Origin of the sequence: uncultured Algibacter sp., from assembly GCF_947490405.1 — a bacterium.
Taxonomy (GTDB): Bacteria; Bacteroidota; Bacteroidia; order Flavobacteriales; family Flavobacteriaceae; genus Algibacter_B.
Genome location: NZ_CANLGU010000006.1, coordinates 1 through 115,343, shown reverse-complemented (window position 1 = coordinate 115,343; position 115,343 = coordinate 1). Strand labels below are relative to the sequence as shown.

Sequence of the window (115,343 nt, the reverse complement as noted above, 5' to 3'; positions counted from 1 at the left end):
AACCTTTATAAGCTTGTTGTATGTAACCCATATTATAAATTAAATTTCCAATTCGTATTTTTTCTATACTGCAATGTACCATTTTTTACTTTTAATGGACTTTCAAAATTATTAGTAAACAAACCTCCTGTTCCTAAACCTTGTGGCATTTTAGTCTCTTTAATATAAGTATATTGAGCAATAGCATTTAATCCAACATTACTTTCCAAAGCACTTGTTATCCACCAGCCAATATTTTGGCTTTCTGCAAATTTTATCCATTCATCACTACCTGTAAACCCACCAACCAAACTAGGCTTCAAAATAATAAATTGTGGTTTGATAGTTTGTAACAATTCTTGTTTTTTTGTTACATCAAAAACTCCAATTAATTCTTCATCTAAAGCAATTGGCAGAGGGGTTTTTTCACAAAGCGAAGCCATTTCATTAATTTGCCCTTGTTTTATGGGTTGCTCTATAGAATGCAAATCTAAATCCGACAATACTTTTAATTTTTCTAAAGCTTCAGAAGCACAAAAAGCACCATTAGCATCAACTCGCAACTCAATATCTGTCGATGAAAATTGTTTTCTTATAGATTTTAAAAGATTTATTTCTCTTTCAAAATCTATAGCACCTATTTTCATCTTAATACAATTGAAACCATTCTCTATTTTATCTGCAATTTGAGTCTTCATAAAGGTTTCGCTTCCCATCCATATTAAACCGTTTATAGGGATTGAATCTTCTCCTTTTGTAAATTTTGAAGTAAATATGTTAAAAGCATTATCATTTTCAAGTGATTTAAAAGCTGTTTCTAACCCAAATTGAATACTGGGAAACTCGATTAATTTTTCAAGTAAAGTCTCAAGGCCTAAATGAATATTTGTACAAGTCCATTTTAATGTATCTTCGTATTCTGGAGTATCATCAATAGATAAACCTCTGAATAGACCACATTCGCCTATACCTTGCTTTCCATTTAATTCTAAAAAAACAAACCAAGTTTCCTTTGTTTTTAGAACACCACGAGAAGTACCACTAGGTTGTTTGAAGTTAAGAGAATACTTTTGGTAAGATGCTTTCATAATTTGGTTATAAAAATACACATTACTAATAAAAAAAGGTGCCTTTTCAAGTTATAAAGCACCCTTTTATATATTTGTAATTAAAAGCTCTATTGGCAATGATTATTGCTAAATAAAATTAACTTTACCGCTTTCCATATTGTAAACGGCTGCTACAATTTTTATTTGCCCTTCATTCTCCAATTGTGCCATTTTTGGTGATCTTTTTCTAATATCCTCCACAGTTTGTATAGCATTGTTTTGAATAACACTATTAGTAAAGGCTATATTTTTAGAAGATACTTCTCCGTTTTTCTCCGTGGCTTCTACTGATGGCTTTATCTCGTTTAACAAATCGTTTAAAGCATTCATGTTCATTGAAGCTGCATCTGTATTATCAATAGCATGTTTAACTGCTCCACAGGCTGTATGCCCCATAACTATAACTAGTTTTGATCCTGCAACAGCCGTAGCAAACTCCATAGAACCTACAATATCTTTATTTTCAATATTTCCTGCTACCCTTGCAACAAAAATATCTCCGATACCTAAATCAAAAACATCTTCTACAGGTACCCTACTATCTACACAAGATAGCACGATAGCTTTTGGATATTGCCCTATTGTGGCTTTTCTTCGTTGTGCAGAATGATCGCGACGTGTTAAATTATTAGTCATGAAGTTTTCATTACCTTTTTTTAAGCGCCCAATAATCTCATCTGGCGACATATTAGCTTGCTCCTCTGCTGTAAGTATACTTTTAACAGCTGATTGTTCAATTTCTGGCTCTACAATTTTAGATTCAGATACTACATCTTTTTTGTTTTCTTCACAAGAAATAAAACTAAGGCATATTAATACCATAAACATTGTTTGTAAACTCTTTTTCATAGCTATTTATATTAAAGGTTAATATTAAATTTTAAAAATTATGATGAAAACTTAACTGCAATTGCCCTTTACCCCAATTAACCGTTTTTTGATTCATCCAACCTAACTGGAATCTTTGTCCTGGTTTTAAAACATAACCCAGACCTAGATATGTTCTATTTCTATCAAATAATTCTACGGATTGATTATTTCCTATATTGGTTTGTCCATTGATAAAAAGCTCATTGTAGAAAGCTGCATAAATGGCATCTTTAGTTAAATCCTTTTTATTAAAAGGAATGTTTATAAATAAATTATACCTGTAACGTGTTCTAAAATCTTGATTTTCTACAAATCGCTGCTCATACCTAAACCTATGTGTTAATAAAACTCGATTTAACAGACGTTGAGGAAGAAGAGCTTCTTGGTAAATTCTATTTTCGCTTGTTGTATCATTACTGTCACCAAAAGTTCCAGTTGTAATATTAGCGTATCCCAATGTTAGTAGTACGTTTGAATCTTTTGGTGTGTAAGTTAAACCTGTTCTTACTAAAAGCTGTTCTAAATCACCAATAGTATTCCAGTTTCGATATTGTAAATCTCCTTGTATTCCAAATCGATTATTTTCAAACTGTTTATTAAAAAAGTACATATACCATGCACCTGTTTTTGATTGATCTATTTGTCCTTGGCAAAACAAGCTTGACAAAGCAACGAATAATAATAGTTTGTATTTCATTTTTAATTGTTTTAATCTCTATTGTAAAAGTAATACTATTAAATCTTAGAATAAATTAGTCTCTATTTCTTTTCTTTATAAAGAAATAGATAAATTAAATAAAGGATTTAAATCATTAAATCTCTATAGATTGGCCAATTTTCAGTAAGGTAAGCGATTTTAACTCTGCATCAAATTTTGCTTTTGCATTAACTGAGTCAATTTCTATATAGCCAAAGGTATCATAATGATAACCAAGTATATTATCACATTTTAAAAAATCTGATGCTATCATAGCATCATTAACTCCCATTGTAAAGTTATCACCTATAGGTAAAATTGCTAAGTCTAAATCGTATTTATAGGCTTTCGGAATTAATTTCATATCATATGTTAAAGCCGTATCACCAGCAATATATATCGCTTTACGTTTTGTTTTTATAACAAACCCTCCTGGTTGCCCTCCATAACTACCATCTGGGAAAGAGGATGTATGTATAGCATTCACATATCGTACGTTGCCAAAATCAAAATTCCACTGACCACCATGATTCATAGGATGACCTGCAATACCTAACTTTTCATAATACGAAACAATTTCGAAGTTAGAGATTATCTTTGCTCCTGTTCTTTTGGCTATACTCTCAACATCCAATATATGATCTTGATGTGCATGTGTAACCATTATATAATCTGCTGCTAAAGTATTTATATCGATTTCAGAAGCTTTAGGATTTCCTGTTATAAATGGATCTACTATTATATTGATATTATCTATTTGAATACCAAGACTCGCATGACCGTAGAATGTAATTTGCATCTGTTATTAAGGTAAAATATGTTATTAAGTAAATTTACTAAAATGGTAGTAAATGTCCAATTCCCATTAATGTAGCTATTAAAACTGTTGTTAAAGCTAGTTTCTTTAGTTCAGGATCAAATAATTTAGGATCCGTTATTTTGTTGACTCTTTTTAAGTGAAGAAGTAGAGGGATGTAAGTAACACAAAAAATTAAATTATATATTGAAGTAAAATATAGCAATCCAAAGAGTCCAGAAAACACGATAGCTCCTACTACCAGCATGTTATGGTAGATTTTTACTTTTGCCTCACCTAATTTAACAGCTAAAGTAAATTTACGAGATTTTTCATCAGTTAACCTATCTCTCATATTGTTTAAGTTAAGCACTGCTGTACTTAAGAGACCTATTGTAAAAGCTGGTAAAAAAGTAACATGGTCAAGCTTTTTAGTATATAAAACGTAAGAACCAATAACGCTAACAAATCCAAAAAAAACGAAAACAAAAACATCCCCTAACCCTTTATAGCCATAGGCATTGGTTCCCATAGTATAACGAATAGCTGCAATTATAGCACCAATTCCTAAGACAAAGAAGAACAAAGTAAAATAAAAATGCTTTACTCCAAATGCAGAGTGAATTAGTGTTATAGCCAGACCAATTGATATTACTATATTCAATTTAATACCATTAAGTAACTCTTCTGATGATATTTTTCCAGATTGAAGAGCTCGTTCTGGACCTATACGCTCATTATTATCAGTACCCTTTAGTCCATCTCCATAATCATTAGCAAGATTAGAAAGAATTTGAAAACTAACTGTAGTTAAAATAGCTAAAGAAAAAATTTCCCATGAAAAAGCACTATTATAATAGGCAAAACAAGACGCCAAAACCACACCCGCAATTGATAAAGGCAAGGTTCTTAAACGCATTGCAGATATCCAAATATTTATACTCTGCATCATGGAATCCATTTTTTATCAAAATTAGGTTTACGCTTTTCTAAAAAGGCATCTCTACCTTCTTTTGCTTCATCGGTCATATAAGCCAAACGCGTGGCTTCACCAGCAAATACTTGTTGCCCTACCATACCATCGTCTGTCAAATTCATTGCAAATTTCAACATTTTTATAGACGTTGGCGATTTAGCTAATATTTCTTGTGCCCATTCGTAAGCAGTACTTTCTAATGCTTCATGAGGAATTACAGCATTAACCATCCCCATCTCGTAAGCTTCTTGTGCAGAATAATTTCTACCTAAGAAAAATATTTCTCTAGCTTTTTTTTGCCCCACCATTTTTGCTAAATAAGCAGAACCATAGCCTCCATCAAAACTTGTAACGTCTGCATCAGTTTGCTTAAAAATAGCATGTTCTTTACTAGCTAGTGTTAAATCGCAAACAACATGTAAACTATGTCCACCACCAACGGCCCAACCTGGAACCACAGCAATTACAGCTTTAGGCATAAAACGAATTAATCTTTGGACTTCTAAAATGTTTAAACGATGATAACCATCTTCTCCTACATAACCTTGATGACCTCTTGCTTTTTGATCACCTCCGCTACAAAATGAATAGATGCCATCTTTAGTCGATGGTCCTTCAGCAGATAATAATACTACTCCAATATTAACATCTTCATTTGCATCATAAAATGCATCATATAGTTCACTCGTAGTTTGAGGACGAAATGCATTTCTAACATTAGGCCTATTAAATGCTATTCTTGCAACTCCATTACTCTTTTTATAAGTAATGTCTGTGTATTCTTTAACAACGACCCATTCAGGTTGATTCATACTAGTTCTTTTTATTCAAAAATATATCTATTTCATTAAACAAACGGTTTCATATCAAAACTTTTTAAGCAAAATAAAACCATTCTAATCATATAAATATCAAAAATCACTTTTTTTGATTAAAAAACACATAAAAAAGATAGTGGATATTTATGCTTTAACTATTTTTTAAGTATCAAATTGAAGATACCACAAAAATACAAAATAGGTATAAGTACGTATTGTATGTAATATAATATTTACTAATTTTGTAATAATAAAACCAGATATTAACATGTTATTGATAAAAATTTGTTTTTTATCGAATAAAAATGTATTTTGTCGAACTTTTAATCCCAATCGCCTATGTTATTAACAATTACTCTAATTCTTTCTGGACTTATAATTATCAATTTACTTCTGCTAAAATTTAGTTGTAATAAAACGGTTAAGTCGTCAAAAATTGATAAAAAACCTGTTGTTTTAAGAACACGTATTACAATGCCAACTGCATCGCAAACATTAGCGCCTACTGGTAGTTAAATAAATTAAAGTGACTTCACTATTATTTTGTGTCTTACATATAGATTCAAAATAAATATTGTTTAATATGCTTTATCTAGCTTTTTTAGTTGCGTCAATAACTTTTGCACTATTTTTTCTTTTACACGTAAGTATCAGGAATAAGAATCGGTAAGCAATTACCAGTTTATTGATTTCTGTCCTTGGCTTTTCAACCATTCATTGGTTTTACTAAACGCCATATTACCAAACCAATAACCTCTATTAGCACTTAATGGTGAAGGATGCCCCGAAGTAAATACCTTGTGCTTGCTCTCATCAATTAACTTTACTTTCTTCTTAGCATAACCTCCCCACAATAGAAATACAACATTTTCCTTTCTATTGCTGATTGTTTTAATAACGGCATCGGTAAAAACCTCCCATCCTCTTTTTTGGTGGCTTCCAGCTTGATGCGCTCTAACTGTAAGAGTTGCATTTAGTAATAATACGCCTTGATCTGCCCAACGTAATAAGTTTCCACTTTTTGGATATGGAATACCTAAATCTGTTTCAATTTCTTTAAAAATATTAATAAGAGAAGGCGGATGAGACACACCATTATTTACTGAAAAACATAAACCATTGGCTTGTTTTGGTCCGTGATAAGGATCTTGACCTATAATAACTACTCTACAGTCATTAAAATGACAATGATTAAAAGCATTGAATATTTGATTTCCTGGGGGAAAACATTCATGGCTTTTATATTCAGACTTTACAAACTTTGCTAAATCTGAAAAATAAGGCTTATTGAATTCTTCTTCCAAATATGGCTTCCAGCTTTCATGAATATTAACATCCATATAATATTTCTAATTAAATATTCGTACTAACAACTCTTTAAGTAAATCACCTTGAGGAACAGCATTTGAGCCAACACCTTTACTCTTTACATCAAATTCTCTAAGTGTTGAAACCACAGCACTTACTTTTCGCATTGGAAAGTTTCTAGCAGCACTAATATATTCATTAACAAAATACGGGTTAATTCTTAAAGCAGAAGCAACACTTCTAGGCGACTTATCCTTTAATCCATGAAAATGAAGTAATTGCGAAAAGAAGTTAAACAGAAGCGATACCGTAACAACCATTGGGTTATCTTTTGGATTATCAGCAAAATAATTAACAATTTTATAAGCTTTAACCGTATTGCGTTCTCCAATTGCTTTTCGTAACTCAAAATTATTATAGTCTTTACTAATACCTATATTTTCTTCAATATGATCTGGTGATATTTGAGTACCCTCGGGTAAAATAATTTGAAGTTTTTCTAGCTCGTTATTTATTTTACTCAAATCTGTGCCTAAAAACTCAACTAGCATTTGAGCGGCTTTTGGCGATATCGTATATTTTTTTGGAGATAATATTCTACGAATCCAATCGGCAACTTGATTTTCATAAAGCTTTTTGCTTTCATAAACAACACCTGTTTTCTTTAGTGCTTTATACAAAGCCTTACGCTTATCTATTTTTTTGTACTTATAATTTATTACTAAAACTGTAGATGTTTGTGGATTATCAGCGTAACTAGCAAGCTTTTCAATGGTTCGCGATAAATCTTGAGCTTCCTTAACAATAACCACTTGGTGTTCAGCCATCATAGGAAATCTTTTGGCATTACCAACTACATCCTCTACTGATACATCTCTGCCATATAATATCATTTGATTAAAACCACGCTCTTCTTCATTTAATACCGTTGCTTCAATAAAATCGGAAATTTTATCAATATAGTAAGGCTCCTCGCCCATCAAAAAATAGATAGGTTTCAGGTTTTTATTTTTAATGTCGGTAACTAATTGTTTGACGTCGTCCAAATCAGAATAAAAATTTCTTTCAAAATCACTTGATGTGATATTATAATGATAAATTTGTGAAGTGCAGCATTTGAATTTTCCAACATACACATTTCGATTCAAAAATAACGAAAATAAAGTTTCTATTTTCGATAGTATTCGCAAAAAATTTGTGGTTTTACAACCAGAAGAATGGGTGCGTCAGCATTGTGTTCAATTCTTAATTCAAGAAAAGGGCTATCCAGAATCTTTAATTAATGTTGAAAAAGAGTTGACTATAAATAGTTTAAAAAAACGCTACGATATTGTAGTATTTAATTCAGATGGTAGTATTCATATCATCGTAGAATGTAAGGCGCCAAAAATACGTATTAATCAAAATACATTCGATCAAATAGCGCGTTATAATTTAGAGTTAAATGCTGCTTTTCTTATGGTAACCAATGGATTAAATCATTATTATTGCCAAATGGATTTTGAGAATGAACGCTATCAATTTTTAAAAGATATTCCAGAATATATTAAATGAAAGTAGCCATCGTCATATTAAACTGGAATGGAAAAAAACTACTCGAACAGTTTTTACCTTTTGTTATTGAACACTCAAAAGAAGCAGCAATTTATGTGGCAGATAATGCCTCCACTGATGACTCTGTGAATTACATAAAAACCACATTTCCTACAATTACTATTGTTCAAAACAAAGAAAATGGCGGTTATGCAAAAGGCTATAATGATGCGTTAAAAAATATTGAAGCCGATGTATTTTGTCTTTTAAATAGCGATGTAGAAGTGACTCCTAATTGGTTAACACCCGTTATTAAAACTTTTAAAACCCAAGACAGTACCGCTATTATTCAACCCAAAATATTAGATTACCACAACAAAATGTATTTTGAATATGCAGGAGCCGCAGGCGGATTTATTGATAAATATGCATATCCGTATTGTAGAGGGCGAATTTTTAACACTTTAGAAAAAGACCAAGGGCAATACAACGATACCTCAGAAATCTTTTGGGCTTCGGGTGCTTGTTTATTTATTAGAGCAAAATTATTTAGAGCACTAAATGGTTTTGATGAATCCTTTTTTGCACACATGGAAGAAATAGATTTGTGTTGGCGTGCAAAAAACAATGGCTACCATATAAAATATGTAGGTGCATCAACAGTCTATCATGTTGGCGGTGCTACATTAAAAAACACAAACCCCAAAAAAACATTCTTAAATTTTAGAAATAGCCTCTTTACACTTACTAAAAACGCAAATGGGTTTATTTTAGGAAAAGTATTTATACGTCTTATTTTAGATGGTATTGCTGCTTTAAAATTTCTACTAGAATTTAAACCTAAGCACACTTTAGCAATCTTAAAAGCACATTTTAGTTATTATTCGCATTTAAACAGGCTATTAAACCAAAGAAAGGTCTTAAAAAGCAAAATTAAGTACTATCAAAGAGCATCTATCGTGTTCGATTATTTCGTAAATAAAAAAACGAATTACAAAAGTTTATAACTCGTTAGTAAAAGTTTTGTTAAAATGTTTAAAAACACTGATTTTTATATACTTTTGTGCTAGTATTTTAGAAAAAATTAATCCTTAATAATAATCATGAAAAAAATTCTATTACTTAGTGTATCTGCCATGTTGTTTTTAAGTTCATGTGTGTCTAAAAAATTATACACAGACCTTCAAGCAAAACAAAAAGAAACTCAAGATTTACTTAACTCTGCAACGGTAAAATTAAATGCCTGTTTAGAAGATAGAGCTTCTGCATCTGCAAGAGCCACAGCTTTAGAAGAGCAAGTAGCAGATTTACGTAAAAGTAATGACAACCTAACTGTGTTATCTGCCAAAGGCGCTAGTAATGTTGAAAAAACATTAGAAAGCATTAAAGAAAAAGAACTTAAAATAACACGTTTACAAGATGCACTTACTCAAAAAGACAGTGTAACATTAGCTTTAGTAACAAGCTTAAAACGCGAAGTTGGTATTAACGACCCAGACATTGAAGTTAATGTTGAAAAAGGTGTTGTTTTTATCTCGATAGCTGATAAGTTATTATTTAAAAGCGGAAGCTACAATGTAACCACAAGAGCTAAAGAGGTTTTAGCTAAGGTTGCTAAAGTAGTAAACAGTAAACCAGATTTTGAAGCTATGGTTGAAGGGCATACAGATAATGTACCATACAGCAAAGAGCCGTTAATAGATAACTGGGATTTAAGTGTAAAACGTTCTACATCTATCATCAGAGTATTACAAGAGCTTGGTGTAAACCCAAAACAACTTATAGCTGCAGGTCGTGCAGAGTTTGTACCTTTAGTTGATAATGATACTGCTGAAAACAGAGCAAAAAACAGACGTACACGTATTGTTGTGCTTCCAAAAATCGATCAGTTTTACGACATGATTGAAAAAGAAATGAAAAACTTAGCTGCTGGTAATAACTAGTAATCTTAAAATATAATTTTAAAAAGCTCAACTACTAAGTTGGGCTTTTTTGTTTTTAAAACTTTGGGCGTTACCCTAAGGGGTCAGGCTATCCACTATATCTTTTTTAAACATAATTGCGAGGAGTACACAACGTGGCAATCTTTTAAATTATAGTTTTAAACCAAAAATTATTGCTTGTTAAATTTTAAAAAAGGATGCCGTTTCTATCCTTAACGCGGGCTTATAAACTCCATTATAAATTTACTAATAGGGTTGAAGCCAATTACTTGAATTTGTAAAAAAATTCAACTACCTTCGTTTAACAACCGATAAGTTTCACCAGTGCTGAACTTGTTTCAGTATTGAAACGGAAACTTATCTATGCATTACCTGTAATGCAAAAAAACCCTGCTATCATTAAGGTTCGTGCTGAAAAGCCAACGCTCAAACAGCACATTTATTTTTTGCCGAACGCTTCTGCCAATGCTAAAAAATAAAAGAGCTGTTTTTTTGCCAACGCTCACGACTAAATTTGTAAATTTGAAATGATGCAAACGACTTTAGAAATTGAAAAAAACACAGATACTTTACCAAGTAAATACGCTGATATACTTGGAGTTAAGTACACTTCTACTGTTTCTAAAGAACATAAAAAAGGAAAAGGTCAATTTTTTACACCAACTGCAATTTCCAATTTTATGGGAAGTATTGCAAGCGAACCAAAATCTAAAAACATTACTATTCTTGACCCAGGTTGTGGAACTGCGATTTTGACTTGTGCACTCGTAGAAAACCTTATTGAATTTGAAATTAATTCAATTCAATTAGTCGCTTACGAAACAGATATTACACTTTTTCCATATACAGAACAATCTTTACAACATTTGAAAAAATGGACTAAAGAAAAAGGTGTAAAGTTTAGTTACACACTTCTGACAAGTGATTTTATAGAAGATATGGCAAATTCAATGGAAAACCACATTGAAAGTTTTGATTATATAATTTCAAACCCACCATATTTTAAACTCGCAAAAGACGACAAAAGAGTAAAGCTTTTACAAAATTTAGTAAAAGGGCAACCTAACATTTATTCTTTCTTTTTGGCTGTTTCAGTAAATCTCTTAAAAAAGAATGGCGAATTAATTTATATCATACCAAGAAGCTTCTCTTCTGGTCAATATTTCAATTCATTTAGAGATTACTTTTTCAATAACATAAATCTAAATTTTATTCATCTTTTCAAGTCACGAAGTGAAACTTTTGATAGAGATAGCGTTTTGCAAGAAACATTGATTTTAAAAGGAAACAAAGACAATTCTACAGAAGTAATAATCTCAACATCAGAAGGCTTAAAAGATATTCAAGAACCATTGCAAAAGACTTTTGATATTAGTGATTTGATTGATTTAAAATCAAAAGCAAAAATACTTCATTTACCAACTACAGAATATGAAGAAAACGTTATTCAATTATTCAAATCTTGGAAAAACAATTTAATCGACTTTGGTATTCAGATTTCAACAGGTCCAGTAGTTTCATTTCGTTCAAGAGAATTTTTATTTGATGCTTATGAAAACACAACCGTATTCCTTGCACCTTTATATTGGTTACATAACGTTACCAAAATGAAAGCCGATTGGCCAAATTTCATTGCTAATAAAAGTCAGTACATAAACAAAACTGATGTTTCAAAAAAAATGCTGACTATCAATAAAAACTATGTGTTTTTAAGACGATTTAGTTCTAAAGATGATAAAAGTAGATTGATTGCTTCACCGTACTTTTCGAGATTTAACGATACTGATTACATAGGAATAGAAAATAAGCTCAATTACATCTACAGACTTGAAGGAGAGCTTCAAGAAAATGAAGCTGTTGGAATTTCGGCAATCTTAAACTCTAAAGTATTTGATACCTATTTTAGGACTTTTAATGGAAACGTAAATGTTAGTGCAACAGAAATACGACTAATGCCATTTCCAACTATTGAGCAAATAAGAAAAGTTGGTTCAATACTTATCGAACAAAACAATTTTTCCGAAGAAAAAATAAATTCCATTGTTGACGAATGGTTAGAACAAAATATTTTAGCAGTTAATGAATAAAATTGAAGAAGCCCAAATCATCCTAAAAGATTTAGGATTACCACAATCACAGCAGAATGAAATGTCGGCAGTTACACTTTTAGCTCTTTGTAATATTAAAGAAACTGACAAATGGAAAGATGCCGAAAAAATAAGTCTTGGAGTTAGTAATGGTGTTATGAAATTCAGTTCTGATTTTTATAATATGAACTATGCACCAAACTCAAGAGAAACATTTCGCAGAAAAGTTCTTCATCAGTTTATACAAGCCAGAATTGTAGATTACAATCCAGACGACCCTACTATTCCTGTAAATAGTCCACGAGCACATTATGGTATTGCAAAAGAAGCTTTAGCAGTTATTCAAACTTTCGGTTCGAAAAATTGGGAAGAAAATGCAACTGAATTTAGAGCATCGGTTGGCGATTTATCTAAAAAGTACGCAAAAAACAAAGCTGTAGCTCGAGTTCCTGTTAAGCTACCAAATGGAAAAGTTTTGAAATTATCACCAGGAAAACATAATGAAGTTCAATCTGCAATAGTTGAGCAGTTTTTACCTGAATTTGCAGAAGGAAGTGAGTTACTATATTTAGGCGATACAGAAACAAAAGACCTTTATACCGATAAGAAAACTTTGGCAGAAATTGGAATACCAATTGACCAACATAGCAAACTACCTGATGTGGTTCTATATCATCGTGAAAAGAATTGGCTTTATTTAATTGAAGCAGTTACTTCTCACGGACCAGTTTCACCGAAAAGAGTTCACGAATTAGAAGAACTACTTGAAAATTGTGATGCTGGAAAAATATATGTTACTGCTTTTCCAGATTTTAAGGAATTCAAAAAATGGTCGAAAAAAATTGCGTGGGAAACTGAAATTTGGATTTGTGAGATGCCAAGTCATATGATACATTTTAATGGCGACAGATTTATGGGTCCAAGATAATAAGCCAACGCTCAAAGCCATACACATTTCAAGTCGCGCCAGCCAAAGCGCCACCAAAACTGTAAAAGAGTATGTCTTCTGCCAACGCTAGCAAGTTTGTGGAAAAGCACTACAGGTAACAATGTATAAAAAAAATAGGGCAAAAAGTGCTTAACCGAAAGGTCTGTGTGTATTTGCGAAGTCGCCAAATTTTTAAATTTGGTATATTTAAAACAAGAAAAGATAAATAACAAAATTTAAAAATTCGGCTTTAGCTTAATCCGAAAAGTATCGCTTAGAACTACCCTACTTTTCTTATACTAGACCGTTAAACGAACCTCTCAAAAAATCGTTTTATTCTGAATTAAGAACTACAACAGCTAATATACCCGCGCTAAGGATTGAGCGGTATGTTGGAGCTCCTCGCAGAGAGCGACTAGCGAAAGCCTGACCTCCCGATAGCTATCGGGATGGTAGCGCCCACAAAATGATTCTAAAAAATCTCTAAACTCCCTTTTCCTTCTCTTAGTACCAAAGGTGTGTCTTCAGAGAGGTCTATTACTGTAGATGCTTCATTATCGCCGTAACCGCCATCGATAACTAAATCGACTAAATCTGCCCATTTTTCTAAAATAAGTTCGGGGTCTGTGGTGTATTCTAAAACTTCATCTTCATCGCGTATTGAGGTTGAAATAATGGGGTTGCCTAATTGTTTTACAATATCTAAAGCGATATTGTTATCTGGCACCCTTATCCCCACAGTTTTCTTTTTCTTAAAAGGGTTTGGTAACGATTTTGATCCTGGAAGAATAAAGGTATATGGCCCAGGAAGTGCACGTTTTAAAATTTTAAATACTGATGTATCTATTTGCTTTACATAATCGCTAAGATTACTTAAATCGTGACAAATAAATGAGAAGTTAGCCTTTTCTAACTTTACACCCTTTATACGAGCAACACGCTCTAGAGCTTTTATATTAGTAATATCGCAACCTAAACCATATACGGTATCTGTTGGATAAATAATTAACCCGCCTTTTTTTAAAACCTCAACAACCTTACTTATTTCTCTGGGGTTAGGATTCTCTTCATAAATTTTTAAAAAACTAGCCATATTAATTTATTCCATCTCAAGGTTATAAAGTAAATATATCTTTAATTTATGAGATTCTTAAAGTTTGCACTTCAAAATTTAACTCTAGTAAAAAAAGCTTTTATAAATATTTGGCTAAGTATAGTGTTTTGTATGTAATATAAGAGAACACACCACTTTTAAGTTAAGAGGCTATACTGCGGCAGAAAAGTAATTATTGCCTTCGCCCTCCTCCAGCACCGCCTTGCATACCTTGACCTCCCCCTCTTTGTCTATTACCTGTATTATTACCTCGCATTTGATTATTAGCTCTACCTGGGTTTAACTCAGCTTTGATTTCTTTTTGATAGTTCTTCCATCGTCTTAATTGATTTTCATCCAATAACATTGTTAAACTTTCATTAAGCTTTGTCTCTTCTTGCATTACAGACAACCTTACGGGTTGTAACTTCTCCCTAACAGAACCACGAATAGCCTTCATTTTACTTCTGTCACCGCTAACTTGCAAGGTCTTCATAACATCATTCATATACACATTAAGCGTATCAAAATTTTCTTTATTTAATAATGCAATTTCATTGATAGCAGTATTGTATTTTGAAATTTCTGAACCTACACCAGCAATTAGAGCTTTATTTTTTTTCTTTATTTTTATTTTATTGATGGCCTGATCAATATCGTAATTAAACACCCCAGCCATTTTTGAAGCATTGAATTTTGGTCTTTCTTGACGTTGCTGCTGTTGGCCTCCACCACGATTTTGTGCGCCCATTGCTCCGCCTCCTTGACCACCACCACGTTGCGCATAAGTTAAACTGAAACTAAAAACGGAAAGTATTAAAAGAATGTTTTTCATAAAATCTAATGGTTTATTAATGATTTAGATGCCATCTTTTAAAAAAACACTCGCTACATATATTAAATTTTGTACCTCAAAGCTATGGTAGCATAGTAAATTAAAGCATTAACCTATAATTTCAAGTTTAGCAAATCGTAATAATAATTTCTTTACGCCACCATGTTGAAAATTAATTTCAGCTTTTATATCTGCACCAGCACCTTCAATTTTCATAACTTCTCCTGTTCCAAAACGAATATGTTTAACAATGTTGCCAATAGCCAATTTACTATCAAACAAATTGGTATTACTAGTACTACTCCCATTTGTTTTAGAGACAGGTTTTAAATTTTTAGGTGTGGTTACTTGAAATTTCTCAGGTTCTTTTTTTGCTGTTTTTCCCTTTTTAAATACGGGCCTTTTTGCTGGTTTATATCTAATTTTATTAGGTTCAACATCACCAAAAATATCAGCCGATAGCATTGGGTTAAAGCGACGCTCTTCAATTGGTGTTATAATATCTAAATATTGTTCATCAATTTCTTCAATAAATCGGCTTGGTTCAGAATCTATCAATTTACCCCAGCGATATCTGGACAGTGCATACGTTAAGTAGGCTTGTTTTTCGGCTCTTGTTAAGGCCACATAAAATAATCGGCGCTCCTCCTCTAGTTCACTTCGTGTATTCATACTCATAGCACTAGGAAATAAATCTTCTTCTAATCCTACAACAAACACATTAGGAAACTCCAACCCTTTTGCTAAATGTATGGTCATTAAGGTAACATGATTTGGGTCTCCTTTATCGGCATCTAAATCTGTATCTAGCGCAGCTTCCTCTAAAAATTCTGCTAAAGACCCAGTAGTATTAGCGATTTCTTTTTGGTTTTCAACAAAATCTTTAATACCATTTAAAAGCTCTTCAACATTTTCCATTCGGGTAACACCCTCGGGCGTACCATCTTTATTAAATTCCCTTATTAAACCACTGGTTCTAGCAACATACTCGGATAACTCAAAAGCATCAGCAGTCTGATTCATAACTTGAAAACTCTCAATAAGCGTTACAAAATTTTGAAGTTTTATTTTTGTGCCTGAGTTAACTTTAACATCGGTTTTATCAATGTTTTTCATCACCTCAAAAATGGTTTTCTTATAGCCATTTGCAGCCACTATAAGCTTATCCATAGTGGTTTGTCCGATACCTCGAGGCGGAAAGTTAATTACTCTTTTTAGAGCTTCTTCATCTGCTGTATTAATAATTAAGCGTAGGTAAGACAACACATCTTTAATCTCTTTACGTTGGTAGAAAGACAAACCGCCATAAATTCTATACGGTATATCTTTATCTCTCAAAGCCTGTTCCATAGCTCTTGACTGAGAGTTTGTTCGGTATAAAATGGCAAAATCACTATTCTGAAGCTGATTATTCATTTTATTTTCAAAAATAGTACTGGCAACAAAACGCCCCTCATCGCCATCAGTTAAAGAACGATTGACTTTTATTTTTTCCCCCTCGTCATTTGCTGTCCAAACAATTTTATCAAGTTTCGTTTGGTTTTTATCTATAATAGAATTCGCTGCGTTTACTATATTTTTAGTAGAACGGTAGTTTTGCTCTAATCTAAAAACCTTTACATCATCATAATCTTTCTGGAAATTTAAAATATTATTAATATTGGCGCCACGAAAAGCGTATATACTCTGCGCATCATCACCTACTACACAAATATTTTGAAATTTATCTGAGAGCGCTCTAACAATTAAATATTGAGAATGGTTAGTATCCTGGTACTCATCAACTAAAATATACTTAAATCGGTTTTGATATTTTGCTAATACTTCTGGAAATCTCGTAAGTAATTCATTGGTTTTCAATAGCAAATCATCAAAATCCATTGCTCCAGCTTTAAAACAACGCTCTACATATTCTTTGTAAATATCACCCATAAGTGGGCGTCTAGCCATAGCATCAGCCTCCTTAAGTTCAGGATTCTGAAAGTATGCTCTAACCGTTATTAAGCTATTCTTATATGAAGAAATTCTTGACCGCACTTGTTTGTATTTATAAATATCCTTATCAAGTTTCATTTCCTTGATAATGGAAGCAATTAAACGATCAGAATCTTGTGTATCATAAATTGTAAAATTGCTAGGATATCCTAATCTATCTGCTTCGATACGCAAGATTTTGGCGAACACCGAGTGAAACGTTCCCATCCATAAATTCTTAGCTTCACTAGCTCCAACAATAGTTGCAATACGCTCTTTCATTTCGCGTGCAGCCTTATTGGTAAATGTAAGCGATAGAATATTAAACGGATCGATACCCTTACTCATCATATAAGCAATTCTATAAGTAAGAACACGTGTTTTTCCAGAACCCGCGCCCGCAATAACAATCATAGGTCCTTCTATCTGCACCGTAGGCTCTAACTGCGCATCATTTAATTGGCTTAAATACTTTTCCAAATCATCTTCAATTTAATCACGTGAAAATAACTAATGTTAGGCGTTTTTTACTTCAGAATTATCAATAATTATAAACAATTCAATCTTATATTAGTCTTTAACAAAATTTGAATATCTTTAAGCTTCAAAAAAATAATTTTTTAATGAAAAACCTTTTTTTTCTGTTTCTTTTTCTATGTGTTACAGCTTCTACGCTTGCACAGAATCAACTAGAAAAAACATACATAGATATTGAACAGAAAGTTATTGAATGGCGGCGCGATTTTCATCAAAACCCAGAGCTGTCTAACAGAGAATTTAAGACATCAGAAAAGATCGCGAAACATCTTAAATCTCTAGGTTTAGAAGTACAAACAAAGGTTGCTCATACAGGCGTTGTTGCTATTTTAAAAGGAAAATCAGAAGGAAAAACCATAGCGTTAAGAGCAGATATCGACGCACTTCCAGTTACTGAGCGTAATAGTTTATCATTTAAATCGACTGTAGAAACCGCATTTTTAGACAAAAAAACTGGGGTTTCTCATGCCTGCGGACACGATGCTCATACCGCTATTTTAATGGGTGTTGCAGAAATACTAACTAAACATAAAGATCAAATAAATGGTACTGTGAAATTTATTTTTCAACCTGCAGAAGAGGGTCCTCCTCCCAATGAAAAAGGTGGTGCTAAACTTATGATTAAAGAAGGTGTTTTAGAAAACCCAAAGGTTGATGCTATTTTTGGATTGCACATTCGTTCTGGTGTTGATGTAGGCCAAATTCATTACAAACCTGGTGGTGCTATGGCAGCTGTTGAACGTTTTACAATTAATGTAAAAGGAAAACAAACCCATGGTTCTGAACCTTGGTTGGGCGTAGATCCAATTCTTATTTCTGCAAAAATTATTGATGGACTTCAAACAATTATAAGTAGAGAATCTGAACTCATTAACGAAGCTGCTGTAATTAGCGTTGGAAAAATAACAAGTGGTGTACGCTTTAATATTATTCCTGAAAGTGCAGAACTTATTGGCACAGTTAGAACACTAGATCCTGAAATGAAACGGCATATTATGACACGTATGGAGGCTATGACAGAGACTATAGCCAAAGCTTATGGTGGTGAAGCAAGCATCGTATTTGAAAATTTTACTGCTGTTACCTATAACAATCACAGTTTGGTTTCAAAGATGTTACCCTCTTTAAAAACAGCTGCTGGAGAAGAGAATGTTATTCAAATCAAAGCTGAAACCATCGGTGAAGACTTTTCATATTACCAAGAAAAAATACCTGGTTTTTATTTTTACCTAGGCGGAAAACCTAAAAACGTTGAAAAAGCGCCATTACATCACACTCCAGATTTTATGATTAACGAAGATGGACTGCTTTTAGGCGTTAAAGCATTAACTCAAATAACTTTTGATTTTTTAAACAATTAACATGGATTCAATACTAGATTTTTTATCAAATATAGCATGGTGGGGCTGGATTCTTATTTTCCTTATCTTAGTTGCTATTCGCGATATTTTTTTTCAAAAAAAGCATACTATAAGTCATAACTACCCCATTGTTGGTCATTTACGATATTGGCTAGAAAGCATCGGTCCAGAAATGCGCCAATATTTTGTAGCTAATAACCGTGAAGAATTGCCTTTTAACAGAATTGAACGTGGCTGGATTTATGCTTCAGCAAAAAAAGAGAATAATTACGAAGGTTTTGGCACCGATAGAAATATATATGAGCATCAGCACATTTTTATAAATAATGCTATGATGCCTTATAAACTACCTGAAAACCACCCCAATAAAATGGATAAAACATTTTTACCATGTGCTAAAGTTATGGGTGCATTTAACAAGCGTAAAAGACCATTTAGACCTGCATCTATAATTAACATTTCGGCTATGAGTTATGGTTCTTTATCAGCAAAAGCAGTTGACTCTCTTAATAAAGGTGTTAAAATTGCTGGTGCCTACCACAATACAGGTGAAGGAGGGCTATCTCCTTATCACAGTAATGGTGGTGACGTAGTCTTTCATTTTGGTACAGGTTATTTTGGTGTTCGCGCTAAAGATGGTGGTTTTTCAATGGAAAAAATGAAGAAACTAGTTGAAGACAATCCTTTTATTCGAGCTATTGAAATAAAATTGTCTCAAGGCGCTAAACCAGGTAAAGGTGGGGTATTACCTGGAGCTAAAATAACTAAGGAGATTGCTGAAATTAGAGGTGTAGAAATTGGTAAAGATGTATTATCACCTCCCAATCACAAAGCCTTTTCTAATGTTCCTGAAATGATGGATTTTATTGAAGAAATCGCTGAAATTACTGGCTTACCTGTGGGTATTAAAGCTGCAATTGGAAAATTAGACCAATGGGAAGAGCTCGCAGAAATTATGAAGAAAACTGGTAAAGGTCCAGATTTTATTGCTGTTGATGGTGGTGAAGGTGGTACTGGAGCTGCACCGCCTAGTTTTGCAGACCATGTCTCCCTACCTTGGGTTTATGGGTTTAGTGATGTTTATAAACTATTTAAAAGCAAAGGTTTAACTGAGCGTATTGTATTTGTTGCTAGTGGTAAATTAGGCTTTCCCGCTAAAGCAGCTATGGCATTCGCTATGGGTGCAGATTGTATTAATGTAGCTCGTGAAGCTATGATGAGTATTGGCTGCATTCAAGCACAAATATGTCATACCAATCGCTGTCCTACAGGTATAGCAACTCAAAGTAAATGGCTTCAAAATGGTATTAATGTTCCTCTAAAATCTGAGCGTTTAGCGCAATATTTTAAAACCTTTAGAAAGGAATTTATTGAGATTACTCATGCTGCTGGTCATGAACACCCTTGCCAATTTACCATGAAAGATGTTGAAATGAATGTTGGCGACCATAACCTCTCTAAAGAATTAGATGGTACTTATATGTACACAAAGACACCTGTACCATTTAAAGGCATGCAAGATTTGAAAGATTGTTTATATTTGGGAGGTCATCCAAATTAAATTAAACACAGTTAAACTATGGACGTTAGTCGAATTATTGATCTTTTCTTTTACATAATTCCCTCAGTAATTACAGGTGTAATTGCTTATTACTTTTTTAGAGAACACACAAAAAATGAAGATGGCAGACGCCGATTTTTATTAAAAAAAGATTTACAAGTAAATGCGATGCCATTACGTTTGCAAGCTTATGAGCGTATGGCTCTTTTTTTAGAACGCATCTCTCCTGCTAAATTATTAATACGAGTAACACCAAACTCCTCAATTAAAGAAGATTACGAAGCATTACTTATACAAAGTATTGAACAAGAATTTGAGCATAATTTATCTCAGCAAATATATATAAGTGATAAATGTTGGAGCATTGTTGCAACAGCAAAAAACGCCACAATTCAGCTTATAAGAAAAGCTAGTATGTTAGAAAAAACAGACACAGCAAATAAATTACGAGAAGTTGTTTTAACCGAAATGATGGAACGCCCCTCTCCTAGTGATGCAGCGCTTTCTTTTATTAAAGAAGAAGTATCTGATTTATGGTAATGGTGGCAATTCATCTCGTAACTCATTAGAACGTGATGCCTCACACTTCTGCTTAGCATAATAGTACCCTTGTTGCCACCAAGACGTCATTAACTTTTTGTTAAACACCAATGAATTTTCAGTAAGCTTTGAAGGTGTATAATACAGGTTAAGTTGAACATCTTTATTTTTAGCTGCCAACTTTCCTATTAAAATATCACTTCGCTCCACCTGATCCAGAAGATGCCCAAATAGATTTATCATCAAAGAAAACGGGTTTTTCCCTAAAACCTTATTATACTGCATACTTTCAGATTCTAGAATAATAGCATCTATCTCTGTAGCGCCTCGTAATATAGCTTCGCGAATGGGAACTACACAACCAAATGCGCCATCAGCATACTCAAATCCGTCTTTTTTTACTAAGGACATAAAGGGAATATAATTACAAGAAATCCAAATCCAATCACAAAACTCATCATAGTTAAAGTCTTTTATCGACTTATATTCTACAATATTTTTGGATAAATTTGAAACTGTAACTACAACATCGTCTTTCGTTTCCCTTATCATTTGAAACTCTTCATAAGTAAAATGCTTTTTCAAATAACGACGAAGTGCTTTACTCTCTCCAAAGGTTCGTTTCATTTTAATAAACTGCCATAGTGAATTCAAAAAATCAATTGACACAAATTCTCTATTACCTTTTTTCCTGACTACAAATGGGTTAACGCTAAAAATGTTATTTTGATTGACATTGGTAAACACCTTATGGATTTTATCAATTTTACCTGCTGCCAAATGTGGAATTAACAAACTTCCTGTAGAGGTCCCTAAAAACATATCATAATCTCGCCCTTCCTCCTTAATAAGATATTCGGCAACACCACCTGCGTAGGCGCCTTTACTTCCTCCTCCTGAAATTACTAGTGCTTTCATGTTTTATTTCTAAAGTAAATATAATAAGAAGTGAAATATTTTTCGCAATGTACTAAAACTAAAACTGTCTTTTTTTATCACAAGTGTTTTATATACCCAATATTAGGTATTTTATAGAAAAATCTGATATATCTTTTATCTTGATGATGCTGCATTAAAAAGAATAATTATTTTAGTATCAGCTATTAACAACCAAATTCTTTTACATGAGAAAGCACTACTTTCTTACAGGTTTCTCTTTTTTTGTAATCACGATATCTTTATTTTCCCTAAATAAAGTTGAATCAGAAAAAGCACCCTATAATACTATACATGAAACTTCAAATATTAAAAAAAACATATTACTTCCTCCAGACGCAAGTATTTCAGGCTCAACTACGGTATGCAGAAATGATGCAAGCCCACAGATAACCTTTACGGGATCGGGAGGTTCTGCTCCATATACGTTTACTTATACATTAAACGGAACAACACAAACTGTAGTTTCAACTGGTAATACAGCATTAGTTAATGTAAATACAAATACTGCTGGTACTTTTGTATATGAATTGGTTTCTGTTAGAGACAGCTCAAATGATACTGAAACTGTAACTGGTACTGCTACAGTAGTTGTTAGTGAACCTACGGTAGATTTTAGTTTTAATAACAACGGAGCTTGTGCTGGCACTGTTGTAAACTTTACCTCAAATGTTTCAGGAAATGGGCCTTATACATATAACTGGACTTTTTCTGATGATGGCAGTACTAGTACTAGTGCAAACCCAAGTCATATTTTTACATCTGTTGGTTGTGGAACAGAAAATGTTAACGTTACACTAACTATTACCGATAATAATGGCTGTAGCAACTCAATCACTAGAGCAGTTTCTGTTTTAGAAAAACCCGATTTAGATTTTATAGATATTGATGCTGCTGCTAACTTTACAGAACCTTTCAATAATTGTGGTAATAACACTTCAGATCCTGCTTATACTATAAATGTTGATAATGGTTCGCCTTCAGCTGCTTGTATAAATTCATATGATATTGATTGGGGAGACGGAAGTTCTGATACTAATGTAAGCTTCCCTATTATGCATACCTACGCGCAACTAGGCTCGTTTAATATGGTGATAACTGGAAACGGAGCCAATTGCGACAGTTCTATTACTTATTTAATCAAAAACTCTAGTAATCCCACTGGTGCCATTGTAAATCCTGGAAATACAGTAAATCTTTGTATTCCTGTAAATGCTATAGAATTTGCCATAGGCTCTTGGGCAACTAACCCTCCAGATACCAATTATCGTGTAGATTTTGGTGATGGAACCGTAGAGACTTATACACAAGCGCAATTGGAAGCATCGCCATATTTCAATGCTAGTGATCCTGTTAATTCTCAAAACTTTCCAATTCCGCATACTTACACAGAATCCAATTGCCCAAATAGCAGTTATACTGTTTTATTAGACATAACAACATCTTGTGGTGCCTCAAACCTAACTGCTGGCCCTATAATTATTTTAAAACAACCCGATGTAGAATTTGAAAACCCACCAATTGGATGCATTAATACCGCAATTCAATTTGATAACACGTCTCAGGAAGGTTATAACCAAAATTGTGACACTAATGCAGGTTATTTTTGGGATTTTGGAGATGGAACTACATCTAACTTAAGAGATCCGTCTCATATTTATACTGCAATAGGAACCTACACTGTTTCATTGTACGCACAAAACTTTTGTGGTACCACAAACACAGTTACAAATACTATTTGTATCGAACCTGAACTGACTCCTAACTTCACTTTAAATACAAATAATGGATGTGCACCATTAGCAATTCAAACTACTAACACAACAGATTTAAGTTTAAGTTGTGGTGGCGAGACTTATTTATGGGAGGTTGCTTATAACTCTGGCTTTTGCGATACCTTGCCAGAACAATGGAGTTTTACAAATGGAACAGATGAAAATTCAGCAGCCCCCTCACTTAGCTTCAATAAAGCAGGAACCTATACTTTAACTTTAACAACTACAAATTCATGTGGAAGCAACAGTACTTTTCAAACTATTGAGGTTAAAAGACCGCCCACAGCAACTATAAATAATATAAATAATTTCTGTGGAACAGCTTCAATTAATCCTATAGCAAATGTTGATACTTGTGCACCTGCTGCTGAAACAATTACGTATTCCTGGAGTTTCCCCGGAGGTAGTCCTGCTACAGCTAACACTTTAAATCCAGGAACAATTACTTATACTACTCCAGGAGATTATCAGGTTTCGTTTAGTGTAACAAATGGTTGTGGAACTACAACCGAAACCGAAGATTTTACGGTTAACCCTATTCCCTCAATTACAAACACAAATCTTACACAAACTATTTGTTCTGGAACTGATACCGATGAAGTTGTTTTAACATCTGATATTACAAACACAACATATAACTGGACTGCTTCTGCTCCTGCTGGTGTAACTGGATTTATTGCCTCTGGAAATACTGATACCATTCCTGTACAAACTATTGTTAACTCTAATACAACCTCTCAAGATGTTACATTTGTTATTACACCATCCTTGAATGGTTGTGATGGTGCTGCGGTCAACTTAATAATCACTGTTGATCCCGCACCAGCATTTACCAGTCAACCCATATCAGAAACAATCTGTTTAAACGGAGCCTTAACACCATTATCTGTATCTGTTAATGGTCCTGGAACACCTTCCTATCAATGGTACAGTAATACCGTCAATTCAAATACTGGTGGCACTTTAATTGTTGGAGAAACGACATCAACTTACACACCTCCAAACACCCCTGTTGGTATTACTTATTATTATTGTGTGACATCATTTACATCGGGTGCTGGTTGTAACGAAATAACATCTGATGTTGCCAGAATTGAAATTGTTGAAAATATTCAAATAGATACAAATCCAACCACTACCCAAAGCATCTGTGTTGGTGGCAATATTTCATCAGCATTATCTGTATCGCATTCAGGAGGAACAGGAACAATAACCTACCAATGGTATAGCAATACAACAAATTCAAATGTAGGTGGTACCCTAATTTCGGGAGCAACAAATTCAAACTACAGTCCTGCTACTTTTAATACTGCAGGCAATTATTATTTTTACGTTGTAATTACTCTTAACGGAAGCGGTTGTAGTGCAGTTACTAGTGAAGTTGCAGAAATTATTGTTGTTGAAGATCCTGTAATAACCACGCAACCATTAATAACGCAAACACTTTGCCAAGGAACCTTACCCCAAGACCTAGAAGTCTCAGTATCTGGAGGTATTGGTAGCGCTTATGAATATCAATGGTATAGCAATACTGTAAATTCCAATACTGGAGGAACTCCTATAACTGGAGCTAATACTGACACATTTACACCACCAACTACTACTGTTGGCACAACTTACTACTATGTGGTGGTCTCTCAAATAGCGGTAGATTGTAGTGTTATAAGCAATACAGCAGAGGTTAATATAAATGCAGCTCCAAATTTCACAAATCAACCTTTATCTAACACATATTGCTTAGGAGATTCAATTAATCAACTTTCAGTATCTTATGCTAATGGTGTTGGTACACCAACGTATCAGTGGTATTCCAACACGGTAAACGATACTACAACGGGTACTCTAATTGCTGGAGCAACAAATTCAACTTACAATCCGCCATCAACAACTGTTGGCACAATGTATTATTACGTTGTTGTTACATTCTCATCAGGAGGATGTACCGAAATCACATCCAGTATTGCTGAAATTATTATCAACCAAACACCAAATATTAGCGATAAAACAGCTATTATTTGTAGCGGAAACGCATTCACTATAACTCCAGATAATTCAGGAGGAGACATCACTCCAACAGGCACAACTTATACCTGGACTAGTCCTACAATTGTACCCGCAGGAACTATTACTGGTGCTATAGATGAAAACACTCCACAAAATAATATTTCGCAAACTTTAACAAACAATACCACAAACCCATCAACAGTTACCTATACTGTTACACCCACATCTGGAATATGTGTTGGCAATACCTTTGAAATAGTTGTTACAGTAAATCCATCTATTAGCATTACTTTAAATCAAACAAATAGTAATTGTTTCTCAGCTAATGCAGGCGCTTTGGATATTGAGGTTTTTGGCGGGGTTCCTTTTTCAAATGGAAATCCTTATCAAATCTCATGGACAGGTCCTAACGGTTTTTCAAGCACAAATGAAGACCTCTCTAACTTAGAACCTGGTGATTATACGGTTACTATTTTAGATGATGGAGGATGTCCGTTTACACAAACATTCACCATTACTGAACCTGATGAGCTTATATTCGCAAATATTAGCTTTGATCCTGAAACGATTTCATGTTTTAATGCTAATGATGGTTCTATAGGTATTGAAATAGCTGGTGGCACATCACCTTATACATATAACTGGACGAGAAACGGAACTCCTTATTCGAATGATGAAGATTTAGATAATCTCAGTCCTGGTGATTATGAAGTGACAGTTACAGATGTGAATAACTGTCCTTCTATAGCTCAAAGTTTTTCAATAATAGAACCACCAGAACTTAGTGTAAGTTTAAACAACAAAGTGGATGTTATTTGTTTTGGTGAAGCTACTGGGGAAATTTATATCGATATTGTTGGTGGTAGACCCACCGAAATATCTCCAGGAGTTTTTGAATATAGCTATGCTTGGACTGGACCCAATGGTTTTACAAGTAGTTCTCAAAATCTTACTGGATTGATAGCTGGCACATACAACGTTACAGTAACCGATAGGTCAAATTGTACAGACACCTTGGACGTAATAATTGACCAATCTGATGAAATTATAATTGATTATTCAGCTACCGAAATTGAATGTTATAACGATAATGATGCCTCTATTACCATTAATAATATTTCTGGAGGTAACGCTCCTTACACCATTACATGGAGTAATTTAGGATCAGGCTTATCGCAAACCAATTTATCTCCTGGAGATTATACCATAACAGTAACTGATGATACGAATTGCCAAAAAACTGTAACTGTTACTATTGAAGAACCTCCAATTTTCACTATAAATCCTGTTGTAGAAAACATTTCTTGTTTTGGAGAAAATGACGGACGTATTATTTTAAATCTAGTTGGTGGTATTGACCCTGTAACACTTGTTTGGGATGATGATGCTTCTGCAGGTGTTGAACGAAACAACATGGGTCCAGGAACATACACCGTAACGATTACCGATGGAAAACCCTGTATCATAACTGAAACTTTTGTAATCACTGAGCCTTTAGCCTTATCACTTTCAGCAAATACAACCGATGCATTGGATTGCAATGACTCCAATAGTGGCGCAATAAACTTGATTGTAACTGGCGGTACGCTTCCGCTAACTTATACTTGGTCTAATGGAGAAACTACAGAAGATTTAAACAATATACCTCCTGGGAATTACACGGTTGAAGTTACTGATGCTAATAATTGTACAATTTCCGAAAGCTGGGTTATTAATAGGTTTGATCCACTTACCATAAATATTGACACTCAAACGGATTTTAATTGTGACACACGATTAGTAAATCAATCGTTTATAGCATTAGTAACTGGTGGTGTACCGCCTTATTCTATTAACTGGTCTAGCGGCACAGTTAGTGGAACAAATGGTGAAATTATGAATACGTCGCAAGATGGCTTGGTTATAATAGATGTATCTGACAGTATAGGATGTACAACTAACTTATCCTACGACGTTAACATCCCTATTTTGGGAGATGCAGATTTCTCTATAACATCTAGCGCGTTTAGCACATTTGGATTTTATTCTATAGAAGACCCTATACAATTTACAAATAACTCTACAGGTGATTACACTAATGTATCTTGGGATTTTGGTGATGGGAATTTTTCTTCAGAAGAAAACCCTACACACACCTATATAAATGAAGGCACTTATACCGTAATCCAAACAGTAACCTATCCATTTGGATGTGTTTACACCAAACAAATAACTATAGTTATTGAAAAAGGATACAGCTTAATTATGCCAAATGCCTTTACACCCAATGGAGACAACCTAAACGATTATTTTACACCAGAGTCTATAGCACTAAATAGCATCACCTTAAATATTTACGATACATGGGGCAGCTTAATTTATTCTGAAGAAGGTGATAGCATAAAAGGCTGGGATGGAAAAATTAATGATGCTGAAGCAGAAAACGGAAACTACTACTTTACACTATCAGCAAAAACATTCTATGGTAGAACCATTACACAAAAAGGTGCATTTGCATCCATAAAATAAGCAGTTAGCAAGATGAAGTTAAAACTATACACCTTTATGATTTTATGCTGCTTATCATTAAAAATGGAAGCACAAGACCCTGTTTTTTCACAATATTTTTTAGTTCCTGAAACACTAAATCCAGGGTTTTCTGGGTTTGAAGATGCTTCCTATTTTGGACTTATACACAGAACACAGTGGCCCAGTTTGGATTTAAGAGTAGATACCGAGTACGTATTTTTTAATTCTTGGATTGAAAATGTTGGCGGCATTGGTTTTAGCATCGTAAATCAGCATGAAAATAATACGAATTATAACCATTTACAAGGCAATATAAACTTTGCTTACCATGTTGAATTATCCAATGATTGGTTTTTTAGACCCGCTATTGAAGTTGGTTTTGGCGCAAAGTCTTTTAATTTTGATAATCTTGTTTTAGCAGATCAAATAAATATCAATTCTGGCACTATAAACGCAACTTCTTCGGATCCTTTGGCTATGAACGCTAATAGAAAAATAAACTTTGTAGATTTTACAGCTGGTTTTGTTTTCGATAGAAAAAACCCGCGTAATGACTCTGATTTGTGGTTAGGCGCTGCTGTTAGACATTTAAATAAACCTAACATTTCTTTCGTTGAAAATGGTAATGTGCCACTAGATATTTTCTATTCGCTACACGCGAGTTATAAATTCCCCTATTTAAATAGAAATGATATGCAACTTTCTGCTAACTATATGCAACAAGGAGAATACAATAGATTAGATTTAGGTGCAATGGTGAAAATAGACAAACTGATGCTTGGAGCAATGGCTGTAACAAATCCTGCTAAAAACAATTCCAATAGTCATTTACTAACCTCGATTAATGCTTTTGTTGGCTTAGAGTTTGAACAATTACGATTTGGGTTTTCGTATGATGTAAACACAACTAATATTGGAAGAACTGATGGTGTTTATGAATTATCAATTACCTATTTGTCGCGTTGTTTAATCTGTCAAAACCCAGCCAATACAGAGCGAAGAAAATAGCGTTATTGTGAGGAGTTCCGATAATTATCGGATAACGTAACAATCTATTTATTTGTTTTCTTTTTCCAACAAAGTTTTTGCAAACTTTTTGAAGCGCCAATTATGATGTGTTGTAGCTTGCTTTAAGTTTTCTTTACACGCTTCTTCACATGCTTGAATTTGGTCCAGATAAAAGAATGCATTCTGACGAAGCTCAAACCCATACTTCGGGCTGGTATAACTTGTAAGTTCATTTAGAAAAACCTGTTTGTTTTCAGATTCATAATCTTCTGTGATCAAAGCTAGGGTTAACCAAAGTAATCGTACATTTTTATCGTTAAACCCTTGAATATCTTTTGTTTTATTAAAATATTTTTCTCGCTCAAGCGGAAAGTTTTTCCATAAGTTAAATAATGCGGTTTCGATGGTTAAGTATGATGCATCATTTAAAAGGGATTCGTAATTTGATTTTAATTCTGTGGGGATTTCTGTTAATGATTGAGCGACAGCTTGCCTAACCATTATATCACTGTTGGCAAATATATCTTTTGGCAAATCTCCCTTTAGCCTTCTAATGACTTCTGACTTTAAATACGTATTATCTGTAGATTTTATAAACTCAAAACAAGCCGCTTTTGAAACACTACAGTCCAATTGCAAAAACCCTTTATATGATGTTGAAGTGAGATAGAAAAAACCCTCCATATCTTCATAATTCAAACTTGGAGACTCTATCCACTTATTAACAAAATCATTCAAATCCACTCCACTAGTCTTTTCAACTTCACTTATAAAATCTTTAGTTTCAACATTTTCAAACTTATGATTTTTTAAATACTGCTTCACGCCTTTTTTAAAAGCTTCATCACCCACTTCTTCTCGTAATAGATGTAAAACCCAAGCCCCTTTCTTATAAAATGTAGTACTGCTAGATTTTGGATTAAGCAATGATGTACTTCCTCCTGCTTTATCTTGTTCTAACAATTCTTGAGCATATTCGTATAATCGCCAATAGTAATAATCTTCTCCAAAAATATCGCGTTCAGCTAATAATGCATAATAGGTTGCAAAACCTTCTTGCAGCCAGTGATGTGTTCCTGAAGTTTCTGTAACCAAATCTCCAAACCATTGATGTGCTAATTCATGTGCATTGACGTTTACATAATTCTTATCAACAAACGCAATAGAATCAATTACAAAACTATCAGCAAAAATAGTAGCACTTGTATTTTCCATTCCTGCGTACAAAAAATCTTTAACTGGCACTTGCTTATAGTTTTGCCAAGGATACGGCACACCTATTTCCTCTTCAAGAAAATCAAAGATCTGTTTGGTATAGCGATAAGTAGGCTCAAATTTTGAATGATCTTTAGGGTAATAATACATTTCCAAAGGAATACCACTCTTAGAATGCTTTACTGTTTTTTTGTATTTCCCGATTACTAAGGCCACCAAATAACTAGACATGGGATTTTGCATATCAAATTGCCATAAATTATAAGTTGGAGTTTCTCGTTTAGAAACCATCTTTCCATTGGATATAACCTGATAGCCTTTAGGTGCAACTACAGATAAATCGAACTCTATTTTATCATTCATATCATCAATAGATGGCAACCAATTACTAGTATATTTCCCTTGCCCTTGCGTCCAAATTTGTTTATTACCATCTTCATAATCCCAATCAATAAAATACATGGCCTTTTTTGGTGATGCAAAAAATAGAAAATTAAGGGTGTAAGTTTTATTAGATTCAAATGTGTTATAAACAATCAGTTTTTTTCCATCATTCTTAAAGTTCACAGCAGCTTTATCTAATGATACGTTTAAAAACTTCATATCTATAGCATCTAGATAAATGGAATCCGTTTGTTTTAGTATATCAAACTTTACTTCGTAAGAATTAAAAACCGTACTATCTACTTTCATTTGATTAAAAAGCAGTACAGATTCTACTTTTTTGAAGTCGACGTATTCCGTTTGTTGCGCTATTAGAATATTAACGCAAAAAAATAAAACAAAAGAAATTCGATTCATGATTTTAAAGGTATCAAAGATTAATCCAAAATCATAAAAAATCAATCTAAAAACTATGAAACTCTATTAAGTTGGCTTCATAATACTGTGTTCCGAGTTTTGTCAATAAATCTCTAATCACATTACTATCGCCATCAATAGCTAATGCAGAATAACCAACATTATTTAGTTTACCAAGTCGTAAGTCTTTGATATTGATGTTTTTTGAAGCTAAGGCTGATAATAAAATTAATAAAACTCCGGGAGCATTATGATGCTTTGTTAAAATAACTTTATCACTTAAAGCCAAATTTAATTTAACACCATCCATCTCTAACAAATACACACCTTCCCCATAATAATTGGGCATTGCCGCATCTTCTTGATACGTTAAATTTGTAAAAAGACCAGCATCTGTTCCGTTAATAAAATCGATAGCACTTTGCACTTTTCCATTTTTATTATCAATAGATAAAAATGCAACCGCAGTACCATCGTTGTTAGATTTTAAACGTGCCGTTTCAACATTAATACCTTCAGAAGCTAAAGTATTAAACAAAGAAGAAATTACACCGGGCTTATCCAAATGTTCAGAAAACAAGCCGTTTACAATCGTTTGTGTATTTTTAGGCACCTCATTAGTTACTGTTATAGACTTACCCCATTTACGAATTCTAATAGCATTGTAATCGCCCATACTTGTCGCACTTCTGTATAGATCTACAAACTCAGAAAAAGAACCACCAAAAGAAAAATCTGGTATAATCCGTTTTTGATGGTCATCTAACCTTTGGTTAAGCAACTCAATACCTTTATTCAAGATGGTATATTTAACTTTTAAATCATGGTCATCATAAATCGTACGATTCTCTGGGATAAGCTTTGAATAACTAACGTAACTTTCATAACCAGCCTTTTGAATATACTCTAAACTTTCTTTATAGTTGAGTCCATAATAGCGCACATGATGCGTGTCTGTACCAACACATACAGGTATTTGTAACTCGTTGGCAAACCTTAAGATATTTTGAGTTGGATATACCCCAACTCCTTTAAACTCTCCTGCCATATTCACATCCAGCGACAGATTCCTATCTGCAATAAGCTCTAAAAGCGTTCTAAATTTATTAGCGAGCGGATGCGCACTGGTTTCAAAATTCACCAAGGCATCAGGCATATCTACATTTAACTTTGGCAAGTCAATATGTCCAATAATTTGAATCATATCCCCAAAACTCTCAATCATTTGCGTCATTTCATCAAAATAACCACCCCAATATGCTTCAAGGCTTCCTCTGAGTTTTAATAGTTCTTCAGCTTCTTCTTTTGAACCATCATAAGGTAATCCTTCAGGTGCAAAATGTACAGAACCTATAACATAATCGGCATCTTCAGCTTGAAATATTTTAGAACGACTCCATTGCAAACCAATATCTGGCCCCATCCATTCTAACTCAACACCATATTTAATATTTATTTTCCCCTCATATTGCTTACGAAGATTTGCAATACGCTTTGGATAATTTAGGTAAGATTTATTTCCACGAATAAATTTCACATTGGTCTCTCTTTCTGCAATATAACGGAAATTAGTAAGACGTGGAGAATGTATAATAAACGTAATACTTGGGTTACCAGCCTCAACAGCCTTATCAACTATATCCTCTAATTTATCAATACCATGTTTTACATGATCTTGTTCTGTACCTGCATGAATACCATGCGTTTCCCAAATAAATTCGTTGAGTTTTCTCATCAATCCGTTTGCGTTAAATTATCCTTTAAGAATACCAAATTTAAGGATTGAAATAGAACTATTTGACAAAAAGTTAGGGTTTTAAATAAATTTTAAAAAGATTAATTAATTACCGATAAAAATAATCCAAATTAAACCAGATATTATGAATTCAATAAATACTAAATTTTAATTGATTTGCTTAAATTCGCTTCTATGTCTGTTAACCTCCAAACTCCTATAGATTATTTAAAAGGTGTTGGCCCAAACCGTGCCGATTTACTGCGCAAGGAATTGGGAATTCATACGTACCAAGATTTAATCAACTTATTTCCAAATAGGTATATAGACAGAACCCAGTACTACAAAATCAATCAATTACAACGAAATAACTCAGATGTTCAAATAATTGGTAAAATAACAAGCTTTAAAGAGGTTGCCCAAAAACGAGGAAAACGTTTAGTTGGAACGTTTCAAGATGATACTGGCACCATGGAATTGGTTTGGTTTCGTGGGCAAAAATGGATTAGAGAAAGTTTAAAACTAAACAAAACCTATGTAGCCTTTGGGAAAGCCAATTGGTTTGGTGGTAAATTTAACATAGCGCATCCTGATCTAGAATTGCAAGAAGATCACGAAAAAAACTTACGTTCTGTGATGCAACCTGTGTATCCTTCTACTGAAAAACTATCCAATAAAGGCATTACAAATAGAGTAATTAGTAAAATCATTCAACAATTATTTATTGAAACCAATGGAAAGTTTAATGAAACTTTATCAGATAATTTACGTTCAGAACTAAAACTAATTAGTAAACAATCTGCACTTTTTAATGTGCATTTCCCAAAGAGCCAAGACTTACTTTCAAGGGCACAATTTAGATTAAAATTTGAAGAATTATTTTATATTCAATTACAGTTAATTATAAAAAATCTTATTCATAAATCTAAAATTAAAGGTTTCACCTTTGCACAAGTTGGAAATCATTTTAACAACTTTTTTAAAGACCATTTACCCTTCGAATTAACCAATGCTCAAAAAAGAGTTTTAAAAGAGATTCGAGCAGATTTAGGCAGTAATGCACAAATGAATCGTCTATTACAAGGAGATGTGGGTTCTGGAAAGACTATTGTAGCATTTATGTCAATACTCATGGCACTTGACAACGGTTTTCAGGCTTGTTTAATGGCGCCGACTGAAATTTTGTCAGTTCAACACTATAACGGGTTATTAGAATGGTGTAACAAATTGAATATCAGAATAAAACTATTAACAGGTTCAACTAAAACTTCAGAACGAAGAGTTATTCATGAATCTTTAGAAAATGGCGAATTACAAATCTTAATTGGCACCCATGCCCTACTAGAAGACAAAGTAAAATTTAAAAATTTAGGGCTTGCCATTATAGATGAACAACATCGTTTTGGAGTAAAGCAAAGAAGTAAATTATGGCAGAAAAACTCGCTTCCTCCTCACGTTCTTGTCATGACTGCAACACCAATCCCTAGAACCTTAGCCATGTCTGTTTATGGCGATTTAGACATTTCGATTATTGATGAATTACCTCCGGGGAGAAAGTCTATAAAAACGGTTCATCGTTATGATAAAAATCGTTTGAATGTTTTCAAGTTTATTCGTGATGAAATTTCAAAAGGGAGACAAATTTACATCGTATATCCGTTAATTCAAGAAAGTGAAAAAATGGACTATAAAGATTTGATGGATGGTTATGAAAGTATTTCTAGAGACTTTCCCATGCCTGAGTATCAAACATCAATTGTTCATGGTAAAATGAAACCTGCAGACAAGGACTTTGAAATGCAACGATTTATAAAGGGTGAAACCCAAATTATGGTTGCCACAACAGTAATAGAAGTTGGAGTAAACGTCCCTAATGCTTCTGTTATGATTATTGAAAGCGCAGAACGCTTTGGATTATCTCAATTACATCAATTACGTGGTCGCGTTGGTCGTGGCGCAGAACAAAGCTATTGTATTTTAATGACGAGCCATAAATTAAGTGCAAATAGCAAAACGCGTTTAGAAACTATGGTAAAAACCAACGATGGCTTTGAAATTGCCGAAGTAGATTTAAAATTAAGAGGTCCAGGCGATATTATGGGCACTCAACAAAGCGGTGTTTTAAACTTAAAAATAGCAGATATAGTTAGAGATAGTGATGTTTTACAATTGGCTAGACATCATGCTAAATCCATATTAAAAATTGACCCTTCGTTATCGTTATCAGAAAACCAAGTGTTTTTAAACACCTATAAACAGCTTAGTAAGTACAAGAATATTTGGAATTATATTAGTTAAAACAGCAACATTCATAAACAAGCCTAATACCGTTTTAAGGTATTAGGCTTTATTTACTGCTAATAGTTTGATTGATTTCTGTTGATGATTAAAATTATGTAGAATAAAAACAATAGGTGTTAGTTTTTTGTTAAAAACCCTTATTAGTTTGTTAATTAACATTTTAACACTTAAAAATTACATAGTCCAAATCACTTACATATTGCTTAACTTTGCATTTCTTTTATTTTTAGAGTCTATTATTAGGAATGATTAATATCCACGAAAAAACATTACAAGATTTAGAGTTTCAAACGGTTTTACAACAAGTAAGCGAACTTTGCGTAACACCACTAGGAAACGAAAAAGCTTTACAAACTCAGCCTTATAAGAATGAAGTGGACCTTAAAATTGCTCTCAAATTAACCAATGAGTATTTATCTTCATTTTATAACGATAATAGAATTCCTAACCACGGATTTGATACGATAACAAAAGAAATCAAACTTTTAAATATTGAAAATACATATTTGGAAGTTCATGGATTAAAGAAAATAGTATCCATGTCGATTACTATAAACTCCATCGTAAAATTTCTCAAAAAATTTGAAGACTATTACCCAACGCTTAATGAATTTGCTTCGCACATAGAAGAAACTAAAGTGTTAATTGAAAAAGTTGATGCTATAGTAGACCGCTTTGGAGACATAAAGGATAATGCATCTAATTTGCTATTTGACCTCAGGCAATCTATTAATAAAGTAAAAGGAAAAATTAATTCGAGTTTTAGTTCAGCCTTAAACACATATCACAACCTTGAGTATTTGGATGATATTCGAGAATCGGTTGTAGAAAATAGACGTGTACTTGCTGTAAAAGCGATGTATAGACGTAAAGTAAAAGGCGCCATTATGGGTGGTAGTAAAACGGGGAGTATTGTTTATATAGAACCCGAAACAACACTACAACATACCAGAGAACTTAATAACCTTGAATATGAAGAACAGGAAGAAGTTATTAGGATTTTAAAAGAGGTGACGGATTTTATGCGACCTTTTTTACCGTTATTGAAGGATTATCAAAGCTTTTTAATTGATGTTGATGTCATTTCTGCGAAAGCTAAATACGCCAAATCCATGCAGGCTATTCTTCCTGAATTTTCAGAGGATAAAAGCATGCTTTTGCGAGATGCTTATCACCCACTACTCTATTTAAATAATTTAGAAAAGAAAGAAAAAACATTTCCGCAGACGATTGAATTAAAACAGGGCAGTAGAATAATTGTTATTTCTGGACCTAACGCTGGAGGAAAAAGTATTACACTTAAAACCGTTGGTTTACTGCAAGTTATGCTTCAGAGTGGTATGCTAATACCTGTTCATGAACGTAGTACCGTTTGTTTATTTAACAGAATTTTGAGTGATATTGGCGATAATCAATCCATAGAAAACCATCTAAGCACCTATAGCTACCGCTTAAAGCAAATGAATTATTTTTTAAAGAAGTGCAATAAAAACACGCTCTTCTTAATTGATGAATTTGGTACTGGTAGCGATCCTGAACTTGGTGGTGCATTGGCTGAAACCTTTCTTGAAGAGTTTTATCATCGGGAAGCTTTTGGCATTATAACGACTCATTATTCTAATTTAAAAATTCTAGCTACAGAGTTACCGCATATGATTAATGCTAATATGCTGTTTAATGAACGTAGTTTAGAACCCATGTTTAAGCTAGTAGTTGGGCAAGCAGGAAGTAGTTTCACGTTTGAAGTTGCTCAAAAAAATGGAATTCCATACAGCTTGATTAATCGCGCTAAGAAAAAAATTGAACGCAGTAAAGTACGTTTTGATGCCACTATTGCAAAACTCCAGAAAGAGCGCTCTAGACTTGAAAAAACAGGGCAATCGCTTAAGTTAAACGAAAAGAAAAAAGAAGAGGAAGCTGATAAATTAGAGGAAATTAATACTAAAATCCAGAAAAAGCTTGAGAGTTACCAAGAGCTTTATGATAGCAACCAACGCCTAATTTACTTGGGGCAAAAAGTAAATGATATTGCTGAAAAATATTTTGACAATAAGCGTAAACGCGAATTGATGGCAGAATTATTCAAATTGGTACAAATTGAGAACTCGAAACGTAAAAAAGTATCTGCTAAACAAAAGAAAGCGTTAAAAGCTAAAGAGCAACAAGTAAAGCAGGAAGCCGAAAAGAAAGTAAACGTAATTAGAAAAAAGAAAAAGGCTGAAAAGAAAAAAGCTGCTGAAGCACCACCTAAACCAAAACCTATTTTAAAGGTTGGTGATCGTGTACGCATGCATGATGGTAGAGCTATTGGGAGTATTGATAGTATTGAAAAAAATAAGGCTAACGTTAATTACGGTATGTTTACTACTAATGTGGCTTTAGATTTATTGGAGCTAGTAGAGGCTAAAAAATAACAGCCAACACCAAGTTGCTGAATCACAACTTAAAGTGCCGACTGTATTGACTAATATTGTGCTAGTAGATACGCCACGCATAAAAGTAAGTACGCATATCAATGTCTGGATCTTCAGTTAAAAGCAATCTTATATAAGGTTCCTTATCATCTTGTACATTTTTTAGTAAAATTTTCTCCTCTTTTTTTCCTAAGTAGTCATCACCTCCTATGGAATCATCCTCAGTAAACTCTGCAGACAGTAGAATATAATCGTTCTCTAAGTCGGGCTTATATAATTCAACTTCTTTAGTTTCAATAGTTGGTATTGGCCAAAATTCACCTTCATTAGGTATAATATAATTATTTCTGGTACGCGTGTAAGAAACTGAACCTTTTACGTTGCCTCCCTGATAAATTTGCGCTTTCATATTACCATGCAGACGGATGCTTCCTCCATTATTTTTCACCAAGTTTATACCGTAAAGCTGGATACCAAATTTCTGGTAGGCTGGATAACAGCTTCTAATATTATATTCGCTAGACAAAACAACATTAGCAATTGGAAATCCTTTTTTAATATACCTTAACGTGTAACCTAATGGCGCACCTGGTGAATCTACAGAATACTCACCACCTTCAGTAATATATGAGTAAACACCTTCTGGTCCGCTAACTACTTGAGCTGCGTCTCCAGAAGAACCACCAATTACTAAAGCCTTTACTGTAGAGCTTTCCCAGAAACTTTTATGCTCGCCTTCTCCATTTACTTCTCCACCGTTAAACGCTGCGCTAAAAGCGGCTTGCGTATCGCTAAACTCTGCGTTAGTTTCTACGGTGTATAATAACATTCTTCCATATTTTACAGACGATACAACTACAGGGCTAGTCGAGTTTAAGTTTGGCACACTAGAAAATAATTTTGCTGGATTTTCGCTTTCCTCTATGGTTAAATCAATTGTGTAATACACCTGTAAATACTTGATAACATACTTGTATTTTTTTTCTGAACTACTGAAATTAAATGATCCTGAGACACTGTTTTTCCCTTTAGTATAGCTTGCTCCTAATGCAATATTCAAGTGTTCTTCTGAATACACTTCCTCTGTAGTAAAATTAACTTTTGCAGCTGTAGATCCTGTTACACCTTGTTGCAACATATCCTTTACACCCTCTCTAACGGTATTAATATTAGGATTTTCAATAAGAGCTGAAGGTTTTCCGTTTAAGTTTTCCAATGAAACAGATAATGTTATTGGAGCTCTGCCTCCGGTAATACCAATGTATTCTCCTGTAGGGATAGATTCTCCTTTTAACATAGCACCAGGATAAATAACATCACTGGTAGGATCTAGCAAAATCATTTCACTAAAACCTGGTGCCATTTTATATTTTTTCACCACACACTCATCAGTTTGTCCTTCGCGTTCTGGATTACTTTCTTCAATAAGTTCTTCTCCTGAAACTTCTGGTTGATTAAATTCAGATAAACCTGCCAATAAATCATTTATGGTTTGTATAGTTTCATCTGAGACCTTTCCGTTATCAACACTTTCCTCACTACATCCTGTGCAAGAAAATAGTGTAATAACAAAAAGTGTTATATAAATGCTGTTTTTAATTGTTAATAGCTTTGTTTTCATAATTTCTAATTTTTGTGATTCAACACTTCAAAACTAGATAGGAATACAAGTGAAAACTAATTTTTGGTATGGACAAAGTATGGACAAGATAGTTTTTACCATTATAGACAAATTGAAAACTGCAATTAAAAAAAATAATCAAATAACTAATAATCAATCAATTAAAACAATACTAAATTTTATAATAACTGAAAATTCATAGACACACTATGGACGTAGCACATTTCTAAAAATAGACATACACTATTTTTAATACATTTAATAATTACCTTAGTGGTAGCTTAATTAATTTAATTATGAAAAAACCAACCTCCCTTTTATTCCTTTTTGCTTTAATTATTTATCCACTTAATGCACAAAATACAAAATTTATAGACAGTCTTAAAAAACAACTTTCAATTCAAAAGGATAATTCAATTGAGAAAGTAAATACACTAACTTGGTTACATGAAAAATTAATGTTTTCTAAACCAGAAGAAGCTAAATCCTATGCTGACCAAGTTTTATCAATATCAAAAAAAATTAAATACGATGAAGGAATTGCTAAAGGCTACATGCATTTGGGGCATTATTTTAGTAATAGAAGCCAAAACGATTCGGCATTATATTACTTACAGAAAGCTAAAGAAAAATTTACTGATTTAAAAAAAACCAGAGGTATCATTTTTATAAATCATTCTTTGTCTGATATCATGAAAATTAAAGGTAACTATGATGAAGCCATCAAATTAGCAAAAGATAATTTAAACTTAATTTTAAACAATCCAGAACCCAAAAAACTACAATTTAAGCTTATTGGAGGTCAACATGCCCTAATTTCAAACATTTATGCAAAAAAAGGAAATTATAATATAGCTCTAACAGAAGCTTTAACTGGTCTAAAATATTTTGAAGAAATTAATCATTTAACACGAAAAGCTGATGTTTTAAAACAAATAGGAGATATTGAACTTATACTCAATAATCCCTCTTCAGCTAAAACATATTTTAATCAGGCTATAAAAATATATGAAGATTTTGATGATAAAATGTATATGGCCTATGCGTATAACGCGAAAGGACAAGCCAATAAATCATTAGGACTTATAGACAATGCTTTTGAGGATCAAAATCGTGCAGTAGCTCTAGCCCGAGAGATTAATGATAAATTATCCTTAAGTGGAGCTTTAATAGATTTAGGTACATTACTTGCCATAAAAAACGAATTTAAAAAAGCAAATGAGGTTTTAGAAGAAGCTAATAAACTGAGTAAAGAAGAAGATATAAAACAAAATATTATTTATAGTTATTTAGGGCTATCTCAAGTTATGCATAAGAACAATAAACCAAGCGAAGCATTAAAAAAACTTGAAAAAGCCATTTCTATAGCCAAATCCATAGAGGCATTACCTGGACTCCAAGATTTGTATGATTATAAATCCAAAATTTTAGAATCCATTAATAAAAACAAAGAAGCTATTTTCTATTTGAAAGCATCGCAAAGTATTAACGATTCCCTTTTTAGTATAAAAAAGTCACAACAAATAGAAGAACTAAAAACCATATACGAAACTGAGAAAAAAGAAGCCGCAATCGCTTTACAAAAAGAAGAAATAAAAACCTTAAACACACAAGCCGAAAATGACAAACTAACCAAAACCTTATACGGTATTGGTATGTTTTCATTTATTGCCATTGCAGGATTAGTATTTTTCAGTTTCAAGCAACGTATCAAGAAAAATAAGATTGAACAAGAAAAACAAGAAGCCATTTACAAACAAGAAATAGCCTTTAAAAAGAAAGAATTAGCGAGTCAAACCCTTCACTTAGTTCAAAAAAATACGTTTATTCAAGAGCTTAAAGAAAACTTAGAAAAAATTAAAAAATCGCCTGAATTGTTTAAAGTTGAATTTAGACGTATCGTGATGTTACTTAAAAAAGAAAGTGCTGAGGATAAAGACTGGGAAGTATTTAAATCCTACTTCTCTGAAGTGCATAATAACTTTGATAATAAACTAAAAGATATTTATACAGATATAAGTGAAAAGGAAATACGATTAGCCTCGTTTTTGCGCATGAACCTTTCTACAAAAGAAATTGCATCGATGCTAAACGTATTGCCAGATAGTGTTTTAAAAAGCAAATACCGACTTAAAAAGAAGCTGAATTTGGATAAAGAAACCGATTTAACGCAATTCTTAAATACACTGTAAAGTGGTATCTTTGTATAACATTGTAATTCCTGCGAAGGCAGGAATCCACAAGAAAAAATAATACTCAGATATAGATTCCTGCCTTCGCAGGAATGACAAAAATGATAAATATCCCAAAACATAAAAAACTAATCCTCTTTGATGGTGTTTGCAACCTATGCAATAGTTCTGTTTTGTATGTTATAAAACGAGATAAAAAAAACCAGTTTATGTTTGCTCCCTTGCAAAGTGATGTTGGTAAACACATTATTGAGAAATTTAATATAAACACCAATGCGGTAGACTCTATTATTCTTTACAATCCAGAGAAAGATAAAATTAACTACAAAAGTAGAGCCGCTTTAAAAGTAGCATCGCAATTGGGTTTTCCAACTAATTTATTATCTATTTTCCTTATTATACCCAGTTTTATAAGCAATTGGGTTTACGATTTTATTGCCCGAAACCGCTACAAATGGTATGGCAAAAAGGAGGCTTGCATGATTCCTACGCCAGAGCTTAAGAGTAAGTTTTTAGAATAATTTGTTTTAAAAAAATAATTTAGCACTTTTATTTTATTAATACGCAACCATTCTAAGGTTTACTCATCTAGTAAGAAACCCATTAAATCATGATAAAGCAATTAGCCTATTTAGTTCTAATTATAACACTATGTACTAATTGTAAAACGGATGATAGCCTACCCGATTGTTCTACCATTTCATGTGCAGCTCCATTTTTTCTTTTAGATTTAGTTGATAGTACCACAAACGAAAACATCATTCTTCAAGACAATATTACTGAGGCTGCTATTATGCTAAAAGACGCTTCTGGAAATCCATTTCAATTTACTATTATTAATTCATCAGGCTTACTGTATATCGAAAAAAAAGGTCCATCAGACTTTTTAGAAATACGTATAGATTCTGAACTAGTTACCAGTTTATCTTACAACACATCAAAACCTAACACTAATGAATGCTGCGATTTTGGTAATCTTATTGATGTAGAAGTAACCGATAAAACCTTTAGTGTTGAAGATAACACCGTTACTATTTCTTTATAAATAACTATTTACAACTCCATTAAAGTATTTAGTTGAGAGTGAAGCTCACTCTAATGACCTGTTAACTCATTTATAGTTACCAATTACTCATTCCTTATTTTTTTGTGCATGCTTTAGTTATAGTTTTATTCAAAACTTAAAACAACTAATCATGAAAAAGCTTTGTATTTTATTTCTATTCTGTACTTCAATTTTATTTGCTAACAACACTAATCCAACAACATCATCGGTAAAAGCAGTAACCGTTTTTGTAGATGGTGCGCAAGTAACACGTTTAGCAACAATTACTTTACCTGTTGGAACAACGGAGTTTTCGTTTATTAAATTATCGCCACATATTCAGGAAAATAGTATTCAAGTTTCTGGATTAGATAATGCTTCTATTCTGTCCATCAATTATGCTATAAACTATTTATCAAAATTGGATAAATCAGAAACTATTGAAAAACTTCAAAATGATATTGAAAAACTAAATGACGCTATTCGATTAGAAGAAGATATTATGTCTGGTTATGAAGAAGAACTAAATATTATAAAAGAAAACAGAAAACTAGGAAATGAAAATCAAGTTGTAAGTCTTGAAAAATTAAAACAATTTGCTGAGTATTACAGAATCCGTATAACAGAAGTAAATAAACTGATCCATACATCATTAAAAAAGAAACGAGCCTACAACGAACAAATTGATGATATTAAAAAACAACTTACCGAATTAAATGTTGACGATAAAATTCAAACAGGTGAAATAAAAGTAAAGCTTAACACCGCTTCTAGCAAACAACTCAAGCTTATTTTAAAATATAACGTTAAAAACGCAGGCTGGTTCCCTATTTACGATTTAAAAGCGAAAGATATTAGCAAACCTCTGGATTTACATTACAAAGCGTATGTTTATCAAAACACAGGAATTAGCTGGAATGATGTAAAATTAACGCTATCTACAAACGACCCAAACATCAACAATATTAAACCCGATGTAAGCCCAAAATATTTGAATTTTATAAGCAGATATAGCAATTATAAAAGTGAAAACGCCACTAAAAACTACAATCTTAAGTTCAACCCTTTTATAAAACAGATTAGTGGTATTGTTACAGATGCATCAGGCACGCCTTTACCTGGAGCCACAGTTTTAGTAAAAGGAACTAGCAATGGAACTACTACTGATTTTGATGGCAACTTTAGTTTAAAAGCTGATGGTGGCAAGGAGCTTGAAGTATCCTATCTAGGGTTTAATAGTGAAATTATTCCGATTCATTCTAGTGTAATTAATTTAAGTTTACAAGAAGATGTTAGTGTTTTAGATGAAGTTGTAGTGGTTGGATATGCCTCTAAAAGAAAATCAGATAGAACCGGTGCTGTTTCTACTGTAAATGCGCTTCAAGGACGTGCCGCTGGGGTTGCCATTAGAGGTGCTTCTTCATACAAATCTTATGCAAAACCTTTATATATTATTGATGGTGTAACAATGAGCGAAAGTAGCTATAACGAAATTCATCCAGATATGATAGCCAATATTGAAGTACTCAAAGGCGCATCCGCTAAAAGCATTTATGGAAGTAGAGCATCAAATGGTGTTATTGTTATTACAACTAAGAAAGATAGCCGTACATCAAATGGAGATATTATTGCCGAAGGCATTACTAATACCCGCTTTGAAATCCAAAAATTATCATCTATAGCTTCTGATGGAGACATTACTGTCATTGAAATTGATAAATATTCCGTTCCTGCAAAATTCTCATATTTTTCAGCACCTGTAATTAACGAAAACGTCTTTTTAACCGCAAAAATCGGTAATTGGCAACAGTACAATTTATTACCAGGAGAAGTTAATGTGTATTTTGAAGACAGTTATTCTGGAATCACTAATATAAACCCATACGCTACAACGGATAGCTTAACCGTTTCATTAGGTGTAGACCCAAATGTTGCAATTAAAAGAAACCCGATAAACAATTTTAAGAAAAACACATTTATTGGAAATAATAGAGTTTTAGAGAAAGCTTACGAAATAGAATTAAAAAACAATAAACCTACAGCCATAGATATAGTTATTGTTGACAGAATTCCTGTAAGTCAAAATAGAGATATAAAAGTGGATGATATTGAAACTGGAACTTCAGATTACAACTCTAAAAAAGGGATTATGACATGGAAAACTACCATTTCACCAAATCAATCTGAGGCTTATAAATTCTCTTATACTTTAAAATATCCGAGATATAGGAAGGTTAATTTGTAGAAATTAATCTTGTTAATAAAACATCAGAAAGTATGCTTTGTTTTTAAGTAAGAAAATTCTACCTTAGCTTACTTGTGCTGAACTTGTTTCAGTATCATGAGATATAAAACATTAAAACGATTTCATATCAAGTCGTTAGCCACATTTGAAGAACTATGAAGAAAATAATAGCATTTGCAGACGAATTTGGAAATAATTCCTTTGATTTTGATACTCAAGGAAGTCATTTCATAATTGCAAGTGTGATTATGAATCAAGATGAGTTAGGGAAAATCCAAAGTCAACTTGAGGAAATTAGAAAGCGATTTTTTCAAACAGGAGAAATAAAATCTAATAAAGTATCAAAGAACCATAAGCGAAGAATCCTCATTTTAAAAGAACTTAAAAAAGTGAATTTCTCTGTTTATGCGGTAGTAATAGACAAGAGAAAATTATTCGGAGAAGGTTTTAAATACAAACAGTCATTCTATAAATATTTAAACGGAATTCTATACAAGGAACTTTATCGGACTTTCCCACAACTTGAATTAAAAGTTGACGAACACGGAGGAAATGATTTTATGAGGAGTTTCAAAAAATATGTTGAAAAAAATCATATTAGAAATCTATTTGCAGGTTCTGACTTTCAAGTACAAAAAAGTCATAATGATTTAGGCGTGCAATTAGCAGATATGATGGCTGGAACTTTAGGCTATATATTTGACGAACTGAAAAAATCGGACAAATCATCTGAATTTACTGAATTGATTAATGATAAACTGATTAGTCTAAACCATTTCCCAAAAGAATATAAATCGGAGGAATTTAGTGAAAAAGGAACTTTTAGCGAATATGATGAAACGATTGCTACTCTTGGTCTCAATAGAGCATTTGACTTTATCGATAAAACAACCGGAAATACACCAGATAATCGTGATAGAATTAATTTTCTCAAATTATTACTTCTGTATCATCAATCAAATCATCCAAGAAAATTTACAACGTCAGCAGAATTTGTTAGACATTTAAGTGTAAATAGACAAAATCCGTTAAGTAAAGAGCGTTTTAGTTCTAAAGTAGTTGGATATTTAAGAGATAAAGGAATTCTAATAGCAAGTAGTAGAGATGGATATAAAATCCCAACTTCTGCAAGTGATATGAAAAAGTATATTAATCACGGAAAGAGTATCGTTTTACCTGTATTACGCAGAATTGAGGAATGCAGAAATGCTATTTTACTTGCAACAACGAATGAATACGATATTTTGGATGAACCTGAATATCAAAAATTGAAAGAACTGATAGAAAACGTGGGCTAACACCGTTTATAATTCATTGCTAGTACTCGCTTACTTACGAAAATCCTCACGGATTTTCTATTCGGTTTGTATTTGCTAAATTAGATGCTGAAACATTTAACGAAATCTTACACAAACACGATAATCATGGTATTAAAAAACTATCAAGAATTCATAGTATGAAACAAATTTTAAAAATATTATTAGTATTAATTTTTATTTGCTATGCAAACAATACATTTTCTCAAGTAACAATTGGAAAAAATGGAACATTCTCAAATAAATGGTATTCGGGAACATTAGTTTTGAAAAGCAAAGATACTTTAAGCGGAGTTGTAAAATTTGAAAACTCGTCTACAACGAAAGACTTGGTTGGTTTAAGAGGTGTTGGGGGAACCAATAAAATTTTCTTTAAAAAAGCTAAGAACTCCAAAAAGAAATCAAAATTTAAAAAAGACGAAGTAGAATATTTTATTGTAAAGACAAACTCAGGTAAAATTGCTAAATATGCTTTTATTCTAACTAATGAAAAAAACACGAAACTAATGCAAATCCTAATAGAGGGGAAAGTTTCATTATATCTAAAAAAAGGATACGAAAATATGTATCTCGAAAATCCTAACAGTACTACAATTATACAAAATGAAAAAAATTTATACTATGTAAAAAAGCAAAGTGAAAAATATGCTAGCAATAGGTTTTTTGCTAATGTTTTTAAATCATTTAAGAAAAACGCGAGCAGATATTTCACAAGTTGTAAACCACTAGTAGGAAAAATAAATAAAGGTCAATATAAATCCGATGAACTATTTGAAATTATCAAAGAATACAATAATTGCGAATAAAAAGCCAGTTGCTTACTTCAAACTCCGTAAAATAAAATCTACCTTTTTGTTGGTGTTTTTATTTTCAGCATAAGCATCGGTAATATGTTTTGCAGGTACCGCTAAACCTTTTTTAATAAGCGATTCAATATCATCAACATATTCTAAAGATACTTTACCTGTTAAAAGCAGGCTTAAATCTTTTCCAGAATGGTAATAATCATACACCTTTTTAAGTCCTGTTAAATACAAGTAATCTTTTGTAAATCCGCCACCTCTGTGCACTCTAACGGTTATGTAAAACGCCTCTTCGCGGTCTAAATCGTACTGGTTATGCAACAACCTAAAGGTTCTAGAAAACGAGTAGCCTTTTGCTAAACTATCAACAGCAATTACACGATACGCCAATTCTTTTAAACGTTTTATGGTAAGGTTATTACTCATATATTCCGCAAAAACCGCTAACCCTTCTTGGGTTTCCTCATTGTTAGGAAATCCATGAGAAAATATTTTTAAAGGATGCAACAAGCCATTCATGGTAGTCACCATATGCACACCAATTTCATGATTGGTTAATACGGCTATCTCATTATCAGAATAGGTATGATTGGTATTTAAAACCAAGGTTTTAATATTATTCAACACCATGGCTATGGCCGAAATTTTATCGGAATGTTTTATGCTGTAACTAAAATCGTAATTTTCAGAAAAGCTTTTAAAAAAAACTTCTGCCTCGGCAGCACTATATTTTGGTTGAAATTTGGGAATGCCTTTATCTTCATCTTCAAAATGTAAAATAAATTTAGCATTCTCTACATCATTTTCGGTTGGCGTACCAAAACAATGTAAACAATTATAATAGAACTTTTTATCGGTACCAACGGTTTCTATACATTGAATTAAGCCTGAGTACTGATAAATAATATCTTCGTATAGTTTGCTAATTTCAGCATCTTCAATACTTTCTAAATCGCTCTCAAATAACTTTCTATGAAGTTTAAAACGGTCAAAATCTATGGAAGGGTAATTAAAAACAGGGTCTGTTAAATATTTAGATGAAAAAAAACGCGTTTTCTCTTCTTCTATATTTAAAGGGTTTACATAACTAAGCAATTCAATTTGCTTAACTAGCGCATCAATATGCTTATCTATATCTAAAAGTGTTTTGGTAACTACATTATCCATCTTCATAAACTAGCTTTAATACTTACTTTGTCATTCCTGCGAAGGCAGGAATCTATTTTAAGAATTATATTTTCAATTTGGATTCCTGCCTTAACAGGAATAACAAAACGTTTAATAAATTTAAAATCTAACTAAACGTCTTATATACTTTTTCTGCATGCTTAGGAATACGAGTAATCAATTCCTTTTCAACAGCCTTTACAACCTCAGGAAATATAATTTGCTCATATTCATCACCATACACCTTGGCAATTTCGGTTGCCAAAACTAAGGTATTTTTAAAGTTTTGTGTAATATATTTTAAAAAATAGCCATTCCCTTGAAATGTATCGTTTATTAGCGAAGTGGATTTAATCCCGTTAGGAAATTTAATTTCCGATAAACTTTGTCGCCATAACTCGATAACATTTCCAAATCTTTCATTATCAAGGTTACTCGTTCCTAAATTCCAAGTAGGCACTTCCCTATCCCAACGTTTCCAGTTGTAACTGTGCATATCGTAAACAGTACAAAAGCCAAATTTAGATTCTAAAGTAGCAATTAAAGCATGTACAACCTTATAGAAATTTGCATGTTTTTCAAGGCTTTTGGTTTTCATAGCTTCAGAAAGTGGTGCTTTCCAAAGTTGTTTACCCCAAGCGGTAACAAAAACCGCATCATCAGGCGCGCGGTTTAAATCGTATTCAAAACGGGAATCGCAACCCGCAATAACAATAGGATGCGATTGTACCATGTTTTTGGTTTCTGGGTCTTCCTCGTACCAACGTTCGTATTCGGTATGCATACAATTATCCCAAAGTTCTTTTCTAAATTGATGCCCATCATGAACAGCAGCACAAGCATAAGGCACATAATCTTCAATTTTAATGGTTAGAGAATAATCTGAAGACACAGCTTCAAAACATGCACCAGCCTCAATCTTAGATATTATGTCCGAAATACTCAATCTATCCATCCTTGAGAATCTTTTTTAAATGGGTATAAATCATTTGCTCCATAGAATCATATTCACCATCAGCAAAAGCCATAAGTTTAATATCAGCAAATAAGTCTGCTAAATCATTACGGTAATAATCATGTGCTTTTACACCTTCAATAATATTTTGAAGCACTTGATAATCATTGTCAATTTCAAATTGTGCATTTACACGTTCGTAAACATGCTTATCAACCCGACTTAAAATATATTTTTGCTCTCTTCTAGACTCGTTTAAATCTGAATTTGAAACATACATTAAAATGTAAGCCAACAATTCATCTTTGGTCCATGTTTTTGGGTTTTCCATATTGCCAGTAGTTAAGGCACCATACTCAGTCCAAGAACCATCATACACTGAAATGTTTTTATACCCCGAAATCTCAGCACCTAAAGCCAACACACAAGCCGTAAGACCAGAACCGCATGAAAATATAATAGAGTCATCATGTTCAGCAACCATATAAAAAGCTTTCGCCAAATCTTTTTTAGACTTTAAAACACCGTCTTCCAATAAATCCGTAAATGGTAAATTAACAGAGTTTGGAATGGTTCCTCTACGCAAACCTGCTCTAGGTTCTGGAACCTCACAATTAAATCTAGCTCTAGAACGTGCATCAATTATTTTATGCGTTTCATTTTTTGACGCATAAAGTATATCCTCAAAAAACTGCATATAGCCAAATTGTAAATTTGCAGTAAAATCACCCTTTTCACCATCGTAATTCTGCATCAATTCAGTATGATATCTAGCCTTTTTCCATGCAGGAAAACCACCATTTAAAACCGCAACATTATTAAACCCAAAAGCTTTAAATAGCCACCAAACACGGGCACTAGAATAAATACCTTTATCATCATAAACTACAAGAATGCTATCTTGATTAATGCCTAAATTTCTGGCTTCTTTCTGAAATTGTTCTGCAGAAGGAAACGCACTCGGAAAATCGTTAGACACATCACTAAATTTCTTTTTAATATCAAAAAGTCTAGCATTAGGAATTTGCTCCAAGGTAATATCAAAGACCTTATTAATTGTTCCATCCAAAACAATAAGGTTTTCAGTATTTAAATGTTCATTAAGCCATTCGACTGAAACTATTGGAGAATTCAGGTTTATTTTTAAACTCATTTAAAACTAATTAATTAAAATACAGAAATTGTAACAGCACTAAAACTAAGCATCCTGTACCGTTTTCCTCAAACGCGTACGTCTATCAAAAGCTTGAAGTTTATCTAAAACTTTCATTTCTAAAAAGTCAATCACTTTTTCTTCAATTTTTATTTTAAGCTTGTATACTTTGTTTATGTATGTAATACCACCTGGCGACATCACATTCACTTCTACCAATTTACCTCCAATAACATCAATACCCACAAAATAGAGTCCGTCATTAACTAATTTAGGGCCTATTTGTTTACACAGTGCTTTTTCCTCTTTTGTAAGCGAATGCCTTTGTACGCTACCACCAGCAGAAACATTTGAACGGTGATCATCATTTCCAGGAACACGTTTCATGGCGCCAACAGGCTCTCCATTTAAAATTAAAATTCTAACATCGCCTTGGTCGGCACCCTCAATGTAATCTTGAAGTATTACATAACTAGACGAACCATCATTATTATAAATATAAAAATCTAGTAACGAATTAATATTGCTCATCGCCGATTTTTCAATCAATATAACGCCCGAACCACCAAAACCATTCAGTGGTTTCAAAATCATTTTATCCGAGTCAGATTCTTTAATTTGTTTAATTAAATAACGTTTACTTTTAGATACATGAGTTGCTGGTATAATATTGCTATGCGCATCACCAAAAGCAGCCGTATACAGCTTATTATTCGCCTCACGCATGCCCTCTAAAGAATTCATTATAAACACATCATCCTTTACAGAATCCAAAAAGTTTAACATAATGGGGTCTAAAGGCGGATTCGCCCTAAAGAAAATTACATCAAACCCAGCAAGCGGTAGCATTTCCTCACGCAACTGTGCTTTTTTATAAAACGATTTTAACGAACTAGGTGTTTTTTCCATTCTCCCAATTACCGTACAAGTAGCCGATGTCACACTGTTTCTAATTGTTAAATCTGCCGGAATACACATGGCCACACCATGCTTACGTTTTACACATTCTTTAATTAAGGCTAGCGTCGTATCATTATCGGGGTCAATCTGCTCCCAAGGGTACATTATAAAACAAACGTTCATATCGTAATTTTTTGGTTTAGTTAAATTTAAAAGATTTTTAGTACATCCCAAAATTCTACAATAAGTAATTTGGGCGTTACCACAAGGGTCGGGCTTTCCACTATATCTTTTTAAAACGTCATAGCGAGAAGTGAGCGAATTGGTTATCTGTTTATCATTTACTTCAAAGTCAATCCACTAGGTGTCAATTTTAAAAAGGATGCCGTTCAATCCCTAACGCGGGCTAATCTGCCAACAAAAGTGCTTACTTCACAGCATCATAATTATCATCCCACTCTTTGGGTTTTGGGTCATGAAGCTTATCTAAAGATTTAGCCACTAGCATAGAAACTGTAGCATCACCAGTTACATTAACAACCGTTCTACACATATCTAAAGGTCTATCAACTGCAAAAATAAGCGCAAGACCAATAGGTAATAATTCTGCAGGAAACCCAATAGATTCTAAAACAATAACCAACATTACCATACCAGCACTAGGTACAGCAGCACTACCAATAGATGCTAATAATGCTGTAAGTACAATAACCAATTGGTTAGTAAAGGTTAACCCTTCTGGCCAAATAACCTGCATAATAAATACGGCTGCAATACCTTGGTATAAACTGGTACCATCCATATTTACTGTAGCACCAACAGGAAGCACAAAACCAGATACTTCTTTATCTACACCCAAATGCTCTTCAACACGCTCCATAGTTACAGGAAGTGTGGCAGCACTACTACTGGTAGAAAATGCTAACAATTGTGCAGGACTTATTTGTTTTAAAAACCACATTGGCGATTTTTTAGTGTACACGCTAACTAGTAATAAGTAGAAACCAATCATTAAAATCAGTCCGCCTACAACACAAAAGGCGTAGTATAATAATTTAATTAGTATTTCAATATCATCAAAAGCAATAATCACATTTGCTAAAAGTGCAAACACTGCATAAGGTGCAAATAGCATAATTAAATCTACCATTTTCATCACCACTTCGTTTAGCGAATCAAAGAAATTCACTAAAGGTTTTGCTTTCTTATCACCAATTAACAGTAAACAAATACCAACAAATATGGCAAAGAATATCACTTGAAGCATAGAAGCTTCTGCAAACGATTTAAAAATATTACTTGGAAAAATATCAACTAAAGCCTGTAACGGACCAGCTTCTTTTTGCGCAGAAGCTTTCATTAATTTATCTGTTACACCAGCAGCATCAGCATATTTTAGCTTTATTTTTTCTATAGTTTCTTGTGGCATCCCATTTCCTGGCTTCACCACATTTACTATTGTTAAACCAATAATTATAGCTACTAAAGTGGTAGCAATATAAATACCTATGGTACGTAAGCCCATAGACTTTATTTTAGAAATATCCTTTAAATCTGATATACCTTTTATCAAAGATGCCAAGATTAATGGTACCGCTATAAGCTTTAAAAGATTTATAAATATGGTTCCAAACGGTGCAATCCAATCAGTAACAAAACCTTTTCCACCATCAACGGTATTCATTATAAAACCAAAAATGATTCCGAGAATCATTCCTATAATAATCTTCCAATGTAATGCTAGTTTTTTCATAAAAGGATCTGCTTACCTCTCCATAAGAGAGAATTAATTAGTTCTTAAATTTGATAACAATATAAGCTTTTTTTTGGGCTTAAAAATGTCTGCAAAAAGATTCTTACCTAGATAGATATAACAGACTTTAGCGGATGATTTAGCCCCGATTGAAGTGGCATCCTTTTTTGTGTTTAAATCTAAATTTTAATCTGGCTAAAATTTAGATTTAAGCACAAAACGTAGTGAGAAACTTAAACAAGTTAGGCACAAAAAAGATATAACGAAAAGCGGGAAATAACTTCTAAAACAATAACTAAGTTTTAAGAGATTGCCACGTCGCTTACTCCTCGCAATAACAGTTTATATTCCAGCAATTTCTCCAATTTCGGCAATGAATTTATCGGCTAAAGTATCCGCTTCTTCTTGAGATTTTGCTTCGGTATAAATTCTGATGATAGGTTCTGTATTACTTTTACGCAAGTGTACCCAACTCTCTGAAAAATCAATCTTTACACCGTCAACAGTTGTAATTTGCTCGTTTTGATAACGCTCTTCCATGACTTTTAAAATTCCATCAACATCTAAATCTGGTGTTAATTGAATTTTCTTTTTACTCATAAAGTAATTTGGGTAGGTTTTTCTAAGTTCGCTAACACTTATATTTTTATCTGCCAATAAACTTAAAAACAGGGCTACACCCACTAAAGCATCGCGACCATAGTGCGCCTCTGGATATATAATACCGCCGTTACCTTCACCACCAATAACCACTTTATTCTTTTTCATGAGTTTAACTACATTTACCTCACCTACTGCACTGGCTTCGTACATACCGCCATGTTTTTCTGTAACATCGCGTAAGGCTCTGGTGGAACTCATATTACTAACCGTGTTTCCTGGGGTTCTGCTCAATACATAATCTGCGCAGGCTACAAGTGTGTACTCTTCTCCAAACATCTCGCCGTTTTCATCCATAAAGGCTAAACGATCTACATCTGGATCTACAACAATACCAAAATCTGCTTTATGCTTTTTAACGGCCTCAGATAAATCTGTTAAATGCTCTTTTAAAGGTTCTGGATTGTGTGGAAAATGTCCATTTGGTTCACAGTGAATTTTTATAACATCTACACCTAAACGCTCTAATAATAATGGAATAGCAATGCCTCCTGTAGAATTCACACCATCTACAACCACTCTAAATCGAGCTTCTTCTATGGGTTTTACAGTTACAAGATCTAAATCTAGAACTTCAATAATATGTAAGTCGATATAGGCTTTATTTTTTGAGATTTTTCCAAGACTATCTACATCAGCAAAAGTCATAGCATCACTTTCAGCAATCTCTAATATTTTTGCCCCTTCTACTGCATCTAAAAACTCACCTTTTTCATTTAGTAATTTTAAAGCATTCCATTGCTTTGGATTATGACTAGCCGTTAGAATAATTCCTCCATCGGCATGTTCCATAGGTACTGCAACTTCAACAGTTGGTGTTGTTGATAAACCAACATCTACAACATCAATACCCATACCTATTAACGTATTCATCACTAAACTTTGAATCATTTTTCCAGAAATTCTTGCATCTCTTCCCACTACAACTTTATGGCTTTCCTTGTTTCGTTGTTGCTTTAACCAAACACCGTAAGCAGACGCAAATTTTACAGCATCAATGGGTGTTAAGTTCTCGCCTACTTGACCGCCAATAGTTCCTCTAATTCCTGAAATTGATTTTATAAGTGTCATAATATATTTTAAAATTAAAACGCAAATATAGTATTTCGAAATCGGATTTCTTAAAACGGAATTCGTAAATTTCACGAATGAACTATTTAGCACATGTTTATCTTTCTGGTGATAATGATTTAGTAACCATTGGTAATTTTATTGCAGATGGCATAAAAGGGAAGCGTTACAAAAAATACCCTATAGATATTCAAATTGGGATTTTACTACATCGTCATATTGATACATTTACTGACGCTCATAAAACAGTAAGACAAAGCACAAAAAGGCTTCATAAGAAATATGGGCATTACTCTGGAATTATTGTAGATATTCTTTACGACCATTTTTTAGCTAAAAACTGGGGACATTACAGTAATACACCTCTAGAAGAATATACCGAGTATTTTTACGATTCCTTAGAAACGCATTATGATATATTACCCAGCAGAATTCAAAAAATGATGCCCTATATGCTTGCTGATAATTGGCTATTGAGCTACGCCTCTATTGAAGGTATAACACGAGTTTTAGAGGGTATGAACAGACGTACTAAAAACCGTTCTAGTATGAACGAGGCTGTTATTGAATTGGAAGCATTTTACACCGAGTTTGAAAATGAATTTTCTAGTTTTTTTGATGAACTTATAGCATCTTCAAAAAAGAAATTAAACACTTTAAATAAAGAGTTACGTGATTAAATATTTTTTATCCTGTATTTTAACTTGTTTTCTGTTTTCCTGCAAACAAGCCGAAAAAACATCAACCAGAGGACTTATTTCAAAACAAGCGATGGTAGTTTCTGCCAGAGCTGAAGCTTCAAAAATTGGTAGTGATATCTTAAAAAAAGGTGGTAATGCTTTTGATGCTATGTGTGCTACTCAATTAGCGTTAGCAGTAGCATATCCATACGCAGGCAATATTGGCGGTGGTGGATTTATGGTCTACAGAAAGGCAAATGGAGACATTGGCTCTATCGATTTTAGAGAAAAGGCACCATTAGCAGCAACCAAAGACATGTATTTGAATGAAAACGGAGATGTTATACCAGAGAAAAGCACACTAGGCGCCATGGCAGTTGGTGTACCCGGAACTGTAGCGGGTATTTTTGAGGTACACGAAAAGCTTGGATCTCTACCTATTAAAGATATTATAAACCCATCCATAGCACTAGCATACAATGGTGTAACAGTTACAAAAAAACAAGAAGAAACCATCAAAAAGTACCGCCCCTTATTCTCTAAAGTGAATAAGGAAGCCATTCCTCTTGATAAAGCCTGGAAAGAAAACGATGTTATAAAATACCCCGCGCTGGCTAAAACCTTAGAACGCATTTCGCAAAACGGAAAAGATGAATTTTATAAAGGTAAAACCTCCAAAATACTTGCAAAATTTATTCAAGAAAACGGTGGTATTCTTACAGAAAAAGATTTAGCTGGCTATGAAGCAAAATGGCGGGAACCTATTGTCTTTACTTATGACGATTTAAAAATTATTTCTATAGCACCTCCTTCAAGTGGTGGTATTGCTTTAGCGCAAATTATGAAAATGCTTGAACCGTTTCATTTAGATGAATATGGACATCATTCGTTAAAAACCATTCAAGCTATAACCGAAGCAGAACGACGTGCGTATGCAGACAGAAGTTTTTATTTGGGAGACCCTGATTTTATAAAAATTCCTGTAGAAACATTAATTAAGGAAGATTATTTAAGCGGAAGAATGGCAGATTTTTCTTTTGAAAAAGCCACATTATCGAGTGATGTGTCACATGGTAATATTCAAATTATTGAAAGTAACGAGACTACACACTACTCCATTATTGATCAATTTGGTAACGCTATAGCTTGTACAACTACAATAAATGGTGCTTATGGTTCCAAGTTATATTGCGCAGAACTTGGTTTCTTTTTAAACAACGAAATGGATGATTTTAGCAGTAAACCTGGGGTTCCAAATATGTTTGGTCTCATTGGCGCGGAGGCTAATAGTATTCTTCCCGAAAAACGTATGCTTAGTTCGATGACACCTACCATTGTAGAAAAAAATAATAAATTATTCATGACACTCGGGACTCCTGGAGGCTCAACTATTATTACATCTGTAATGCAAACCATATTGAATGTTCATGAGTTTGATATGACCATGCAAGAAGCTGTAGATGCACCACGTTTTCATCATCAATGGCTTCCAGATGAAATTAGAATGGAACCTAATTTATTTGACAGAAATCTAATTAAACAACTTGAAAATTTAGGATATTCAATAAACGAAAAAGATGCTCCTGTGATTGGCAAGGTCGATGGAATACTTGTTTTAGATGATAACACGTACGAGGGTGGTGCAGATTATCGAGGAGATGATACAGCCGTCGGTTTTTAATCATTTTCTTTTTCTAAAACCATCACATTTAATACTTTAGAGGCCAACAAACTATAAACTAAATTCCGTTTTTATGACGGTTCGCCCTAAAAAAATATTAAAAATAATCACTGGTGTCATTATTTTTTTGACACTCCCTAGCCTACTGTTTTTTGGCTTCCTTTATTTTAAATACAATGAAGATTTACCTACTGGAATTCAAGGTGAACAAGCTGATGCTTTAGCTCATAAAATGCTTGATGCATTAGATTATGAAGCTTATAAAACCACCAATTATATTGAATGGACTTACAAAAAAAGACGTCATTACGAATGGGATAAAAAAAACAATATATGTAATGTGTTTTGGAAAGAAAATAAAGTTGTTCTTGATTTAAATAACCTCTCTAAAAGTAAAGTATATATCCATAGTTTTAAAAACGAAAGCGATATGGCTAAAGAACTTATTGAAAAAGCAACTAGTTACTTTTTTAATGATTCGTTTTGGCTCGTTGCCCCTTACAAAGTTTTTGATGATGGTGTTGAAAGGCGCCTTGTAATAACTGAAGATAAAAAAGAGGCGCTTTTAGTTAGTTATACATCTGGTGGTATAACACCTGGAGATTCTTATTTATGGTTACTAGAAGACCATGGAAAGCCAAAATCCTTTAAAATGTGGACATCTATTTTACCTATTGGTGGCTTAGAAGCGTCTTGGAGCAATTGGGTGACTACCGAAAGTGGGGCACAATTACCTAACTTTCATAAACTCTTATTTTTAGGACTTGAGTTTGATGATGTAAAAGGCACAAGGTAACTCTTCCCAAAGAAACAGTTCTTAATGTTTACTCGATAAATTCAAGTAAAACCTTGTCTAAAATTTAACAACTAAAGTCGTAACTTTGCACTTTTTGCAATTTTATGAGTGATTTCACCGATTCAATAGAAGTTAAAGGCGCTAGAGTACATAATCTTAAAAATATTGATGTATCTATTCCCCGTGAAAAACTGGTTGTAATTACTGGTTTATCAGGAAGCGGAAAATCCTCTTTAGCTTTTGATACTATTTATGCGGAAGGACAACGCAGATATATTGAAACATTTTCTGCTTATGCCAGACAATTTTTGGGTGGTTTAGAGCGTCCTGATGTTGATAAAATTGATGGGCTTTCTCCCGTTATTGCTATTGAACAAAAAACAACCAGTAAATCACCTCGTTCCACAGTAGGTACTATTACCGAGATTTACGATTTTATGCGTTTACTTTTTGCACGTGCCAGTGATGCTTACAGCTACAATACAGGCGATAAGATGATTAGCTACAGTGACGAGCAAATTAAAGCACTTATTATAAAAGATTTTAAAGGCAAGCGCATAAATATATTGTCACCAGTTGTTCGCTCTAGAAAAGGACACTATCGAGAATTATTTGAACAAATTGGTAAACAAGGTTTTGTAAAAGTTAGAACCGATGGTGAAATTCGTGATATTGTAAAAGGCATGAAGCTAGATCGATACAAGACGCACGACATAGAGATTGTTATTGACAGGTTGGTAATTGATGATGCTATCGATCATGACAAACGTCTTACCGAAACTATAAATACAGCCATGTATCATGGTGAAGACGTACTTTTAGTTATCGATCAAGACACTCAAGAAACACGTTATTTTAGCCGAAGTTTAATGTGTCCTAGTTCAGGGATTTCGTATCCAAATCCAGAGCCAAATAATTTCTCATTCAACTCGCCAAAAGGCGCTTGTAGCCATTGTAATGGTATAGGAACACTTTATCAAGTTAATGAGAACAAAATTATTCCTGACGATTCGCTATCTATTAAATCTGGAGCTTTGGCACCCCATGGCCCTCAAAAAAATAGTTGGATTTTTAAACAATTTGAAACCATAGCACAACGCTTCAACTTCAAATTAACCGATGCTTACAAAGACATTCCAGAAGAGGCAAAAAATATGATTCTTTATGGTGGTAACGATAAGTTTTCGGTGGAAAGTAAAACTTTAGGTGTTACTAGAGACTATAAAATAGATTTTGAAGGTGTTGCTAACTTTATAGAAAATCAATACAAAACTGCAGAATCTAGGTCTTTAAAACGATGGGCAAAAGATTATATGGACAAAGTAGAGTGCCCTATATGCAAGGGCTCTCGTTTAAAAAAGGAATCACTTTATTTTAAGATAAATAATAAAAATATAGCAGAACTTGCAAATTCAGATATCGTTGAACTTGCTGATTGGTTTAATCATTTACACAAACACCTTTCTGAAAAACAGCTAAAAATTGCTGAGGAAGTAGTAAAAGAAATCAAAACACGTTTACAATTTTTATTAGATGTTGGTCTAGATTATTTATCATTAAACAGAAGTTCAAAATCTCTTTCTGGTGGTGAAGCACAACGTATTCGATTAGCAACACAAATTGGATCTCAATTAGTTGGAGTACTTTATATACTTGACGAACCCAGTATTGGTTTGCATCAGCGTGATAACGAAAAACTTATAAATTCTCTGGTTTCCCTTAGAGATATTGGTAATTCTGTAATTGTTGTTGAGCATGATAAAGACATGATTGAACGTGCAGATTATGTAATCGATATTGGTCCGAAAGCTGGAAAGCACGGTGGAGACATTATAAGCATAGGCAACCCAGAAGAATTAAAATCTCAAAATACACTTACTGCAGATTATTTAAACGGCAATAAAGAAATTGAAGTTCCTAAAAAACGCCGAAAAGGTAATGGTAAGTTTTTAGAGCTTAAAGGATGTACTGGTAACAATCTAAAAAATGTATCGGTTAAATTTCCATTAGGAAAAATGATAGGCGTGACTGGAGTTTCTGGAAGTGGTAAATCTACATTGATTAATGAAACCCTCTACCCCATTTTAAATGCACATTATTTTAATGGTGTTAAAAAACCCATGCCATATAAAAGCATAAAGGGTTTGGAACATATTGATAAAGTTATCGACATCAACCAATCCCCAATTGGTAGGACACCTAGAAGTAATCCTGCAACTTATACAGGTACTTTTAGCGAAATTAGAGCCTTATTTGCTAAAATTCCTGAAGCCATGATTAGAGGTTATAAAGCAGGGCGATTTAGTTTTAATGTTAAAGGTGGACGTTGTGAAACCTGCCAAGGTGGTGGTTTACGAGTTATTGAAATGAATTTTTTACCCGATGTTTATGTTGAATGTGAAACTTGCCAAGGCAAACGTTTTAATCGAGAAACTTTAGAAATACGCTACAAAGGAAAAAACATTAGTGATGTTTTAAACATGACTATGAATGAAGCCGTAGAATTCTTTGAGCACATCCCAAAAATTCACAAAAAACTTAAGACTATTAAAGATGTTGGTCTTGGTTACATCACGCTTGGACAACAAAGTACAACACTATCTGGAGGGGAGGCTCAACGTATTAAACTAGCTACTGAACTCTCAAAAAGAGATACCGGAAACACCTTTTATATACTTGACGAACCAACTACAGGTTTACATTTTGAAGATATAAGGGTACTTATGTTAGTATTGAATAAACTTGTAGACAAAGGGAATACAGTCCTGATTATTGAACACAATCTAGACGTTATTAAAACCGTTGACCATATTATAGATATTGGTTACGAAGGAGGCAAAGGTGGCGGACAAATAATTGTTGAAGGTGCTCCTGAAGAAATTATAAAGCATAAGAAAAGCTATACCGCTAAGTTTTTAAAAAAAGAACTACTTTAGCCTTCAAGTCGGTATACAATTCGACTCGTGTTAAAAAAAAATTACATATTAAAGACTTAAAAAAATAATGAGAAAAGAACAACGCCATAAAGGTTGGAATGAAATAAAAACAAATGATTCTTGGGCTATTTTCAAAATCATGGGAGAATTTGTTAATGGTTTTGAAAAAATGAGTAAAATTGGCCCTTGTGTTTCCATATTTGGTTCAGCTAGAACTAAGCCAGATCATAGATATTACAAACTTACCGAACAAGTTGCACAAACTATTGTTGAAGCTGGTTATGGAGTTATTACTGGTGGTGGCCCAGGAATTATGGAAGCAGGGAATAAAGGTGCACATTTAGGTGGCGGAACTTCTGTAGGCTTAAATATTGATTTACCTTTTGAACAGCATGATAATCCTTATATAGACAGCGATAAAAGCTTAGACTTTGATTATTTCTTTGTTAGAAAAGTTATGTTTGTAAAATATTCGCAAGGGTTTGTTGTTATGCCTGGTGGTTTCGGAACACTTGATGAACTTTTTGAAGCGATGACTCTCATTCAAACTCATAAAAGCGAAAGATTTCCAATTATACTAGTAGGCAAAGACTTCTGGACAGGTTTAATGGATTGGATTAAAAAAACTTTATTAGATGAATTTGCTAATATTAGTCCTAAGGATCTAGATCTTATTCATTTGGTAGACACACCCGAGGAGGTTATTGATATACTTGATACGTTCTACAAGAATTCAGGCTTAAGCCCTAATTTCTAACAGTACAGAAATTATAATATAATTTGCTTTATTAAGTTAATTATATACGCTAAAAGTCGTAAACCACCATATTTTATTATATTGTGGCGCCTTACATGAAATCATTAACCATTAATGCTATTGAAATTGAGAATTCTTTTTCTTAACTATATTTTCATTCTATCAATCTGTGCTGCAGCTTTTGGTCAAAATAAAATTGACGTTAAAGCATCGTTTGATATAGAAAATAAAACAATTAAGATTTCTCAAGTTATTGAATATTTCAATACAAGTGAAGATGTTCTAAACACCATTTATTTGAATGATTGGAACAATAGTTACTCAACAAAAAAAACACCGCTTGCCATAAGAATAGCTGATGAATATATTAACGATTTTCATCTGGCTAAAAATGAAGACAGAGGTTATTCAGTTATTACCTCAATGAAACAAGGTGATCTAGACCTAGTTTACACACAATTAGAAGACCAAATAGATGTTTTAAAAGTTGAATTAAATACCCCTTTAAAGCCCAATGAATCTTACAAAATAAAATTAAACTATCTAGTTAAAATACCTAACGCAAAATTCACCAAGTATGGTTTTACTAATAAAGGAAAAATTAACTTAAGGTACTGGTACATAACACCTGCTGTTTACGATGGTAAATGGCAATATTTTAGCAACAAAAACTTAGATGATTTATTTATCCCAAAGGCTGATGTTTCGTTAGAAATTGAACATCCAAACGGTTACACCTTAACTTCAGAATTAGATGTTGATAAAACACAGCAATCTGCTAACAAACAAATAATTAATTTTTCTGGAAAAAATCGAATAAACACTAAATTATTCATAAGTAAAAACTCCGATTTTAAAACCATACAAGATCAAGGGTTTTCAATGGTGTCTAACATTAATGATGAAGGCATAGAGGTGATTGACAAAGTCTTGATTACTGAAAAAATAACGGATTTTATCTTTGAAAACTTTGGAAAATATCCACATAAAAAATTACTCTTATCTCAGATAGATTATGATAAAGATCCTGTTTACGGACTTAATATTTTACCAAGCTTTATAAAAACATACCCTAACTATTTTAAATACGAACTTAAATTATTAAAAACAGCTTTACACAATCATTTAGAGAACACCTTATTAATCAACCCAAGAACAGACCAATGGCTCCTTGATGGTATACAGATTTATTACCTAATGAAGTATGTTGATGAGCATTACCCAAACATGAAATTCTTAGGTAATCTAGCAGATTTTTGGGGAGTACGCTCGTTTCATGCTGCTGATATGAAGTTTAATGACAAATATGTTTTGGCATTCATGATTATGGCGAGAACTAATCGGGATCAGCCTTTAACAATGGCTAAAGATTCACTTTTAAAATTCAATAAACGTATTGCTAATAAATACAAAGCAGGTGTTGGATTAAAATACCTAGACGATTTTGTTAATAAAGATGTAGTTGAAACCAGTATAGAATCATTTGTTAAGCAAAATCAACTTCGACATACAACAACAAAAGCTTTTGAAACCTTTATAAAATCTAAAACAAATAAAAATATTGATTGGTTTTTTGAAGACTATTTGGACACTAGAAAACGGATAGATTTCAAAATAAGAAAAGTAAAAAAGACTAAAGATTCTATAACCCTTACCATAAAAAACAAAAGTAATCACAAGATGCCTATATCGTTATACAGTTTAAATAACGATAGTATAGTAGGTAAAACTTGGGTTGAAAATATAGAGGATAGCAAAACCATTACTATTCCTCGTTTAGATGCTAATAAGTTGGCTTTAAATTATAATAATGCCATTCCAGAATTTAACTTAAGAGACAATTGGAAATCTTTAAAAGGATTCTTTTTTAATAACAAGCCTCTACAATTTAGACTTTTTCAAGATATAGAAGACCCTTATTACAATCAGGTGTTTTTCATGCCAACATTTGAGTTTAATAATATTTATGACGGTTTCACATTAGGTATGAAAGCCTACAACAAAACGGTTTTAAGAAAGCTTTTTAATTATAAAATTGAACCGCGATATGCTTTTAGATCAAAGACGTTAACTGGTTCAGCATCCATTTTTAAAACACATTACATTCAAAATAAAAACTTATATGCTATAAATTATGGCGTTTCTGGTGGTTACAATTCATTTGCAGAAGATTTATTTGTAAGACGTATTACACCATCTGTTCAATTCTTATTTCGTGAAAACAAAGACTTTAGGTCCAACAGAAGGCAGTTAATTAGTTTGAGACATGTTATTATTAATCGAGATGAAGACATTAATAGTATTTTAACGACTACAGAACCCAACTACAGCGTTTTTAACTTAAGATATATAAACTCAAATGATAACCTAATAAATTTTAGCAAATGGAGTACAGATTTACAATTTGCTGAAAAGTTTAGCAAATTATCATTTAACTTCGAATTTAGGCGCCTATTTGAAAGTAATAGGCAGATAAATATAAGAGCCTTTGCAGGTCTGTTTTTAAGAAATGATACCGATGCAGACTCTAACTTTTTTAGCTTCGCTCTGGATAGACCAACAGATTATTTATTTGATTATAATTACCTTGGGCGTTCTGAAGCATCAGGAATCTTTAGTCAACAATTTATAGAAGCAGAAGGTGGCTTTAAATCGCAACTAGCCCCACGTTTTGCAAACCAATGGATAACCACATTGAATGTTAGCACTACCCTATGGCGATATATCTTAGCTTACGGAGATATTGGCTTTATAAAAAACAAGTTTGACAATTCACATTTTGTTTATGATTCTGGTATTCGTATCAACCTCGTAACTGATTATTTTGAAGTCTATTTCCCTATGTACTCAAATCTTGGTTGGGAAGTTGGTCAACCTAACTACGATCAACGTATCAGATTTAAATTTACTGCAGATCCACAAGCACTCCTAGGTTTATTCAGGAGACGTTGGTTTTAAAACCATAATTGAATTATTCTTATTAAAAAGACCTGTAAAATATAATTACTTTAAATATTTTATATTTTTACATATAATTTTACATTATTCGTAATTTTTTAACAAAGATTTAAATTGCAAAAATGCTAGATATTAAGTACTTTTGCAACACTAAAGCATGCACCTATGCAAACCTTAACCAACTTGAAAAACAATTTATCTTTCGAAGATTTTAAAGCTGAAGTCATTAGTGACTATACTACAGCTGTTATAAGTCGTGAGTGTAGTTTGTTAGGGCGTAGAGAAGTGCTAACAGGTAAAGCTAAATTCGGGATCTTTGGAGACGGTAAAGAATTGCCACAATTAGCCATGGCAAAAGCTTTCATGAAAGGAGATTGGAGATCTGGTTATTATAGAGACCAAACATTTATGATGGCCATTGGTGAGTTAACGCCTGAACAATTTTTTGCTGGTTTATATGCAAATACAGACATCAATAAAGAGCCCATGTCTGCAGGACGCCAAATGGGTGGCCATTTTGTAACACATAGCTTAAATGATAATGGTAGCTGGAAAGATTTAACTAAACAATACAATTCTAGTGCTGATATCTCTCCTACTGCTGGACAGATGCCCCGATTATTGGGTTTAGCGCAAGCTTCAAAAGTTTTTAGAGATGTAGAGGGTATAAACACAACAAATTTTTCAATTAAAGGAAATGAAGTTGCTTGGGGTACAATAGGTAATGCCAGTACCAGTGAAGGCCTGTTTTTTGAAACTATCAATGCTGCTGGTGTTTTACAGGTACCCATGATAATTAGTATTTGGGATGATGAATATGGAATTTCAGTTCATGCAAAACACCAAACAACTAAAGAAGATATTTCTGAAATCTTAAAAGGATTTCAACGTGATAAAAATCAAAAAGGCTATGAGATTTTGCGTGTTAAAGGTTGGGATTATGCCAATTTAATAGAAACATATCAAGAAGCTGGCGCTATAGCTAGAGAAGAACATGTTCCTGTTTTAATTCATGTTTTAGAATTAACACAACCTCAAGGGCATTCTACTTCTGGGTCTCATGAACGTTATAAAACTGCTGAACGACTAGATTGGGAAGCAAAACACGATTGCAATGTTAAATTTAGAGAGTGGATTATTGAAAGTGGTATCGCAAACAATGAAACACTTACAGAAATTGATAGAACTGCAAAAAGAAATGTAAGAGACGCTAAAAAAAACGCTTGGAACACCTTTTTAAGGCCTATAAAAAAAGAACATCAAGAGCTAGTTTCGATTTTAAAACATATTGAATCAAAAAGTATTAACAGTGTCTTTATATCTAAATTAAAAGATAGTTTATTGGCAATAGATGAACCTACTAGAAAAGATATTTTATCTCATGCTAGAAAAGCACTACGTTTTATTTTAGGAGAATCTTTTCCAGAAAAAAATACATTAATCAACTGGATTGATGATGTTTTTGAGCATGCGCAACCAAAATTTAGTTCGCATCTATATTCTGAAACACAACGCTCAAATACAAACATTAACGAAATAAAGCCATCTTATGATGATGATGCACAACAGGTAGATGGCAGGATTATTATTCGTGATAATTTCGACACTATTTTTAACACCTACCCTGAAGCTTTAGTTTTTGGTGAAGACACTGGAAATATTGGTGATGTTAACCAAGGTTTAGAGGGCTTACAAGAAAAATATGGAGCACTTCGTGTTGCTGATACTGGTATTCGCGAAGCAACCATAATCGGACAAGGTATTGGGATGGCATTGCGTGGTTTGCGCCCTATTGCCGAAATTCAATATTTGGATTATATCTTATATGCCATACAAATTATTAGTGATGATTTAGCTACAACACATTACAGAACTAAAGGCAAGCAAAAAGCACCTTTAATTATTAGAACTCGTGGACATAGACTTGAAGGTATATGGCACTCTGGTTCTCAAATGGGAGGTATACTCAATCTTGCAAAAGGCGTAAATTTATTAGTACCACGAAACATGACAAAAGCTGCTGGATTTTACAACACACTTTTATTAGGTGATGATCCTGCGATTGTTGTAGAATGCTTAAATGGTTACCGTTTAAAAGAAAAAATGCCTAATAACTTAGGAGCCTTAAAAACACCTATTGGTGTTGTTGAAACAATAAAAGAAGGTACAGATATTACACTAGTGTCTTATGGATCTACCTTGCGTATTGTAGAGCAAACAGCTAAGGATCTATTGGCTGTTGGAATTGATGCGGAAGTTATTGATATACAATCGTTAATGCCTTTTGATTTAAATCATGATATTGTAAAAAGTATAGCAAAAACAAATAATGTAATGATTATTGATGAAGATGTTCCTGGTGGCGCTTCTGCTTACATTTTAGATAAGATTTTAAATCAGCAAGATGCTTTTCAATATTTAGACAGCACTCCTAAAACATTAACTGCAAAATCGCACCGACCAGCTTATGGAAATGATGGTGATTATTTCTCTAAACCATCTGCAGAGGATATTTTTGAAGCCGTTTATAATGTGATGCACGATTTGAGTCCTAATGATTTTCCAAAACTGAGATAATATATCAGACTATTTAATAAAATATAAATTATACCATTACACTAGTAATGGTTTTTTTATATTTATGGACTAATACCAATTATGGAAAATAAATCACCATTAATAACAAGAGACTGGTTAGCTATAGAACGTACAAAACTAGCAAACGAACGCACGTTTTTAGCATATTTTAGAACTTTTGTTGTATTCTTAGGCACAGGCATTACCTTACTTAAATTAGAGTTTTTCTCAGAAATGAAATCCTTTGGCTTTGTTTTATTAATCATATCACCAATCATTTTAGTTATTGGTTTATTACGTTTAATTTCTGTAAAAAGAACCATTAGAAAACACTATAAAGTTTAGATGAAAGCTGTTGCCTTACCAGAAATTAAAAAAGAATTAAAAACGCTTTCTAGTCAAGAAATTGAAGTTTTGTGTTTGCGTTTAGCGCGCTTTAAAAAAGAAAACAAAGAACTCCTTACTTATTTACTATTTGAATCTCATAATGAAACTGGTTATATAGAAACCGTTAAAAGCTATATGGATGATGAGTTTGAATTAATAAACACCAATAGCTATTTCTACATCCGAAAAAGTGTTAGAAAAATACTTAGAAACGTTAAAAAGTTTATTCGCTACTCACAAAAAAAAGAAACCGAGGTAGAACTCCTACTCTATTTTTGCGAAAAATTAAAAGACTTTAAACCAAGTATGAAGGGTAGTACCCAACTCTATAACATGTACAAGAGGCAAATTGTTTTAGTAAAAAAAACAGTTACTAAACTGCACGAAGATTTACAATACGATTATAATTTGATATTAGAAGAATTATAGTACTTGTTAAAAACTTTGTTTCCAAAACTAAGGCTTTGAGTTGATTTTGTAAAAATTTTCAGCTAACTTCGTTTAACAACCGATAAGTTTCATTGAAACGGAAACTTATCTATGCATTGGCAATAATTCGAAAAATAATGATAATGGAAAAAAAAATAAGTTTTATTTGCTATTTAATTGGAATAAGTTTTCTTCATTCTCAAACAGTAACAATACCTGATAGTGTTTTTAAAAGTAAGTTATTAGAGTCTAATTCAAATAATGCAATTGCTAAAAATTTAAGCGGTGATTTTTTTTCAATTGACTCAAATAACGATGGAGAAATTCAGTTTTCTGAGGCAGCAGAAGTGTCTTATTTGAACTTAGATTTTGTAAGCAATCCCGCAACTCTGACTTCTCTCGATGGAATCGAATCTTTTATTAATCTTCAAACTTTATTTACTTATGAGCTAGCTATTGATAATTTTAATTATGCTCTACCCATATTAACAACTCTCAATTTATCCTATCATTTAATAGAAAATCTTGATTTGAGAAATTTATGCTCATTAGAGTCCTTCGAAACTATTCAAAGCCCTTCTAACCTTGCCAATAATAGTTTAAAAGAAATATACCTTAAGAATGGCGACAATAGTATAAATAATTTCGGTATTTTTAACGGTAGCGACTTAAACTATGTTTGTGTGGATAGTTCTGAATTAAACTTTATACAAAATGCTCTTAGTGGGTATTCTGATATTACTATTGATTCTTCCTGTAACTTGACAAATGATTGCGCAACTTTATCAGCTTCTGATACTCAAACAAATGATTTAAGTAACGTTCATTTATACCCTAATCCAGTTGTAACTTCTTTAATTATAAAGAATATTGAAAATATTGAATCAATACTTGTTTTTAATGCCAGTGGACAGAAAATAATTAATAACAGCAATATAAGAGATAATAAAATAGATGTAAGCAGTATTCAATCTGGTCTATATTTTATAGTTATAAAAACCGCTAAAAAAGAGATAATAAGAAAGTTTATTAGAGAATAAACTATTGCCAACAATTGCGCAGTGGACGTTAAACGAACTTCATAAAATTCACTCCACCAATAACTCATTAACAAAGCTTTCAAACTCTGCTTTAAATTCTGTAAACTTATCACCTGTTGCGGACCCATTAAAACCTGTATGAATCTTTCTAACCGCCCCTATTTTATCAATAAAAATGGTAGTAGGATAAGACAATATATGGTTAAGCATTGGTAACTTTTCATTTGCTTTTACTTTACTTGCAGACCCATATTGTGCTAATACAATCGGGTATGTAATGCCAACATCATTCTTTAACCTTTGTAAATTTTTAAAGGCTTTATCTTCCGTTTTCACATATTCAAAAGCTAAGGCAATAATTTCTAAGGCTTTACCCTTATTATTTTTGTAAAACTCAGCATAATATTTACTTTCATCCAAACAATTTGGGCACCATGTTCCCATAATTTGAATCAGAACTACTTTATCTTTAAAACGATCATCATTTAAAGACACCATATTTCCATTATAATCAGGAAAAGAAAATTCAACTTTATCATAGCCAGTTTTTAAATACGTGAGCGTATTTGCATCAGGCAACTCAAAAGTTTCGTTTCGCTTAGCGGTAAAAGGTTCTTTCCAGTGGTTTCCTGAATAAAACATACCATTCATAGTACTATCATTTACCTGAGCGGTAAACAAAAAAGCATGTGCCCCATCAAAGGTGGATAATTGCAATTGATTCGCATTTAAAACACCTTCTAAATAGCGATAATCGCCTGTTGTAGTTCTAAATGTTCCTTTAACTTGGTTACCGTCTTGTTTAAAAATGCCTTTGGCTAAATATTTATCTTCATCAGAACTGGGACTAAAAACAGTTTCCCAATTTCCAGAAATATTAAATTTTGAAAGTCGCTTGTAAGTTTCAAATCGAGTAGCATTCTTTTCAGCTTTAAACTCCATAGTCCTATTTAAACTAGGCTTTACAAAACGCCCATTTAGTTTTTCATTTTCAATTTTCGCAATTAAAAAACCTTCAAAAACTGGCATTTGTATTAAAACAGAATCGTTTTTGTAGGTGATCTCTTTAACCTCTATAACCTCTTCAGCATTAAAAACTTGTAACTTATTTTCAGAAATCACTTCAAAATTAAATGGCAAATCTAAAGTATCATTCACTTTCAATTCAGCTCTATACCTACCTTTTTCTAACTTAACTATCTTATCTTGATTTTTACAAGAAACCATTAAAACAACAAAAACTATTAGAATTTTAAACTTCATAAATTCAATTTTAGATATATTAATAGAATAAAAAGCAAGATACTAACAAATTATAGTTTTTGAGACACAAATTAGAACGCTTTGTTTGAATACTAGCCTCAAAAAATTATCTTTGTTACCTTAAATATGATATTGATTTATGCGAATTTCATACAACTGGTTGAAACAGTTTTTAAAAACAGATTGGACACCAGAACAAACCAGCGAATTACTTACTGATTTAGGGCTTGAAGTTGAAGGCTTAGAAAGCTACCAATCGATTAAAGGTGGATTGGAAGGCATTGTTGTTGGCGAAGTTTTAACCTGTGTAAAACACCCAAATGCAGACAAGCTTAAAGTAACTACCGTAAATATTGGAGAAGATAAACCATTACAGATAGTTTGTGGTGCTCCTAATGTTGAGGCTGGTCAAAAAGTACCCGTAGCTACTATTGGGACAACGCTTTACACTGAAGAAGGCGAAGCTTGGAAAATTAAAAAAGGTAAGATTAGAGGTGAAGAAAGTCATGGTATGATTTGCGCCGAAGACGAATTGGGTTTAGGGAAATCGCATGATGGTATTCTAGTATTGGAGAATAAAACTAAAGTAGGAGCTCCTGCATCTGAAATTTTTGAAATTGAAAACGATTATGTTTTTGAAATTGGACTAACTCCAAACAGAGCAGATGCAATGAGCCATCTAGGAACCGCCAGAGATTTAAAAGCTGGATTGGTTCAAAAAGATATTAAGCTTGAATTGATTACCCCTTCAGTGAGTTCATTTCGAGTTGATAATAGAACTGTAAAAATAGATGTAGATGTTGTAAATAAAGATTTAGCGCCACGTTACTGTGGTGTTACCATAACTGGACTTAAAGTTGCTGAATCTCCTGCATGGTTACAACATCGTTTAAAAGCTATAGGTTTAAGTCCGATAAATAATATTGTAGATGCTACCAATTATGTATTACACGATTTAGGGCAACCTTTACATGCGTTTGATGCTGTAAAAATTTCTGGTAATAAAGTTGAAGTAAAAACATTAAAGACTGGTACAAAATTTACAACCTTGGATGGTATTGAACGCGAATTACATGAAGATGATTTAATGATTTGTGATGCCGAAAAACCAATGTGTATTGCTGGTGTTTTTGGTGGTATTGATTCTGGTGTTACTGAAAATACAACGAGCATATTTTTAGAAAGTGCCTATTTTAATCCTGTAAGTGTAAGAAAAACAGCCAAACGCCATGGGTTAAATACTGATGCATCGTTTAGATTTGAACGTGGTATTGACCCAAATATTTGTGAATACGCTTTAAAGCGTGCAGCTTTACTTATACAGGAACTTGCAGGTGGTGAAATAACTAGCGATGTTATTGATATTTATCCAAATAAAATTAAGGATTTTGAAGTGCGTTTAAGTTTTGAAAATGCTAAAAAACTTATAGGCGAAGAAATTCCGAAAGAAACCATTAAGCAAATTTTAACTTCATTAGATATTAAAGTAAATAATGTTACTGAGGCTGGTTTAGGCTTAACCGTACCAGCATACAGAAATGATGTTGAACGTGAAGCTGATGTAATTGAAGAAATTCTGCGAGTATATGGTTATAACAATATAAAAACTACAGAAAAGCTTAATGCTTCCATTTCTTCAACGTCTCGTTTTGAAGATTATAAAATTCAGAACATTGTTGGAAATCAGTTAGTAGCTCAAGGTTTTTTTGAAATTCTCTCTAATTCACTTACCACTCCAAATTATATAGCTTTAAGTGAACAATTAAAGGAAGAACATAACATTACTATGTTAAATCCATTGAGTAATGATTTGTCTGTTTTAAGGCAATCACTACTATTTTCTGGATTAGAAGCTATATCCTTTAATGTTAATAGAAAGCGCTCAGATTTAAAGTTATTTGAATTTGGAAAAACATATCATGGGTATAGTGATAAACGTGAAGAATTTAAACATGTATCCGTTTTTATAACTGGTAATGACAAATCAGAAAATTGGCATGAAACCCATAAAAAAAGTGATTTCTTCCTAATGAAGGGCATTATCACTTCAATTTTGGATCGCTTAGGTATTTCTAGGTATCAAGAATCGCCTTTAAAAAATGATTTATTTGCTGAAGGTATTAGTTTAGGCTTGGGTAAAAACAAACTTGTTGACATAGGGCTGGTTAAAAAAACTGTTTTAAAGCATTTTGATATTGCTCAAGAAGTAATTTATGCAGATTTTAAATGGGATACTATCCTTGAGATGTGTAAGCATAATAAGATTAAATTTCAAGCGATTCCAAAATATCCTGAGGTTCGCCGTGATTTTGCTTTACTACTAGACGATAATGTAACATTTGAATCTATCTTTAAGATAGCGAAACAAAGTGAAAAGCAACTGTTAAAAGCTGTAAACCTCTTTGATGTTTATCAAGGTAAGAATCTACCAAAAGGCAAAAAAAGTTATGCAGTTAGCTTTACACTTCAAGATGAAAATAAAACCTTAACTGACAAGCAAATTGATAAAATTATGAATAAGTTGCAAACCAATTTTGAAAAACAACTTGGTGCAGAGTTAAGGTAACTTTAAAACATACATAAAAAGCCAGCGATATGCTGGCTTTTTTATTATCTAAAAATTTTGTATATTTAAGAAGGAACCTCTTAAATCTTCAAACTATGTCTAATTACATTAAAGTCTTCACTGGGAATTTTATCGAAGTACAGCGTGTTTTTAAAGCTCTTGAAGCTGTAAACGTTTGTGCAATTATTAAAGACGAATCTGAATCTGGCCGATTGGCGGGTTTTGGTCCTTCAATTCTGGGTCTACAAGAGATTCATGTTCATAAAGATGAAATTGAAAAAACGAAACCCATTATAGAAAATTTATCTTCGGAGTTACAATCTTAATTTTAAGTTATGTCTAACTCTAGGGATTACTAAGAAAACCCTACAATACATTAGTGTGTATATAAACTAAGCTATTACGCATACATTTTGTCGCGTAACTCTTTAATTTTTTTATCCTGCATATACTCATCAAACGTTGTGTAACGGTCAATAACGCCATTTGGTGTTAGCTCTACGACTCTATTGGCAACAGTTTGTGCAAATTCATGATCGTGCGTAGTAAATAAAATGGTGCCTTTAAAGTTTTTAAGCGAATTATTAAATGCTGTAATACTTTCTAAATCCAAATGGTTAGTTGGTTCGTCCAACATTAAAACGTTTGCTCTTATCATCATCATTCTACTTAACATACAACGCACTTTTTCTCCACCGGATAGTACATTCGATTTTTTTAGTGCTTCTTCTCCACTAAAAATCATTTTTCCTAGAAAGCCACGAATATAAACCTCTTCTCTTTCTTCTTCAGTAGTTGCCCATTGACGCAACCAATCAACTAAATTTAAATCGCCTCCAAAAAACTCACTATTATCCAATGGTAAATAAGACTGCGTAGTTGTAACACCCCAAGCATACTTACCCGCATCTGCTTTTTCTCTTCCATTAATAATTTGGTAGAATGCTGTTGTTGCCCTTGAGTCTCTTGAAAATACAACTACTTTATCGCCTTTTGCTAAATTTAAATCTATCTTTTTGAACAATACTTCTCCATCAATTGATGCTTCTAATCCATCAATATTTAAAATCTGATCTCCTGCTTCACGGTCACGTTCAAAAATAATTGCTGGGTAACGACGACTAGTGCGTCTGATATCAGCGATATTCAATTTATCAATCATTTTCTTTCTACTGGTAGCTTGCTTACTTTTTGCAACATTGGCAGAAAAACGACGAATAAATTCTTCCAATTCTTTCTTCTTTTCTTCTGCTTTCTTATTTTGTTGTGCATGCTGTCTTGCAGCTAATTGTGAAGATTCATACCAAAATGTATAGTTTCCTGAATAGTGGTTGATTTTTCCAAAGTCAATATCAGAAATATGTGTACAAACGGCATCAAGAAAGTGTCTATCGTGAGATACCACAATAACACAATTATCATAATTAGCCAAAAAGTTTTCTAACCAAGAAATAGTTTCATAATCCAAATCATTGGTAGGCTCATCCATAATTAGCACATCTGGATTTCCAAATAATGCTTGCGCCAATAACACACGTACTTTTTGCTTTCCGTCTAAGTCAGCCATCATTGTGTAATGGTGCTCTTCTTTAATACCAAGATTTGAAAGCATTGCCGCCGCATCACTATCGGCATTCCAGCCATTCATTTCTTCAAATTTTACTTGAAGTTCACCAATTTTTTCAGCATTCTCATCGGTATAGTCTGCGTAAAGCGCATCTATTTCAGTCTTAATATTAAACAAAGGCTTGTTTCCCATTAAAACTGTTTCAAGCACAGTATGTGTATCGTATAAATTATGATTTTGTTCAAAAACAGACATACGCTTACCTGCCTCTAATGAAACATGACCAGAAGTAGGCTCCTGCTTTCCAGAAAGAATCTTCAAAAATGTTGATTTTCCAGATCCGTTAGCTCCAATTATACCATAACAGTTTCCGTTATTAAATGCCGTATTTACTTCATCAAAAAGGACACGTTTACCGAACTGAACTGAAAGATTTGATACTGATAACATATAGCCAATTTTTAATTTTTGCAAAAGTAGAAAATTACATTGGTTAGACGAAACTTAGCTCTCCTATTTTTTATATTTATAGTTCTAGAACACGTTTCTGTTTATTAAATATTTAACAGCGCGTTAACAAGACTTTATAATAACAAGCCATATTTTTGTTAGTACAAATGACTCAGGGGGATTTATGAAGTTATACTCTACTTTTATTTTTATTCTTATCACTCTAATTGGTTGTAAAAAGGATGGTAATGAAACCGTTCTAGATTATGCATACTTTGGAGGAGAGATTATTAATCCTAATACAAATTACGTTTTACTATCTAAGAATGATACTGTTATAGATACTATAAAATTAGATGGTAGAAATAGGTTTTTGTATAAGATTAATGATTTAACCGAAGGTTTGTATACATTTAGCCATGGTGGTGAATATCAACTTATTTTATTGGAACCTGAAGATAGTTTATTATTCAGATTAAACACCCTAGAGTTTGATGAGTCTCTTGTTTATAGTGGTAAAGGCGATAAAAAGAATAATTATTTTATCAATGAATTTTTAGGAAATGAGCAAGAAGAAAAGTTTGTTGTAAAATTGTCTCAGTTTGATGGAAAAACGTTTCAATCAAAAGTAGATTCTCTAAGAGCCCACAAGCTAAATGCTCTAAACAAATTCAGTGAAAAACACAATCCTTCAGATTTATTCTTAAAAATAGCCAAGACTAATATCGATTATACATATTACTCGAGTAAAGAAGTTTATCCTTTTATGCATTATGGCAAAAATAAAGCTGCTATTTTAAAATCTTTACCAGATAATTTTTATGAATATCGAAAAGAAATCAATTACAACGATGAGTTTTTAAGTAGTTATCATAATTACTTTAAGTTTTTAAGATATCACTTTAGTAATCTCTCTCTTAGAACGCATGACCATCATGATATTAATGCTTGTTTTGATCGTGAATCACTTTGCTATAATATGGATAGACTTAAACTTGTAGATAGTTTAATTGTAAATCCAATTATAAAGGATGAGCTTTTATATCATTTTACAATGGGTTATTTGTCTAAAAGTAAAAATGAAAAAAACAATAATCTACTTCTTAAATCTTACTTAAGTAAAAGTAAAAGCGAAAAGGGGAAAAATAAAATGGAACGCTATACGCGATCTATTCATCAATTAAAAGAAGGTTTAAAATTCCCTGAGATTAACCTTGTAACTTATAATCGAGATTTTATTGAAGTTAATGATGTTATTAGTACACCTACGGTTTTAAGTTTTTGGTCTCATGTATACTATGAGCACTTTAAGGAAAGTCATTATAAGTTAAAAGAGTTAAAACAAAAATATCCTGAAGTAAAATTCATTGCTATTAATATTGACGACTATAGTGTTGAAAAATCTAGAAAATTATTAGAGAATCATGGTTTTTTTAACATGAATCAATTTAAATTTAAAAATCCAGAAAAATCTCTAGAAACGCTTGCTGTATACCCAATGACTAAAACTATTTTAGTTGATAAAAACAAGAAAATAGTGAACAGTAATACGAACCTTTTTTCAATTCATTTTGAAGAACAATTGTTAGGTTTAATAAATAGATAAGCTATAATTTATAATGATTCATCAAAAGCTTTTCATAAACCTTATCGGGTAATATTCGTTTTAATACAATTGAAAATTTCTGCATAAACTCCCCTACTTTATAATGCACTTTAGGGTTTTTAGTATTTATAATTTTATGTACAGCTTTAGCCATAAGATTTGGGTCGCTACCATTATCTACATGGCTATTCATCAAATCGAGAGTATCCCCATAAGGTTTCTGATATGGTGAACCTTCCAACAATGGCGCATGGTATCTGCCCGCAGCAATATTCGTTGCAAAATCTCCAGGAGCAACATTCGTCATTTTTATATTAAAATCTTTTATTTCCATTCTAAAAGCTTCAGTCAATAGCTCTAAAGCTCCTTTACTTGCACTATAAATACCTCGGTAAGGCAAACCCATATAACCGGCAATGGATGTAATATTGATAATTAATCCAGAATGTTGTTTTCGCATCTGCGGCAATACAGCATTTATAACTCGGATTGGACCAAAGAAATTAGTTTCAAAGTTGTTCTTAATCTCAGTCATTGGTATTTCCTCAATAGGTCCAGTAATACCTGCACCTGCATTATTAATTAATACATCCAGCGTACCTTCGTTTTTTATAACAGCCTTTATGGATTCTTTAATTGTAGTTTCATCTTTTACGTCTAATGGTAAAATAGTAAACTTACTTTCTGGATATTTTTCAGGGTTTCTACTGGTTCCATAAACTACATACCCTTTTTCTGATAAAAATTCCCCAATAGATTTACCAATACCTGAAGAACCTCCTGTTATTAATACAACTTTAGACATATGGATTGAAATTACTAATACAAAACACCAAATTACAAAATAGAAATGATAAGAATGCTTAAATTTAGCGCACAAAAAAAGGCAAGCTACCTACATCACACCGCTACGACCATTTACCTTTGCTTCGTTCCCGACCTGGAGGATTCAACAGGAGCTGGTTGTGTAGGACTTGCCGGCAGCAAAGATACAACCTTTTAAAATTTTCACAATAATTTTTTGAACCGATTTTAAATAAATATCTTGCTTTAAATTTCAAATTTCAAATGAATACACACAAAGCTCTCATACTCATTTTTTTAAGTCTAATGATAGTCTCTTGCGGTTCTAATTCTGGACTAAAAAAAAGTGATTTTAGTATAAAAACAAATGCTATAAAAGGGAATATTCAAAATAACAAGACCTTAAATTTATCCATAGAAAACAAAAAGAATCATGCTATTGATTCGGTTACATATACTTTAAATGGAAATAATGTAAAGGAAAATATTGTTTTAGCTGATTTTAAATTAGGTAAACAAACGCTTGAAGCTACTGTATATTTTGAAGGCGAAAAACAAACAACAACATCTACAGTTACCATATTAAATAGCGAATTACCAAAAGTGTATACTTATAAAATAATTAATGAATTTCCGCATGATATAACCTCTTATACTCAGGGATTGGAATTTTATAATGATACACTTTATGAAAGCACGGGACAGCGTAAAGAATCAAAACTAAGAAAGGTAGATTATAAAACAGGAAAGATTATTAAAAATATAAATTTGGCTGATGAATATTTTGGTGAAGGTCTTACTATTTTAAATAATAAAGTATACCAACTCACTTGGCAAAAAGGTACTGGCTTTGTTTACGATGTGAATACTTTTGAAAAACTAAGTAGTTTTAGATATGGTAATAGTAAAGAAGGTTGGGGTTTATGTAACTACAATAATATTATTTACAAGAGTGATGGTACTGAAAAAATATGGCTTTTGAATTCTGAAACTTTGGTAGAGCAGGAATACATTCAAGTATATACGAACAAAGGAAAAATAATAGGTATAAACGAAATGGAATGGATTGATGGCAAAATATACGCTAACCGATATCAAAAAGATGGTGTAGCCATAATTAATCCAAAAAATGGTGCTGTTATTGGTGTGGTAGATTTCAAGCCTCTAAAGAAGTTAGTGACTCAACACGACGGTTTAGACGTCTTAAACGGTATTGCATATAACCCAACAACAAAAACCATATTTGTAACAGGTAAGCGTTGGGATAAATTATTTGAGGTTGAAATTATTGAGAAATAAAAATCACTTTTAAAAAGAAATTCTAAGTATTAAAAATTGATTTTAGCTCTTAAATTTTAAACCAGTTTTTTGTTATTACTTTTTCTATATTGTGATTTCCTTTGTGCGTATACTCATTTTTTATAGCGTTATATTCATAATCAGCACTCCACGCTTTATAATTTTTGGCTACTTCCTCTATAGCATCACAAATAAAACTAATTTCATCATTCGTCATTGTTGGGTGTATAGACATTCTTATCCAACCAGGACGTTCCATTAAGCAACCTTCAAGAATTTTTTCTTCAATAGCTTTAGAGGTTAGCTGATCTACATGTAATAAGTAATGCCCATAGGTGCCTGCACAAGAGCAGCCTCCACGTGTTTGTATGCCAAAACAATCATTCAGTAATTTAACGATAAGGTTATAATGAACAGCTTCAATAAAAAAAGAAAACACACCCAACCTATCTCTGTGCTTGGGTGCTAAAATGGTAAGGTTATCAACATTAGAAAGTCTATCAAAAACCATAGTATTGATTTCGTGCTCTCTTTTTAGGATATTTTGAACACCCATATCCTCTTTAAGCTGTATTGATAAAGCTACCCTTATTACTTGAAGAAAACCCGGTGTACCACCATCTTCACGCGTTTCTATATCATCTATATAATCATGGTCACCCCAAGGATTTGTATAACTAACCGTACCTCCTCCAGGATTATCTGGCACTAAATTCTTATATAGTTTTTTATTAAAAATTAATACTCCAGACGAACCAGGTCCACCTAAAAATTTATGTGGAGAAAATGTGATTGCATCTAAATATTCCTCTTCATTTTTTGGATGCATATCGATATTAACATAAGGTGCAGAACATGCAAAATCCACAAAACACAATCCATTGTTTTGATGCATTACTTTAGCAACATCATGATAATTCGTTCTGATACCTGTAACGTTAGAACATCCCGTTATCGCTGCTATTTTGATAGGTACACTTTTATATTTATCTAAAAGAACTTCTAATTTTTTTAAACACGGTAGACCTTCTTCATTGGATGGAATAACCTCTACGTTGGCAATCGTTTCCAACCAAGACGTTTGATTAGAATGATGCTCCATGTGCGACACAAAAATTATTGGACGCTTTTCTTCAGGAACTACTGTGTTATCCTTTAAATTTTCACAAAGCTTAAGCCCAAGAATACGTTGAAACTTATTTATAGCTCCAGTCATACCGGTACCTACTGTGATTAGAACATCATCACTTGAAGCATTTACGTGTTCTTTTATAATCGCTCTGGCATCATGGTAAGCATGCGTCATCGCAGATCCTGTTATAGATGTTTCAGTATGTGTATTAGCTACAAAAGGACCTATTTCATTTAATATTTTTTCCTCAATAGGTTTGTATAACCTACCACTTGCTGTCCAGTCTGCATAAATAATTTTCTTTTTTCCGTAAGGCGATTCAAAATACGCATCTATACCTATTATGTTTTTCCTGAATTGCTGAAAATAAGCTTCGAGATTTATAGATTTTTTTACTAGTGAATCTGTCATAATCTTAATTCAATTTAAAACTAATTGGATTTACTTGCCAAACCCTTACTTTTAAAAACCTCTAAACCACATTCTAAGAACTTAGTGTAATCTGATTCATCTGGTGTGTAACCAACAGCTTGATTTAGTATTTGTGTTCCATCTGAATTCAATAACACATAATAGGGCTGAGAATTTGTTTTAAAAAACTGAGTTTGAAAATTAGCCCATTTATGCCCGTAACTCTCTAATTTCCTTGTTCCACCATTAACTCTATTAACTTCAACTTGTTCCATTTCTGGCAATGCTTTCTTATCATCAACATATAACGATATTAATACATAATCATTTCTTAAATAATTATCTACACTTTTAAGAGGCCAAACATGCTCTTCCATTTTTCTACAGTTAACGCAGGCATAACCTGTAAAATCTAGCATAATAGGCTTATTTACCTTTTTAGCATAAGCAATTCCTGTTTTTAAATCTTTAAAGCATTCTAGATTATTAGGACAATCGTTAGGATACAAAAAACTATAACCTACTGGTGGTGCAAGTCCACTTAAAAGTGTAAGCGGTGTAAATGTATTTGTTTCTTTATTTACTCTAAAACCAGATGCCAAATAAATAACGAAAGACGCCACTAAAACACCTCCTGCTATTCTTGAAAAAGACAGTTTTTTAATAGGAGAATCATGGGGGAACTTTATTTTTCCAAATAAATAGAGTGCTAATCCTGCAAAAATAACAATCCAAATAATTAAGAAAGGTTCAATTTTTAATAAATTCCAATGGGCAACCAAATCCGCATTTGATAAAAATTTAAAGGCTAAAGCCAATTCTAAGAATCCTAAAATAACTTTCGTTGTGTTTAGCCACCCTCCAGATTTTGGCAGAGCGTTCATCATGTTTGGAAACATTGCAAAAAGCGCAAAAGGTAATCCTAATGAGACACCAAAACCAGCCATACCTGCTGTAAGTTGCCACGCGCCACCATCTGCAGTTAATGAGCCTGCTAATAATGACCCCAGAATTGGACCTGTACAAGAAAAAGAAACAATGGCCAATGTTAAAGCCATAAAAAAGATTCCAATTAGGCCACCAGAAGTTTCCCCTTGTGTTGTTCTTGTTGTCCAACTTGCAGGTAATGTTAACTCATAATAACCAAAAAATGAGAATGCAAAAAACATAAAAATAGCAAAGAAAATGATGTTGAGCCAAACGTTAGTTGATATCTCATTTAGGATATCTGGATTAACCGAATCAATTAAATGAAATGGTACACTTAAAATAATATATACGGCAAATATGAAAAATCCATAAAGTAAAGCTTTTGATATTCCAGCACTTCTATTTTGCCCACTGCTTTTGGTAAAAAAACTAACCGTTAGCGGTATCATTGGGAATACACATGGCGTTAGTAGTGCTAATAAACCTCCTAAAAAACCAAGGCCAAAAATACTCCATAATGATTTTCCACCTTCTTTCAATTCTGACGCAGTACTTGGAGCTTCATTATCACACTTAATATTAGATACTCGAATATCTTCTGGATTCATTCCATAAAGCGCTCTATTAATTGAATTATTATCAATGTTAGTCAATCCATTAGAGGTGTTATTCTTATTGGTTGATGCTTGGTTTGCATTAATATTAAAAACTAAATCCACCTCTGTAGGTGGTAAACATCTAGCATCATCACATACCATAAACTCTACAATCCCATTAACAGACTTTACACCATCAACTAACTCAACTTTTTGTTTAAATACAGCTTCTTTTTCAAAGAATTTAATTTTCATTTGAAAAACTGGATCATCCACAACGTGTCCTTCTCCTTCATCTGTATTACCTATAAATTTAAGAGCGCCATTGGCATCATCATAACTAAACGTTGTTGGTATTGGCCCATCTTCAGGAACCTCTTGAGCGTATAAATGCCAACCAGATTCAATTATAGCCTTTGTAATTAAATTATATTCATTCTCAGAAATTTTCTCAACTGAAGTTTGCCATTTTACAGGTTCTAATATTTGAGAAAAACCTAGCGTATAAATGAATAAGGCAATAAGGAGAATAACATTTTTTTTCATTTAACTTAAATTTATTTTAAATCGAAATTAAGTATCGCTGGTTCTGGCATGATACATCTTGAATTATCACAAACCATATAACTTACTTCTGAATTAATAGTAAAAGGTAGTTTGTCTTTAAGTTTAATATGTTGAACAAAACTAGTTTCAGATTCAAAATACTTAACTTTCATATTGAATGTTGGATCATCAACTGTAACTCCAACCTCTTCTTTTGTATTTCCTTTCTTAAGGTATTTATTATTGCCTTCAAATGAAAATTGTGTGGATACTGGACCGCCTGCAGGGACATTTTGAGAATACAAATGCCAACCGTCTTGTATTGAAGCTGTAGCAATTAACTTATATTCATTTTCTGAAATTTTTTCTATTGAAGTTGACCATTTAACTGGCTCTAAAATTTGAGCTCTAGCAGAAACAAAAGTAATTAATGTTAGTACAAAAATGAGTTTTTTCATCATAAATCTAATTTAAACAAATGTATAAATAAAGATACTGTGTTTTAGTTAAAGAGTCGATAAAACCGCTTAGCCCTTATTAATTAAACGTTAAAGTTTTATTTACATAAGTAAACTATACAAATTACAGGCCATTTTAAACTAAAACAAATTTTAAAAAAACTGGTGTAAAAAAACCCATTTTATTACCCCTAATTAGTCATATAACCTATCTTTGTATAACTACTTTAAATTCCAGATTTATGGATAATTTAGATGCCGCAAGACTACAAATGGCATTTACACTTATTTTTCACATTGTATTTGCATGTATTGGTATGGTTATGCCTTTTTTTATGATTGTAGCTCACAAAAAATGGTTAAATACAAAAAACCCAACTTATTTAAAATTAACTAAATCGTGGCAAAAAGGCGTTGCTATTTTTTTTGTTGTAGGTGCAGTATCAGGAACAGCATTATCTTTTGAATTAGGATTATTATGGCCTGAATTTATGAAGCATGCAGGCCCGATAATTGGCATGCCATTTTCGCTTGAAGGTGCTGCATTTTTTGTTGAAGCTATTGCCCTAGGCTTTTATTTATATGGTTGGAATAAAATTCCAGAAAAATTCCATTGGTTTACAGGAATTATTGTAGGTATTTCTGGTGTAGCTTCAGGTATTTTAGTAGTTTCTGCAAATGGTTGGATGAATGCGCCTTCTGGATTTGATTATATAAATGGTGAATTTTTAAATATCGATCCTGTTAAAGCACTATTAAATCCAGCTTGGTTTACACAAGCTTTACATATGACGCTTGCTGCTTTTACCGCAACAGGATTTGCAGTAGCAGGAATTCATGCCTATCAAGTTTATAAAAAACGACAGGTAGAACTACATAAAAAAGCGTTTAAAATAGCTATTACATTTGGTGCTATAGCTGCCATTTTACAGCCTTTAAGCGGAGACCTTTCTGCGAAAGATATAGCAAAACGTCAACCTGTAAAACTTGCAGCTATGGAAGCACATTACGAAACAACAAAAGGTGCTCCCCTTTATATTGGAGGCATTGTAGACAATGAAAAACAGGAAGTGAATTATAAAATTGAAATTCCTAAAGCTCTATCTTTTTTAGCTTTTGGTGATTTTGATGCAGAAGTAAAAGGATTAAACGATTTCCCAAAAGATGTTAGACCAAACGTAGCAATAGTTCATTACGCTTTTCAAACTATGGTTGGTATTGGAACTTTGTTATTAGTTGTTGGCCTTTTCTTTTTCATCAGTTTAAAAAAGAAACTATGGTGGCAAAAAAATAAGTTTTGGCTCTTATTTACAATACTCGCACCTATGGGCTTTATAGCTCTTGAAGCCGGTTGGATAGTAACAGAAGTTGGTAGACAACCATGGATTATTCATAATATCATGAGAACCAAAGATGCTGTTACTCCAATGCCTGGTATGGTTTATAGTTTTTACATGTATCTAGCTCTTTATAGTATTTTAACCATTGCTGTTACATGGTTGATGATGCGTCAAATAAAATCACTCAATAACTCTTAACAAGCTTAATATGTTATACGTTGTATTAACCTTTTTATTAGTATCATTATTGTTTTATGTTATACTTGCAGGAGCAGATTTTGGAGCTGGTATTATTGAATTATTTTCTACGAAAAAAAATCAAGTCGTAACAAAAAAAACAATATATCGCGTTATGGGCCCCGTTTGGGAAGCGAATCATATTTGGATCATTATTATGGTAGTAATCTTATGGGTAGGATTTCCTGAGTTTTACAATATTCTTGTTATATACTTACACATTCCTATAACCTTAGTATTACTAGGTATAACTTTAAGAGGTGTTGCTTTTGTTTTCAGACATTATGATGCTTATAAGGACAAATCTCAAATTCTGTATGATTGGATGTTTAGGTTTTCAAGTTTAGTAACACCAATATTTCTAGGAATCACTGCTGGTTCAATGCTTTCAGGCAAATTAATAATAACTAGTAATTACGAAAACTTTAGTTTTTATCAATTATTTATAAATCCATGGATGAATGGTTTTACAATTTTAGTAGGATTCTTTTTTGCAGCTTTATGTGCTTTCTTAACCTCAATTTTATTAATTGGTGAAGTTGAAAAAGAACATAGAGGTATTTATGTTAAAAAATCAAAGTATGCAACAGTAACAGTTATTATCATTGGGTTTATAGTACTAGTTTATGGTTTTATTTATAAGGTATCATTTGTAACTGATTTTATAAAAAGCCCTTACACAGTTGGTTTAATTCTAGTTTCGGCTATTCTCATTCTACCCTTGCTAAAAAGTATAAAGCATGCTAAAAAAATTACTACCAGATTTTTAGCTGGCATACAAGTTATTCTCATTTTAATGGCCGCTATAGTTACGCATTTCCCTAATTTGATTATTACATCATCAACACAAATAAATATTTTGGAAACCATAGCTCCTGAAAAGACAATCAATGTTTTAGGAATATCGCTAATTATTGGCGGATTAGTTATTCTTCCTGGGTTATTTCATCTTCTAAAATCTTTTAAAATGATAAAAGTTTTAGAACGGTAAAATTTATATAAACTCACTTAAAAACTAAAGCTTGCTTATTCATTTTTATAATGTAGCTAACTTAAACAGTATTAAATAAAAGCGCACCAATATTGGTGCGCTTTTATTCAAAATATATAGTCTTCTATTTAAAACCTAACAGATATTTTTCCTCGTAAGAAGAAAGGTGTACCTGGTGTAAAATGTATTTCTTCAGTAGAATCTGGTTCGTTAAATAATCTACTCTCTGTTGCAAACTGGGTTTCATTCCATTCACTGTCCAATAAATTTTCTACAATTAAACCAAAGGTCCAGTTTTTATGAGTGTAATTTAAGTTTAAGTCTGTTATAAAATAGCCTTCAGCTACAATAGAATTATCTTCATTAGCTGGTCTATCCTTGATATAACGATAGCTTAAACCACCAGAAAAATTACCTAAATCTTTGAAACTAAATCCTCCTGCAGAAGTTAAATCTGGAGCCAATGGTATGTAATCTTCTCCATCAGGTTCTTCTGTACTTCTAGCTATTGTATAATTTACATCTGTATTAAAATATAACCAATCAGCAATTTGATATCTTAAACCAAAATCTAAACCATATCTTGATGTTTTTCCACTTGGTTCAACAATAGCTGCATCACCTACATAGACAAATTCTTGTTGTAAAAATAACGACCAAAATGCTGCATTAACTACCAATTTATCTGTGGGTTTTAGCACTGTTCCTATATCTGTACTAAAGGCAGTTGGTAATATTCTTTCTCCATTATTTGCTGTTACTACTCTTGTATCATTGGAATGAAAACCTAAACCTGTTTTTAAAAAAAGTTGTGTTTTAGGTGATGCCGCATAAATAAAATTCATTTTTGGACTTAATAATACTTTATTTTCACTTTTACTATCATAAGTTTCAGATAATAAATCTTCATAATCATATGTAAAATAGTCTAAACGTAAACCTGGATTAAGTGTCCATTTATTGACTTTATAATTCAAATCTGCAAAAGTAAATGCATTCAATTCATCCACATTTCCAAATGCTAGACGCTCCAAAAGTTCCTTTCTGTTTTTAGTTCTTGACAATTGCACATCGTTTACATCATCATACCTAAATCCTATTCCAACACGATACTTTAATTGCTTATCGTGGTCATCTAAATGGAATGATTTTTCGTAAATACTTTTTGCCCCTATAATAGTTCTATCTTCATATTGACGGATTTGGTCTGCATTTACAGGGTCATCTAAAAAGAAGGTAAAGTTTGAAAACAATTCAAAATCATATTGCGACACATAAGCTGATGATTTTAAACTGGTATGTTCATCAAAATGTTGAATATGATTCATCCAAATATTAGTTCTACTTGTATTACCACCCTCAGTATCATCAATGGCTCCAAATCTGCCAATTAAACCTTGATCAACAGCACGTTGAGGAATTTGACCTGAAGCATCCCACTTACTTTGAAAATGAGAAAGCGAAAGGTTAAATTCTTGATCGCTATAATTATTATAATTATAACGCCCCATCACATTCAAACGGTTAAAATTCTGTGGAGACTCAAATACACCATCAGTCAAATTCATTTCACTGGCAATGTAGGCGTTACTATTTTCACCATCCCAAATTTTGAGCATACTCATTGCTCTAACCGTATTAAATTGACCCGCTTCAACAGAAATTAAGTTTTTATCAATTTTTTTCTTGGTAGCAATATCTACATAGCCTGCGGTATTAAAGTTACCTTTATCTGCGTAATAGGATCCTTTCCCAAAATCTAAATTCTCAATAGTTTCAGGGATTATAAAGTGCATATCTGCATAACCTTGCCCATGTGCATGAGATACCATATTAACTGGCATACCATCAACATCTATAGCAATATCGGTACCGTGGTCTATATCAAAACCTCTTAAAAATATCTGTTCTGCTTTTCCACCTCCTGCATGTTGACCAATAATTAATCCAGGTATTTTTCTTAAGATCTCTTGAGATGATTTTACAGGACTCGCTTTAATATCCACATTCACAAAATTACTAAGTACATTTGCTTTTGAAACAATCAATACTTGATCTAAAGACGCAGCGGATATAATCATATAAATTTTCACAGAACTATCTATATGAGACTCATTAATAACAAGTTCTTGATTTTCATAACCTAGTTGATAAAATGAGATAACATCCCCTAACGAAATATCATCTAATTCAAAATAACCAGAAACGTTAGTATAGGTATAAGCTCCTGTATTATTATTATAGACCCCAACACCTTGCAGAGGTTTTTCATTTTCTTCTGAAATTACTGTCCCACTGATTTCGTGAGCATTTATGCTGCAAAAAACAGCCATAAATAAATATAAAATAATATGCTTTTTCATTTTTTTTAAGTTTGAGTTATAACACAGGTTATGACAAAACATAAAAATATGCCCCATGCTATCTGTGTTAGTAATATGATATTTGATAACTTGAAAAAAAGTATCAATAACTCTATATTTTCAAGCTTTCCTTTTAAGGAATACTAGATTAATTGAGGAGGTTGCAGATTGGTTTTTAAAAAACCTTGATGAATATGTTCATTAAGATGTGGAAATCGATGTTTTATATATAGACCTAAAACTAAATTTTTATTTTTTAGTGATTGCTTAGACCGTAAATGCTTATCTATTTTTTTAAATGTGATATTTTGATTTTCAGGACTATCATCCACATCACAAACTTTTAGTATTTCATTTAATACTTCTAAAAGGGTATGCTGATGCTTTTCCTCTTTATTTTTCAAAAAGTAAGTATAATGATTTTCATGTTTTGCGTCATTTAGTTTTGAATGTACTAATACGGTTTTAGGTTTTTCAAATTGATGCAGAAGGTAGTGCAATGCGTTATTTACTTCTTTATGTGATGGTCCAAACACATAGCAAATACTCATTGCAATAGCCATAATCTTTATTACAAATGGCTCCCAGCCCTTTTTAACATTTCTATTCATTTAGTAAACTAACAATAGTTTTTTCTATATGTTTCGAGTAAGTCTCTATAGTTGGATAATTGAATACATCAATTATTGAAATATCTAATTCAAGTTCTTTTTTTAATCGAGATGTTATTGATATTGCATTAAGCGAATTCCCGCCTATTCTAACAAAATTCTCATTAACACCAATTTCATCTATGTTAAGCACCTCTTCCCATATAGCATGAACCAGTTCTTCTATTTCATTTCTAGGTGATATTTTACTGGTTTCTAATTTATTAGCATTTAAGCCATTATGATTTGGCAGTTGTTTTCTATCAACCTTACCACTTGATAACAACTTGAAACTCTCAACATGCATAAACAAACTTGGTATCATATAATCTGGTAGATAAGACTCTAGGATACTGACAATTGAATTCTCGTTTGTAGTTTGACCTATATAATAGGCTATTAAATTATCTCTTTGATCTGTTGTAACAATTGCCTGTAATATGTCTGGGTGTTTTTCGATAGTTTTTTCAATTTCACCAAGTTCTATTCTTAAGCCTCTCAACTTTATTTGATTGTCTATTCTACCGTGATACTCAATTGCTCCATCCTCTCTATATCTAACTAAATCTCCTGTTTTGTACATTCTTGCATTAAGGTTACTTGAAAAGACATCTTTCACAAAACGTTGATTTGTTAGATTTTCACGGTTCAAATATCCTTTAGCTACTTGTTTTCCTGCTATATATAACTCTCCTATAACACCTATTGGTAATTGATTAAAATACTTATCTAGAATATAAAGCTGAGTATTTGCAACTGGTCTCCCAATTGGAATTCCTTTGGCTAGAGATTCTTTTTTACAATACCAACTAGTCACATCTACAGAAGCCTCAGTAGGTCCATATAAATTGTGTACTTCAACTGTTAATTTATCATAAGTTTTTTCTACAACGGGAACAGATAAAGCCTCACCGCTACAAAATATTTTCCTTAAACTGGTGCAACGTTTTACAGCTTCATTTTGGATAAAAACATTAAGCATTGAGGGTACAAAATGAATGTTTGTTACATCATTTCTACAAATTGTTTCTACTAGTTGCTCTGGATTTTTATGAGCATCTGGAACCTCTACAACCAATTTTGAGCCTATTTGTAAAGGCCAAAACAACTCCCAAACCGAAACATCAAAGGTAATTGGGGTTTTTTGGATAAATACATCATCATTTTGTACTAGATAATTTTCATTCATCCAATTTAATCTATTACAAATACCTTCATGATGACACTCAACTCCTTTGGGAGATCCTGTACTACCTGAAGTATAAATAACATATGCTAAATCGCTTGGTTCTATTTTTACTTCGCATTTAGATATGCACATCGTTTGTATTTGCTCATAAATATCATGAACACCAAAACAGGCTACACCACTAAAATCAGTACCCTTTAATTTATCATGATTGTAAAATAAGGTATTGATATTAGCATCTTTTAAAATAAAATCTAATCGTTCATTAGGGATGTTAGCATCTAAAGGTAAATATGCAGCTCCTGCTTTAATGATTCCATAAATAAAGATCATCATTTCTAATGAGCGCTCTAAACTCACAGCGATGATATCATTATTCTTTACACCTTTACTAATTAAAAAATGTGCAACTTGATTGGATTTCTCATCTAATACTTTATAGGATAAAGTGGTTTTTTTAAAAACTAAAGCCACTTGGTTAGGTGTTCTTAAAACTTGATTTCTGAATTTTGAAAGTAGCGTTTCATTTTCAGGGTAATTAACAACAGTGTCATTCCATTTACTTATTTGTGATTTTTCAGATTCTGTAATTAGATTAACATGCTCCAATACAATTGATGGGTCATTTAAAAAAGCATCAAGTAATTTTAAAAAGTGATTTGGTACATATTTTCGCTTTTCATCATCAAAAACCTGCGTGTTTAAATCAAAATATAATTTAATACTACCAGTATTATCAAAATCATGTACATGAAAACGAATATGGTGTCTAGGGTCTGTATGCCCAGAGTGAACCCAAGACGTTTTAACAGAAAACTCATTGAAGCTTGAATTATGTGAGTTTATATAATTATAAAACACATTAAAACTTCTATTTAATTTTGCATTAGAAGTTCCTAATTGTGCTTTTTTAAGAAAGTTATTACTCTCTATTTGTACTTTTTTAAATAAAGAAATGAAAGTTTCTTCTTCATCAACTTGGGTAAATAAAGGAAATGTTTCTACAAAATAACCTAATATGTTTTTAAATTCTTTTTTTACTCGATTATGTGTTGGTGAACCTATTACTAACTGCTCTTGCCCTGTAACTCTGTAAATATAAGCGAATAATGCCGTTAAAAATATATTATAAAGTGTTAGGTCTAGATTCCATCCTTTGAAATCTTTATGCTTTGCTAAAGCTCTAATTTTTTCTGAACGTTCATTACCTAAACTAACAAATAATCGCTCTGAACTTGTATTTAAATTTTCAACTTTTTTATGATAAAGTGAGGGTACATTGGGGTATTCTTTTACTTTTTCTTCCCAGTATATTTTGTTTTGATTGTGTTTGTTGTTATTACTGTTTTCGCTATGAATATCTATAAATGCCTTGTATGAATATAATTTTGTGTCATCAAAACTATTTCTTATACCTTGACTGTATAAATCAGATATCTTAGAAAGCATGATTGTCGTACTCCACCCATCAGTTATTAGATGGTGCTGATTTATGTACCATATAAACTTCTCTTTAGATAATTTAATAAGTGCACAATCAAACAAACACTTTTTAGTATCAAATATTTTTGAAACCCGACCTTTTTGCCATTCAAAATATGCTTTTTTTGGATCTTCATGATTAGAAAAATCCTCAAATAAAACCTCATATTCTATATTGGATAAATATTTTTGAATAGGCTCTCCATTCTCAAAATCAAAAACTGAGCGAAGAACATCATTCTGCTCTACTAACTTCTCAAAAGCATTTTTGAAATGTATATAAGACACCTCTCCTGAAATTTCATAAACCATAACCATATTGTACATAGGCGACTTCGGATTTAACTCCTGCCCTAACCACAATAATTTTTGGTTCTGTGTTAAGTAATTATAATGGGTGACTTCCATATATCTAGATATCTATCTAAAAACTTAAGTTTATAGTTTGGTTTTAATGTATTCGCAAATATTCTTTACAGTCATAAAATTATCAATAACCATTTCTTCTGGCGCTACCTCAATAGTAAATTGTTCTTCTATGAAGGAAACTAATTTCATCATTCCTAAAGAATCAACTATACCACTTCCTAAAAGATCATCTGAGGCTTCTAATCCATCTTCTATTACCTCAACAGCCAGTTCGTTCTCAATATGCTTTATAATCGTTTTTTCCATTTAATTTGATGATTTAATCATGCTTGCTATCTCTCTTCTATTAATTTTCCCTGAACTTGTCCTCGGGAAAGATTTTAATATCAGTATTTGTTTGGGTACAGCATATATTGGTAAATTATTTTTACAATGTACTGTAAGGTTATCTTCAGAAACTTCAGATGCACCATCAGTTAAAATAGTTGCAACCAAACTCTTGTCTTTGGCAATATCAGTTACTATTACCGCGGCTTCTGTAACACCTTGGTAGTTTAAAAGTATATTTTCAATCTCTCCTATTTCAATCCTAAAACCTCTTAATTTTATTTGACTATCCTTTCTTCCTAAAAAAAGTAATTCATTATTACTATTTAGCTTAACTAAATCCCCTGTTCTATAATAAACATGCTCAAACCCTTCTGCAATTTTATACTTATATAATGAGGCCTCTGTTAATGCTTTATTATTCCAATAACCCTTCATCATGGTTGCTGATCTTACAACTAGCAAACCTTCTTCTCCAGGTTCAACAACGTTATCTTTATCATCCAAAATTTTATATTCTGTATTCTTCCATGTTGTACCAATAGGAATTGGATTATCCGTTTTAGGAGGAACCTTTAAATTATAATATGTGCACTGATTTAATTCTGTGGGGCCATAAATATTACTAAACTCTGCATGTGGCCACAACTGCATTAAAGCTCGCAATTGTTTGGTTGCAAAAGCTTCTCCTGCAAATAATACCCAGCGCATATTGCTAAAATCTTTATTTTGAATATCACCCTTGTGAAGTAACTCTATCAACAACAATGGCACTGAATACCATATGGTTACTTTTTCTCTCTCTGTTAGTTCTGCTAAACTTATTGGAAATTTTAAATGCGCATCTGAAATAATAACTGTAGTAGCAGAAGCAAGAGGTGCTGAGCAATAACCAAGTATAGATACATCAAAATGTAAAGGTGCACTGTTTGCAATAATATCGGTATGCTTAAAACCATATAAGTCTACCACCAATTTGGCAAAAGCTAATGCGCTTGCGTGCGTATGCATGATACCTTTTGGAAGCCCTGTACTACCAGATGTATAAAGAATATATGATAAATCGTCTGATAGTATATCTACCGAAATGTAGTCTTCTAATAGGCTTTCATAAACTCTTTTCCAAGATATAGTTTTAATATTTTGTGAATCTGAAAGTCCTATTATCGTTTCAAGGTTGTGTTTTGATAATAGAATTTTTCTTATTTTTTTTGATTGCTTATCGGTAGAAACTAAATGTTTTATATCACAATCATTTATTAAAAATTTAATTCGCTCATTAGGCAAAAATGGATCTATTGGCACATAGGCAGCACCCGATTTTAAAATACCATAAATAGCTATACTAGTTTCTAAACAACGATGCATTAAAATACCAACACGATCTCCTTTTTTTACGCCACGAGTAATCAAATAATGAGCTAATTGATTAGACTTAATATCTAATTCCTTATAAGTTATGGAATCCTCCATATATCTAAAAGCACCTTTATTAGGAAACGCTTTAGCAGATTGCTCTATTATTTGTACTAAATTATATAACACTTTTTTCTTTTATGCTTTTAAAGTCCGAGTAGTTTGGAAATAATATTTCGTTGTATATCTGAAGTCCCCGCATATATAACACCTCCAATAGCATCGCGCAAATTACGTTCAACCTCATTTTCACTCAAATAACCATATCCACCGTGGTTACGAATAGTATCTATACTGGAAGTTACAAAACTCTCACTTAATTGTAATTTTAATAATGCAGATTCTAACATTGCAGATTGACCTTCACTTTTCATCCAGGCTACTTTGTATAATAATAATCTAGAACTTTCCAAACGCAATTTCATATCTGCTATTCTATTTGAAACTGATTGAAACTCTGATACTGACTTTCCAAACTGTTTTCTGCTTTTCACAAATTTTATAGATTCCTCTAATTGAAACTCCATAGCTCCAAGCTGACTTGCTAAAATACTACAGCGATCATACTCCAAGGAATGATTTGTAATGCTCCATCCTGCCCCCTCTTTCCCTAACCTATTGGTTTCTGGTACAAAACAATCTTTAAAATTTAAACTTCCAATTGGAACTGTACGCATACCCATTTTATCTTTATTCTTACTTACGGAAAAACCTAGTGCATCGGTTTCAACTAAAAATGCAGTAACGCCCCATTTACCAAGTTTAGGGTTTATAGTGGCAAATACTAATGCTAAATCAGCTACAGGGGCTAGTGTTATTAAACATTTTGTCCCATTTAAAATATAACCACCTTCAACTTTTTTAGCAGTGGTTTTCATGCTAAAAATATCTGAACCAGCTTCGGGCTCTGTTAATGCATGGCATGCTATTTTTTCTCCTGAGGCTAGCAATGGTAAATATTTTTTCTTTTGTAATTCAGAACCAAAATCTGCTATGGGAAGTTGCACTGTCCACATCTGTGCACTCAACGCGAAAGGCAAACCATTATCTCTACACCCATAACCAAGACCTTCCATGGCTAACGTAGCATCTAATAAATCTAATTGTGCTTTGCGTCCTCCAAAATCTGGTGACACAGCCATACCTTGAATACCAAAACTGGCACACTTTATCCAGTTTTCTTTTGAAAACGTAGAGGTTTTATCGTTTTTATAAATCGATTCGTTAAGCTCTTGTTTTGCAAAATTTATGCAATCTTCTTTAAGCTTTAGTTGCTCTTTAGTATATGAAAAATTCAATTTTTTTATTTCAATTAACCTCAATAATATGTATTAGACAAAAACTATCGACATGCCACATCTTATATCGATTAAAAATTAATAAGCAACAGTTTATCGACAAAATCGAACAAATAAATACTTTATTGCTGTTTTAACTTAATTAATAATATATTTTGAAAAAATTGTATTAATTGAAATATCATTATTGTAACTTTATTAGTTTCATTTTTATAAATAAACTACAATAGTTTTAACTATTTTGAATCTTCAGGTTTAAATATGTTTTGTAAGTCTATATATAGCAAATGGTGTTTTACAAAAAACTAAATATGAAAAAAAAACTACACCAACTACTAGTATTCGCTTTCTTTGTATTTTCTATATTTTCTTATTCTCACGAGCCTAATCAAAGTTATTTATTCTTAAGAATTTATGAGGCTGATGGTATTCAAGGCCGTTTTGAAATAAATGTTAAAGAACTGAATAAAGTTTTTGGTTTTAATCTTCCTGATAACTCAACAGTAGAAGACGCTAAACCATACATAAATACAATTAAGACATACATATTAGAAAACTCAAGTTTTTATTCTGGAAATACCAAATATGAACTAATCTTAACGGATTTGGGTATAACAGAAACTGGTATGGGTAATTATATTAAGTATCAATTTAAGCTTAAAGATTCAGAAGAAATTCCTGATAAATTAGATATATACTACAATTTAGCGTTTCATAAAGACCCTAAACACAAAGGTTTTTTAGTTATGGAATATAATTGGAAGGCAGGTGTTATTGATGGTTACACCAATATCATTGAAGATTTTGGGCCCGACGACACCTCTACTACTCTAGCATTAGACGAATCCAGTGTTTTTACAGGGTTTATGGCTATGGTTAAGCAAGGTGTATGGCATATCTGGATAGGTTTAGACCATATATTATTTTTACTAGCCCTTATACTTCCAGCAGTTGTTAGAAGGAAAAACAATTCAATATTTGGTTGGGAACCTGTTATGACGTTTAAAGCTGCTTTTTTGTATATCATTAAAGTTGTTTCTTTTTTCACAATAGCTCATACCATAACATTAACATTAGCATCCTTAAACCTTATCAACCTACCTTCGCAAATTGTAGAGTCTATAATCGCCTTCTCAATTGGCTTAGCTGCTTATCATAATATAAGGCCTATTTTTAAAATGAAAGACTGGGTTATTGCGTTTATATTTGGTTTATTCCACGGTTTTGGTTTTGCAAGTGTCTTAGGCGATTTAGGACTTACTGGAGAGTTTTTAACCTTATCACTGCTTGGGTTTAATATAGGTGTAGAAGTTGGGCAGTTAGTAATCATTGCTGCCATTTTTCCAGTTTTATATATTTTAAGAAAACATAAGTTATATCCCAAATTTTTGGTTTACATGTCTATACTACTAATCATTGTTTCTTTATATTGGTTTGTAGAACGTGTTTTTGATATCAATCTAAAAGTTGATGATTACCTATTTCAATTTGTTTATGAAACGGCTAAATGGCTTGGTCTTAAGTAACACTATCATAATAATTTTCTAGTTTATACACATAAGAAATTTTGGAAAACAAGTTTAATAAAGACTCCTTATTATCCAAGTGGAAGAATAAGCAAAAAAGTGTTAGCTCCTTATCAACAGCTATAAATAAGTTACCTGAAGGGACTAAGATACCATTATCTCCCGCACAAAAAAGATTTTGGTTTTTGCAACAAATGTACCCAGAAAGCGCATTTTATAACCTTTCTGAACATTACAATTTTAAAGGTGATATTGAAACAACTCTCTTAGAAAAAAGTATTCAGTCCTTTTTTGCTGAACAAGATATATTCAAATCTTATTTTTCATTAGACCATGGAAAACCTAAACTAAATATTGACGATTCAATTACACTAAATATTGAAAAGTTTGACTTTAGTACAAACTCTATTATTGAATCTGAAAAGGGAATCTCTGATCTAATAAAAAAACAAGCCAATTTTAAATTCAATTTATCATCTGCCCCATTAATAAAAACCTCTTTAATTAAAAAGACTGAAAGCGAGTATATCTTATTTCTTACTGTGCATCATATTATCGCAGATCAATGGTCCATGAAGATATTAAGAGAATCTATAGCGAAAAATTACACAGCACTTTTAAATAATCAGCCTTTAAAAAAAAATGAAAAAGGTATTAATTTTTTTGACTTCGCATTCTGGCTAAACAATAAACAAAACACAGAAAATCAGTTAAACTATTGGAAAAATAAACTACCTAATAACTCACCTGTAATAAACCTACCGCTAGATTTTAAGCGTCCTAATATACCAACGTATAAAGGAGGTTATCATACATTAGAGCTTTCTAAAGAAGCATCCTTAAAAATTTTAAATACAGCTAAACAACTTGAGGTTACCCCTTTTGTATTGTTTTTATCCATGTATTTTATCATTTTACAAAAGTTCTCACAACAAGAAGATATTTTAGTAGGCACACCAATTTCTAATAGAAATCACCAAAGTCTGGAGGGTATATTTGGGTTATTTATAGACACATTAGTTATTAGAACTTCAGTAAATAAATCTTTTACAATAGTAGAGTTTATTAATAAAATAAAAAACGTGTTTGCTGAGGCAGTTACTAACAAGGATGTTTCATTTAATGATTTAGTTCAAGAATTAAATCTTGATAGATCTTTGGCAATAAACCCACTTTTTCAGGTTATGTTTGTTTATTCATCCAAGTCCAAAAATCCAGATTTTGGAAATGACCTTACCTTAACCAAAACTGCTGATTTTATGGCAGAAGTTTCAAAATTTGATTTGACGCTATTTATTACAAATGATGATGGTAAAATAGCATCAACATTTGAATATGCAACTGACTTATTCGAAGAAAAAACAATTATACAACTTCAAGAGTATTTAAAACTAACTATGAGTTATGTAGTTGAAAACATTGGTAATACTATTGCCAGCATACCTGCATTAACTGAAAGTGATAAAAGAATCATTCATGATGTAAATGTAGATAAACAAAATATTTTTTCTGAATATCAAAACATTCATTCTATAATAGAGGATGTATCAAAAAGTACTCCAAACAAAATAGCCTTAACTTTTAATAATGAACACATTACCTATTCAGAGTTAAATGAAAGAGCAAATATTGTAGCCTATAAAATTTTAGAGTTTTCTTCTAAGAGCAAAATAGTTGGACTTTGTTTAGATCGCTCTTTGGATATGATAATTGGACTTTTAGGGATACTTAAATCGGGCTGCGCTTATTTACCAATAGACCCCGAATATCCTGAACAGCGCATTAGTTATATTATAAAAGATGCACAAGTTGAAAGTATCCTTACTCATAGCAATCTTTCTGAACGCTTGACAAGTTTTGAGGTTAACCCAATATTCATTGATAGTATTAATGAGAATAGTATCAACTATAAGAAAGAATTACCAGAAACTAAGGAAACAGATTTAGCATATGTTATTTATACTTCTGGAAGCACTGGACAACCTAAAGGCGTGCCTATAAGCCATAAAAACATTATAGCATCTACAGCTGGAAGATTAAATTTTTATGATAAAAATCCAACATCATTTTTATTAATGTCTTCAATTTCCTTTGATAGTTCTAAAGCTGGAATTTTTTGGACACTCTGTACTGGCGGGAATTTAGTTATTACCCAAAAGCGCATTGAGCAAGATGTTGAATTAATAGCAAACCTGATTCGTATAAATAAAGTCAGCCATACTTTAATGTTACCGTCTTTATATAAAATGATATTAGATAATGTAGCGGTTTCAAAATTAGAAAGTTTAAATACAATTATGGTTGCTGGAGAGGCTTGCACAAAAGCATTATGTAATACACATTTTAAATGCCTGCCAAATGTATCATTATATAATGAGTATGGACCTACTGAAGCTACCGTATGGTGTACTGCTAAAAAAATAAAACAAAAAGATCTTAAAAATAGTCAAATAGGGATAGGTAAACCAACCGCAAACTCAAAAATTTATATCCTAGATACTTCAAAAAGACCTGTTCCAATTGGTGTTACAGGTGAAATTTATGTAGGAGGAAATTTATCTGAAGGCTATTTAAATAAATCTGATTTAACCAATACTGTTTTTATAGAATCTCCTTTCAATACTGAGGGTCGGATTTATAAAACGGGGGATTTAGGAAAATTTAATATAGATGGAAGCATTGAATTTTTAGGACGAGCTGATCAGCAAATAAAAATAAGAGGGTTCCGTGTTGAACTTGATGATATCGAAAATACAATAGACAGATATAATTACGTGAAAAAATCTGTTGTTTTAGCTAAACATAATCCTAGTAGTCAAAAATATTTAGTAGCTTTTATAAAACCAGATGCTACATTTAATGTAGACTCATTAAAAACAGCTCTTAAGAAGGAGTTACCTGAGTATATGATTCCTACTAGATTTATAGTTCTAGATAACTTCCCCACACTTCCTAATGGAAAGATTGACCGAAATACGTTGAATGAAATGGAATTAAAGTTTAAAAATATAGATTCCAAAAATATTGAAGCACCTAAAAATGAGATAGAAGAAAAACTATTAAATATATGGGAAGAAACATTAAATATTTCCCCCATAAGCACAAAAGATAATTTCTTTGAAATAGGAGGCGATTCAATTTTAAGTATTCAAATTATTTCTAAGGCTAGAAAACGTGGTATATCAATTGCTCCTAGTCAAATATTTGAACATAAAACAGTTTCTGAATTAGCTATGTTTATTTCTCTTGAAGAAAAGGATTTAACTCATACTGAAACTATCTTTAATGGTAAAATACCATTAACTCCCATACAAAAATGGTTTTTTAAAACCCATAAAAATGCTCCCGAATACTGGAATCAAGGATTCAGAATTAACAACTTATCTGAATTAAAAGATATTGAACAATTAGAAATATTAACAAATAATATTATAAATACTCACGATGCATTAAGGTTGAGTTTTAAATCGGAAAATAACAACTGGATTGCTAATATTTTAAAACCAGAGGATACTAAAGCTTTTCATGTCTTTGATATTTCAGATGTATTGCCTGAAAATTATAATTCTGAAATTAATACCGTATTAATGAAAATACAAAATGAAGTTGATTTAAATGAAGGCTCTCTTTTTAAGTGTATCTTTTTTGATACAGGATCAATTTCAAAGAATATAACAATAGTTATGGCGCATCACTTAGTTATAGATTTTGTGTCATGGCAAATCATTTTAGATCAATATCTAGAAGGAATTAATTCTAAAGAAGTAGAATCTGATAAATTGTATCGTACAGCTTCATTAAATTCTTGGTTACATCATCTCAATCAATTAAAAGAATCAAAAGCAACACTTAAAGAAGAGAATTACTGGAAAAGTCAAATTTCTAAAACGAATAAACTGCCCGTAGATTTTGAATGTAGCCTTCCTATTTTGGAAAAAGATGTTGATGAAATAAAAATCAAAATTAATTCTGGGTTTTCCGAAGAAAGCTTAAATAAAGCTAACCAAACTTACAATACAAAAACAGACGAGCTACTGTTAACAGCTTTCACAAAGATTATTTCAAAATGGTCAAACCAAAAAGAAATAGCTTTAACTTTGGAACGTCATGGAAGAGAAACTAACAACACTTCGATAGATTTATCTAATACTGTTGGCTGGTTCACTTCTTTTTTTCCACAACTATTCGATATGAGTTTAGATACTGATATAGAATCCAGTATCATAAGAACTAAAGAACAAATAAGGGCTATTCCTAATGGAGGAATTGGATTTGGTATATTACGCTATCTAAAATTATCTTTAGGAGATATGGATTATCCTAATATCGTTTTTAATTTTTTAGGCAAGCAGGCAACAAGCCAAAACAAAACTGAATTTATTCAAGATAATATGAGGCACCCGCTAAGTGAAAGATATTATTTTTTAGAAGTAAACGCTTTAATAAAAAATGGTGTTTTAGAAATGAGTTGGCAATATCCAAGACAAGCATTTAAACAAGAAACAATTGTATCTTTAATTTCAGAATTTAAAGATGGACTAAATAACATAATTGAACATTGCACAATGAATGAAATCACTAAATATACGCCTTCTGATTTCCAAGATGTAGATTTAGATCAAGATGACTTAGATACCTTACTAAGTGATATTGATTTATAAAAAAATAATAAATTACAGAGAAAAATTTGACGATGCACCAGAGTAAGGAGGAAAAACCAAAAATTGAAGCCATATACCCACTAAGTACAATGCAGCAAGGGGTATTATTTCATCATTTAACTATTGATGACGATCAAGGTTTTTTAAATGTACAGTGCACTATTGATGGAGAACTTAACATTGAGGTTTTAAAAAAATCATGGGATTTTGCTATTAAGAGACATCCCGTTTTAAGGACATCTGTTCATTGGAAAAAGATTAAAAGTCCTGTACAAATTGTAAAACCTAATGGGACTATGCAATGGTCTTATTTTGATTGGACTACTGATGAAGACGACATTCAGTCAAAAAAACTAATAAATTTTAAAGCCGAAAATAAGAAAGCTGGTATTAATTTTGAAAAAAATCCATTATCGAATATAAGTTTGGTAAAAACAAAAGTTGACTCTTATTATTTAGTTTGGTGCTGTCATCACCTACTCTTAGATGGTTGGTCTACTAGCATTATTTTAAAAGATGTATTTGCATACTACGATGCTTTTCTTAAAAATGAAACTCCAAATTTTGAAACCATCCCTTCTTATAAGTCTTACTTAAATTATTTGAAACAAATTGATGTAGATGAAGCTAAGACATTTTGGAATAATACATTCAAGGATTTTGTAAAACCATTTCTATTAAATCAACAGCAATTAAAAACAAATAGCTTTGTTAAGAACAAAACCTCTTTACCAACTGAATCTGTAAATAAAGTAAAGGCAATAACCAAACAATTACATATAACTGCAAATACGTTGTTTCAAGGTATTTGGGCTATCATATTATCAAAATATTCTAACTCTGAAGATATTACTTTTGGTAATACTGTTTCAGGCAGGTCTGGAAACTTTCCAAACATAGATTTGATGTCTGGCATGTTTACTAATGTATTACCGCTACGAACAAAACTCCAAGATGAAACTAATATTAAAGAATGGTTTAAAAGTATTCAAGAACAACAAATAAAAGCGAGAAAATTTGAGCCTTTTTCAATTTCTGAAATCACTGAATTTATACAAAGTAAATCCCCAGTAATATTTGACAGTCTATTTATTTTTGAAAACTACCCTTGGGAAGATATTAATGCAGGACAACTAAAAGTTCACAGCTCTCAAAGTAGTATCACTACAACATACCCTTTAACAGTAATAATAAAGGCAGAAGAAGATATAGATGTGCATTTAATAAGTGACTCTGCTATTTTTACAGAAGACACCATACATTGGATTTTAAATAGTTTTGAAAAAATATTAGATATTTTAAGCAGTAATAAAGAGGTTAATAACAAATTATTAATAGAGAAAATACCCTCCATAGAAGTAAACTTAAATCAAAAACTACCATCTAAAAAAAATGGAGAAATTGTTCGAGAAACACCTAAAAACAAAACTGAACTTGAGTTACTAAAAATATGGGAAAAATTATTAAACAAAAGTAATATAAGCACAAGAGATAACTTCTTTGAAATAGGAGGAAAATCTCTTCTTGTCATCAAAATGTTTACCCTTATTGAAAAGAAACTGAAAGTCAAAATATCACCTATTACACTTTTAGAGTACCCAACAATTGAAACACTATCAAAATTTATACTTAACGATAGAGATGAAGAAACATGGAAATACACAGTTCCTCTAAGAGCACATGGTAGTAAAAAACCACTTTTTTGTATTCATGGAGGCGGAGGTTTTGTATTCTTTTTTAACCCAATAGCAAATGCTGTTGATGAAGATAGACCTGTTTATGCTATACAACCATCTACAAGTTTACATAAAAACATCCAGGAAATGGCTAAAGATTATGCTAAGGAGATTAGAGAAATTCAACCAAATGGACCTTATAACCTATTAGTTTATTGTTTTAGTCCAGCAGTAGGTATAGAGATTGCAAATATTTATGATGAATTAAATGAACAAACAAATCTAATTGTGATAGACAGCATTATAAAGCAGGAAGATTTTACAGATCCAGAACGAATGAAAATGCGTATTTCAGGTTTTTTAAAGCGTCTAGCAAACAACCCTTTAAAAGCTGTAAAATTAATGTATCTAAATAACTTTGATAAATTAATAAAACCGCAATTAAAACGCTTTTTTGGTTCATCAACTGAAAAAAAATTAACCCAAGTAAAGCAGAACCTAGTAAATATATACAAAGCCTATGAATGGGATAAAAAACACCCTGGTAAAACAACCCTAATTTTAACTGATAAACCAGATAAAAATTTAAATCCTACATATATAGAAGCTTGGGAAGGTATAACTGAACAGGAAGTAAATATACTTAAAACTGAAGGCTTGCATTATCAATTATTCCAATCACCTTATGCAGATAAAATGGCTACTCAAATTGAGAAAGCAATCATTGAGAATAATTAACTTCTAAAAAACTATAATTCAATGGCTCATATAGCAATTATAATGACTGGTTTAACAGGTAATTTACATGCTAGTCTGGAGGTTGCTTCTCGTTTAGAAAATGAAGGTCATACAATAACCTACCTAGCGGTTAGAGATGTAAAAAACAAAGTAGAAAATTGTGGTTTTAATTATGTAGCCTTACCAGAAATAGTATACTCTCTACAACTTAAAGATTTAAATTTTCCATTAAAATCGTCTTGGTTTAATAGAAAAATATTTAGTTTAAAGAATAAAAAAACCATTTTAAAAACATCTGAAAGATTACTAAATTTAAATCAATACAAAAATATACTAGAAAAAACAGCCATAGATTTCGCTATTATTGATCAAGAGCTACATGATTTAATTTTTGTACTATTTGCTCTCAAAACACCATTTGCGCTTAGTTCTTCATGGTTCTCAAACAGAATGGGTTCAGGACTTAAACTGCCTCCTATCAGAACGGATATGATACCTCGCAAGGGATTAGTAGGCAACTCTTTAAATATTCTTTTCAATTGGATTAAAATTAAACTTAAAGTTAAAGCACGAATTTTAGTAAACAAGCTTTCTTTTAAAGATTATCGTCGTCAAGCACTACTAAACTATGCAAAAACAAATGGTTTTCCAACAAAAAAAATAGTAGCTAGTAATCTACCAGATTTATTTACTTATCCTCATATTCAAACTCTTAGTATGACTATGAAAGAAATGGATTTTAAACATAAACCTTATAAAAACTTTAAATATTACGGTCCTATGGTTTTTGAATCCAGGGATAAAAACTATTCAAAAGATATCAGTAAGAGTTTAGTAGAAATTTTTAGTAATAAATTAAAAGAAAACAAAAAATTAATATTTTGTTCAGTTAGTACTTTGGTTCCTGGAGATATAACATTCTTAAATAAATTAATTGAAGCTGTTCGTATAAAAAAAGAGTGGCTTTTAATAATTACGTTAGGAGATAAAATTGATAAAACTACTTTTAAAAACCTTCCAGATCATGTTTTTCTATTCAATTGGGTACCACAATTAGAAGTATTAAAAAACGCAGATATTAATATAAATCATGCCGGAATAAACAGTATTAATGAGTGTATTCATTATAAAGTTCCCATGTTAATTTATTCTGGTAAAAACTTTGACCAAAATGGTTGTGCTGCACGTGTACATTATCATGGTATGGGAATTATGGGTGATAAGGACAATGATTCCCCAGAACAAATAAGTCAAAAAATTAGTAGAATCCTTAATGAAAGTCAATTTCAAAATAAAATGAACGATTTTCATAAACTGTATCAAAAATATAGAGATAAAAAGATTTCGGATATTTTGCCCAATTCTATAAACCAAAAAAGTAAGCTTTAATCATATCATGAATCATTTAAATGATAATTCATTTAAAATTTTAAAAACCGAACTACATATTTGGTTTATAAATCTCAATAAAACTATTGAGGTTATTGAAAGTTTAAAACAATTTCTTTCAGAAAATGAAATATCTAAAGCTTCGAAATTCCGTTTTGAAAAAGACAAAAACTCTTCCATAATTACCCGCGGCAGTTTGAGATATTTATCTGGAAAATATTTAAAGATGAATCCTGAGAATATTCTTTTTAAGTATGGTAATTACGGAAAACCAGACTTTGATATAAAAACTGACTTAAAGTTTAACGTTTCGCATTCAGGAAATTTAGCAATAATCGGTTTTGTTTTAAATAACGATATTGGTGTTGATATTGAACAACTTAAATACGATTTTGAAGTCATGGATATCGTCGATAATTACTTCTCCCAATACGAAATAGAAACACTAAAAAAATTACCAATTGAAGAACATACAAAGGGATTTTATAGATGTTGGACTCGAAAAGAATCTTTTATAAAAGCAAAGGCTAAAGGGCTTTCATTTCCTCTTGATTCATTTTCTGTAGATATAAAATCAGATAAAAAGACTGAATTATTAGAAACCAAATGGGATAAAAATGAAAAGGATTTGTGGAGATTATTTTCATTCTCACCAATGGACAATTATATTGGAGCTGCTTCAGTTAAAGGCGATATTAAATCTGTAAAATACTTCAACTTTAATAATTTCAATTGAAATTTTATAACCTTATTTACGCACTGCACTCTGTGTACAAGGACAATTACTAATACCCTGCAGAAAGTTTAACCCGATAGTAACAACATGAGTTCCTGAGTTGTATGCTGACAAATCATTTGTAGTTACTTGGTAAGCATAACCAAAATAAAAAATAGATTTCTGGAAACCAACCATGGGCCCAATATTTAGTGGCTTAAAAAATTGATCGTTTAAGAAGCGATACGAAATTCCTGCCCAGAAATAATCATAATCTCGATTGTATTTTCTAAACTTAAAATTCAAATCTGTACTAGAACGCTTATCACTACTAAACATTTGATAGTAAATGGATGGTTCAAATTCTAGACCACTCTTCTTAGGACCTCTAAAAGTGTAACCAGAATATATTTGATAGTTTAGAAGCAAATTAGGTTCTAAAATTCTTACGGTCTCATCTAACTTCTTTTCAAGAACATTATTTACGTTAAAACTAAAAAAAGCACCCTTATACCTCAACAATGTTCCTATATCAAAATTATGATTTGTAGTTCGTCTATCGTCAGTTACAAATGGATCTATAATTGGATTATCATAACCATTATCAAAATTATCAATGTCTATTCTAAAATTGTTTATGTTGTATGAAATACCAAAGGACAAATACAGTTTAGAATAATAATCTAAAACTAAATGATGCGCAAAAGAAAGTTTTCCTCCGGTTTGAATGGTATTACCGTTTCTATCATTATAAAAAGACATACCCAAACCTGAACGATCAGCAATTCTAACATCTGCATAAACAGATTGATTATCTGGAGCATTTTTAATGCCTACCCATTGTGTAAGTCCGTTTGCTCTAATTTTTAAATTATCCCCAATACCAGCATAAGTTGGTGATACTACAAAATCGTTATCAGCCAAATACTGTGTAAAAACGGGTAAGTTTAACTCTTGCCCATAGCTATTAAAAACAACTAAGAGAAGAATCAGACTTGTATATATTTTTTTTATTTTCATAATGCTTTCGTTAAGAGTTTTAATTACCTGTAAAGTGTAAAGTGTCCAACAAATTCACGTTTATCTCTCGGTTCATTTAGTTTTACAACATACCAGTAATCTCCAGTAGGCAACTCAACACCTCTGTATTTTCCATCCCATTTATCTCCTATATTTAAGGTAGCAATCTTTCGTCCATACCTATCAAAAATATCGAAGGTTAAATTTCTGTATTGATTAGCGCAACCTGGTCCCCAACCATCTAGATTACCATCGCCATTTGGTGTAAAATAATTAGGTATACAAACATCTACATATTCAAAAAATCGAGTTGCTGAAACTTCACAACCATTAGCGTCAATAACTGTAACGGTGTAATCACCAGATTCAAATATCAAAAAGGTATTTTCATTCCCATAAGACTCACCATTTAATCTGAATTCATAAGGTGTTGCACCCCCTGAGGCATTAGCAATAATTTCGTTTAAACCACCATCATCTATAGATAAAGCTAAAGGCTGGAAAGTATCAATAATGAAAGGAATTCCATTATCTGTAATTTGTACACAACCATTTGGATGACGTACTTCAATGCTGTGAGGTCCTGGTGATAAGTTTTCATAAACACCTGTTCCTGTTGAAAAAGCTCCTCCATCTAATGAATACTCTAAAATAGAGGTATCTGTAATACTTGAATCTACAGTTACAGTGACTCTATTGGTAACTGTATTGGTATTATTTACTAAATCATTGATACACTCATAATTTATATTAGCTAATGGCTCAATAATTACAGGATCTTGCAATGGAATAGAAAATGGACTATCACCTCCACAATTACTAGAATCTAAAACATAAACCATTTTCTCACCACCTTCTAAACCAGAGAATGTATAAGTAGTTACTCCCATTGGAAGTGGTGTATAAGTTACATCATCCAGACTCACACTGTATGGAGCCTCCCCACCTAAAATCTCTATGGTAAACTCACCCGTAGAATCACCATCACAAGGTGCTTCGCTAATAATTGTATAAGTGAATCCTAAAGGAAGTGGTTGATCAATATCAAAATTATAAGTTACAAAACAACCTAATTCATCTTGCACAACAATATCATAGTTACCTGGTGATAAATTTTCAACTGTTTCTAAATCGAAAAATTGGTCTAATTGTGGCGAAATGGCATACTTAATAATACCAGAACCACCACTAGTGGTAATTTCTAACATCCCATCATTTTCCCCATTACAGGTAACATCAATAGGATTAAACGTAACATCAAGCGGTGATGATGCATTTGTAATTGGAATAGTTGCTGAAACTTCTAAACAATCTCCACTGTTTACCTGTATTTGATAGTTACCAGTAGGAAGGTTTGTAAAAACCCCAGGGCTATCCTGAGTTACAGGTGTAATAGGATTACCTAGAGTATCTAGCAATGTATAAACATAAGTACCTAAACCACCTTCCGCGGAAGCGATAATAACGCCATTATCATCCCCAGCACAACTAATAGTTGTATTAGTAGTATCCAAACGCATTGTTAATGCTGGCAATGGATCTATAGTAATATCGTTTGAAACATTAGCAATACATCCATTAGCATCTCTTACATAATATCTAAACGTTCCTGTTGAAACTGGGAATGTTACTGTGGTTGTGAATGACCCCAAAACAGTTGAGAAAGCACTTGTATCACTATACTCATAAGTTCCTGTTCCACCTGAAGCACTTAATGTTAATGCTGTTTGCGTGGTACAGGTTTGTGATGTAGCTTTCACTAAACTCGCTTGAACTTCTGAAGGTTCGGTAATAATAACATCCGCAGAGGTGAACTCACAATTATAACCATCACTTACAACTACATTATAAGTACCTGAACTTAAATCTGTAAATATTGGTGATGTTTGTGGTCCTGAAGTACTAATTGTAGGCGAAAGCATATTTAGCGTATAAGTATAGTTAGTTCCTTGTCCGCCGGAAACTAAACTTGCTGTTATTGTCGCATTAGTATCTCCAAAACATGAGAGTAAACTCGGTGTTGCTGTAGTAATAGTTGCATCGATTGGTGTTGGTATATCAAGTGGCACATTCTCAGAAACAATACATCCTCCGGCATCTCTAACATTAACAGTGTAGCTTCCAGCAGATAAGTTTGTAAATGTGCCATTTGGTGAGTAAGCTACGGTTGTTGGTCCAGTTAATTCATATTCATAAGTTCCCCAACCACCAGATGCAATTGCTGTTATAGTTCCTTTATCATCATCACAAGTTACGTTTGATGTTTCAGTCGCTACAAGTTGCAATAGCTCTGATGGTGAAGGGATTATAACGGTTGATGCAGCAGAACATAATGGGCCAGCTGTTTCTGTAACCACCACAGAATACGTTCCACCAGAAAGCCCCGAAACTAATATAGGATTCGTTGATGTATTGGCTACTACCACTCCAAAAACAGATGTAGAGGTGCTATCAAAAACTTCATAAGTATATGGTCCTGAATACCCACTTACATTTAGTTGAAAAGTTCCATCATTATCACTAAAACATGTTATTTGTGTTGGCGTTATTGTAAGTGTTGGTGGCGTTGCTTCTTGAACAACTACTGAAATGTTCTCTGAACAAGTGGTTATTATATCTGTTAGTGTTATAGTGTAAGTTCCAGATGGCACACCAGAAAACACATTCCCTGTAAGTACTATAGATGCTGGATTAGGACTTATACTGTATGAATAAGAACCTGAACCACCTGAACCAGTTATAGTAATTTCTCCATCATCATTATTACACGAAGGTAACGCTGAGACACTAGGTAGTAAATCTATTGGAGCTTCAATATCTACAGAAACTAAATTCCCACAACCATTAACATCTTGTACTTCTATAGTATGGGTTCCTGATGATAAATTTGAAACTGTAAAAGGTGTTGTTAAAGTTTGGAATACACCACCATCAATACTGTAGGTATAAGGAGCAATTCCAGGTGTAGTTAATGTAACGTCTATTTCAAAATTTCCTTCAGTTACTGTACATTGGTTATTCAAAGTAGCTAAAATTACTGGTTCTGGATCTATATCTATAGTTTCATTTATCCTTACCTCACAATCATTAACATCTCTTACTACAATATCCCAATTGGTTCTTACTGCATAGTCTAAATTTAAAACATTGTTTGTTCCAAAATCTGCTGGTGTTGGTATAAATCCAACCGCACCAGAAGCATACCTGTAAGGTCCTGTTCCACCAGTTGCGGTTACAGTTACTTGTGCGCCAACATTACAATTAGCATTTTGATTAGCAGTTGTAGCGGCAACAAGTGGTTGAATAGGTTGTCTTATTTGAAATATTTCAGAGACTGTACATAAAGTGCCATCAACCTCTCTAACAAATAACGTATAATTTCCTGCCGGCAAACCTGTTATGGTTCCGTTAACTGCAGCTCCTGTTAAACCTGTAAAAGTGCCGTTTTGAGCAGGGACTATTGGAGTATTTGTTAATTCATCTTGAACTTCGTAATATATACTCGTTACAGATACATTGTAATTTAAAACTGTAAAATCAAGTGTACCATTGTTATCGCCATTACAGCTTACATCAGTTGTTGTGAGTGCATCAATATCTATAGCTGATAACGTTGGCGTTGTAACCTCTAATATTGAAAAACACCCACCAGAATCGATAACTTGAAATTGGTATGTTACACCATGATTTAATCCTGTAAATGTATGTGATGTTGCAGGTGTTGGTCCAAAACTTGTAGCGGGTTGACCAAAAATGGAATATGTAAATGGTCCTGCTCCAGATACAACTGAAATATCAACTGTAGCCCCTGTAGCACAAGACCCCGTTGTGGCATTTCCAATCAAACTAATACTTGGAGGTGTCTCAATTCTTTGCACACCACTAATGTATTCACAACCATTATCATCTGTTATAGTTACATAATAATCTCCAAAATTTAAACCTGAAAAGGTTTGAGTTGTGGAAGCTGTTGTAATACTAAGCCCTATTTGAGTAAACGTATTATCAAATAAGGTATAAATATAAGGTGTAATTCCACCAGAATTAATAGTTATATCTAAGCTACCTGGTGCATTAGTATTTGCAATACATTGCACTGGATTTCTAACAATTGAAACATTTATAGGAGCAGGGTCGATTAAGTTAACTGAACCAGGTACTTCACAATTTTTACTATCTCTAATAACATAGTTGTATGTACCTGCCACTAAACCTCCAAATACATTTGAAGACACAAAAGTTGTTCCTCCATCAATACTATAAGTAAACGGTGCTAGACCAGTTAGTGGTGTTAAAGTAAAAGAACCATCATTATAACCATTACATGTTGGATTTGTTACAGACTCTGAAGCAGTAACAGAAACTGGTGCACTTAATGTTTGAATATTAGATTCTGCAATACACCCATTAGCATCGGTAATTTGGAATTGATATGTACCATCTGTGGTTGCTGTATGCGTAAATGTTGTTCCTACGACTCCAATTGAACCACTGTAAGTACTGCCATTAAATGACACTGCATAATTAAAAGGAGCAGTACCACCAGAAATTGTTCCTGTTATGATTCCATCTGGTGATGCTGTACAATCTATACCTTTTGTTACAACCGTACCCAAAGTTATTGGAGGCAATGGCGCGATTGTATAACTTTCGGTGTAAATACATCCATTTGCATCTCTAACTTGAAGAGTATAAGTATCTGGACTTAATCCAGAGAAAATATTCGAATTCTGATAAGCTGCAGCAGCACTTAATGGTGCTATAATTTGATATTCTAATGGTGCGAAACCTCCTGTTGCTGTTAAAGTAACATCCGAAGTAATAGCAGGACAACTTAAAGGCGTACTGTTAAAATCTAAATCAGTTGGTGGGTTTAATGCATCAATAGTTATTGGAGTTGCTATAAAGGCACATCCACTTGAATCTCTAACAGTTACTGTATAAGTTCCTTCGGTTAATCCATTAAATGTTGTACCTAATTGAAAATTCACACCATCGATACTGTAACTGTAAGGTGCTGTACCGCCTGTAACACCTGAAACCGTAATAACACCATCTGATGTACAACTTAATGGTGTTGTTAATGTTGCTGTTCCTGTTACTGTTGCCAAGGTTGTTATACTAACAGTTTGAGGAGTGGTTAAACAAACCTCTCCTGCTCCAGACCCATATTGTACAACTACACTATAATTACCAGTTGAAAGACCTGTAAATACATTGGAGTTTGTAAACGTAATACCATTATCAATACTATACTCTAAGGTATTGCCATTAGGGTTTGTTACATTAACCGTAATCGTTCCAACATCTCCAGTATCAGAACACGCAATATCTGTTGCTGTAACTGTAAAAACTGGCGCTGGAATAATATCAACGTTTATGGATGTTAACGCAGAACAATTATTAGAATCTACAACCTCTATATTAAAAATGCCTGATGCAGTAACTGGTATTGTAGGAACCGTTTGAAAATTTGTAGCGCCGTTCACAAAATAGAAATACGGCGGTGTTCCTCCTGTTGGGTATATAGTTATTTCACCATCTGTACATGTTAAAGGTGTTGTTAATGCCGAAGTAGCTTCAAGTAAAGGAGGTTCAATGATATCTACATTTTCTGTGTAAATACATCCATCTTCCGTAGAAACATCAACTGTATATGTTCCTGGATTTAAGTTTGAAAATGTATAATTATTAGGGGTAATAGGCCCTACGCTATTTACTATAGTTCCTCCTTGAGAGATTGAAAAAAAGTATTGCGGACGAACATCATTTGCCGCCACAGAAATACTTCCTAAATCACCATAACACAGTGGTTGTGTTACTAAAGTAGAAACCGTAAAATCTGTTTGTCTTATTTGTACATCAGGTACTGTAAATATACATGGATTAGGATCTACTCCTATCTGTCTGATATAAACCGTATAAATACCTGGTGTTGTTACTGAAAATACATTACTATTTTGATACGTAGTACCATCAATACTAAACTCATAACCACTAGGTACACTACCAACAGTAATTTCTCCTGGTGTTGTGCAATAAATATCTCTTGATGTTACTGTTGGAACAAGTAAATTGGAATACACGTTAAAATAAAACTGATTGAAACATCCACCATCATAATTCAAAGTTAATCTGAACTGACCAGCAGTATCCGCCATATAATTTGGACCTGTAGCTACTTGATTCCATGCACATGCAGCATCTTCGTTTGCACAATTAGGATTAGCAACAGCTGTACAACTACCTTCATCGAGTTGCTCCCAAATAATAGAAGTTGTATCTGTAATATTAGTTTCTATCAATCTCGGGCCATTACCACCACATAAAAATATATATGGTAATTCTTTTCCATCGTTCGGACAAATAACAACTTGGTCTGCAAAAGGAATAACTGGATTTGTTACACCAGCACCAAAAGTTACTACCTCAAAGACTTGACTTGTTGATTGACAAGGTGCCACAGCTGTATTTTCAACATAATACGTCCCAGTAGATGTTACTGTTATAGACTGTGTTGTTCCTATAACAGGTGTTCCCGTAAGACTTGTAGACCAAGAGTAAGAATCATAACCACTACCAGAGGTTAAAACCGTACTTGCTCCACAAAGGATTACTTCTTCTTCAAAAGTACAATCAATATCTGCTAAAAAATTTGTTGCACCGGGAGTTAATAAACACCCCGTATTAGTATTGAAACTAGGGTCTTCATTTACTTCAAAAGTTAAACTTGTTGCAGCTCTATATGAAGAAAATGCTTGATTGCTAATAATATTAGAACAAGCATCCGTTAATAAACTACAGGTTGAAACTACTGTAACTTTAAAACGAATATCTTGAATTGGATCATTCTCTTCTACAAGGGAATTATCAATATTGAAAATAAGTTCTCGTGTAGCTGGATTATAACTATGAGTAATTCCTGGAGGTAATACTCCAATATCAGCAGGATAATTAAACACAATATTAGTTGGTAAAATATCGGTAATGATTAAATTGGTTGCATCATCATTACCTGTATTTTGAAAACCAATAACATAATTTAATTCGTCACCCAAATTTACAAGTTGCCCTCCAATATCGTTCCCTGCTGGGTCTTCAACTATTTTAGTGAGTACAATATTGGGTTCAATAATATCAACAGCTAAAGAGAAAAAATATGGGAAATATGTATCCCCACTAGTTTCTAAACGTACGGTAGCTGAAGTAGCATCATTAGCTATAACAGAATTAGTTGGATTTGGAACCACTATAACACCAGTATCAAAACCTAGGGTATTGGTACTATTCGGGTTTCTATTATTTACTGGTAATGCACTTAATTGGGTAACCGAACTATTAAAAAAGTTGGTAGCTGGTCTGTCTGTAGTAGATAAATTCAAACCATTTAATAATAATTGGTCTCCTAAAATTGGGCTATCACCTTCTAATGTTGCAAATGCAAAATTTGCTCTTACTGGAGCTGGAGCAGGTAATGTTCTAAATCCTGAAACTGGTATATCTAATGTTGGGTTAGATCCCGGAACACTAATGGCACTAAAACCATCAAAACTTGTAATTGATTTCCCGGGTAATGTAGGGTCCTCATAAACGATATAAAGAGACCAACCCGCTGAGTGTCCTGTATTATTACCAAAACTTTGTGTTCTACCTTGAGCACTAGATACGTTTGCTACAGTATAGGTTCCTAAATCAGTTGCTAAACTTGTAACTATTGGTGTAACATCTGCATAACATGCATAAGGGAAACTATCACCACCATCAACAGTTGTCCCATTTGCATCAAAAATCACAGTGCCAACCACATCTGTATATCCTCCAGAAGGCCCTCTAAACTTAACATTAGTAAAAGGCTCAGTTCCTTCTGTTACAGCTCCCCAGTATAAACCTGCATGAATAATTCGATAACATCCAGGATTTGGAACTGTTAAATCTGCACTTGATGAACTAAATGTAGAAGGATCAGAATCAATATCTATATACTGCATATTCACAGTATGATTATATACAGTGCCATCATTGAAAGGATTATTATCTGGCCCCAAGATATTATTTCCAATTAATTGAATATCTCCCCTTAAATCCTGATTAAATCTTGGTGTAAAAGGAACATAATTTTGTGCGAACAATTGCATGCTAAATACAAGCAGCAAAAGAGCGAGTCCTTTTTTAATTAAAGTAGGCTTTATCATGGCAGTTATATTTATACGTTTCTTTTTGTTTGGGGCTTTTCAAAAAGAAACATTAGTTTTAGTTTTGCTTCATTAGTTTTCAATTTTAACCATAGACATTTTACTGTTATACGGTTTACTTCCTTTACTATTATCTAAGGATGATTTTGCTTGACTTATATTATCAAATTTCTCATAATAGATATAGTATTTACTGGTATTAACATCAAAAAAGAAATTGATATTCTTTTCACCTGCTGCAACAGCTTTTTCCAAGAATTTATCACGTTTCTCAATATTTGTGTGTACAGCAACAACCAGGTAATATCCCTCATTAGCATTACTAACATCTTTTACAATTTGGATATTACTCAGAGGGTCTCCATAATCAAAATCTTTTTCTGTTAATGGTTCTGTATTAGGCTCTGTGAACTTTTTAATACGCTCTAAAGTTGCTCTGTCTTTATTATATCTATCATCATCATTATCATAAGCAGCTTTTTTAATTCTTCTACTTCTCTCATATGCTGTTGCAACTTTAATATCTTCTAAGTTTGCTTCTAAATTTTTCTTAATAGTAATCGTCTGTTCTCTTTCAGATTTTAAAGTTTCAATAGCGTTTAAATATGCTTGATTTGTAGCATCATTCTTCTTTCTAACTTTCTTAAGGCGCTGTCTATAAAGCTTTTCTATCTCAGTTATTTTAGCATCTTGTTGAACAACAGAATTATCAATTTTTAGCTTTAAGCTTTCTATAGCTGCATTTTCAGCAGAAACACTTTTAAAAGCTTTTGGAGCTTTAACAATCCCTTGATCTCGTAAATCATTTTCTTCTTTTAAATCATCTAAGTCCTGCTGCTTACCAGCAATTTTATTACTTAAATCATCTAACAAATACTGCTGCTTATTTTTAACTTCATCAGCAGATTTTTTAAGGTCATTTAATGATTGAATATCTTCATTTACAGCTGATGTTTCAATTGCCTTAGCCGCTTCTTCAGCTTTTAACCTTGTTGCTTCTGTTATTCTTGCTTGCTCCTCTTGCTCTGCTTGTATTCTTGCCTCTTTAGCTAATTTTGCCTTAGCGTCTTCTTCAGCTTTCAATCTTGCTGCTTCTACTATTCTTGCTTGCTCCTCTTGCTCTGCTTGTATTCTTACCTCTTCAGCTAATTTTGCCTTAGCATCTTCTTCAGATTTCAATCTTGCTGCTTCTGCTTTTCTTGCTTGCTCCTCTTGCTCTGCTTGTATTCTTACCTCTTCAGCTAATTTTGCCTTAGCGTCTTCTTCAGCTTTCAACCTTGCTGCTTCTACTATTTTTGCTTGCTCCTCTTGCTCTGCTTGTATTCTTACCTCTTCAGCTAATTTTGCCTTAGCGTCTTCTTCAGCTTTCAAC

76 protein-coding genes, 1 other RNA gene and 1 pseudogene (1 of these 78 running past the window's edge) are annotated in these 115,343 nt (G+C 32.5%); 40 read left to right on the top strand and 38 right to left on the bottom strand.

Annotated features, from left to right (window positions below):
* From Q0772_RS13230 to Q0772_RS13200, 7 genes are all read right to left on the bottom strand, one after another.
* Nucleotides 1-31 carry the 5' end (the start) of a CPBP family intramembrane glutamic endopeptidase gene (locus tag Q0772_RS13230; RefSeq protein WP_298345723.1) on the bottom strand. Its footprint begins 932 nt before the window's first position, so 31 of the gene's 963 nt are visible here — the first part of the coding sequence; it begins with the start codon at nt 29-31; its stop codon lies beyond the left edge, outside the window.
* Nucleotide 32: 1 nt separating this feature from the next.
* Nucleotides 33-1,067 (bottom strand): o-succinylbenzoate synthase, encoded by a 1,035-nt coding sequence (locus tag Q0772_RS13225; RefSeq protein ID WP_298345720.1) that lies wholly within the window; start codon nt 1,065-1,067, stop codon nt 33-35.
* Between the two features lie 108 nt (nt 1,068-1,175).
* A complete protein-coding gene (locus Q0772_RS13220; protein ID WP_298345717.1) occupies nt 1,176-1,937 on the bottom strand; it encodes a carbonic anhydrase family protein in 762 nt (253 codons plus the stop codon).
* A gap of 31 nt (nt 1,938-1,968) precedes the next feature.
* Nucleotides 1,969-2,655 (bottom strand): DUF2490 domain-containing protein, encoded by a 687-nt coding sequence (locus tag Q0772_RS13215; RefSeq protein ID WP_298345713.1) that lies wholly within the window; start codon nt 2,653-2,655, stop codon nt 1,969-1,971.
* A gap of 115 nt (nt 2,656-2,770) precedes the next feature.
* Entirely contained in the window at nt 2,771-3,454 is a 684-nt protein-coding gene (locus tag Q0772_RS13210) for a metal-dependent hydrolase (RefSeq protein WP_298345710.1), read from the bottom strand.
* Nucleotides 3,455-3,491: 37 nt separating this feature from the next.
* Nucleotides 3,492-4,403, bottom strand: coding sequence for a 1,4-dihydroxy-2-naphthoate octaprenyltransferase (gene menA, locus Q0772_RS13205; protein ID WP_366105761.1), 912 nt, complete (start codon nt 4,401-4,403; stop codon nt 3,492-3,494).
* Nucleotides 4,400-5,239 (bottom strand): 1,4-dihydroxy-2-naphthoyl-CoA synthase, encoded by an 840-nt coding sequence (locus Q0772_RS13200; RefSeq protein WP_298345708.1) that lies wholly within the window; start codon nt 5,237-5,239, stop codon nt 4,400-4,402. The genes menA and Q0772_RS13200 overlap by 4 nt, the downstream gene beginning before the upstream one ends.
* Before the next feature lie 345 nt (nt 5,240-5,584).
* On the opposite strand from Q0772_RS13200, the gene Q0772_RS13195 reads away from it, so the two are divergent.
* Nucleotides 5,585-5,761, top strand: coding sequence for a hypothetical protein (locus Q0772_RS13195; RefSeq protein WP_298345705.1), 177 nt, complete (start codon nt 5,585-5,587; stop codon nt 5,759-5,761).
* Nucleotides 5,762-5,919: 158 nt separating this feature from the next.
* Here Q0772_RS13195 and Q0772_RS13190 read toward each other — a convergent pair whose 3' ends face one another.
* Nucleotides 5,920-6,585, bottom strand: a complete 666-nt coding sequence (locus Q0772_RS13190) for a uracil-DNA glycosylase (RefSeq protein WP_298345702.1) — start codon at nt 6,583-6,585, stop codon at nt 5,920-5,922.
* 9 nt (nt 6,586-6,594) lie between these two features.
* Nucleotides 6,595-7,599 (bottom strand): DNA polymerase III subunit delta, encoded by a 1,005-nt coding sequence (holA, locus tag Q0772_RS13185; protein ID WP_298345699.1) that lies wholly within the window; start codon nt 7,597-7,599, stop codon nt 6,595-6,597.
* 61 nt (nt 7,600-7,660) lie between these two features.
* Here holA and Q0772_RS13180 point away from each other — a divergent pair, with 61 nt between their 5' ends.
* From Q0772_RS13180 to Q0772_RS13160, 5 genes are all read left to right on the top strand, one after another.
* A complete protein-coding gene (locus tag Q0772_RS13180; protein ID WP_298345696.1) occupies nt 7,661-8,107 on the top strand; it encodes a type I restriction enzyme HsdR N-terminal domain-containing protein in 447 nt (148 codons plus the stop codon).
* Complete coding sequence (locus tag Q0772_RS13175; RefSeq protein WP_298345693.1) at nt 8,104-9,093, top strand: glycosyltransferase family 2 protein; 990 nt, start codon at nt 8,104-8,106, stop codon at nt 9,091-9,093. The genes Q0772_RS13180 and Q0772_RS13175 overlap by 4 nt, the downstream gene beginning before the upstream one ends.
* A gap of 96 nt (nt 9,094-9,189) precedes the next feature.
* Nucleotides 9,190-10,029, top strand: coding sequence for an OmpA family protein (locus Q0772_RS13170; protein WP_298345690.1), 840 nt, complete (start codon nt 9,190-9,192; stop codon nt 10,027-10,029).
* Between the two features lie 527 nt (nt 10,030-10,556).
* Nucleotides 10,557-12,116, top strand: a complete 1,560-nt coding sequence (locus Q0772_RS13165) for an N-6 DNA methylase (protein ID WP_298345688.1) — start codon at nt 10,557-10,559, stop codon at nt 12,114-12,116.
* Complete coding sequence (locus Q0772_RS13160) at nt 12,109-13,044, top strand: BsuBI/PstI family type II restriction endonuclease (protein WP_298345685.1); 936 nt, start codon at nt 12,109-12,111, stop codon at nt 13,042-13,044. The genes Q0772_RS13165 and Q0772_RS13160 overlap by 8 nt, the downstream gene beginning before the upstream one ends.
* 472 nt (nt 13,045-13,516) lie before the next feature.
* On the opposite strand, the gene Q0772_RS13155 is transcribed toward Q0772_RS13160, so the two are convergent.
* The 3 genes from Q0772_RS13155 to Q0772_RS13145 all read right to left on the bottom strand — a co-directional run bounded on the left by Q0772_RS13155 (nt 13,517) and on the right by Q0772_RS13145 (nt 17,426).
* A complete protein-coding gene (locus tag Q0772_RS13155) occupies nt 13,517-14,137 on the bottom strand; it encodes an L-threonylcarbamoyladenylate synthase (RefSeq protein WP_298345683.1) in 621 nt (206 codons plus the stop codon).
* A gap of 193 nt (nt 14,138-14,330) precedes the next feature.
* On the bottom strand, nt 14,331-14,972 hold the full coding sequence (locus tag Q0772_RS13150) for a hypothetical protein (protein WP_298345679.1): 642 nt from the start codon (nt 14,970-14,972) through the stop codon (nt 14,331-14,333).
* A gap of 108 nt (nt 14,973-15,080) precedes the next feature.
* Nucleotides 15,081-17,426, bottom strand: coding sequence for a UvrD-helicase domain-containing protein (locus tag Q0772_RS13145; RefSeq protein ID WP_298345676.1), 2,346 nt, complete (start codon nt 17,424-17,426; stop codon nt 15,081-15,083).
* Between the two features lie 143 nt (nt 17,427-17,569).
* On the opposite strand from Q0772_RS13145, the gene Q0772_RS13140 reads away from it, so the two are divergent.
* The 3 genes from Q0772_RS13140 to Q0772_RS13130 are packed head-to-tail and all read left to right on the top strand — an operon-like array spanning nt 17,570 to nt 20,945.
* Nucleotides 17,570-18,844, top strand: coding sequence for an amidohydrolase (locus tag Q0772_RS13140; protein WP_298345673.1), 1,275 nt, complete (start codon nt 17,570-17,572; stop codon nt 18,842-18,844).
* A 1-nt stretch (nt 18,845) separates the two neighbouring features.
* Entirely contained in the window at nt 18,846-20,405 is a 1,560-nt protein-coding gene (locus Q0772_RS13135; protein WP_298345669.1) for an FMN-binding glutamate synthase family protein, read from the top strand.
* 18 nt (nt 20,406-20,423) lie between these two features.
* Entirely contained in the window at nt 20,424-20,945 is a 522-nt protein-coding gene (locus Q0772_RS13130) for a hypothetical protein (protein WP_298345666.1), read from the top strand.
* On the opposite strand, the gene Q0772_RS13125 is transcribed toward Q0772_RS13130, so the two are convergent.
* Nucleotides 20,937-21,863, bottom strand: a complete 927-nt coding sequence (locus Q0772_RS13125) for a patatin-like phospholipase family protein (protein ID WP_298345663.1) — start codon at nt 21,861-21,863, stop codon at nt 20,937-20,939. The two genes, Q0772_RS13130 and Q0772_RS13125, sit on opposite strands and share 9 nt — an antisense overlap.
* 206 nt (nt 21,864-22,069) lie before the next feature.
* On the opposite strand from Q0772_RS13125, the gene Q0772_RS13120 reads away from it, so the two are divergent.
* Both Q0772_RS13120 and Q0772_RS13115 read left to right on the top strand, forming a co-directional pair.
* Nucleotides 22,070-28,168: a PKD domain-containing protein gene (locus tag Q0772_RS13120; RefSeq protein ID WP_298345660.1), complete on the top strand. Its 6,099-nt coding sequence runs from the start codon at nt 22,070-22,072 to the stop codon at nt 28,166-28,168.
* A 12-nt stretch (nt 28,169-28,180) separates the two neighbouring features.
* Nucleotides 28,181-29,176, top strand: a complete 996-nt coding sequence (locus Q0772_RS13115; protein WP_298345657.1) for a PorP/SprF family type IX secretion system membrane protein — start codon at nt 28,181-28,183, stop codon at nt 29,174-29,176.
* Nucleotides 29,177-29,224: 48 nt separating this feature from the next.
* On the opposite strand, the gene Q0772_RS13110 is transcribed toward Q0772_RS13115, so the two are convergent.
* Complete coding sequence (locus Q0772_RS13110) at nt 29,225-31,192, bottom strand: M1 family metallopeptidase (protein ID WP_298345654.1); 1,968 nt, start codon at nt 31,190-31,192, stop codon at nt 29,225-29,227.
* Between the two features lie 46 nt (nt 31,193-31,238).
* On the bottom strand, nt 31,239-32,927 hold the full coding sequence (locus Q0772_RS13105) for a histidinol-phosphatase HisJ family protein (RefSeq protein ID WP_298345651.1): 1,689 nt from the start codon (nt 32,925-32,927) through the stop codon (nt 31,239-31,241).
* Nucleotides 32,928-33,122: 195 nt separating this feature from the next.
* Between Q0772_RS13105 and recG the strand changes: the two genes are divergently transcribed.
* Together recG and Q0772_RS13095 are read left to right on the top strand one after the other, a co-directional pair.
* Nucleotides 33,123-35,225: an ATP-dependent DNA helicase RecG gene (gene recG / locus Q0772_RS13100; protein ID WP_298345648.1), complete on the top strand. Its 2,103-nt coding sequence runs from the start codon at nt 33,123-33,125 to the stop codon at nt 35,223-35,225.
* A 248-nt stretch (nt 35,226-35,473) separates the two neighbouring features.
* Nucleotides 35,474-37,642, top strand: a complete 2,169-nt coding sequence (locus tag Q0772_RS13095; RefSeq protein WP_298345646.1) for a DNA mismatch repair protein MutS — start codon at nt 35,474-35,476, stop codon at nt 37,640-37,642.
* A gap of 61 nt (nt 37,643-37,703) precedes the next feature.
* On the opposite strand, the gene Q0772_RS13090 is transcribed toward Q0772_RS13095, so the two are convergent.
* Entirely contained in the window at nt 37,704-39,263 is a 1,560-nt protein-coding gene (locus tag Q0772_RS13090; RefSeq protein ID WP_298345643.1) for a thiol-activated cytolysin family protein, read from the bottom strand.
* Nucleotides 39,264-39,559: 296 nt separating this feature from the next.
* Between Q0772_RS13090 and Q0772_RS13085 the strand changes: the two genes are divergently transcribed.
* From Q0772_RS13085 to Q0772_RS13060, 6 genes are all read left to right on the top strand, one after another.
* A complete protein-coding gene (locus Q0772_RS13085) occupies nt 39,560-41,455 on the top strand; it encodes a hypothetical protein (RefSeq protein ID WP_298345640.1) in 1,896 nt (631 codons plus the stop codon).
* Between the two features lie 92 nt (nt 41,456-41,547).
* Nucleotides 41,548-41,976, top strand: a complete 429-nt coding sequence (locus Q0772_RS13080) for a DUF393 domain-containing protein (RefSeq protein ID WP_366105751.1) — start codon at nt 41,548-41,550, stop codon at nt 41,974-41,976.
* Between the two features lie 89 nt (nt 41,977-42,065).
* Nucleotides 42,066-42,500, top strand: coding sequence for a hypothetical protein (locus tag Q0772_RS13075; protein WP_298345636.1), 435 nt, complete (start codon nt 42,066-42,068; stop codon nt 42,498-42,500).
* A gap of 151 nt (nt 42,501-42,651) precedes the next feature.
* On the top strand, nt 42,652-44,745 hold the full coding sequence (locus Q0772_RS13070; protein ID WP_298345633.1) for a mucoidy inhibitor MuiA family protein: 2,094 nt from the start codon (nt 42,652-42,654) through the stop codon (nt 44,743-44,745).
* A gap of 155 nt (nt 44,746-44,900) precedes the next feature.
* Nucleotides 44,901-46,043 carry a DUF3800 domain-containing protein gene (locus tag Q0772_RS13065; protein ID WP_298345630.1) on the top strand — a complete coding sequence of 381 codons (1,143 nt, stop codon included), beginning with the start codon at nt 44,901-44,903 and terminating at the stop codon, nt 46,041-46,043.
* A 158-nt stretch (nt 46,044-46,201) separates the two neighbouring features.
* Nucleotides 46,202-46,867: a hypothetical protein gene (locus tag Q0772_RS13060; RefSeq protein WP_298345627.1), complete on the top strand. Its 666-nt coding sequence runs from the start codon at nt 46,202-46,204 to the stop codon at nt 46,865-46,867.
* Nucleotides 46,868-46,879: 12 nt separating this feature from the next.
* Here Q0772_RS13060 and Q0772_RS13055 read toward each other — a convergent pair whose 3' ends face one another.
* From Q0772_RS13055 to glmM, 6 genes are all read right to left on the bottom strand, one after another.
* On the bottom strand, nt 46,880-48,037 hold the full coding sequence (locus Q0772_RS13055) for a tyrosine/phenylalanine carboxypeptidase domain-containing protein (protein WP_298345624.1): 1,158 nt from the start codon (nt 48,035-48,037) through the stop codon (nt 46,880-46,882).
* Between the two features lie 121 nt (nt 48,038-48,158).
* Entirely contained in the window at nt 48,159-48,986 is an 828-nt protein-coding gene (locus tag Q0772_RS13050) for an N-formylglutamate amidohydrolase (RefSeq protein WP_298345621.1), read from the bottom strand.
* A complete protein-coding gene (locus Q0772_RS13045) occupies nt 48,979-50,139 on the bottom strand; it encodes a sulfurtransferase (protein ID WP_298345618.1) in 1,161 nt (386 codons plus the stop codon). The genes Q0772_RS13050 and Q0772_RS13045 overlap by 8 nt, the downstream gene beginning before the upstream one ends.
* Before the next feature lie 45 nt (nt 50,140-50,184).
* Nucleotides 50,185-51,222, bottom strand: coding sequence for a glutathione synthase (gshB, locus tag Q0772_RS13040; RefSeq protein ID WP_298345615.1), 1,038 nt, complete (start codon nt 51,220-51,222; stop codon nt 50,185-50,187).
* Nucleotides 51,223-51,466: 244 nt separating this feature from the next.
* Complete coding sequence (locus Q0772_RS13035) at nt 51,467-52,792, bottom strand: dicarboxylate/amino acid:cation symporter (protein WP_298345612.1); 1,326 nt, start codon at nt 52,790-52,792, stop codon at nt 51,467-51,469.
* 342 nt (nt 52,793-53,134) lie between these two features.
* Entirely contained in the window at nt 53,135-54,523 is a 1,389-nt protein-coding gene (gene glmM, locus Q0772_RS13030) for a phosphoglucosamine mutase (RefSeq protein ID WP_298345608.1), read from the bottom strand.
* A gap of 77 nt (nt 54,524-54,600) precedes the next feature.
* On the opposite strand from glmM, the gene Q0772_RS13025 reads away from it, so the two are divergent.
* The 10 genes from Q0772_RS13025 (at nt 54,601) to Q0772_RS12980 (ending at nt 68,764) form a co-directional block, all read left to right on the top strand.
* Nucleotides 54,601-55,203 carry an acyl carrier protein phosphodiesterase gene (locus Q0772_RS13025; RefSeq protein ID WP_298345605.1) on the top strand — a complete coding sequence of 201 codons (603 nt, stop codon included), beginning with the start codon at nt 54,601-54,603 and terminating at the stop codon, nt 55,201-55,203.
* Nucleotides 55,196-56,884: a gamma-glutamyltransferase gene (gene ggt, locus Q0772_RS13020; protein ID WP_298345602.1), complete on the top strand. Its 1,689-nt coding sequence runs from the start codon at nt 55,196-55,198 to the stop codon at nt 56,882-56,884. The genes Q0772_RS13025 and ggt overlap by 8 nt, the downstream gene beginning before the upstream one ends.
* A 73-nt stretch (nt 56,885-56,957) precedes the next feature.
* Entirely contained in the window at nt 56,958-57,680 is a 723-nt protein-coding gene (locus Q0772_RS13015; protein ID WP_298345599.1) for a hypothetical protein, read from the top strand.
* Nucleotides 57,681-57,784: 104 nt separating this feature from the next.
* The gene (uvrA, locus tag Q0772_RS13010) at nt 57,785-60,616 is read left to right on the top strand and encodes an excinuclease ABC subunit UvrA (RefSeq protein ID WP_298345596.1); all 2,832 of its coding nucleotides are present in this window, start codon (nt 57,785-57,787) and stop codon (nt 60,614-60,616) included.
* A gap of 67 nt (nt 60,617-60,683) precedes the next feature.
* Nucleotides 60,684-61,373 (top strand): TIGR00730 family Rossman fold protein, encoded by a 690-nt coding sequence (locus Q0772_RS13005; protein ID WP_298345592.1) that lies wholly within the window; start codon nt 60,684-60,686, stop codon nt 61,371-61,373.
* Nucleotides 61,374-61,487: 114 nt separating this feature from the next.
* Nucleotides 61,488-64,331: a metalloprotease gene (locus Q0772_RS13000; RefSeq protein ID WP_298345589.1), complete on the top strand. Its 2,844-nt coding sequence runs from the start codon at nt 61,488-61,490 to the stop codon at nt 64,329-64,331.
* A gap of 165 nt (nt 64,332-64,496) precedes the next feature.
* Nucleotides 64,497-66,908 carry an alpha-ketoacid dehydrogenase subunit alpha/beta gene (locus Q0772_RS12995; RefSeq protein ID WP_298345585.1) on the top strand — a complete coding sequence of 804 codons (2,412 nt, stop codon included), beginning with the start codon at nt 64,497-64,499 and terminating at the stop codon, nt 66,906-66,908.
* A gap of 81 nt (nt 66,909-66,989) precedes the next feature.
* Nucleotides 66,990-67,253 carry a DUF202 domain-containing protein gene (locus tag Q0772_RS12990; RefSeq protein WP_298345582.1) on the top strand — a complete coding sequence of 88 codons (264 nt, stop codon included), beginning with the start codon at nt 66,990-66,992 and terminating at the stop codon, nt 67,251-67,253.
* Nucleotides 67,254-67,724, top strand: coding sequence for a hypothetical protein (locus tag Q0772_RS12985; RefSeq protein ID WP_298345578.1), 471 nt, complete (start codon nt 67,254-67,256; stop codon nt 67,722-67,724).
* A 143-nt stretch (nt 67,725-67,867) separates the two neighbouring features.
* Nucleotides 67,868-68,764 (top strand): T9SS type A sorting domain-containing protein, encoded by an 897-nt coding sequence (locus tag Q0772_RS12980; protein WP_298345575.1) that lies wholly within the window; start codon nt 67,868-67,870, stop codon nt 68,762-68,764.
* Nucleotides 68,765-68,812: 48 nt separating this feature from the next.
* Here Q0772_RS12980 and Q0772_RS12975 read toward each other — a convergent pair whose 3' ends face one another.
* Nucleotides 68,813-70,027: a TlpA disulfide reductase family protein gene (locus tag Q0772_RS12975; protein ID WP_298345572.1), complete on the bottom strand. Its 1,215-nt coding sequence runs from the start codon at nt 70,025-70,027 to the stop codon at nt 68,813-68,815.
* A gap of 139 nt (nt 70,028-70,166) precedes the next feature.
* Between Q0772_RS12975 and pheT the strand changes: the two genes are divergently transcribed.
* Nucleotides 70,167-72,593, top strand: coding sequence for a phenylalanine--tRNA ligase subunit beta (gene pheT, locus Q0772_RS12970; protein WP_298345569.1), 2,427 nt, complete (start codon nt 70,167-70,169; stop codon nt 72,591-72,593).
* A gap of 95 nt (nt 72,594-72,688) precedes the next feature.
* Nucleotides 72,689-72,919, top strand: a complete 231-nt coding sequence (locus tag Q0772_RS12965; protein ID WP_298345566.1) for a DUF2007 domain-containing protein — start codon at nt 72,689-72,691, stop codon at nt 72,917-72,919.
* A 74-nt stretch (nt 72,920-72,993) separates the two neighbouring features.
* On the opposite strand, the gene Q0772_RS12960 is transcribed toward Q0772_RS12965, so the two are convergent.
* Entirely contained in the window at nt 72,994-74,610 is a 1,617-nt protein-coding gene (locus Q0772_RS12960; RefSeq protein ID WP_298345563.1) for an ABC-F family ATP-binding cassette domain-containing protein, read from the bottom strand.
* A 184-nt stretch (nt 74,611-74,794) separates the two neighbouring features.
* On the opposite strand from Q0772_RS12960, the gene Q0772_RS12955 reads away from it, so the two are divergent.
* Entirely contained in the window at nt 74,795-76,216 is a 1,422-nt protein-coding gene (locus Q0772_RS12955; RefSeq protein WP_298345560.1) for a hypothetical protein, read from the top strand.
* Nucleotide 76,217: 1 nt separating this feature from the next.
* Here the strand turns inward: Q0772_RS12955 and Q0772_RS12950 are convergent, their stop codons facing one another.
* On the bottom strand, nt 76,218-77,021 hold the full coding sequence (locus Q0772_RS12950) for an SDR family oxidoreductase (RefSeq protein WP_298345557.1): 804 nt from the start codon (nt 77,019-77,021) through the stop codon (nt 76,218-76,220).
* A gap of 76 nt (nt 77,022-77,097) precedes the next feature.
* Nucleotides 77,098-77,196: signal recognition particle sRNA small type (ffs, locus tag Q0772_RS12945), an RNA gene on the bottom strand.
* 88 nt (nt 77,197-77,284) lie between these two features.
* Between ffs and Q0772_RS12940 the strand changes: the two genes are divergently transcribed.
* Nucleotides 77,285-78,319: a glutaminyl-peptide cyclotransferase gene (locus Q0772_RS12940; RefSeq protein WP_298345552.1), complete on the top strand. Its 1,035-nt coding sequence runs from the start codon at nt 77,285-77,287 to the stop codon at nt 78,317-78,319.
* A gap of 49 nt (nt 78,320-78,368) precedes the next feature.
* On the opposite strand, the gene Q0772_RS12935 is transcribed toward Q0772_RS12940, so the two are convergent.
* Genes Q0772_RS12935 through Q0772_RS12925 form a run of 3 tightly spaced genes read right to left on the bottom strand, consistent with a single transcriptional unit; the run spans nt 78,369 to nt 82,395 of the window.
* A complete protein-coding gene (locus tag Q0772_RS12935) occupies nt 78,369-79,862 on the bottom strand; it encodes an aminotransferase class V-fold PLP-dependent enzyme (protein WP_298345549.1) in 1,494 nt (497 codons plus the stop codon).
* 20 nt (nt 79,863-79,882) lie between these two features.
* Nucleotides 79,883-81,934 (bottom strand): thioredoxin family protein, encoded by a 2,052-nt coding sequence (locus tag Q0772_RS12930; protein WP_298345545.1) that lies wholly within the window; start codon nt 81,932-81,934, stop codon nt 79,883-79,885.
* 11 nt (nt 81,935-81,945) lie between these two features.
* A complete protein-coding gene (locus tag Q0772_RS12925) occupies nt 81,946-82,395 on the bottom strand; it encodes a protein-disulfide reductase DsbD domain-containing protein (RefSeq protein WP_298345542.1) in 450 nt (149 codons plus the stop codon).
* 239 nt (nt 82,396-82,634) lie between these two features.
* On the opposite strand from Q0772_RS12925, the gene Q0772_RS12920 reads away from it, so the two are divergent.
* A complete protein-coding gene (locus tag Q0772_RS12920; protein ID WP_298345539.1) occupies nt 82,635-83,930 on the top strand; it encodes a cytochrome ubiquinol oxidase subunit I in 1,296 nt (431 codons plus the stop codon).
* 10 nt (nt 83,931-83,940) lie between these two features.
* Nucleotides 83,941-84,960: a cytochrome d ubiquinol oxidase subunit II gene (locus Q0772_RS12915; RefSeq protein WP_298345536.1), complete on the top strand. Its 1,020-nt coding sequence runs from the start codon at nt 83,941-83,943 to the stop codon at nt 84,958-84,960.
* 128 nt (nt 84,961-85,088) lie between these two features.
* On the opposite strand, the gene Q0772_RS12910 is transcribed toward Q0772_RS12915, so the two are convergent.
* The 6 genes from Q0772_RS12910 to Q0772_RS12885 all read right to left on the bottom strand — a co-directional run bounded on the left by Q0772_RS12910 (nt 85,089) and on the right by Q0772_RS12885 (nt 94,054).
* Complete coding sequence (locus tag Q0772_RS12910; protein WP_298345533.1) at nt 85,089-87,323, bottom strand: TonB-dependent receptor plug domain-containing protein; 2,235 nt, start codon at nt 87,321-87,323, stop codon at nt 85,089-85,091.
* Nucleotides 87,324-87,466: 143 nt separating this feature from the next.
* Complete coding sequence (locus tag Q0772_RS12905) at nt 87,467-87,934, bottom strand: hypothetical protein (protein WP_298345530.1); 468 nt, start codon at nt 87,932-87,934, stop codon at nt 87,467-87,469.
* The gene (locus Q0772_RS12900) at nt 87,927-91,052 is read right to left on the bottom strand and encodes an amino acid adenylation domain-containing protein (RefSeq protein ID WP_298345526.1); all 3,126 of its coding nucleotides are present in this window, start codon (nt 91,050-91,052) and stop codon (nt 87,927-87,929) included. Before Q0772_RS12900 ends, Q0772_RS12905 begins: the two co-directional genes overlap by 8 nt.
* A gap of 30 nt (nt 91,053-91,082) precedes the next feature.
* A complete protein-coding gene (locus Q0772_RS12895) occupies nt 91,083-91,319 on the bottom strand; it encodes an acyl carrier protein (RefSeq protein WP_298345523.1) in 237 nt (78 codons plus the stop codon).
* A complete protein-coding gene (locus Q0772_RS12890) occupies nt 91,320-92,885 on the bottom strand; it encodes an amino acid adenylation domain-containing protein (protein WP_298345520.1) in 1,566 nt (521 codons plus the stop codon). It abuts the gene before it with no gap.
* A 17-nt stretch (nt 92,886-92,902) separates the two neighbouring features.
* The gene (locus tag Q0772_RS12885) at nt 92,903-94,054 is read right to left on the bottom strand and encodes an acyl-CoA dehydrogenase family protein (RefSeq protein ID WP_298345517.1); all 1,152 of its coding nucleotides are present in this window, start codon (nt 94,052-94,054) and stop codon (nt 92,903-92,905) included.
* Between the two features lie 311 nt (nt 94,055-94,365).
* Here Q0772_RS12885 and Q0772_RS12880 point away from each other — a divergent pair, with 311 nt between their 5' ends.
* From Q0772_RS12880 to Q0772_RS12860, 5 genes are read left to right on the top strand one after another with little or no spacing between them, the layout of a single operon-like run.
* Nucleotides 94,366-95,580: a HupE/UreJ family protein gene (locus Q0772_RS12880; RefSeq protein WP_298345514.1), complete on the top strand. Its 1,215-nt coding sequence runs from the start codon at nt 94,366-94,368 to the stop codon at nt 95,578-95,580.
* 41 nt (nt 95,581-95,621) lie between these two features.
* Nucleotides 95,622-100,241, top strand: a complete 4,620-nt coding sequence (locus Q0772_RS12875) for a non-ribosomal peptide synthetase (RefSeq protein ID WP_298345510.1) — start codon at nt 95,622-95,624, stop codon at nt 100,239-100,241.
* 32 nt (nt 100,242-100,273) lie between these two features.
* A complete protein-coding gene (locus tag Q0772_RS12870; RefSeq protein ID WP_298345507.1) occupies nt 100,274-102,655 on the top strand; it encodes a condensation domain-containing protein in 2,382 nt (793 codons plus the stop codon).
* 21 nt (nt 102,656-102,676) lie between these two features.
* Nucleotides 102,677-104,044, top strand: a complete 1,368-nt coding sequence (locus Q0772_RS12865) for a nucleotide disphospho-sugar-binding domain-containing protein (RefSeq protein ID WP_298345502.1) — start codon at nt 102,677-102,679, stop codon at nt 104,042-104,044.
* 7 nt (nt 104,045-104,051) lie between these two features.
* Nucleotides 104,052-104,780 carry a 4'-phosphopantetheinyl transferase superfamily protein gene (locus tag Q0772_RS12860; RefSeq protein ID WP_298345499.1) on the top strand — a complete coding sequence of 243 codons (729 nt, stop codon included), beginning with the start codon at nt 104,052-104,054 and terminating at the stop codon, nt 104,778-104,780.
* Nucleotides 104,781-104,792: 12 nt separating this feature from the next.
* Here the strand turns inward: Q0772_RS12860 and Q0772_RS12855 are convergent, their stop codons facing one another.
* From Q0772_RS12855 to Q0772_RS12845, 3 genes and pseudogenes are all read right to left on the bottom strand, one after another.
* The gene (locus Q0772_RS12855) at nt 104,793-105,779 is read right to left on the bottom strand and encodes a type IX secretion system membrane protein PorP/SprF (RefSeq protein ID WP_298345496.1); all 987 of its coding nucleotides are present in this window, start codon (nt 105,777-105,779) and stop codon (nt 104,793-104,795) included.
* Nucleotides 105,780-105,802: 23 nt separating this feature from the next.
* Nucleotides 105,803-113,971, bottom strand: coding sequence for a T9SS type B sorting domain-containing protein (locus tag Q0772_RS12850; protein ID WP_298345493.1), 8,169 nt, complete (start codon nt 113,969-113,971; stop codon nt 105,803-105,805).
* Between the two features lie 72 nt (nt 113,972-114,043).
* Nucleotides 114,044-115,343: pseudogene (locus Q0772_RS12845) on the bottom strand (hypothetical protein); the annotation flags it as partial.

Coding starts and splice junctions, on each gene's coding strand:
- Q0772_RS13225 (WP_298345720.1), bottom strand. CDS start 1,067: ATGAAAGCATCTTACCAAAAGTATTCTCTTAACTTCAAACAACCTAGT.
- Q0772_RS13220 (WP_298345717.1), bottom strand. CDS start 1,937: ATGAAAAAGAGTTTACAAACAATGTTTATGGTATTAATATGCCTTAGT.
- Q0772_RS13215 (WP_298345713.1), bottom strand. CDS start 2,655: ATGAAATACAAACTATTATTATTCGTTGCTTTGTCAAGCTTGTTTTGC.
- Q0772_RS13210 (WP_298345710.1), bottom strand. CDS start 3,454: ATGCAAATTACATTCTACGGTCATGCGAGTCTTGGTATTCAAATAGAT.
- menA (WP_366105761.1), bottom strand. CDS start 4,403: ATGATGCAGAGTATAAATATTTGGATATCTGCAATGCGTTTAAGAACC.
- Q0772_RS13200 (WP_298345708.1), bottom strand. CDS start 5,239: ATGAATCAACCTGAATGGGTCGTTGTTAAAGAATACACAGACATTACT.
- Q0772_RS13195 (WP_298345705.1), top strand. CDS start 5,585: ATGTTATTAACAATTACTCTAATTCTTTCTGGACTTATAATTATCAAT.
- Q0772_RS13190 (WP_298345702.1), bottom strand. CDS start 6,585: ATGGATGTTAATATTCATGAAAGCTGGAAGCCATATTTGGAAGAAGAA.
- Q0772_RS13175 (WP_298345693.1), top strand. CDS start 8,104: ATGAAAGTAGCCATCGTCATATTAAACTGGAATGGAAAAAAACTACTC.
- Q0772_RS13170 (WP_298345690.1), top strand. CDS start 9,190: ATGAAAAAAATTCTATTACTTAGTGTATCTGCCATGTTGTTTTTAAGT.
- Q0772_RS13165 (WP_298345688.1), top strand. CDS start 10,557: ATGATGCAAACGACTTTAGAAATTGAAAAAAACACAGATACTTTACCA.
- Q0772_RS13160 (WP_298345685.1), top strand. CDS start 12,109: ATGAATAAAATTGAAGAAGCCCAAATCATCCTAAAAGATTTAGGATTA.
- Q0772_RS13155 (WP_298345683.1), bottom strand. CDS start 14,137: ATGGCTAGTTTTTTAAAAATTTATGAAGAGAATCCTAACCCCAGAGAA.
- Q0772_RS13150 (WP_298345679.1), bottom strand. CDS start 14,972: ATGAAAAACATTCTTTTAATACTTTCCGTTTTTAGTTTCAGTTTAACT.
- Q0772_RS13140 (WP_298345673.1), top strand. CDS start 17,570: ATGAAAAACCTTTTTTTTCTGTTTCTTTTTCTATGTGTTACAGCTTCT.
- Q0772_RS13135 (WP_298345669.1), top strand. CDS start 18,846: ATGGATTCAATACTAGATTTTTTATCAAATATAGCATGGTGGGGCTGG.
- Q0772_RS13130 (WP_298345666.1), top strand. CDS start 20,424: ATGGACGTTAGTCGAATTATTGATCTTTTCTTTTACATAATTCCCTCA.
- Q0772_RS13125 (WP_298345663.1), bottom strand. CDS start 21,863: ATGAAAGCACTAGTAATTTCAGGAGGAGGAAGTAAAGGCGCCTACGCA.
- Q0772_RS13120 (WP_298345660.1), top strand. CDS start 22,070: ATGAGAAAGCACTACTTTCTTACAGGTTTCTCTTTTTTTGTAATCACG.
- Q0772_RS13115 (WP_298345657.1), top strand. CDS start 28,181: ATGAAGTTAAAACTATACACCTTTATGATTTTATGCTGCTTATCATTA.
- Q0772_RS13110 (WP_298345654.1), bottom strand. CDS start 31,192: ATGAATCGAATTTCTTTTGTTTTATTTTTTTGCGTTAATATTCTAATA.
- Q0772_RS13105 (WP_298345651.1), bottom strand. CDS start 32,927: ATGAGAAAACTCAACGAATTTATTTGGGAAACGCATGGTATTCATGCA.
- recG (WP_298345648.1), top strand. CDS start 33,123: ATGTCTGTTAACCTCCAAACTCCTATAGATTATTTAAAAGGTGTTGGC.
- Q0772_RS13095 (WP_298345646.1), top strand. CDS start 35,474: ATGATTAATATCCACGAAAAAACATTACAAGATTTAGAGTTTCAAACG.
- Q0772_RS13090 (WP_298345643.1), bottom strand. CDS start 39,263: ATGAAAACAAAGCTATTAACAATTAAAAACAGCATTTATATAACACTT.
- Q0772_RS13085 (WP_298345640.1), top strand. CDS start 39,560: ATGAAAAAACCAACCTCCCTTTTATTCCTTTTTGCTTTAATTATTTAT.
- Q0772_RS13080 (WP_366105751.1), top strand. CDS start 41,548: ATGACAAAAATGATAAATATCCCAAAACATAAAAAACTAATCCTCTTT.
- Q0772_RS13075 (WP_298345636.1), top strand. CDS start 42,066: ATGATAAAGCAATTAGCCTATTTAGTTCTAATTATAACACTATGTACT.
- Q0772_RS13070 (WP_298345633.1), top strand. CDS start 42,652: ATGAAAAAGCTTTGTATTTTATTTCTATTCTGTACTTCAATTTTATTT.
- Q0772_RS13065 (WP_298345630.1), top strand. CDS start 44,901: ATGAAGAAAATAATAGCATTTGCAGACGAATTTGGAAATAATTCCTTT.
- Q0772_RS13060 (WP_298345627.1), top strand. CDS start 46,202: ATGAAACAAATTTTAAAAATATTATTAGTATTAATTTTTATTTGCTAT.
- Q0772_RS13055 (WP_298345624.1), bottom strand. CDS start 48,037: ATGAAGATGGATAATGTAGTTACCAAAACACTTTTAGATATAGATAAG.
- Q0772_RS13050 (WP_298345621.1), bottom strand. CDS start 48,986: ATGGATAGATTGAGTATTTCGGACATAATATCTAAGATTGAGGCTGGT.
- Q0772_RS13045 (WP_298345618.1), bottom strand. CDS start 50,139: ATGAGTTTAAAAATAAACCTGAATTCTCCAATAGTTTCAGTCGAATGG.
- gshB (WP_298345615.1), bottom strand. CDS start 51,222: ATGAACGTTTGTTTTATAATGTACCCTTGGGAGCAGATTGACCCCGAT.
- Q0772_RS13035 (WP_298345612.1), bottom strand. CDS start 52,792: ATGAAAAAACTAGCATTACATTGGAAGATTATTATAGGAATGATTCTC.
- glmM (WP_298345608.1), bottom strand. CDS start 54,523: ATGACACTTATAAAATCAATTTCAGGAATTAGAGGAACTATTGGCGGT.
- Q0772_RS13025 (WP_298345605.1), top strand. CDS start 54,601: ATGAACTATTTAGCACATGTTTATCTTTCTGGTGATAATGATTTAGTA.
- Q0772_RS13015 (WP_298345599.1), top strand. CDS start 56,958: ATGACGGTTCGCCCTAAAAAAATATTAAAAATAATCACTGGTGTCATT.
- uvrA (WP_298345596.1), top strand. CDS start 57,785: ATGAGTGATTTCACCGATTCAATAGAAGTTAAAGGCGCTAGAGTACAT.
- Q0772_RS13005 (WP_298345592.1), top strand. CDS start 60,684: ATGAGAAAAGAACAACGCCATAAAGGTTGGAATGAAATAAAAACAAAT.
- Q0772_RS13000 (WP_298345589.1), top strand. CDS start 61,488: ATGCTATTGAAATTGAGAATTCTTTTTCTTAACTATATTTTCATTCTA.
- Q0772_RS12995 (WP_298345585.1), top strand. CDS start 64,497: ATGCAAACCTTAACCAACTTGAAAAACAATTTATCTTTCGAAGATTTT.
- Q0772_RS12990 (WP_298345582.1), top strand. CDS start 66,990: ATGGAAAATAAATCACCATTAATAACAAGAGACTGGTTAGCTATAGAA.
- Q0772_RS12985 (WP_298345578.1), top strand. CDS start 67,254: ATGAAAGCTGTTGCCTTACCAGAAATTAAAAAAGAATTAAAAACGCTT.
- Q0772_RS12980 (WP_298345575.1), top strand. CDS start 67,868: ATGGAAAAAAAAATAAGTTTTATTTGCTATTTAATTGGAATAAGTTTT.
- Q0772_RS12975 (WP_298345572.1), bottom strand. CDS start 70,027: ATGAAGTTTAAAATTCTAATAGTTTTTGTTGTTTTAATGGTTTCTTGT.
- pheT (WP_298345569.1), top strand. CDS start 70,167: ATGCGAATTTCATACAACTGGTTGAAACAGTTTTTAAAAACAGATTGG.
- Q0772_RS12965 (WP_298345566.1), top strand. CDS start 72,689: ATGTCTAATTACATTAAAGTCTTCACTGGGAATTTTATCGAAGTACAG.
- Q0772_RS12960 (WP_298345563.1), bottom strand. CDS start 74,610: ATGTTATCAGTATCAAATCTTTCAGTTCAGTTCGGTAAACGTGTCCTT.
- Q0772_RS12955 (WP_298345560.1), top strand. CDS start 74,795: ATGAAGTTATACTCTACTTTTATTTTTATTCTTATCACTCTAATTGGT.
- Q0772_RS12950 (WP_298345557.1), bottom strand. CDS start 77,021: ATGTCTAAAGTTGTATTAATAACAGGAGGTTCTTCAGGTATTGGTAAA.
- Q0772_RS12940 (WP_298345552.1), top strand. CDS start 77,285: ATGAATACACACAAAGCTCTCATACTCATTTTTTTAAGTCTAATGATA.
- Q0772_RS12935 (WP_298345549.1), bottom strand. CDS start 79,862: ATGACAGATTCACTAGTAAAAAAATCTATAAATCTCGAAGCTTATTTT.
- Q0772_RS12930 (WP_298345545.1), bottom strand. CDS start 81,934: ATGAAAAAAAATGTTATTCTCCTTATTGCCTTATTCATTTATACGCTA.
- Q0772_RS12925 (WP_298345542.1), bottom strand. CDS start 82,395: ATGATGAAAAAACTCATTTTTGTACTAACATTAATTACTTTTGTTTCT.
- Q0772_RS12920 (WP_298345539.1), top strand. CDS start 82,635: ATGGATAATTTAGATGCCGCAAGACTACAAATGGCATTTACACTTATT.
- Q0772_RS12915 (WP_298345536.1), top strand. CDS start 83,941: ATGTTATACGTTGTATTAACCTTTTTATTAGTATCATTATTGTTTTAT.
- Q0772_RS12910 (WP_298345533.1), bottom strand. CDS start 87,323: ATGAAAAAGCATATTATTTTATATTTATTTATGGCTGTTTTTTGCAGC.
- Q0772_RS12905 (WP_298345530.1), bottom strand. CDS start 87,934: ATGAATAGAAATGTTAAAAAGGGCTGGGAGCCATTTGTAATAAAGATT.
- Q0772_RS12900 (WP_298345526.1), bottom strand. CDS start 91,052: ATGGAAGTCACCCATTATAATTACTTAACACAGAACCAAAAATTATTG.
- Q0772_RS12895 (WP_298345523.1), bottom strand. CDS start 91,319: ATGGAAAAAACGATTATAAAGCATATTGAGAACGAACTGGCTGTTGAG.
- Q0772_RS12880 (WP_298345514.1), top strand. CDS start 94,366: ATGAAAAAAAAACTACACCAACTACTAGTATTCGCTTTCTTTGTATTT.
- Q0772_RS12870 (WP_298345507.1), top strand. CDS start 100,274: ATGCACCAGAGTAAGGAGGAAAAACCAAAAATTGAAGCCATATACCCA.
- Q0772_RS12865 (WP_298345502.1), top strand. CDS start 102,677: ATGGCTCATATAGCAATTATAATGACTGGTTTAACAGGTAATTTACAT.
- Q0772_RS12860 (WP_298345499.1), top strand. CDS start 104,052: ATGAATCATTTAAATGATAATTCATTTAAAATTTTAAAAACCGAACTA.
- Q0772_RS12855 (WP_298345496.1), bottom strand. CDS start 105,779: ATGAAAATAAAAAAAATATATACAAGTCTGATTCTTCTCTTAGTTGTT.
- Q0772_RS12850 (WP_298345493.1), bottom strand. CDS start 113,971: ATGATAAAGCCTACTTTAATTAAAAAAGGACTCGCTCTTTTGCTGCTT.